We start from the raw sequence: 115343 nt of genomic DNA on the forward strand, positions 1-115343 counted from the left end.
GAGCACAGTGGCGCCGCGCGAATCCCCTGACGCCGGTGCTCTATGCCCGACGCTGCTGTTTTTACACAGCCTCGGCCGATCGCGGCCGACCGCCGCCCTGCAACACGCCACCGGCGCAGATCGACCCGCTTCGGTCAGTCGCGCAGCACATTCGCTAAAGGATCGCCGGACGCCGGTGTTGGCAGCCCCGGCTTTCTCATATTTGATGAATTGCTACGAGTTTCGCTTGGGGTTCCACGCCTTATGTACAAACTCAAGACGGTTGCCATCCAGGTCAGCAACATTGGCGGCGTAGTATCCGGGGGCGAAGTAGGTACGATCTGCTGGCTTCCCCTCATCGATGCCGCCGGCTTTAATTGCTGCTGCGTAGGCGGCGTCAACCAGTTCATTCGTGTCGCAGACGATCCCGAGGTAAAGGCCAGTCTCACCTTGCCTGCGTTGACGTAGCCAGATGCTCGATCCAACACCCTTTCCGCCACCGTAAACATCGTCGCCAATGCCGTAAAGATCCGGGATGCCATCCGGGCCCGAGGCGGAGTCGTAGTTGCCGAACACTTTCCAGCCCAGGGGCTTCAAGGCTTCCGAATAGAACGCCATCGCTTTGTCGATGTCGGTGACTGAGATATAGACGTGGTCGATCATTGGTGTCCTTCGAGATGGATGGCTGCTGTGCGTGTCCAACTATATCGAATAGCGTAGTGTTCATGTACTAGCTGGCTCGATCGAGCGTCTCTTGTCGGCCGCACGCCGACGCTCTCCGCCCACGCCCCCCTCAACACCCCTACCGCGCCCGCACCGACACAAACTTCCGCGCATTCTCGCGCTGAATCAACACGGCGATCACCCCACCTTTCGCTTCGAGCGACTGCACGTCGTCCGGCGTTTCGAGCAGCGTGTCGTTGAGTTCGAGTACGACATCTCCAGGCCGGATTCCCGCGTTCGCGGCTGGCCCGTGCACCGCATCCACCATCATCCCGACCGCGAGCCCGGTCGAACGCCGTTCGGCGTCGCTCAGCGGATGCATCGTCAGCCCGAGCCGATCGCCGCTGTCAGCCGCCCGAGGTGCCGCCATCGCCACGCCGGCGGCACCGCCCGCGCCGACCGTGCCCGCGCTGCCCGCATTGCCCCCGCTCCCCGTCACTCCCGCGCTGTCGATCGCATCGCCGGTCCCCACCCCGGTGACCGTCAGCATCATCGGCACGCGGTTGCGGATCACCCGCAGCGGCGCCTTGGCGCCTGGCGGCAATTCGGCGGCCAGGTCGTTCAGTTCGGCCGACCGGCCAATCGGCTTGCCGCCAAACTTCACGATCACGTCGCCGGGCCTCACGCCGGCCGCGGCGGCGGGCGAGCCGGGATCGACGCCGTTGACGAGCGCGCCCGCCGGACGCGGCAGGCCGAACGCCGCAGCCAGCCCGGCGCCGACGTCCTGCACGTCGACACCCAACGCGTTGCCGGACGACGCGCGCTGCGTCTGCGCACTGGCCCGCATCTGCGCCTGCACTTGCGCACGCACCTTCACGGCGAGCGCGATCGGAATCGCAAACGTCGTGCTCGCGTAGCGGTCGGCGCCCGTATAGACCTGCACCGCAATGCCGATCACGTCGCCCGCGCGGTTGAACACGGGGCCGCCCGAGTTGTCGGGATTCACCGCGATGTCGGTCTGGAAGAACGGAAACGCGCTGCCGTCGGGCAGCGCATGCGACGTCGCGCTGACGATGCCGGCCGTGACCGTGTTGCCCGAGCCGTCCGGCGCGCCCATCGTCATCACCGGTTCGCCGGCGCGCACCCGCGACGAATCGCCGATGCGCACGACCGGCAGCTTCGTCGCGTCGACGTGCAACACGGCGACGTCGCTTTGCGGATCGACGACCAGCACCGTCGCCTTCAGGTCGCGATGATCGGCGAGTCGCACCGTGACGTCGGTCGCATCGTCGACGACATGCGCGGACGTGAGAATCAGCCCGTCGGCGCTGACGATGAAACCCGAGCCGCTGCCCGACAGCGTGCGCGGCGCGGTATCGGGCGCCGGTGGAACCTGTGCGGACGTCGGCGGACCGCCGCGGCGAAAGAACGCGGCGAGCGGATCGTCGGAATCGAGAATCGCGAAGGACGGGCCACCGGCCTGCTGGTCGGGCGCGGCGGTCATGATGGTCACGACCGCCGGGCCGTATCGGTCGACGATCGTCGGGAAGTCGACCGGCATCGCGTGAGGCGATGCGGCGAGCCGGCTCTTCATGACAGGCGGTGTGGCGGGCGGTGCGACGGTTCCGGCATCGGCTGCCGACGGCGACAGCAACGAGGCGAATACGCCCCCGATCAACGCGGTGCGAAGCACGGCGCGAGCAAGCGTCTGGCGAACCACGGTGCACCTCCCCCGGCAGTCGCGGCCCCGCCCCGCGCGGGCGCCGACAAGCACCGGTACACCCCTCCATTTATAGTCCACGCAGCATGCGGAACATACGAATCGAAACCCGCATGCCGGGTCGTCGCGCGGCGTCGGAGCCGCGACAGCGTTCGTTCCGGGCAAAGTTCACGGTTCGTCAATCGGAACATTCACCCGCCATCGCGGCGATGCGCGCGGCGAAGTACGTCCCGCGCTACCAGGCCAGCAGCAGAAAGTTGCGCACCACCGCCGACGGATCGTCGCGTCGCGACGCAATCGCGAGCCGCGCGCGCAGCCCGTTGCCCGCGACCTGCCGGTACACGACGCCGGCGACCTGCACCTGGGTGATCGCCTTCGGCACGATCGACACGCCGAGCCCGGCCGCGACGAGCGTCACCGCCGACGCGATTTGCGGTGCGGGCTGCGCCATGCGCGGCTGGAAGCCGGCGGCATTGCACGCCGCGACGATGTCGTCGAACAGCGCACTGCCCGCTTCGCGCGGCACCTGCACGAACGCCTCGTCGGCCAGTTCCGCCAGATCGATCCGACGCCGCTGCGCAAGCCGATGCGCGACCGGCATCGCGACGAACATCGCCTCCTCGTCCCAATCCGCGGCCAGCAACGTATCCGCGATGCGACGCTCCGGCCGCACGATCGCGACATCGAGCCGCCCGGCCTCCAGCGCCTCGAGCAACACGCCGGAGGTCGCCTCCTGCAACGTCAGGTCCGTATCGGGAAACGCTTCGCGAAAGCGGCGAATCAGGTCGGCCACTTTCGAATTGAAGGCCGCCGTCCCGGTGAAACCGACCCGCAGTTGCCCGATTTCCCCACGCGCGGCCCGTTTTGCCGCGCGCGCGGCGCGCTCCGCATCGTCGAGCACGCGCCGTGCCTCCTCGGCGAACACCTCTCCCGCGACGGTCAGCTCGGCACCGCGTGCGGTCCGCCTGAACAGCTCCACGCCGAGTTCGTTTTCGAGCGCCTTGATCTGCTGGCTCAGCGGCGGCTGCCCCATGCCGAGCGCTTCCGCGGCCTTCGTGAAGTTCGACGTGGCCGCCACGGCCAGGAAGTATCGGAGATGACGAAGTTCCATGTGATCTCGGGTCGATGGAAATGGCGATCGAGCCATTCTTAAAAAGTATCGCTACGGTTTCTTTCATATATTGGACATATATATGATCGTGCGCAAGAATTCGGACATTCCCCAGCCCATCGGGTACATAGCATGTCGAATCCCGCGATTTCGTCCACCGCGACTCGCGCCCCGAGCGCCGTGCCGGATGCGCTGCCCGCCGGCGTGTCGCCGCGCTCGGCGGCGTACAAGCGCATTGCACTGGCGCTCTTCCTGGCCGGCTTTTCCACCTTCTCGCTGTTGTACTGCGTGCAGCCGTTGCTGCCCGCGTTCGCGCGCGAGTTCAACCTGGGCGCGGCGTCGAGCTCGCTGTCCCTGTCGCTGTCGACGGGGATGCTGGCGGTCTCCATCCTGTGTGCCGGCGCGCTGTCCGAACGCTTCGGCCGACGCGGGCTGATGTTCGCGTCGATGACGCTCGCGGCGCTGTTCAACGTGCTCTCGGCGGTCGCGCCGAACTGGAACCTGCTGCTGATCTGGCGCGCGCTCGAAGGTTTCGCGCTCGGCGGCGTCCCGGCAGTGGCGATGGCCTATCTCGCCGAGGAAATCGCCGCCGACGGGCTGGGCCTGTCGATGGGGCTCTATGTCGGCGGCACCGCGTTCGGCGGCATGATCGGGCGAATCGGGATGAGCGCGCTCGAGGAGTATTTCTCCTGGCGCACCGCGATGCTGACGATCGGCGTCGTCGACCTGGTCGCGGCGATCGCGTTCGTGATGCTGCTGCCGCAGTCGCGACGCTTCGTGAAGCGAACCGACCTGACGCTGCGTCACCACCTGCGGCTGTGGAGCGCGCAGTTGCATCACGCGCGCCTGCCGTTCGTGTTCGCGATCGGTTTCCTCGTGATGGGCGCGTTCGTGACCGTGTACAACTACGCCGGGTTCCGGCTGACGGCCGCCCCGTTCAACCTGAGCGCGACCGCATGCGGGCTGATTTTCGGCGCCTATCTGTTCGGGATGGTGTCGTCGTCGAGCGCCGGTGCACTCGCCGATCGTCTCGGGCGCGCGCCCGTCCTCGTCAGCGGCATTCTCGTGTTCGCAGCCGGCCTCGCGCTCACGTTATCGTATTCGCTCGTCGCGATCATCGTCGGGATCGTGCTGATCACGATCGGCTTCTTCGTCGCGCATGCGGTCGCGAGCGGCTGGGTCGGGCAGCTCGCGGGGCCTGCGAAGGGGCACGCCGCGTCGCTCTACCTGCTGGCCTATTACCTCGGGTCGAGCGTGCTGGGCTCGGTCGGCGGCACGTTCTGGCAGCACGGTGCGTGGGGCGCGGTCGCCGCGTATGTCGCGGTGCTGCTCGTGCTCGGCCTGGCGGCTGCACGCCGGATCATGCGCGAGGAACGCGTGCGGTAAGTTCCGATTCGCGGCGACGCGGCTGCGGTTCACTCTCCCGCGACCCGATGCGCGATCGTCGACAACGTCCGCAGCATCGGCGCGAACGCATCGGCCGACGTATTGCCGAACCCGAGCACGAGCCCGTTGGCCGCCGACGTCGCGTGGATCGAAAATCCCGACAGCGGAAACGGCCCGATCCCGTGCGCGCGCGCCGCCTCGATGATCGCGCGGTCGCGATAGCGTGCCGGCAGCCGCAGCGCCAGATGCAGCCCGCACGGCCCGCCCTCGACCTGATGCGGCACGGCGAACGCGTCGTCCAGCGCGGCGAGCAGCAAGCGCCGCCGGTCGCGATACAACCGGCGCATCCGCCCGAGATGCCGTCCGTATTCCCCCGTCTCGATGAAATCGGCGAGCGCGAGCTGCACGTGGCGCGTCCCGCCGCGCAGCATCTCCGGCAACGCCGGCCGCACCGCGGCCAGCAGCGCGTCGGGCAGCACGAGAAAGCCGATCCGCAACGCCGGAAACATGGTCTTGCTGAACGAGCCGAGATAGACGACCGGCGAATCGGCCGCGAGCCCGTGCAACGCGCCGATCGGCTCGCCCGTGTGACGAAACTCGCTGTCGTAGTCGTCCTCGATGATCCACGCGCGATGCCGGCGTGCGGCGTCGATCAGCGCGAGCCGGCGCGAGATCGACAGCACCGCGCCGGTCGGGAACTGGTTCGACGGCGTGGTGTAGACGAGCCGCGGCGGCCGCTCGCGCCAGTCCGCGTCTTCCGCGCGCAGCCCCTCCGCGTCCACCGGCATCGGTACGACGTCGAGATCGGCCGCCTGCATCGCGGTGCGCGCGCCGCGATAGCCGGGCTCCTCGACCCAGACCGTGTCGCCCGGGTTCGTCAGCAGTTGCGCGCACAACGCGATCGCCCCCTGCGCGCCCTCGGTGATCACGATCTGCTCGGGATCGCAGCGCACGCCGCGCGTCACGGCCAGATGGCGCGCGATCGACTCGCGCAGCGCGCGCTCGCCGAGCGGGTCGCCGTACGCGAGCAGGTCGCGGCCGGCGCGGCGCAACGCGCGGTCGATCGCGTGCCGCCACGCATCGACCGGAAAATGCGACAGCGCGGGCACGCCCGGCCGGAAGCCCTCCGATTCGCCCGTGCCGATCAGGCTCGGACGGATCCGGCCGAGCCGCTGCGCGACGGCCGGCGGCGCGGCCCGCCGACGCGGTGCGGCCGGCCGCGACAGGCCGACCACGCGCGTGCCACGACGATCGGATTGCAGGAAGCCTTCCGCGACGAGCTGTTCGTAGACGGCCGCGGTCGTGTTGCGCGACACGCCGAGCGTCTCGGCCAGCGCGCGCGTGCCGGGCAACCGCGTGCCGGCCGGCATCGCGCCGCCGAGAATCGCGTCGCGTAGACGACGCAGCAACTGCCGCTGCAAGGAAGGCGCGCCGGCCGTGCGCGCGAGCGGCGCGTCGAGCGGCAGCAGCGGCGCGGCGCCGGAAGGAATGGCAGTCGTCATCGGAATATCGCGGCGTGGAAGTCTCGGTGCATGGCGCCATCGTCGCGCGTCCGTGGCACCATAAATTTGCCATCATCTGGCGCTTCTCATGGTACCTCGCCGGGACTACGATCGTCTGCATGCCGGCATGTCGCCGGCCGCCAACCGAAGCGAGATCGACCTTGTCCACGCTCACCAACGACTTCCAGCAGCCCATCGGCCACCCCGTTCCCGACTGGTCCGCGCGCCCGCGCCCGGAGCGCATCGTGCTCGAGGGCCGCTACTGCCGCCTCGAACCGCTCGACGCCGACCGCCATGCCTCCGACCTGTACGCCGCGTATGCGCAGGCGCCCGATGGCGGCGACTGGACCTATCTCGCGCACGGGCCGTACACCGACGAGTCGAGCTACCGCGACTACGCGCGCGGCGCGGCGGCAAGCGCCGATCCGCTGCACTACACGGTGATCGACCGCGCGACGAACCGAGCGGTCGGCACGCTCGCGCTGATGCGCATCGACCCGGCCAACGGCGTGATCGAGGTCGGCTCCGTCACGTTCTCGCCGCTGCTCAAGCGCACGCCGATTTCGACGGAAGCGCAGTACCTGCTGATGAAATATGCGTTCGACACGCTCGGCTACCGGCGCTACGAATGGAAGTGCGACGATCTCAACGAGCCGTCGCGCAAGGCGGCCGCGCGGCTCGGCTTCCGTTACGAGGGCACGTTCCGGCAGGCGATCATCTACAGGGGCCGCAATCGCGACACGGCGTGGTTCTCGATCGTCGACGGCGAATGGCCGGACGTGCGCGCCGCGTTCGAAGCCTGGCTCGCGCCGGAGAACTTCGACGCCAACGGTACGCAGCGCGAGTCGCTCGTTGCGATCCGCCACGCGCGGGCTCGTGCGCGCGACGCAGCCGGCAGCGCGAACGACGCGACGCGCGTCACGGTCCGACCGCTCGTCGCCGCCGACGAAGCCGCATGGCGCCCGCTGTGGCAGGGTTATCAGAGTTTCTACGAGACCGCGCTGAGCGACGCCGTGTTCGCGACGACGTGGGCGCGCCTGATGGACCCCACCGAACCGATGTTCGTGCTCGGCGCCTTCGACGCGTCAGGCACGTTGGTCGGCATCGTGCACGCGATCTATCACCGCTCATGCTGGACCGAAGGGCCGTACTGTTATCTGCAGGACCTGTTCACGGCGGCCGACGCCCGCGGACAAGGCGCGGGCGGTGCGCTGATCGAAGCCGTGTACGAGCGGGCCCGCGAAGCCGGCGCAAGCCGCGTGTACTGGCTCACGCACGAAACCAATACGACGGCGCGCGCGCTGTACGACAAGCTCGCGACCAACGCGGGGTTCATTCAGTACCGGAAGGATCTCAAGTAACGCGCGGGGGCGACCGGTCGCGCTCAGCCCAGGGCGTCGACCGGATCCGTCGCCTCGCCGCAGGCTGGGGCAACGTGACACGCGGCGCCGGCCGCGGGCGGCACCGACGCGGGGTGGATCATCTCGTCGCCGTTGACGGGCACCGGCCGCCGCACCGGCCGGTACACCGGTTCGCCCGGCTCGATCGCCTGCCCCGAGATCGCGCAGCGGCCCGGCTGCAACGCGACGCGCAAGCGCCAGCGTTGCTCGCCGTAATGGCAGCGCCCGCTTTCGCTCCAGCGCACCAGCAAGCCGTCGTCGCCAGCCTCCAGAACCGATACGAACAGTTGCGGCCGCAACGGTGAAACGCCAGGCGCGACAGGCTCCGGAAACGGCGCGCGATCGGTACGCTCCGACTGCCGGGCCATCCCGACCTCTGGCGACAACGGCATCGCGTCCCGCTCGTCGGCTACCAGCATGTGGTACGACACGTACTCGCAGATCAGGCTTTCGATGAGGTTTGGCATGCTGGATGACATTCCGTGAAGATTGAAACGAGTCGCGCCGCGCACGCACGCGATCGGACATTGCCGCAGATGATACAAATTGAAGTTAACTTCAAGTAAAGAGGTGGAGCGTGCAACGATGCGTTTCGCCGATCGGCACAATGGGTTGCCCGACGGCGGTGGCAGCGTCTCGCGTTTCGTCTCAATCGGCTGAGACGAATGTCCCGGCGTCTCACGCGTTCCAGCCCGTCGCAAGCGCAGCAAGTTTCACGTGCGATTCGCTCTGCACGCCCTGATCTCGCCGCAAAACCGGATGCTGCACCGCACACCGCCCCTCCCGCTCCGTCGCCACTCGACCGCCGATTCGGGCTGGCCCCGTTCCTGCATGTCGGTCGCTCGCGCAATCGCGCGACGGACGCGCCGCCCCCCTTGCCGCGCGTCCGACGACAACCTGACGGAGACAGCAACGTGAGTACACCGGCACCGAACACCGCTCCCAGCATGAAGGCCGCCGTCTGGCACGGCCGCAACGACATCCGCGTCGAGGAGGTTCCCGTTCCGGCGCATCCGCCGGCCGGCTGGGTCCAGATCCGCGTGCACTGGTGCGGGATCTGCGGCTCCGACCTGCACGAGTACGTCGCCGGACCCGTGTTCATCCCCGTCGACGCGCCGCACCCGCTGACGGGCCTGAAGGGCCGGTGCATCCTCGGCCACGAATTCAGCGGCGAAATCGCGGCGCTCGGCGCCGGCGTGACGGGCTTCGCGGTCGGCGAACGCGTGACGGCCGACGCGTGCCAGCATTGCGGCACCTGCTGGTATTGCCGGCACGGGCTGTACAACATCTGCGAAAACCTCGCGTTCACCGGGCTGATGAACAACGGCGCGTTCGCCGAATTCGTCAACGTGCCGGCCGAACTGCTGTACAAGCTGCCCGACGACTTCCCGACCGAAGCCGGCGCGCTGATCGAGCCGCTCGCCGTCGGGCTGCATGCGGTGAAGAAGGCCGGCAACATCGTCGGCCAGACCGTCGTCGTGGTCGGCGCCGGCACGATCGGCCTCTGCACGATCATGTGTGCGAAGGCCGCGGGCGCCGGACGCGTGATCGCGCTGGAAATGTCGGCCGCGCGCAAGCAGAAGGCGCTGGAAGTCGGCGCGACGGTCGTGATCGATCCGAAGGCGTCCGACGCGATCGCGGAAGTCAAGGCGCTGACGGGCGGCTACGGTGCCGACGTGTCGTTCGAGTGCATCGGCCACACGGCCACCGCGCAGCTCGCGATCGACGTGATCCGCAAGGCCGGCAAGTCGGTGATGGTCGGCATCTTCGAGGAGCCGACGTCGTTCAACTTCTTCGACATCGTGTCGACCGAGAAGGAAGTGATCGGCTCGCTCGCGTACAACGGCGAATTCGCGGACGTGATCCGCTTCATCGCGGACGGCCGCATCGACGTGCAGCCGCTGATCACCGGACGCATCAACCTCGGCGACATCGTCACGCACGGCTTCGAGGAGCTGGTCAACCACAAGGACCGGAACGTGAAGATCATCGTCCAGCCCGCGACCGCCTGACGAACCGGGGACCGGCCAACCGGCACATGTCCCCGCCCGTTTCCGGTGCGCGCACAACGGCACGGGGCGCGGGCGCGCGGGGTCGGACTTCGATATACTCGAAGCGACATCACCGCCCCGCGCGCCGCCCGCGCGCCCGCTTCCGTGAAACCACGAGCCGGCCTGATCCTCGAACTCGTCGTCAACCTGCTGCTGCCCTGGGTCGCATACCGGGCGGCGCATCCGTATTTCGGCGAAACCGGCGCGCTGTATGCGTCGGCGATTCCGCCCATCGTCTGGTCCATCGTCGAATTCATCCGCTCCCGCCGCATCGATGCGGTGGCCGCCATCGTGCTGCTCGGCATCGCGCTGTCGATCGCCGGCATGGCGCTCGGCGGCAGTGCGCGCACGCTGCTGATGCGTGAATCGCTCGCGTCCGGCATGATCGGCGTCGTGTTCCTGCTGTCGTTGTTCCGCGATCGTCCGCTGATTTTCTATCTCGCGCGCGCGACGGTGGCCCGCGAGATGGCCGGCGGCGCCGCGCGTTTCGAGACGGTTTGGGCCGAGCAGCCGGGGCTGCGCCAGATGCTGCGGCTGATGACCTTCGTGTGGGGCGCGTGCATGACGCTCGAGATGCTGCTGCGCCTGTGGATGGTCGTCACCTGGCCCGTCGAGCGCGTGCTCGTCGTGTCGCCGATCATGGGCTACACGGTGTTCGGCACGCTGCTGCTGTGGACCTTCTGGTACCGGCGGCGAATGCGCGAGCGCAACCGCGTCGACATCCCTGGCCGCGACGGCATCACCGAAATCGCCGGCCGCTGACCGCCCGCCCGGCGGCATGTCACGGCCGCTAGGGTATGATGCGCGGCGTTTCGTCCGACCCTGCATCGCCCCATGTCTCTCTCGCTTCTCCCGTGTGCCACGATCTGGCTCGCGCTGTTCGCGGCCGCCGCATTCGCGTGGCAGCGTCCGCTGCACGGCCTGAGCATCGCCCTTGCCGCGCTCGGCTATGCCGCTGCGCTGGCGTTCGGCAAGCTGGAGCCGATCGTGCTCGCGCCGCTCGCGCTGCTCGTGGCCGCCGCCTGGGGCGTCGCGCCGGGCCGTCCGGTCGCGGTGCGGATCGGCGCGCACGTCGTGTTTGCCGCGCTCGCGATCGCGCTGAGCCTGCACCTGATCCCCGGCTTCCACAATCCGCGCGTGATCGAACCGACGCGTTTCACGCCGGATGCCGTGCCGTTCACGATGTACCTGAATTTCGACAAACCGCTCGTCGGTCTGTGGCTGTTGTGGGCGCTGCCGTGGATCGCGCCGGACGTCCCGCCGGCACGCGCGCTGCGCACCGGCGCCGTGGCGGCCGTCGCGACGGCGGCGGCCTGCCTGGCTGGCGCGCTCGCCTTCGGGATGGTCGGCTGGGCGCCGAAATGGCCGGCGTCGGGCTGGATGTGGCTCGTCAACAACGTGCTGCTCGTCACGCTCGCGGAGGAAGCGCTGTTCCGCGGTTACGTGCAGGGTGGACTCACGCGCGTGCTCGGCCGGTTCGGCTGGGGGCCATGGGCCGCGCTTACGATCGGCGCGGTGCTGTTCGGCGCCGCGCACGCGGCCGGCGGCTGGCCCTGGATCGTGCTCGGCACGGTGGCCGGCATCGGCTATGGCCTTGCCTGGCGGCGCGGCGGGCTGCTCGCGTCCGCGCTCGCGCATGCGGGGCTGAACGCGATCCACTTCGGGCTGTTCACCTACCCGATGCTCGCCGCCGCGCGCTGAACGCCGTGCGCGGCGGTGCGGCGCCGGGCACGAACGCCGCGGCATGCATCCGCCGGACGTCGCGTGGTATCCCGCGGCGCGCAAACGCGTATCGGTGCACCCGCGCGCTACCGGCCAAGGCCGGACGGACGAACGCCGCCCCCGCAGCCCGGATGCGCCGCTCGGCCCGGGTTGCGCGTCGAACGACGAACGGAGTTACTTGATCTGGTCGGCGAGCGGCTGCAGGAATTCGGAGAAGCCGGTCAGCATGATCTGCACGCCGATGCACAGCAGCAGGAACGCCGACACGCGCTTCGCGACCTTGGTGCCTTCGGTGCCGAGATAACGCGACAGCAGCGCGGCACGGCTGTAGGTCAGCCAGATCACGACCGCGACGAGCGCGGAAACCGCGATCGACACGATGCTCGACAGCATGAATTCCGACAGCTTGTGCGTGCGGTTCGCGTTCAGCGCGATCGCGGTGGCGATCGAGCCGGGGCCGACCGTCAGCGGCACGGTCAGCGGGAAGAACGCGCGGGTCATGATCGCGTTCGCATTGATCGGCTTGATCGGCGTATCGCCGCCGCCCGCCGGGCCGTCAGGCTCGTTCAGCATCTGCCAGCCCGCGACGGCGACCGCGAAGCCGCCGCCGATCCGCAGCGCTTCCATCGAAATCCCGAAGAAATGCAGCACCGGCGTGCCGGCGAAGAACGCGACCAGCAACACGATGAACGCGTTGAACGCCACCTTCTTCGCCAGCAGGTTCCGCTCGTCCTCGGTCAGCGCCTCGGTGCGTTCGAGAAACAGGAACGCGATGCCGATCGGATTGATGATGCCGATCAGGCCGGTGAAGCCGAACAGGATCTCGGAGATAAGGCGATTGACGATCATCGGAAGCGAGGAAACGGTCGGGGCTGGGCCGGCGGCGCGCCGGGGGTCACGCATTGTAGAGCAAGCGCCCGCGCCCGCGACGCAAATCGCGCCCCCGGGCCCGACGGGCCGCGCGACGCCCTTATTCGGCGACCGGCTCCCACGCCGGCGGCCGCTTCGCGAAGAACGCGGCGAAGCCCTCCTTCGCTTCCGGCGTCGCCCGCACGCGGGAGATCGTCTGTGCGGTGAACGCCGCGCGTTCGTCCGACGGCGGATACTCGCCGATCGCGTCGAAAAAGCGCTTGATTTCCATCAGCGCGTTCGGGCCATTGCGGCTCAGTTCGGCGAGCGTCTTGTCGAGCGCCGCGTCGAGTGAGTCGGGCGGCACGGCCTGGTGGATCAGCCCGATCGCGACGGCCTCGCCGGCCGCGATCTGCGTCGCGGTCAGCGCGAGCCGGCGCGCCTGGCGCTGGCCGACCGCCTCGACCAGATACGGGCCGATCACCGACGGCAGGATCCCGAAACGGGCCTCGCTGACCGAGAAGCGCGCGTGATCGCTCGCGATCACGATGTCGCAGGCCGCGCACAGGCCGACGCCGCCGCCGAACGCGTGGCCCTGCACGCGCGCGACCGTCGGCTTCGGGCACTGGCGGATCGCCCGCATCATCGCGGCGAACCGCTCGGCGTCGCGCAAATTCGCGGCCGCGTCGTTCGCGCTCGCGCGTTGCATCCACTGCAGGTCGGCGCCCGCGCAGAACGCGCGGCCGTCCGAGCGCAGCACGATCGCGCGCACGTCGTCGCGCCCGCCGAGCGTCGTGAACGCGTCGGTCAGCTCGGCGATCATCGTCTCGTCGAACGCGTTGAGCACGTCGCCGCGCTGCAGCGCGACGGTTGCGATGCCGCGCGCATCGACGGCGACGGCCAGGGTCTTCAATCCATCCATCGAACAGGTTTCCTCGGGGTAGAACAGGGAACGGCGAAACTCAGGCGGCCTGCCGGCGGTCGATCACGCGCCGGGCCTTGCCGGTCGCGCTCGCGGGAATGCCGCCCGCGCCGAGCACCGTCACGCCCGCCGACACGCCGACCATCGTCTTGATCCGGTGCTGCAGCTCGCGCGCGATCGCCGCGCGGTCGCCGTCGGTCACGCACGCGGCGGCCTCGGAGCGCAGCTCGACCGCGAGATCGAGCCGGTCCATGTGGCCGTCGCGCGAGATCGTGATCTGGAACTGGCCCGACAGCTTCGTCTGCGCGACGACGATTTCCTCGATCTGGCTCGGGAACACGTTCACGCCGCGCACGATCAGCATGTCGTCGGAGCGGCCCGTGATCTTCGCGAGCCGGCGCATCGCGCGCGCGGTCGGCGGCAGCAGCGCGGTGAGGTCGCGCGTGCGGTAGCGGATCACCGGCATCGCTTCCTTCGTCAGCGACGTGAACACGAGTTCGCCCTCGCTGCCGTCCGGCAGCACTTCGCCGGTCACGGGATCGATGATCTCCGGATAGAAATGGTCTTCCCAGATCACCGGGCCGTCCTTCGTCTCCACGCACTCACACGCGACGCCCGGGCCCATCACTTCCGACAGCCCGTAGATGTCGAGCGCGTCGATGCCCACGCGCGTCTCCACCTCCTCGCGCAGCGCCTGCGTCCACGGCTCCGCGCCAAAGATGCCGATCTTCAGCGACGACTCGGCCGGGTCCATGCCCTGCCGCACCATCTCGTCGATCAGGTTCAGCATGTACGACGGCGTGACGAGGATGATCTTCGGCTCGAAATCGCGAATCAGCTGCACCTGCTTCTCGGTCTGCCCGCCCGACATCGGCACGACCATGCAGCCGAGCCGCTCCGCGCCATAGTGAATCCCGAGGCCGCCCGTGAAGAGCCCGTAGCCGAAGGCGTTGTGCAGCGTGTCGCCCGGACGGCCGCCGGCCGCGCGGATCGAGCGCGCGGTCACGTTCGCCCAGGTATCGATGTCGCGCGCCGTGTAGCCGACCACCGTCGGCTTGCCGGTCGTGCCGCTCGACGCATGCACGCGCACGACCTGCTCGCGCGGCACCGCGAACAGCCCGAACGGATAGTTGTCGCGCAGGTCGTTCTTGGTCGAGAACGGGAATTTCGCGAGGTCGGCGAGCGTCTTCAGGTCGTCCGGATGCACGCCGGCCGCGTCGAACGTGCGGCGATAGTGCGGGACGTTGTCGTACGCGTGGCGCAGCGACCACCTGAGGCGCTCGAGCTGCAGCGCCTGCAGTTCGTCGCGGCTGGCGGTCTCGATCGGCTCGAGGGCGGCGGCGGGATGCGTCGGGTGAGTCATCGGGGTGCTCCTCCAATGGAGTGATGTCGTTATCGTGATCGGGGTGCGGCTGCCGGCGGCTAGCGGAACGTGCGGCCGGCCGCGTGCAGCGCGGCGATGCGCGGCGACACGCGATAGCGGTCCTCGCCGTAGCTCGCCGCGAGGTTCGACAGCACGCGATGCACGCGGCCGATGCCGATGGCATCGGCCCACGCGAGCGGGCCGCACGGGTAGTTCACACCCTTCTCCATCGCGAGATCGAGATCGGCGGGCGAGCACACGCCCTGGTTCACCGTGTCAGCCGCCTCGTTCGCGAGCATCGCGACGGTGCGCATCGCGACCATGCCCGGCACGTCCGCGATGCCGACGACGCGAAAGCCCGCTTGCTGGAACAGGCCGACCGCATCCGCATAGGCGTCGTCGCTGCACTGGAGCGCGCGCGTCAGCGCGACGAGCCCGGCCTGCGCGTAATCGCGCGCGAGATCGACGAGCACGAGGTCGGCCACGCCCGTTTGCGCGGCGCGCACGGTCGCGGTGCGGCCGTCGGTCAGCGCAATCGACGCGCGGCCGGCCACGGCCAGCAGTTCGTCGGCATGCGCGCCGCTCTGCCGCGAGCCCGCGATGCGTTCGGCGAAGCGTGCATGCAGCGCGGCGGCCGGGCCGTCCTGCGCGAACAGCGCGACGTCGGCCGGCGCATCGCGCTGCGCTTCGAGTTCGGGCGCGGGCGGCGTCGCGCCGTCGGCATATGAATAGAAGCCACGGCCCGACTTGCGTCCGAGGAAGCCTGCGTTCACGAGTTCCTGCTGGATCAGCGACGGCGTGTAGCGCGGGTCATTGAAGTAAGCGCGAAACACCGACTCGGTCACCGCGAAGTTCACGTCGTGGCCGATCAGGTCCATCAGCTCGAACGGCCCCATCCGGAAGCCGCCGGCTTCGCGCATCACGGCATCGATCGAGGCCGGCGTGCCGCCCTGCTCGTTCAGCACGCGCAGCGCCTCCGCGTAATACGGCCGCGCAACGCGGTTCACGATGAAGCCCGGCGTCGACTTCGCCAGCACCGGCCGCTTGCCCCACGCGACGGCCGTGTCGTACAGCGCCCGCGCGACTTCCGGCGCGGTCGCGAGCCCGCTGACCACCTCGACGAGCGCCATCAGCGGCGCCGGATTGAAGAAATGCAGGCCGGCCACGCGCTGCGGCGCGCGCAGCCCGGCCGCGATCGACGTGATCGAGATCGACGACGTGTTGGTCGCCAGCACGCAGCGATCGTCGACATGACGCTCGAGCGTCGCGAAGATCTCACGCTTCACGTCGAGCCGCTCGGCCGCCGCCTCGACGATCAGCGCCGCGCCGGCAAACTCGGCCAGCGCGCGCACCGCGCGAATCCGGTTGCCGGCCGCCTCCGCTTGCGCCGGCTCGAGACGGCCCTTCTCCGCGAGCCGCGCGAACTGCGCGCGGATGCCGGCCAGCGCCTTGTCGCACGCGGCTTCGTTCAGGTCGTACAGCAGCACCGCATGGCCGGCCGCCGCGGCAACCTGCGCGATGCCCGCGCCCATCGCGCCCGCGCCGATCACGCCGACGACCGCCGATTGCGCCAGCGCGCCCGAATTCACCGAATGTGCAGAAGAAACAGCCATCGCTTGCGATCCGTCATGAAGTGGAAGTGCGAGCGATTATAAACCGACCGGTCGGTAGATTTATGTCAGGGCGAGCCCGAATTTGTCGTGCAAGAGACCGTTACGGAAACTGTAAAACTCAAAAAATCGAACGATTGGGGCACTTTTTGTAAACCGAAAGGTCAATGAAAGCGTCCAAATATGAGATAGTGGCCCCCGAACGCCTGATAAAATTCGACAATTCGCCGGATTTCAGGGGGAAACCGCGTGTCACGCCGTTGCCGTCCATCGTCCGCGCCCTTTCGGGGTCGGTTCAGTCCCGCCGGCACGTCTGGCGTCAGGTGCAAGCGTCCCGCCTTCGGCACTCGGTCGCATCGAACCGTTTCATCCAGCGACGGGCCTCGGCCCGCCCGCGCCCCTCGTCGCCTCACGGCGGCGAACCCGAGGCAGCGCCGTTCCCTGCTGCCGTGCATCAGCTTCATCGTCCTCGTTCGGCGGATCATCCGGCCGGGCTTCGTCAACCCGTGACGGCGCGTCGCGCGCCGCCACTCGCATAGGAAACCGTCCATGCCGCTCTCGTCCAACCAGCTCCCGCGCTGGACCCTCTGGGCCCCGCTTGCCGCATGGCTGGTACTCGCGCTGTCGCGCGTCGTGCCGGCCGAAGGCCTCGTCATCGCCGTGTTCGCCGCCGCGCTCGCCGGCGCCGTGTTTGCCGCCGTCCACCATGCCGAAGTCGTCGCGCACCGCGTCGGCGAGCCGTTCGGCACGCTCGTGCTCGCGGTCGCCGTGACCGTCATCGAAGTCGCGCTGATCGTGTCGGTGATGCTCGGCGCGGGCCCCGAGAAATCGGGCCTCGCGCGCGACACCGTGTTCGCCGCCGTCATGATCATCTGCAACGGCATCGTCGGCCTCTGCCTGCTGGTCGGTGCGTGGAAGCACGGCGAACAGGATTTCCAGGGACGCGGCGCCAGCAAGGCGCTCGCGGTGCTCGCGTCGCTGTCGGTGCTGTCGCTCGTGATGCCGAACTACCTGAACGCCGCGCCGGGCCCGTTCTTTTCGAAATCGCAGCTTGCGTTCGCCGGCGTAGCGTCGCTCGTGCTGTACGGCGCATTCGTATTCGTGCAGACCGTGCGCCACCGCGACTACTTCCTCACCGAGCATGACAGCGCGAACGAATCGGTGCACGCGGCGCCGCCGAGCAGCCGTACCGCGCTGATCAGCCTCGTGCTGCTGTTCGCGAGCCTCGTCGCGGTCGTGCTGCTCGCGAAGCTGCTGTCGCCGGCCGTCGAGCATGCGGTGATGAAACTCGGCGCGCCGGAAGCGGCGGTCGGCATCGTGATCGCCGCGCTCGTGCTGCTGCCCGAAGGGCTCGCGGCCGTCACCGCCGCCCGCGCGAATCGTTTGCAGACCAGCATGAACCTCGCGCTCGGCTCGGCGCTCGCGAGCATCGGGCTCACGATTCCGACCGTCGCGGCCGTGTTCATCTGGGTCGGCCAGCCGCTCACGCTCGGCATCGGCGCGATGGAAACCGTGCTGCTGTCGCTGACGCTGCTGGTCAGCACGCTGACGCTCAGCCAGGGACGCACGACGGTGCTGCACGGTGTCGTGCATTTGTCGCTGTTCGCGGCTTACCTGTTCCTGTCGATCACGCACTGACGCAAAACGGCGCGCGGCACGGCGAAAACGATTCGCCGTGCCGCGCGCCGTGCTTCATCTTCCCCGCTTCACCCTCTTCGCCTCACGCCGCGCCTACCGGACCGGAATCACGAGATGCTGGCCAGCCAGGATCAGGTTCGGGTTCGCGAGGTTGTTGCGGCGCTGGATCTCGCGATAGCGCTGGCCGCTGCCGAGCTTGCTCGCCGCGATCATGTTCAGCGTGTCGCCCGCCTTCACCACGTACGTCTTTTCGCCCGACGCGGCCGCGGTCGTCATCGCCTGGTCGCTGACGAAGTACTTGCGCAGCAGGTCCAGATACTGCGGCGACTGCTTGAGCTTCGCGATCGCGGCGTTCAGGTAGATCAGCAGGTCCTGGTCGTCGGCACGCACGCCGATCTTGTACGCGATGTTCGAGCTGTCGAGCTTGGTCACCGCGAACTTCAGGTCGGTGCCCTTGATCGAGCTGACCGCGAACGGATAGTCGTAGATGAACGCGTCGACCGCATGGCCGTCGAGGCTCTTCGCGATGAACGCCGGGTCGGAATCGTCGATCTCGGCGAACCGGACGTTCGGATACTGGCGCGTGACGAATGCACGCACGTCCGGGTCGCCCTTCAGGATGCCGACCGTCTTGCCGGCCAGATCGTCGGCCGAGCGGATCGCGGAGCCTTGCCGCACGATCAGCGAATAGCCGAAATCGTCGACGTACGGCACCGAGTAGACTACGCCCGCCGGCGTGTTGTCCGGGAAGGTCAGCCCGTCCATCGCGACGTCGACGACATGGTTGCCCTTCGCATCGGTGTCGAGCAGTTGCTTCGGCACGCCCGGGTACGTGTCGACTTCGTGACGCGTATCGACGACGACCGGCTTGCCGCCGTGCGAGAACGACGAATCCGAGAACAGCAGCCGCGCGAATTCGACGTTGAAGCCGTGCGGCGCGCCCTTGTCCTCGCCGAAGAACGGCTCGCTCGGGTTCTGCACCGAGACTCGCACGACGCCGTTTTCGGCGATCGATTTCAGCGTGCTCGCCTGCGGCGTGAAGCCGGCCGGCAGCACGTTGCCCGACGTCGACGGCTGCGCGGGCTGGCCTGCGCCGCCCGCCTGCGCGGACGTCGCGCCGGGCGCCGCATCGTGCGCGGGAATCAGTGTCGACAGGCCGCCCTGGTGGACGATCCATACGCCGACGAGCACCACCAGAAACACGACTGCACCGAGAAGTTTTTTCATGGTTGCGTGCCTGCGGGAAGTTATTGTTGTTTCGACGGCAATGCAGCGGCCCGTGCCGCATCGGGGCCGGGCACGGGCGTGCCGTTCATCGCCGCCTGCTGTTGCGCCTGCTTGACCTCGGGATTGTCCAGCAGCGACGTCTCCATTTCGGAGAACGCCTTGTTCACCGAGCGCATCACCGAATCGACGGCCACGTCGGTCTTGATCTGCTCGAACGTATCGGCCGTCTGCCGGCCCGCGAGCTTGTTCATGTGCTGCGCCGCCTGCGACATGTCCCACATCGCCTTCGCGCGATCGATCGCGGACGCGAAATTCTTCAGTTCCGTCTGCACCTGCTTGTAGCGGCTTTCGCGAAACGCGAGCAGTTGCTTCATCGTGTCGAGCTGCGCGCGAAAGCGTGGCGCGTCGTCCGGATACTGCTTCTCGAACAGCTCGGTCTTGTTCTCGAAGTTCTTCACTTCGGTGCGGAACGCGGTGATGCTGTCCGCGAATTTCTGCGCCGCCTGGCGCTTTTCCGCGAGCTGGTTGATGAGCGTCTCGATCGGATTCGACTGCGCTTCCTCGACGATCATCTTCACCTTCTGGTTCGCGAACTTCATCGCGACGACCGGTGCGAAATAGATCGCCCCGAGGCCGATCACGGCCGCCGTGATCAGCGCGATCATCCCCTTCAGGATGAACAGCGCGGCCGGTGCCGCGATCGCGACGCCGGCGATGATGATCGCCCATTTGATCAGCTTTGCCTTGCCACTCCCCGAACTGCCGTTTGCTTCATTCGAAAGCTGCGACATGAGTTTTTCTCCTTGAACCTCGAACTGAACTGCGTGCGTAAGCTGCGTCTGCTCAATCGAAATGCTTCGGACTCCGGTGCCGCCGCGCGCGCGGGACGGTCGACGGCACGATGCGTGAACGCGTGGCGGCGGCGTCACGAGACGCCGGTGTAAGCGTCATGCGCGATACGGTATTCGGGCGCGACAGGCTGACGCGCGCCGCGGCGGCGCCGATCGGCACCGCTCATCGTCGCGGCCGGCGCGCGAACGGAAAAGTGTACCGATGCACGGTACGAAACGGGATGACGGATACGTGACGCGACGGGCGTCGGGAAAATCGTGATTCCGGCAGGCCGGTGGCTGCGGCGCCGGGATTCCGGTACGAGTGCGTGAAGGCTCATCGTTGTTCTTGTGCGCGTCGCTGATGCGGGAGCGCGCGGCCAGCGCGCCCCGCTCCAAATGCACGCACGTATCCTGCGCCGAGCGGCATGCAGCGTCAAGCGGTCGGCGCGGTGCGTTGCCCTTTCGCAATCGAAAGCGTGCGCGGCGCGTCAGCTTTCCGAACGGTAAGGATGTTGCCGACGCCGCGACGCGTCGCGCTCGGTCGAAATCGACGTCGATCGAAACGCGGCCCGCGGCCGGCCGCCGGGATGTTACGTCTCGGCGCCGATCGCGGCGTCCGCATCGAACCCGTACAGCACGGCCGGATTGTCGACGAGCATCGCGCGGCCGACCGCCTCGTCCACCGCGCAGGCGTGCAACCAGCCGAGCAGGTGCGCATCGTCGGGCACCGGCGACGCGTTCGGATGCGGCCAGTTGCTACCCCACACGCAGCGCGCCGAATGCTCGCGCGCGAGCACGGCGGCAAGGCGTGCGACGTCGTCGTAACCGGGCGCACCGGATCGCGAAGTCTCGTAAGGCGCGGACAGCTTCACCCAAACGTGGCCGCGGTCCAGCAGGCGCCGCAATGCGACGAACGCCGGCGCATCCGGCGTCACCGGCGTCAGGAACTTGCCCGTGTGATCGACGACGACATGCGCCGGCAACGACGTCAGCATCGACTCGACGTCGGGCAGCGTCCGGCCGTCGAGCTGCAGGTCGATGTGCCAGCCGAGCGGCGCGATCCGCGTGGCCATCCGCTCGAGCTCGTCCCATCGCGCGACGCCGCCCGACAGCGTCATGAACCGCACACCGCGGATGCCTCTTGCGTGCAGCCGCTCGAGTTCGGCGTCCGGCACGTCGACGGGCAACGTCGCGACGCCACGCGCCTGCGGGCCGAGCGCGGCCAGCGCATCGAGCGTGCAGCGGTTGTCGAACCCGTAACCGGTCGGCTGCACGACGACCACGCGCGCGAGGCCGAGCGCCCGCTGCACGCGGCGATACGCGTCCACCGGCGCATGCGGCGGGCGGAACGTCGCCGTCGGTGCGAGCGGATACGCATCGTCGTAAATATGAATATGGCAATCGCAGGCGGGCGACGGCCGTGCGCCGGGGCGGTCGTGCGTCATCGTGCGCCCGGCGCGGCGGATGCGTCGGCCGATCGCCAGCGTGCGAGCCGCGTCGCGTGCGCGGCGTTGACCGCGCCGTTCGGCACGCGTGCGTCGAGCAGCGCGGCGAGTTGTTCGACCGTCTCCAGTGCCTGGTGCTCGACCGCCGGCCGCGTCAGTCCGCCGATATGCGGCGTGGCGACCACGCGCGGATGCGCGGCGAGTGCGGGCGTCGGCATCTGGTCCGTCGCGCGGCCGACATCGAGCGCGCAACCGGCCAGCCGGCCGCTGTCGAGCGCGTCGGCCAGCGCCTGCTCGTCGACGAGCTCGCCGCGCGACGCATTGACGAAGCACGCGCCCGGCTTCATCGCGGCGAACGCGCCCGCATCGAACAGGTTCGCGGTGGCGGGCGTCGCCGGCGCGAGGCACACGACGTAATCCGCGTCGCGCAGCAAGGTCGCGCGGTCGACCTGTTCGATCGACGGCGTGTCGACCCGCACGTACGGATCGCACACGAGCACGCGCATCCCGAACGCCGTCGCGATCGGCGCGAGATGGCGCGCGATCTGTCCATAGCCGACCACGCCCAGCGTGCCGCCGCGCAATTCGCGGCCCATCCGCGGCAGCGGCGGCGTGCCGCGGTGGTACGCATCGGCGTACGCGCCGATACCGCGCGCGAGGTCGATCATCGCGCCGATCACCCACTCCGCGACGGCCGGCCCGAAACCGGGGCTCGCCTGCGTGACCAGCACGCCGAATTCGCTCGCCGCGTCGACGTCGACGGTACGAATGTCGACCGCGCAGCGCAGGAACGCGGCGAGCGCGGGCAGCCCCGCGAACAGCGCGCGCGGTGCCGGCGTCTGCCGGTACGCGATCATCGCGTCGCATCCCTGGGCGGCGGCGATCAGCTCGTCCGTGCCGAGCTCGCGATCGAGCGGATTGCACGTGACGTCCGCGATCGCCCGCAGCGCGCGCAGCGCCTTCGCGCCGAAGTAGTAATCGAGCATCCCGGACGGATGGGTCACGTAGACGCGCGTCATGCGGGGGCTCCGTCCGATTCGACCGTACGTGGCGGCGGCGGCGCGACCGACGCGCGCTCGACGAGCGTGACGCCCGGGAACACGCACTGCCCGGGCTCCGACGGGTCGCCGTCGTGCCGCATCACGCGCCGCACCATTTCCGCGGCCATGTCCGTGACGGGCAGCTGCACCGTGGTCAGCGCGGGCCACGAGATCGCCGACAGGAAGTGACCATCCATCCCGACGACCGATACGTCGTCCGGCACGCGCAACCCGCCGTCGCGCAGCCCGGCCATCAGGCCCAGCGCGAACAGGTCGTTGACCGCGACGATGCCGGTCGGCCGCGCCGGATCGGCCGCGAGCGCGGCGCCCAGCGCGCGTCCGACCTCGACGATCACCGCGTCGCCATATTCGTTCGCCGGACCGCCGTCGAGCACTTGCGCATCGGCGCCCGCGTCGCGCGCAGCCGCGAGAAAGCCGCGAATCTTGTCGCTGCGGCTCACGGTGACGCCGGCCACCGTCGCGAACGCGAGCCGCGTATGGCCCGCGGCGACGAGACAGGCGGTCGCGAGCCGCGCGGCCGCCTCGTTGTCGGCGGTCACGTGATCGACCTTCGATTGCTCGCCGGGCGTCGCGCGGCGGTCGTAGCTGACGACCGTCATCCCGCGTTCGGCCGCGCGTTCGAGGTGGCTTTCGTCGGCGAGCGACGAGATCACGATCACGCGCCGCACGCCGTGCGCGAACAGGTCGTCGAAGAACGACGCCTCCTTGCCCGCGTCGCGGTACGTGTTGCCGATCAGCACGCGATGGCCGTACTGCTCCTGCGCGCAAGCCTCGATCTCGCGCGCGATGTAGCCGTACATCGGATTCGCCATCGACGGCACCAGCAACCCGACGAGCGGCGTCTGCCCCGTCTTGAGCTGGCGCGCGAGCGTGCTCGGCCGGTACTGCAGCGCATCCATCGACGCCTTCACGCGTTCGAGCGTCTCCGGCTTCATCTGATCGGTGCGGCCGTTGAGCACGTTCGAAACCGTGCTGACCGAAACAGCCGCATGACGGGCCACGTCCTGAATCGTACTCATGTCGTCTTGCAATGAACGGGCTACAGGCCGAAACGGGCCGGCAGCCACAACGAAAACGCCGGTGCGAAGATCAGCGCCACGAGGGCGACCGACAGCACCAGCAGGTATTTCACCATCGGCCGCGCCACGCGCGCGACCTCGGTCCCCGTGATCGCGCAGGTCGTGAACAGCCCGAGCCCGACGGGCGGCGCGAACAAGCCGAGCCCCATCGCCACCACCACGACCGTGCCGAAATGCAGCGGGTTGATGCCGAGCTGCAGCGCGATCGGCGCGAGCAGCGGCCCGAAGATGATCAGCGCGGGCGCGCCTTCGAGCACGGCGCCGAACACGATCATCAGCAGCGCCGCCAGCAACAGGAACGCCGTCGAGCCGTACTGATGGGCAAACGCCGTCATTGTGCCCGAGACGAGCGCGGGAATCTGCTCGATCGACAGCGCGAACGACACGCTCGACGCCGCCGCGACGATGAACAGGATACCGCTCGCCATCGACGCCGCACGGACGAACACGCGGCCGACCGAGCGCCAGGTCAGCTCGCGGAACGCCGCCCAGCCGACCACCAGCGCATAGACCACCGCGAACGCCGACACTTCCGTCGACGTCGCGATGCCCGACGTCACGCCCTTGCCGATCATCGCGACCATGATCAGCGCGACGAGCGCGCCGCCGGCGAGCGGCAGCCACGCGCGGCGTTCGACGAACACCGCGTCGATGTCGATCCGGCGTCCGCAGATCACGGTCACGACCGCGAGCGACGCGGCGAGCACGGCCGCCGGCACGATCCCGGCGACGAACAGCCCCGCGATCGAGATGCTCGCGACGAAGCCCATGATGATCATGTTCACGCACGGCGGAATCGTCTCGGCCATCACCGCGCTGCACGCGAGCAGCGCCGCGGTTTCGTCGGGATCCTGCCGCGCGCGGCGCACGGCCGGCATCACGACGCCGCCTACCGCCGCGATGTCGGCCAGCTTCGAACCCGACACGCCGGAAAAGCACGCCGTCGCGAAGATCACGATCAGCCCGAGCCCGCCGCGCACGCGCCCGAAGATCCGCAGCAACAATTCGACGAGCCGCGCGGACATCCCGTTCGACTCCATCAGCAAGCCGGCCAGCACGAAGAACGGCACGGCGAGCAGCACGAAGTGATCGGCACCGGCCATCACCTGCTGCGAGTAGACGAGCAACGGCAGCGTCGGATCGGCGAGAAAGTACAGCAACGCCGAAAACGCGAGCACGAAGCCGATCGGCACGCCCAGCACGAGCCCGCCGACGAAGCCGGCGACCAGCAGCGCCCCCGGCGCGATCGCGTGTTCGGGCCGCAGCGCGTTCCAGCCGTACACGGCGCCCGCGAGCACCGCGCAGCAGGCCAGCGTGCCGAGCACGCGGCGGCGCGGCGCGTTCAGCGCGTTCGCGAGCGCGAACACGCTCATGAACAGCGCGCCGAACATCATCGGATACACGTTGATCCAGCCCGGCAGGCCGCCGGTCGTCAACTGATCGTACGAGTCGCCGAGCAACTGCCACGACGACGCCAGCAGGTTCAGCGACACCGCCGCGACGATCCAGTGCCCGATCTGCACGAGCGCGCCCTGCCAGCGTGCCGGCAGCCAGCCGCGGAACAGGTCGATGCCGACGTGCTCGCTGCGGCCGAGCACCGTCGCCGCGCCGAAGAACACCAGCACGATCATCAGCGCGCTCGCGACCTCCTCGGCCCAGTCGACCGGATCGTGCAGGAAATAACGGAAGACGACCGACACGAATACGACCAGCACGTCGACGGCCAGCACGGCGGCCGACATGTATTCGATCCAGCGCATCGCCGCATCCAGCGCGCGGGCGGCGGCGCGCACGGGACGGCCTGACGCGACGGCCGGCACGACGCTCGAAACGGAACCGGTATCCATCGATCAACCCCGCGCGGCGGCGATCGCCGGAAACAGCGGCGCGGTGGCCGGATACTGCTTCGCGAATGCCATGTAGAGGCGATCGTGCATCGCCTGCCGCAGCGCCGCGCGCTCGGCATCCGCCATCGGATGAAACGTCATCCCGTGCTGCTTCAGCGCCGCCTCCGCCTGCTCGGCCTTCTGCGCCGCGATCGCGCGCTGCTGCGCGGTCGCGTCGGCCACCGCGCGGTCGAACGCCGGGCGCAGGTTCGCCGGAATCCGCTCGAGCGCGCGCCGCCCCATCACGACGGTCATCGCCGCGAACACGTGGTGCGATTGCCAGCACGACTTGACGATCTCGTCGAAGCGGCTCGCGAGCACGGTGGCCGGATCGTGCTCGAGCCCGTCGACGACGCCCGTCTGCACAGCCATGTAGAGCTCGCCGAACGGAATCGGCGTCGGCACCGCGCCCATCACCTTGAAGGTGTCCATGAAGGCAGGCGTCGGCAGCACGCGCAGCTTCGTGCCCTTCACGCCCTGCAGCGCCGTCACCGGCTGCTTCGTGAACACGCAGCGCCCGCCGAAGTGCGAACCCCACGTCAACACGGAGCAGCCCGCGCGCTTTTGCAGCAGCGCGTTCAGGCTGGTGCCGACCTGGCCGTCGAGCACCTTCGCGACGTGCGCATAGCTGTCGAACAGGTAGCCGAGATCGAGCATGCCGAGCTCCGGCGCGACCGTGGCCCAGATCGACGAGCCCGCGATCATCATGTCGATCGCGCCGATCTTCACCTGCTGCGCGACGTCGCTCTCCTTGCCGAGCTGGCTGTTCGGAAAGTAGTCGACCCGGATCGCGTCGCCGACGCTCGCCTTCAGGTTCGCCGCGAGGCGCTCGTACCACACGTAGTGCGCGGCGTTCTGATCGGCCGGCATCGACGACGAGCAGCGCAGCGTCACGGCCTGCGCCGCGCGACCGATTTCCGGCAAGCCGCCCGCGACCGCGAACGTGGCGGCGGATGCCGTTTGCAGAAAGCGCCGCCGGGTGAAGGTAGTCATGGCCGTCTCCTTTCCAATCGCGTCTTCTGACGTGACTGTATCGATTTAGTGTATCGATACAGTAATACGACGACCGATGAGCGAGAAATGAGGGTTTTCCCGTGACGGGCAGGTGGGAATTTCGGGCCGAAGTGCCATGCGGCGTCGCCGCATTTCGGCCTTTCCGGCCCGTGGCGCACGTCAGGCGGGCCGGCGGATATCGTCAGACAACTGACTTTTTCTAAACGGCGACGCCGTCCGCATCGTCCGTCAGAAACTGCCCGACCATCGCGTTGAACACCGGCAGCGCCGGATTGTCGTTGTCCGCGCGCCACGCGAGATACAGCTCGGCCGCCACGTCGACGCCCGCGAGCGGCCGGAACACCACGCCGTCCACATGCAGCTCCCGCGCCGACGCCGGCACCAGCGCGGCACCCAGCCCGGCACGCACCAGGCCGAGGATCGTATGCGTCTGCCCGACGTAATGCAGGTAATTCGGCAAGCGCCCCGCGCTGGCGAACATCCCCGAGATCATGTCGTGGAAGTACTTGCCCTCGTTCGGCGAATACGCGATGAACGGCTGCCGGTCGAGCTCGTCCGGGCCGATCTGCTCGTACGCGGCCAGCGGCGCGCCCTGCGCGACCGCGACGAGCATCGGCTCGCGCTGCACGAGCCGGTATTCGAGCGGATGGCGCGCCGCGCGCTGGCGCACGAAGCCCGCGTCGAGCATGCGCGACGCGAGCGCGTCGATTTGCACAGTCGACACCATTTCGCGCAGCTCGACATCGACGTCCGGCAGCGCGTGCGCCGCATGCGCGAGCAGCTCCGGAATCATCCGGTATGCGCTGACGGCCGTGAAGCCGAGCGTGATGCGGCCAGCCTCGCCGTGCGCGACGCGTTGCGCGGCCTGCTCGGCCCGCGCGGAAAATTCGAGGATGTGCCGCGCATCGCGCAAGAAGCGCTCGCCGGCCGCGGTCAGTCTGACCTGCCGGCTGCTGCGTTCGAGCAGCGCGATGCCGAGCGCATGTTCGAGCAACTGGATCTGCCGGCTGAGCGGCGGCTGCGTCATGAAGAGCCGCCTGGCCGCACGGCCGAAATGCAGTTCCTCGGCCACGGCGACGAAGCAGCGAAGCTGGTTCAGTTCAATCATTCAAATCTTGAATCAATCGATCGCGTCTTGATGTTAGACCGATATCGATACGATTCCCATACTCGATTGCAGCCGATGCGCGGCCTGCGCCGCGCACGCCGACCGAGACCTCCATGACCATCGCTCGCCGGCCGCTTCGACCGCATTCGGATCACGCGGCACGCATGACGCCCGGCGGCGGCATCACGCGCGCTGGCGCGCGCCCGGCGTCGGCGCGACCGCGAGCCGGTCGAGTTCGCGCAGGTCGTTCTCCAGCGCGGGCGTGAGCGTCGTGCGCAGATGGTCGAGGAAGGTGCGGATCTTCGCGTCGAGATAGCGGCGCGTCGCATAGACGGCATACACGCTGACCGTCTGCAGCCGGTATTCGGGCAGCACGCGAATCAGCCGCCCTTCGCGGATGTCGTCGAGCACGGTGTACAGCGCGACGCACGCGATGCCGCGCCCTGCCCGCACTGCGACGCACAACGCATCCGGCACGTTGACCTGGAACGGCGCCGGCTGCAGCTCGTACACCGTTTCCTCGTCGTCGCCGCGCTCGAGCCGCCACTCGCTGGCCGGCGATGCGGGCGTATCGAGGCGCAGGCACACGTGGTTCGGCAGATCATCGGGCGTGGTCGGCGTGCCATGCCGCGCCAGGTATTCGCGCGATGCAACCAGCACGCTGCAACTCGTTCCGCAAGTCTGCGCGACGTAGCCGGAATCGGGCAGCTGCGACGCGGTCACGATCGACACGTCGTAGCCTTCCTCGACGAGATTCGGCATCCGCTGCGCGAGCGTCAGCTCGATCGACACGTCCGGGTTGTCTTCCTGATAGCGCACGATCGACGAGACGACATGACTCTGCCCGAGCCCCGTCATCGCATGGATGCGCATCTTGCCGCTCGGCCGCAGGAGCGCGTTGCGTGCCTCGGCGTTCGCGTAGTCGAATTCGGCGAGGATCGATTTCGCACGCTCGAAGTAGCGCTCGCCGCTTTCGGTGAGGCCGAGATGGCGCGTCGTGCGATGCAGCAGCCGCGTCTGTACGTGAGCTTCGAGATTCGACACCGCGCGCGACACCTGCGCGGTGGTCGCATCGATTTCTTTGGCGACCGCGGTGAAACTGCCGGCTTCGACAACGCGCACGAACAGGCGCATGTTTTCGAGCATGTCCATTGAATTGACTTGGGGAGTATCGGTGGAGGAACGTCGGCGGCGCTCGCGTCAGACGGGAATCGGGGCGGGCGCGCGAACCACACGCAAGCGATCACCATGCCGGGGAACGGGCGGGAGAGCGGGCATCGCGTGCGTGGTTGTGGCATATCGGGGGATTCGGTGGCCCGAATTGTACGCCGCCGCAGGCAAATTTGCGCGATCGCCGCGCCTCCAGGCTTTCATCGGATGAAAGGTTTTTGCAAGACGAATACGTCGCACGCCCGCAACGTATTGATGCGGCGCGACAATTTGTATCACAACGCGATATAATTTGCGCCTTCCTTGCGCTGCGTCATCCGCGTCGCCCTTTCTACCGCTTATCGTCCATGTCGTCAGGTTCCTCCCCGTCGCGCCGCACATTCCGCCAATGGCTGCACAGCTTCATTCCCCATCCGATGACGCTCGGCTGGCGCGAGCGCATGCGCTCGTGCGCGGGCGCGCTCGTCGGCATCGCGACGGTCGGCGTCACGATGCGGCTGCTGCCCGGCGTGCCGGGCCTCGTGCCGCTGCTCGTCGCGCCGATGGGGGCGTCGGCGGTGCTGCTGTTCGCGGTGCCCGCGAGTCCGCTCGCGCAGCCGTGGTCGATCATCGGCGGCAATCTGGTGGCGGCGACCGTCGGCGTCGCCTGCGCGCAGTCGATCGCCGATCCGATCACGGCCGCCGCGGTTGCGGTCGCCCTCGCGATCGGCGGCATGTTCGTACTGCGCTGCGTGCACCCGCCGTCGGGCGCGGTCGCGCTGACGGCCGTGCTCGGCGGCCCCGCGATCCGCTCGCTCGGCTTCGGCTTCGTGGTCGAGCCGATCGCGCTGCAATCGGCGATCCTGCTGTCGGCCGCGCTCGTGTACCACGCGCTGACGGGCCACCGCTATCCGCACGGCGGCGTGCGTCCCGACGCGAAGCCGCAAGGCGGCAGCGCAGCGCCGGCACGCGGCGGCTTCACGCGCGCCGATCTCGACGCCGTGCTGAAGCGCCGCGGCGAATGGCTCGACGTCGATCCGGACGACCTCGAAATGCTGCTGCGCGAAACCGAGATGCAGGCGTATGCGCGCACGTTCGGCCAGCTCACGTGCGCCGACCTGATGACGAAGAACGCGATCGAAGTCGCGCCGTCGACGTCGGTCATGGCCGCGCTGACACTGCTCGACCGCCATCGCGTAAAGGCGCTGCCCGTCGTGGACGGCGACGATCGCCTGATCGGCATCGTCACGCGCGCCGACCTCACGCGCCAGCTGCGCCGCCCGGCCCCGCTGTGGCAACGGCTGGCCGCGCGCCTGCCGCAGTCGTTCGGCGGCCGGCCGCCCAGCGTCGCCACCGTGATGACCCGCGACGTCGCGTCCGTGCCGCAGACCCTGCCGATCACGGCGCTGGTGCCGCTGTTTACGCATTCGGGCCACCACCACATCCCGGTCGTCGACGCATCGCAACGGCTCGTCGGCATCATTACGCAGACGGATCTCGTCACGGGCCTGTACCAGCAGACGCGGATGCTCGAGGCCGCGTAACGCAGACGAACAGAAAATATGCTCCATTTCGCTGAAAATCGTCCATTTATATCATGTTGTGATATATTTGGCGCTACCGAAACTGCTGCCCGACCGACCGCAATGACCGATACCCGACGCGCGCTGACCAAAGGCGATTTCCAGCAACTGTCCGAGTTCCGCTACCAGATGCGCCGCTTCGAGCGCTTCTCCGAACGCGCCGCGCAAAGCGAAGGCGTGACGCCGCTGCAATATCTGCTGCTGCTGCACATCAAGGGCTACCCGCATCGCGAATGGGCCACCATCGGCGAACTCGCCGAACGCCTGCAGGCGCAGCATCACGGCGTCGTCGCGCTGGTGACGCGCTGCGAGGCGCTCGGGCTCGTAAAGCGCAAGACGAGCGAAGCCGACCGCCGGCAAGTCGAGGTCCATCTCGAAGAAGCCGGCGAGACGCTGCTCGCCCGTCTCGCGGCCATGCACCGCACGGAACTGAAATCGCTCAAGGGCACGTTCCAGGTTCCGCAGATCGATTTCTGACCCAGGCTTTACCGACCTTCCCCTACTCCGATGAACGCACCACACAAACGCGATTTCTCGACCAACGAACGCCTGCCCAGGATCGCGTTGCTGGCTGCCGGGATCGGCGTGCTCAGCACGCTGGCGGCGTTCGTGCTGTCGAGCCTGATCCACCTGTTCACGAACCTGTTCTTCTTCCAGCAGTTCTCGTTCGCCGATCGTTCGCCCGCCCACAACACGCTCGGCGCATGGGTGATCGTCGTGCCGGTGATCGGCGGGCTGATCGTCGGATCGATGGCGCGCTTCGGTTCGGAGAAGATCCGCGGCCACGGCATTCCCGAAGCGATCGAGGCGATCCTGTTCGGCAAGAGCCGCATGTCGCCGAAGGTTGCGATCCTCAAGCCGCTGTCGTCCGGCGTCGTGATCGGCAGCGGCGGCCCGTTCGGTGCTGAAGGCCCGATCATCATGACGGGCGGCGCGCTCGGTTCGCTGATCGCGCAATGCGTGCACGTGACCGCGGCCGAGCGCAAGACGCTGCTCGTCGCGGGCGCGGCCGCCGGCATGACCGCCGTGTTCGGCACGCCGGTCGCCGCCGTGCTGCTCGCGGTCGAACTGCTGCTGTTCGAATGGCGTCCGCGCAGTTTCCTGCCGGTCGCGCTCGCGTGCGCGGTGGCCGGTTTCGCCCGCGCCGTGTTCTTCGGCGTCGACCCGCTGTTTCCGTTGGCAACCGCATCGCCGACGCCCGTCGCACTGCTGTCGTGCATCGTCGCGGGCCTGTTGTCGGGCATGCTCGCGTGCAGCCTGTCTGCCGCGCTGTACCGCGTCGAGGACACCTTCGCGAAGCTGCCGGTGCACTGGATGTGGTGGCCCGCGCTCGGTGCGATCGTGATCGGCGTCGGCGGCTGGCTCGAGCCGCGCGCGCTCGGCGTCGGCTACGACGTGATCGGCGACCTGCTGCACCAGCACATCGCGCTGAAGATCGCGCTCGCGCTGCTGATCGTGAAGGCCGTGATGTGGGTGATCGCGCTCGGCTCCGGCACGTCGGGCGGCGTGCTGGCCCCGCTGCTGATGCTCGGCGCCGGCCTCGGCACAGTGCTGTCGCCGGTGCTGCCCGGCGGCGATCCGGCACTGTGGCCGCTCGTCTGCATGGCCGCGACGCTCGGCGCCACGCTCGGCGCGCCGCTGACCGCGATCGTGTTCGCGTTCGGCCTCACGCACGACGCGAACGCGCTGCTGCCGCTGCTCGCCGCGACACTCGTCGCGCACGGCTTCGCGACCGTCGTGATGAAGCGTTCGATCATGACGGAAAAGATCGCGCGCCGCGGGTATCACATCTACCGCGAATACGGCGTCGATCCGCTCGAACGCCACGACGTGGCCGAAGTGATGACGCCAGCCGACGCGCTCGTCGCGATCGACGGCGCCACGACGCTCGATGCGGTCGAGTCGCAGTACTTCGGCGTGAAGCAGACGCACCGTGCATACCCGGTCGTGCAGAACGGGCGCCTCGTCGGCGTCGTGGATCGCGCGACGCTCGACGCGCAACGCGCGCAGGCCGGTCCCGGCGCCGTGCTCGCGAACGCGTTCGCCGGGCGCGTGCCGGCCGTCGCGCAGGCGCACGAAACGTGCCGCGTGGTCGCATCGCGGCTCGCGATGCTCGGCCTGGAGCGCCTGCCTGTCGTCGACGATCCGCAATCACTGCGCATCATCGGCATCGTGTCGCGCAGCGACTTGATCAAACCCGCGCTCCAGCACTTCGACGACGAACAGAAGCGCGAACGCTTCCGTCCCGTCCTACCCGTCAACCTGCGCGACGCAGGAATACGCAAGGCCGGCTGATACGTACCGCGCGCCGCCGCGTCCGGCGTTTAAACTTCGTTGACAATCGATCGGACGAAAGTTTGTCATCATGGTCTGCATGCGACGGGGCCATCATTCAGCCGTTCCACATCGTCATCCAATAAAGAAGCGTCGCGGCGCGACATGCAGACACATGCAGCACGCCGCGACCGTCAATCCGCCACACCTCAGGGCAGCGAGCCGACCTCACGACGCATGACGTCGCCGCCGTGTCTCCATACGGACCACGCACGACGCATGCCGCCGCGCGACAGAACGCACAGCATCCGGATTGCCGTTTGGCAAGCGCGTTAACAACTTGTTTCGGAATCGCCGGAACCGCATTTGTCCGATGCAATCTCACAAGCACGCAGTTCTGCTGCGCATCCCACTCAATCAATCACGACTCGAGGGAGATAAACGTGAACGTGAAATACTTACCGCTCATCGCATTGACCGTGGCAATTTCTGCTCACGCGGCCGATCCGGCCGCGCAGAACGTGGGACAAAGCCAGAAGGCCGCCCCGGAAGTCTCGGCGTGCATCGCCAAGACCTGGGCCGACAAGTCGCAGCAACAAGTGATCTCGCAGAACGTGCTCGCCAACGGCCTCGCGACCGATGTCTACGCACCGGGCCAGCAACCGCCGAACGGCGCGGCCGCGATGGTTCGTCCGTCGCCGAATCCGGGCGCGAAGACGTGGGTCGCCGTGCGCGGCGATGCGGCCGCCGCCGGCGACATCAATGCCTGTCTGTAAGCACCGCTGCCGGACGGCATTGCGCCGCCCGCATGCAAAAAGCCCCGCTTCGGCGGGGCTTTTTGTTTAGGCGCATGGGCCGCGCGCACGCGCCGCGACCTTGCTTGCGCGCTTACAGGTAGCTGCAGACGTAGTCGAGCGTCTCCAGCACTTCGATGTCGAAGCGGCTCTTGCCCGGGACCGAGAACGATTCGCCGGCGCCGTAGGTTTGCCACTCGCTGCTGCCGTCGAGCTTCACGCGGCACTTGCCGGCCTGCACTTCCATCAATTCGGGCGCGTCCGTGCCGAAGTTGAGCGCGCACGGCAGGATCACGCCGAGCGTCTTGCGCGTGCCGTCCGGGAAGAGCACGGTATGCGACACGCACTTGCCGTCGAAATAGACGTTCGCGCGCTTGACGACCGATACGTTGTCGAATTGGGTTGCACTGGTCATGTGATGCCTCTGATTGCTGGATGCCGGATGGCGTGTTGTCGGAAGCCGGCCGGGGCGGCAGGCCGGCCGCTATGATACCGGCTCGCGGCGGGCGGGCCGCAAGCGGGACGGACTCGAGGCGGGCGACCGATAATCAGGATCACTACCCGATGCATCGCTTGGCCCGCATCGAGCGGCTCATCTGAGCCCCTTGCGGCGCGCGGAATCGCGCAGGCAGTCGAGCAGCATTGCCGCGGCCGGCGTGAGCGGACTGTCGCGCCGCGTGACGACCTGCACGGACACGCCGGGCAGCCGCTCGCGGATCGGCAGCACCGCGAGCTGGTCGCGCGCCCACTCCCCTTGCAGCAGCTGTTCGGGCATCGACGCGATCAGGTCGCAGCTCGTCATCAGGCTGTGCGCGAGGCCGAAGCTTGGGCATTCGACGACCCGCTGCGGCACCGGCAGCCCGTATGCGATGAACGAGTTGAACAGCACCTGGGTCGAGCTTTCCGGCGACGGATTCATCAGCCAGTCGGCCTCGACGAGATCGGCGAGCGACGTGGCCGACGCGAGCGGATGCCCCTTGCGCGCGACGATCAATGATCGGCTCGCGTAGAGTTCCGCGTGATCGAACTCGGCCGCCAGCAGTTCGGGCACGACGACGGCCACCGCGAAATCGAGCGAGCCGTCGTGCAGGCGCGGCAGCGCGACGCCTGGAAACCCTTCGATCAGACTGACGCGCGCGACCGGAAAGCGCCGCCGGAACGCGCGAAACGCATCGGGCAGGATCGTCACCGCGGCGGCCGGCGTGATCGCCGCCGCGACCGAGCCCGTCATCGCGCCCTGCGCCTGCTCGATGTCGTCGCGCGCACGCTGCATCTCGGCGACGATCAGCCGCGCGCGCACCTGCAGTTGCTGGCCGAACGCCGTGAGCTGCACGCCGCGCGCGGTGCGCACGACGAGCGACACGCCGAGCGCGATCTCCAGTTCCTTGACCGCCTTCGTCAACGCCGCCGGCGATACGTTCAGGCGCCGCGCGGCCGCGCGGATGCTCCCTTCGTCCGCGACGGTGACGAACGCTTTCAGCTGATGGTATTTCATGGCGGCATGCGTGATTCGTGGAAACCCCGTGCAGCGCGGTGCATGCAGGCTCAGGGTATTCCCGAGCGGCAACCGGTGGTGTGCACCAAAGCAATTTAGCAGCTTCTGGTGCGCAAAAGAAATTTATATCCTTCCACGTCATATGCGCGTCAAACGTCCACCGGACCCACAGGAGACACCATGCTGCAAGCCGTGAACCCCGTCATCCCCGGCATCGCCGCGATCGCCCCGGACCTCATCGAAGTGCGCCGCCGCATCCATGCGCACCCGGAGCTCGCGTTCGAGGAAACGCTGACGAGCGATCTCGTCGCCGAACTGCTCACCGGGTGGGGTTACGAAGTGCATCGCGGCATCGGCAAGACGGGCGTCGTCGGCGTGCTGCGCGAAGGACAAGGCACGCGCACCGTCGGCCTGCGTGCCGACATGGACGCGCTGCCGCTCGCGGAGGCCACCGGCCTGCCCTACGCGAGCCGCCATGCGAACAAGATGCATGCGTGCGGTCACGACGGCCACACCGCGATGCTGCTGTGCGCGGCGCGTCACCTGGCCGCGACGCGCCAGTTCTCCGGCACGCTGAACCTGATCTTCCAGCCGGCCGAGGAAAACTTCGGCGGCGCGAAAGCGATGATGGACGACGGCCTGTTCGATCGCTTCCCGTGCGATGCGATCTTCGCGATCCACAACATGCCGGGCCGCGCCGCCGGCGACATGGCATTCCGCACCGGCGCCGCGATGGCGTCGGCCGACCGCGTGACGATCACGCTGCGCGGCGTCGGCGGTCACGGCGCGATGCCGCACTTCGCGCGCGATCCGATGTCGGCCGCGGGCAGCATCATGGTCGCGCTGCAGACGATCGTCGCGCGCGAGGTCGACGCGCAGCACGCGGCCGTGATCACGGTCGGCAGCGTGCAGGCCGGCGAGACCTTCAACATCATTCCCGAAACCGTCGTGATGAAGCTGTCGGTGCGCGCGCTGAACGCCGACGTGCGCGCGCTGCTCGCCCGCCGCATCGAAGCGCTGGCGAAGGGCCAGGCGGAAAGCTTCGGCGTCGCCGCGGACGTGGATTACGACTACGGCTACCCGGTGTTGGTCAACCATCCCGAACCGACCGCGTTCGCGGCCGACATCGCGCGCCAGATGCTCGGCGCCGAGCGCGTCGAGACCGAAGCCGCGCCGCTGATGGGCAGCGAGGACTTCGCGTTCATGCTCGAAGCGCGCCCCGGCTGCTATGCGTTCATCGGCAACGGGGTCGGCAGCAAGGGCGGCTGCATGGTGCACAACCCCGGCTACGACTTCAACGACGACATCCTTGCGATCGGCGCGAGCTACTGGGTCCGCGTCGCCGAAGGCTGGCTCGCGGCCTGACGGCCCTTCATCACGCAGTTTCGCGCTTCAGCAGGGGAACCCCATGGAAACGTCCGCCCTTCCGTTCGCCGGCTCGCCGGCCGATGCCCGCGCCGCCGCGAAGAAACGCCGCCTGATCGCGGCCGCCGCGGTCGGCAACGCGCTCGAGTTCTACGACTTCACGGTCTACAGTTTCTTCGCAATCCTGATCGGCAAGCTGTTCTTTCCGGTCCACTCGTCGTTCGGGCAGCTGATGCTCGCGGTCGCGAGCTTCGGCGTCGGCTTCGTCACGCGCCCGCTCGGCGGGCTCGTGATCGGCATGTACGCCGACCGCGCCGGCCGCAAGAAGGCGATGATCCTGACGCTCCTGCTGATGGCGCTCGGCACCGCGACGATCGCGGTCGCGCCCACCTTCGCGCAGGCCGGCATCGCCGCGCCGCTGCTGCTCGTGCTCGCACGCCTGCTGCAAGGGTTCGCATCGGGCGGCGAAGTCGGCGCGTCGACGACGCTGCTGCTCGAACAGGCGCCGCAGCATCGTCGCGGCTTCTACGCGTCGTTCCAGTTCTCGAGCCAGGGGCTCGCCGCGCTCGCCGGGGCGCTCACCGGCGTCGCGCTCACGTCGACGCTCAATGCCGCGCAGCTCGAAAGCTGGGGCTGGCGCGTGCCGTTCATCATCGGCACGCTGTTCGTGCCGCTCGGTTACTGGCTGCGCCGCACCGTCGAGGAGGTGCCGGCTGCCAGCCCGGCCGCCGCGCACGACGAACCGGTCGCGTCGCTGCCGCTCGCCGACGTGCTGCGTCACCACGGCAAAGCCGTGTTCGCGGGCCTCGGCGTGACGATCGGCGGCACGTCGATCCATTACATCATCGTGTTCTACATGGCGATCTACGGCGTGCAGGTGCTGCATCTGCCGACCTGGTTGTCGATGACGGCCGGCTGCGTCGCGGGCGCGATCCTGATGCTCGTGACGCCGATCGGCGGCCACCTGTCCGATGTCTACGGCCGCAACCGGATCGTCTGGTGGACACGCATCGTGCTGATGGCCGCGATCTATCCCGCGTTCATCGCGCTGAACCGATGGCCGGGCGCCGCGTCGCTGCTGTCGATCATCGCCGCGCTGTCGGTCGTGCACGCGATCAACATCGGCGCGACCGGTGCGATGCTCGGCGAGTTGTTCCCGCGCGCGGTCCGGGCGACCGGCGGTGCGCTCGTCTACAGCGTCGGCGTCGCGATCTTCGGCGGCTTCGCGCAGTTCTTCGTGACCTGGCTGATCGCGGCGACCGGCAACCCGAATGCGCCTGCGTGGTATGCGATCGGCTGTGGCGTGTTGACGCTGCTCGCCATACGTTGCATGGACGAGAAGGCCGGGAAGGCGCTCGATTGACTGACGGGCGATGCGCGGCACGTGCGCGGCCGCGACGTCATCGATCCACTGGCCTCGCCGGTTTCGGCGGGGTCTTTCCTTTTGCGTGATCGACACCGCTCACATGAACCGGCAGCGCCGGAGATACGTCCGTCGCCGTCAACGCAACAAGGCACGGGCCACCGTCACCCGTGCCTTGCGCGCGCTACGCCCCGCTCAGAACGTATGCATCATCCCCACATACGCGCCCGTCTGCGACTCGCCCGTCATCGGGCTCGTGCCCGACGTCGCGTCGCGCGGTGACGCGAGCAGCGAGAAGTTCGAGTTGCCGCCGTTGCGCACATACGCGACCGTCCCGTACAGGAACGTGCGCTTCGATAGGTTGTACGTCGTACCGAGCACGTACATGATCGCGTGCCCCGACGGATCGTGCGACGCATCGCCGCCGCCATCCCCAACCTTCACGTAGTACCCGCCGCCCGTCACGGCCCACTGCGGCGTTGCCGTGTAGGTCGCTCCGAGCCAGTAGTGATCGGCGCGATCGGCAACGCCCGCCGGGCTGTCCGGCGCCTGGTAGTGCGTATAGGCGCCCTGGATCTTGAACTTCGACACCTTCACGTTCGCGCCAACGAAATACTCGCGCGACGCGGTGAAGATGTTACTGAACTTGCCGTTGTTGTCGCGCAGCTCGTCGTAGATGCCGCGCACGTCGAGCACCGGAGAGTGATACGAGATCATGATCCCGTCCGAGCGGCCGAAGTCGTCGGCCGCGCCGTAGTTGAAGCCGCGCGACTGGTTGCCGAACGCATATTGCGCCTGCACGTCGAAGCCGCCGATCACCGGGCTGTGATATTCGATGTTGTTGCTGCTCTGCTGCCAGTTGCGGCCGCGCACGAGCGATGCGGACGAAAACGCCTGCTGCACGAACGGATCGAATTCCCACACGCCGTCGCTGTCGATGAACAGGTTGCGGCCGGCCTGCAGCTGGCCCCACGTGTCGCTCTTCAACCCGACATACGCGCGGCGCGACCACATGCGTCCGCCGCCCGTCGTGCCGTTCATCACCTGGAACGCGGTTTCCAGGTTGAAGACCGTCGACATCCCGCCGCCGAGATCCTCGACGCCCTTCAGGCCGAACATGCTGGTACCCCAGTCGCCGCCTTCCGCGCTCCAGCGCGTCGAGCTGCCGTTGGGCGTCGCGATGTGGTTCAGGTATTCGACGCCGCCGTCGATACGGCCGTACAGCGTCACGCTGGTCTGTGCGAACGCGGCCGCCGGCGTGGCGGCCACGATCAGCCATGCGAAATGTTTGAGTCGCAAAATGATGCCCCCTCGGAGTCTCGACCGTCCGGCACGCGCCCCATGCACGCGCCGGCGGTCCGTTCACCCGCGATCGATCGAAAAACGCCCGGGGCCCGCCGCGCAAAGCGCGAGCAGGCCGCCCGAGATCGCGATGTTCTTGTAGAAATGAATCATGTTGTCGATCTGCTCGCCGCCCGACATCGTCCAGTAGTGATGGCCGATGAAGCCGGTGCCGATCGTATACAGCGCAAGCAGCAGCGCGAGCGGCCGCGTCTGGAAACCGACGAGAATCGCGATGCCTGCGAACAGCTCCATCACGACGGAGATGGCTGCCGAAACGATCGGTGCGGGCGCACCCTCGCTTCCCATGAACGCGATCGTACCGGAGAAGTCGACGATCTTCTTCCAGCCGAACATCACGAACAGGATCACGAGCAGGATTCGGGACAGCAGCAGCAGCACATCGCGCTGGGACGCGAGAAACGGTTGATTCGGTGTCATGGTGTGATCAACGAAAGCGGTGCGCGAAACGCGCGCACCGGATTGCCTGTGAACCGGGACGGGCGACCGCCGGCCGCCCGCCCCGCTCTGCAACAACCGGCATCGGGGCCCGCCCGATGTGCTGTGCTCCTCCTCTCGTCAGTGTTGCCCTGCTTCGTGCCGCGTCGCGCCCGGCGTCAACGCGCCTTCGCGACGTCCTGCTCGGTCACCTTCGCGGCCGGATTGCCGAACTGGCCGGTCAGGTAGTTCGTCAGCGCAGCGATCTGCGCATCCGACAGCTCGTTGCGGAACGCGGGCATCCCGACGTCCTCGCTGCCGGCCTTGCGCTGCACGCCGTTCAGGATCACCTGCACCAGGTTTGCCGGATTCGGCGCACCGACCGTCGAGTTGTGGAACAGCGACGGGTAATAGCCATCCGGCGTGCCCTTGCCCTGCATCTGGTGGCACGTCGCGCAGTTGCCGAGATACAGCCGCGCCGGATCGATGCCCGACGCCGCGAGCGCCACGCCGCGCAGCTTCAGGCCGTCTTCCGCCGGCTTGCCCCACGACGAGCGCGACTGCTTCGCGTCGCCGCTGGCGACGGCCGGCACCGTGCGGATATACGTCGCGATCGCGCCGATGTCGGCGTCGGTCATCTTCGAGAAGCTGTGCTCGACCGCCTCGGCCATCGGACCGGCCGCCTGCGCGACACCCGGCACGCTGCCGGTGCGCAGGTACTGGACGAGCTGCTGCTGCGTCCAGCCGCCGATCCCCGCATTCGGGTCGGACGTGATGTTGTAGCCGTCCCAGCCCGCCAGCACCGAACCCGACAGGAAGCTGCCGCCCGTCTCGTCGAGCGACTTCTCCTGCATTGCGATGCCGCGCGGCGTGTGACACGTGCTGCAGTGCGCGAGGCCTTGCACCAGATACGCGCCGCGGTTCCACTCGGCGCTCTGCGCCGGCTTCGGCTGGTACGCGCCGTCCTTCAGGAACAGCCAGTTCCAGATCTTCAGCGGCCAGCGCATGCTCAGCAGCGCGGGGATCTCGTTCTTCGGCGGCGTCTGCTTGACCGGTTCGACACCGTGCATGAAGTACGTATACAGCGCCTGCACGTCGTCGTCGTTGATCTTCGCGTACGACACGTACGGCATCGCCGGATACAGGTTGCTGCCGTTCTTCGAGACGCCGTGACGCACCGCGCGTTCGAAGTCGTCGAATGTCCAGTTGCCGATGCCGGTGTCCGGGTCGGGCGTGATGTTGCTCGTGTAGATCTTGCCGAGCATCGGCACCGGCATCCCGAGGCCGCCGGCAAACGGCTTGCCGCCCTTCGCGGTGTGGCAGGCCATGCAGTCGCCCGCGACCGCCAGATATTCGCCGCGCTTGATCTGCGCGGGATCGGCCGAGTCGGCCGCGCGCACCAGGCCCGGCAGCGCGAGGCAGCCGGCGAGGAGGAAGGTGAGAGTAGATTTCCGCACGGTCAGACTTCCTTCTTCAGCGTGTCCGACATCCGCAGCGCCAGCGCCGCGATCGTCAGCGTCACGTTCACCGTACCGACGGTCGGCATCGTCGAGCTGCTCGAGATGAACAGGTTCGGATGGTCGAACGTGCGGCAGTCCTTGTCGACGACCGAGTCGCGCGCATCCGCGCCCATGATCGTCGAGCCCGTGATGTGGTTGTTCGGTGCGAACTCGTCGTTGAACACGACGTCCGTGCCGCCCAGCACCTGCGCCGCGGTCGCATAGACTTCGCGCGTGTGCACGGCGCCGCGCTTCACGTAGTCGTCGATCGCATAGGTGATTTCCGGGCGCGGAATGCCGATCGCGTCGGTGGCCGTCTTGCTCGGCACGATGCGGTTCTCGGGCTGCGGCAGGATTTCGTGGAAGCAGTCGAACTGCACGTAGCGGGCCGAACGATCGCGGATCTGCGCGTCGAGCTCGTCGGACTTCATCAGCTTGCCGGCCTTGAAGATCTTCTGCGTTTCCTGGTTGATGCGCGACATGTTCGACAGGTGGATCTTCTTCGCGGCTTCGGTCGCGCGGAACGGACCGTCGCGGAAACCGATCAGCGACGTCATTTCCTGCGGGCCGCGGCCCGGCCACAGCTTCTCGCTCGCGTAGAACGACACGCCCGTGCCCGGGTGATCCATCAAGTTGCGCCCGACCATGTCGGAACTGTTCGCGACGCCGTTCGGGAAGTCGCGGTTCGCCGACATCAGCAGGATCTTCGGCGTCTCGATGCCGTTCGCGGCGACCACGAAGTACTTGCCCTCGACGCGATGGTCGGCGCCCGTCTTGTCCTTGTAGATCGCGGCGACGATGCGCTTGTCCGGCCCCGTCTCGAGCTTGTAGACCACGGCGCTGTCGATCAGCTTCGCGCCGGCCTGCTCGGCCTTCTCGACGTGCACGATGCCGTTGTACATCGCGCCGATCGGGCAGATCGGCATGCAGTTGTTGTTTCCGCAACAGGTTGGCCGGCCGTCGTACGGACGGCTGTTGCGCGCGACCGGCTCGGTCACCACGTGGAACTTCGGGTCGTGGCCGTTGAGCGCGCTCTTGATCGTCTGCTCGTTGAACGACAACGGCAGCGGCGGCATCGGATACGGCTGCTTGCGCGGCGAGTACAGGTCTTCCTCGGGGCCGGGGCCCCACACGCCGAGCTCTTCCTCCGCGCGCTGGTAATAATGCTCGAGGTCGTCGTACTGAATCGGCCAGTCGCGGCCGACGCCGTACACGGTCTTCATCTTGAAGTCGTTCGGGATGAAGCGCCATGCCGACGCGGCCCAGTGCCACGTCGTGCCGCCCACCGCGCGGATGTACTGCGAGTTGAACTTGTGCTCGCCCTTCAGGACCAGGTAGTCGTTCGGCGGGCCGTATTCCGGATGCGGCGCCCACGGGCTCGACGGGTACGGCGCCATGAAGTCCGTCTTGTCGGGCTGGTTGCGGAAGCGTTCGACGATTTCCCAGCGCGGCATGCGCGGGCCTGCCTCGAGCAGGATCACCGACTTGCCGGCCATCGCGAGCTGATGCGCGACGATCGCGCCTGCGACACCGGATCCGACGACCACGACGTCGGCTTTTTGCGTATCGGTATCGGCCATCAGGCTTGCCTCTCGATTGGTTTTTCGGCCCAGAAGCCGGGTTTGTTGGGGCAATACGAGGGAATCACGAGCGTATCGGACACGACGCCGAACATTAACGCTTCTTCGTAAGTAATCACGACGTTGTCGACGATGCCGAGATACCACGCTTCGAGAATCGACAGCGCGGAGGCCTGCTGATCGGGATTCAATGAACCGGACGCGAGCGCGCCCGCGAGTTGCGACAGGCCGTCGGCGGTCTTGAACGAGCCCTTCTGCAAGGCCTGCAGGAAGCGGTCGCCGAGCACGCGGCTCAGCCCTTTCTTGCCTGTCAGTGCCTCGGAGAGCGTCATGAATGTATCGAGCGGCGCGGAGCCGGGATTATCGGCCAGGGCCCGCAACGCCAGCGAGCCGGTGAGGCCTGCCGCCGTCAGCGCCAGTGCGCCCTGCAGCCATTGACGCCGCGTGATGCCGGATGCGGCTGCGTCGCGATCGCGACGCGAGTGGGGGGTGTTGTCGTTGTGCATGTTTCCTTCTCTCGAACACCGGATTCGGGAAAACCACGCTTGATATTTCTCAAACTTTCGCGCGGCCCTGAAATGTACGCGCACAATTCGAATTGAACAATGCTTTTATAGTCCAATAAATGTTCCGCAATCCGAGACAATCGACATTTCGCTGCATTTTTGTGTCGTCGACGCGACAATTCTGCTTCCGGATGCCGGCGTGTCGCAAGCCGGCGACACGCCGCCTACCCCTCCCTTCATCCGCTCACATGCGCGTCGGTTAGAATCGCGTGCAATCAAACAGAAAGCTTCCCTCCGAGGGCATCGAGCGATGAAGCAGCACAACAAACACAACAACACGAATTCAACCCGTCACACCACACGGCTGCTCTGGCGCATCGGCGCGGTCACGGCGCTCGGCGCTGCCGCGGCGCTGTCGCTGCATGCGGGCGCCGCCCGCACGGTGAGCGTGTCGCCGCAAGGCACCGTCACCGAAGTCCGGCAAAGCGTCGTCAAGTTCGACGAACCGATGGTCGCGTTCGGTTCGGCGTCCGCGCCGAGTCCCGCGCGCATGACCTGCAACGACTCCACCGCCGCGCGCGGCCAGGGGCACTGGCTCGACGACAAAACCTGGGTCTACGATTTCGAGAACGACCTGCCGCCCGGCGTGCGCTGCTCCGTCGCGCTCAACGACACGCTGCGCTCGGTCGCCGGCAACGCGGTCAGCGGCCCGCGCCGCTTCACGTTTCAAACCGGCGGCCCGTTCCCGGTGACGGTGCGCCCCGGCACGCGCGAGATCGAGGAACGCCAGGTCTTCGTGCTGAAGCTGAACGGCCCGGCCGAGCCGCGCTCCGCGCTCGCGAACATCTGGTGCGAAGCGGTCGGCATCGGCAACCGCATCCCCGTCACGGCCGCCGACGACGATACCCGCAACGCACTGCTCGACCACTTCGGGCTGAAGAAGGACGCCGCGCGCGTGCTGACGCTGTCGTGCGCGCAGGCGCTGCCCGCGAGCGCGAAGATGCAGCTCGTCTACGGCAAGGGCGTCGCGAGCCCGAGCGGCATCGCGAACGACACCGAGCGCCGATTCGACTTCACCGTGCGCGCGCCGTTCGCCGCGAGCTTCTCGTGCGAGCGCGAAAACGCGAAGGCGCCCTGCACGCCGCTGCGTCCGCTGACGTTGTCGTTCAATGCGCCGATCTCGCGCAAGAACGCCGAGGCGATCAAGCTGCGCGGCCCTGACGGCTCGCTTTCGCCGACCTTCGCGGCCGACGATCACAGCGACGAAGTGACCACCGTCACGTTCAACCCGCCGCTGCCCGCGCAGGCGAACCTGACGATCGAGCTGCCGTCCAGCCTGCGCGACGTGACGGACCGCCCGCTCGCGAACGCCGACCTGTTCCCGCTCGCGACGCGCACCGCGCCGATGCCGCCGCTCGCGAAATTCTCGTCGGGCACCTTCGGGATCGTCGAGCGATTCGCCGAACCGGATACGCCCGCGCTCGTGCCGGTCACGCTGCGCAACGTCGAGGCCGACCTGCATATCGCGGGCCTCAACACGAGCGGCGCGCAATTCTCGAACCTGAAGGTCGACGACGACACCGCGATCCGTCAATGGATGCGCACCGTCGAGCGCTTCGACAATTGGTCGATGACGGCCGGCACGATCGACGAGCGCCTCCCGGGCCTGCTCCGGCGCAAGGGCCAGCACCCCGTCTACGTGCCGCTCCAGGCCGGCGAGAAGATGCCCGCGCCGCAGAACCGCCGCATCGACGTGCGCTCGCTGTCGCTGCTCGCCGGCGAACCGGGCGCGCAGGCACTGACGCTGCCGAAGGCCGATCCTAAGGCGCTGCGTCCGTTCGAGGTCGTCGGCGTGCCGATCGAAAAACCCGGCTTCTACGTGCTTGAACTCGCGTCGCCCGCGCTCGGCCGCTCGCTGCTCGCGAAGCCGTCGAGCATGTACGTGCGTACCACCGTGCTCGTCACGAACCTCGGCGTGCATCTGAAACAGGGCCGCGAGAACAACCTCGTATGGGTCACGACGCTCGACAAGGGCAAGCCCGTGCCGAACGCGCGAATCCGCGTGTCGGATTGCAACGGCGACGAAATCGCGTCCGGCAAGACCGATGCGCAAGGCCTGCTGAAGATCGACGGGGCATTCGAGCCGAAGCATGAATGCAGCCAGTCGGAACGCTTCGACGACTACTTCGTGTCGGCGCGCGTCGACGATCCCAAGACGGGCCCGGACATGGCGTTCGTCAGCTCGAACTGGAACCGCGGGATCGAATCGTGGCGCTTCAACGTGCCGACCGACACCGGCAGCGCGCCGACCGTGCGCGCGCATACGGTATTCGACCGCACGCTGCTGCGTGCCGGCGAAACCGTGTCGATGAAGCACTTCCTGCGCACCGAGACGCTGCAGAGCCTCGCGTTCCCGGCGCAATACCCGACGCGCGTGACGATCCGCCATCTCGGCTCCGACCAGACCTACAAGCTGCCGCTCACATGGTCGGCCGACCACAGCGCCGACACGCAGTTCACGCTGCCGCCCGCGGCGAAGCTCGGCGAGTACAGCGTGTCGCTCGAAGGCGGCCCGGACGATGCGCCGACCGCCAGCTATTACAGCGGCAGCTTCCGTGTCGAGGCGTTCCGCCTGCCGGTGCTCAAGGGGACGATCGGCGCGCGCGACGCGCAGAAGAGCCCGCTCGTCGCGGCCAAGGAAGCGCCGCTCGCAGTGCAGATCGACTACGTGTCGGGCGGCGGCGCATCGAACCTGCCCGTGCAGGTGTCGGCGCTGATGAAATGGGCGTCGCCGCCGTTCGCGGATCGCTTCGAGGACTTCAGCTTCACGCCGTATCGTCCCGGGCGCAGCGACGGCAACGCCGACGACGATGCGCAGGACGGCGACAGCGCATCGGCCGCGAACAACGATCCCGACTCGACCCGGCTGATCGCGGACAAGCTGCCGCTGACGCTCGACCGCAATGGCGCGGGCACCGTCACGCTCAAGGGCCTGCCCGACGTCGACGCGCCGAAGCGTATCGCGCTCGAGGCGACGTTCGCGGACCCGAACGGCGAAGTGCAGACGATCCGCGGCGACACGATCCTGTGGCCGGCCGCGGTAGTGGCCGGCATCAAGGCCGGCCGCTGGGTGTCGGTCGGTCAGCGCGTGCCTGTGCAGGCGCTCGCGGTCGACCTGCAGGGCAAGCCGCGCGCATCGGTGCCGGTCGAGATCAAGGGCGTCGCGCACATCACGACGTCGTCGCGCAAGCGGATGGTCGGCGGCTTTTACGCATACGACAACAAGAGCGACACGCGCGACCTCGGCGTGCTGTGCTCGGGCAAGACCGACGACAAGGGCCGCATGGCCTGCGACGCGACGCTCGAACAGGCCGGCAACATCCAGTTGATCGCGGTCGCGAAGGACGGCGACGGCCGCACGTCGAACGCGTCGACGTCCGTCTGGGTCACGCGCGAGGACGAACTCTGGTTCGGCGGCGACAACACCGACCGGATCGACGTGATCCCGGAGAAGACGTCCTACGAGGCGGGCGAAACCGCCCGCTTCCAGGTTCGCATGCCGTTCCGCTACGCAACCGCGCTCGTCGCGGTCGAACGCGGCGGTGTGATGGAAACGCACGTCGTCGAACTCAACGGCAAGAACCCGACCGTCGACCTGAAGGTCGGCGAGTCGTGGGGGCCGAACGTGTACGTGTCGGTGCTCGCGTTGCGCGGCCGGATTCGCGAAGTGCCGTGGTACTCGTTCTTCACCTGGGGCTGGAAGGCGCCGGTCGAATGGGCCCGCGCGTTCTGGCGCGAAGGCCGTCACTATGAAGCGCCGACCGCGTTCGTCGATCTGTCGAAGCCCGCGTTCCGCTATGGCCTCGGCGAGATCAAGGTCGGCACGGGCGTGCATCGTCTCGGCGTGTCCGTGACGACCGACGCGACGCGTTACACGGTGCGCGGCAAGGCGCAGGCGCACGTGAAGGTCACGCTGCCGAACGGCCAGCCGGCGCCGGCCGGCACGCAGATCGCGGTCGCGGCCGTCGACGAGGCGCTGCTCGAGCTGATGCCGAACGACAGCTGGGATCTGCTCGACGCGATGCTGCAGCGACGCGCGTACGGCGTCGAGACGGCCACCGCGCAGATGGAAATCGTCGGTCGCCGCCACTTCGGCCGCAAAGCCGTGCCGGCCGGCGGCGGCGGCGGCGGCGCGCCGACACGCGAGCTGTTCGACACGCTGCTGCTGTGGAATCCTCGCGTGACGCTCGACGCGAACGGCAGCGCGACCGTCGAAGTGCCGCTGAACGACGCGCTCACGCGCTTCCGGATCGTCGCGATCGCGGCGGTCGGCCCCGACCGCTTCGGCACCGGCAGCACGTCGATTCGCAGCACGCAGGATCTGCAGCTGATCTCCGGGCTGCCGCCGCTCGTGCGCGAAGGCGATGCGTTCCGCGCGCAGGTCACGCTGCGCAACACGACCGACCGCGCGATGCAGGTCGTCGTGACGCCGCGCGTGACGGGCCTCGACGTCGCGCCGCAAACCGTGTCGCTCGCGGCCAATGCGGCGACGGAGGTGGCATGGACGATCACGGTGCCCGAGCAGGCGCTCGACGCGGCCGGCGCGCTGAACTGGCGCATCGAGGCGGCCGAGCAAGGCGGCAAGCGCGCGTCCGACGCGCTGGCCGTCGCGCAGAAGGTCGTGCCCGCGCTGCCGGTGACCGTGCAGCAAGCCACGCTCACGCAGGTCGACGGCACGCTGACGGTGCCCGTATCCGCTCCGGCCGGCGCCGTCAACAACGCACAGGGCGCGCCGCGCGGCGGCATCGCCGTGTCGCTGCAGTCGAAGCTCGCCGACGGCCTGCCCGGCGTGCGGCGCTGGTTCGAGCGCTATCCGTACCGCTGCCTCGAACAGCAGACGTCGCGTGCGATCGGCCTGCACGACGCCGCGCAATGGCAGGCGCTGGTGGCGCGCATGCCCGTGTACCTCGACAGCGATGGCCTCGCGAGCTACTTCCCGCCGTCGTCCGACGATGCGCACTACGGCAGCCCGACGCTGTCGTCGTACCTGCTCGTGGTCGCCGACGAGGCCGGCCGCCTCGACCCGCGCTTCGCGCTGCCGGAAGACCTGCGCACGCAGCTCGAGGCCGGGCTCGCGCGCTTCGTCGACGGCCGCATCGAGCGCAACGCGTGGGCGCCGCGCCAGGATCGCGATCTGCGCAAGCTCGCCGCGATCGAAGCGCTGTCGCGTTACGGCGCCGCGCAGGGCCGCATGCTCGGTTCGATCGAGATCGCGCCGAACCAGTGGCCGACGTCGGCGGTGATCGACTATCACGCGATCCTCACGCGCGTGAAGGACATCCCGCAGCGTGACGAGAAACGCGCGCAGGTCGAGCAGATCCTGCGTGCGCGCCTCACGTATCAGGGCACGCAGCTCGTGTTCTCGACCGCGCGCGACGACGATCTGTGGTGGCTGATGACGAGCACCGAGACCAACGCCGCGCGTCTCGCGCTGGAATTCGCGGGTGACCCTGCGTGGAAGGACGAGATGCCGCGCATCGCGACCGGCCTGCTCGCGCTGCAACGCCAGGGCGCATGGCAGACGACGACGTCGAACGCGCTCGGCCAGCTCGCGATCGAGCGCTTCTCGCGCACCTACGAGAGCACGCCGGTGGCGGGCACGACGAAGGTCGCGCTCGGCGGCAACGAGCGCGCGATCTCGTGGTCGCAGGCGCCGGCACCCGCCGACGCCCCCGCATCGGCCACCGCCGCGACCCGCGCCGCCGCCGCGCGCAGCGTGCTGATGCCGTGGCCGCGTGCGGCGCAGGCACCGGCCACGCTGTCCGTCACCCAGGACGGCACGGGCCGCCCGTGGGCGACCGTCGAAAGCCTCGCGGCCGTGCCGCTGCGCGCGCCGTTCGCGGCCGGCTACCGGATCACGAAGACCGTCACGCCCGTGTCGCCCGCCGTCAAGGGCGTGCTGACGCGCGGCGACGTCGTGCGCGTGCATCTCGACATCGATGCGCAGAGCGACATGACGTGGGTCGTCGTCAACGATCCGATCCCGTCCGGCGCGACGATCCTCGGCTCCGGCCTCGGTCGCGACTCCGAAGCCGCGACGCAGGGCGAGAAATCGCCTGACGGCGCATGGCCGGCGTTCATCGAACGCGACTTCGACGGCTACCGCGCGTATTACGACTATCTGCCGAAGGGCAAACTCTCGGTCGAATACACGGTGCGGCTGAACAACGTCGGCACCTTCGGGCTGCCGCCGACGCGCGTCGAGGCGCTGTACGCGCCGTCCGTGTATGGCCTGTGGCCGAACCCGCCGATGACCGTGAAGCCGGCCGACGCGGGCAAGTAACGAGTACGTGATGATCGATCGTGTATCGCCGCGGCCGGTGCGTTTCGCCGGCCGCGTATTCGTCGCCGTCGCGCTGGCCGCGCCGCTGGTCGCGCACGCGCTGCCCGGCTACGACGACGTGCGCCGCAACTGGCGCAGTTCCGACTGGGTGCTGCTCGCGCGCGACGGCACGCCGCTGCAACGCACGCGCGTCGACCTCACCGAACGGCGCGGCGACTGGGTCTCGCTCGCCGACGTGTCGCCCGCGTTCCGCGAGGCGATTGTCGTGTCCGAGGACAAGCGGTTCTATGCGCACAGCGGCGTCGACTGGCGCGGGATCGCCGGCGCGGCGTGGGGCAATCTGTGGAACGAGCGCACGCGCGGCGCGTCGACCGTGACGATGCAGCTCGCCGGCTTGCTCAGCGATTCGCCGCGCCGCTCGGGCCAGCGCTCGCTGCCGCAGAAGGCCACGCAGGCGATGAACGCGCTGCTGCTCGAGCGCGGCTGGCGCAAGGACCAGATCCTCGAGGCCTACCTGAATCTCGTGCCGTTCCGCGGCGAGACGGTTGGGCTCGCCGCGCTGTCGCAGCTGCTGTTCGGCAAAGCGCCGTCCGGTCTCGACGCGCGTGAAGCCGCGATCGCGGCCGCGCTGGTGCGTGCGCCCAACGCGGCCAGCGCGAAGGTCGCCGAGCGTGCGTGCCGGATCCTGCGCGACATGCATGCGGAACAGGCGTGCGCGTCGCTCGACGGCTACGTGCAGCTCGTGATCGCCCGCCCGGCCAACGCCGTGCGCGACGACGGCGCCGCCCTCGCCCCGCACTTCGCGCGCCGCATCGCGGCCGAAGTCAGACCGGCGGCCGGCGCGCAAGTGCGCACGACGCTCGATGCGCCGCTGCAGCGCTTCGCGCGCGACACGCTGACGCGCGCGCTGACCGAGCTCAACGCGCCCGCGCACCGGCGCAACGTGCAGGACGGCGCGGTCGTCGTGATCGACAACGCGACCGGCGAGATTCGCGCGTGGGTCGGTTCGTCGGGGGCGTTGTCGGGCGCGCGCGACGTCGACGCCGTGCTCGCGCCGCGCCAGGCCGGCTCGACGCTCAAGCCGTTCCTCTATGCGCAGGCGATCGACGAGAAACGGCTGACCGCCGCGTCGCTGCTCGACGACGCACCGATCAACCTCGCGGCCGGTGGCGGACTCTACATTCCGCAGAACTACGACAAGGATTTCAAGGGCTGGGTGAGCGTGCGCAGCGCGCTCGGCGGCTCGCTGAACGTGCCGGCCGTGCGCACGCTCGTGCTCGTCACGCCGCACCGCTTCGCGCGCACGCTGACCGCGCTCGGCCTGCCGCTCGCGCAGGAAGGCGACTACTACGGCTTCAGCCTCGCGCTCGGCAGCGCGGACGTCACGCTGCTGTCGCTGACCAACGCGTATCGCGCGCTCGCGAACGGCGGCGTCGCACGCCAGATCGTCGACCTGCCCGCGCCGTCGCCCGCTTCCGGCGCATCGGCATCGGGGCGCGCGGACGACGGCACGCGCGTATTCAGCGAAGCGGCCAGCTTCGTCGTCGCCGACATCCTCTCCGACAACAACGCGCGCGTGCGCACGTTCGGCTTCGACAATCCGCTCGCGACGCGCTTCTTCTCGGCGGTGAAGACCGGCACGAGCAAGGACATGCGCGACAACTGGACGGTCGGCTTCACGTCGCGCTATACGGTCGGCGTGTGGGTCGGCAATGCGGACGGCTCGCCGATGTGGGACGTGTCGGGGGTGACGGGCGCGTCGCCGGTGTGGTCGGCCGTCGTCGGCTACCTGCACCGCGACCTGCCGAGCCGGGCGCCACGTCCGCCGGCCGGCGTCGAAACGCGCCGCATCACGTTCGAGCGCGACGTCGAGCCGTCGCGCGACGAGTGGTTCGTCGCGGGCACGGCGCTCGATACGATCCGGCTCGCGGCGCCCGTCACGCCGGGCAAGGACGGCGCGCGCGCACCACTGACGATCGGCGCGCCGACCGACGGCACGATCTTCGCGATCGATCCGGACATTCCGCCGAAGAACCAGCGGATTTGGTTCGAGCGGTCGTCCGGGCATGCCGCGCGGTTCGCGTGGCGGCTCGACGACAAGGTGATCGGGCACGCCGACCGCGTCGCGTGGATGCCGTGGCCGGGAAGGCACCGGCTGGAACTCGTCGACGCGCGCGGCAACGTGGCGGATGCGATCGGCTTCGAGGTGCGCGGCGCGTTCGCGAAGCCTGCTGGGCGCAAGCCCTGAGCGCCCGCGCCGGCCGCTTACTGGCCTGCTGCGTTCGCCTTCGGCGGCTGATTGGAGAAGTCGATGACGGGCGCGGTCGAGATCGCGGCTTCGTTCGCGACGCTGAAGTTCGGACGCGGCTGGTAGCCGAAGATCCGCGCGATCACGACGCCCGGGAACTGGCGGATCCGCACGTTGTACTGCTGCACCGTCTTGATGTAGCGACCGCGCGCGACCGCGATGCGGTTTTCGGTACCTTCGAGCTGCGTCTGCAGATCGCGAAACGCCTCGTTCGCCTTCAGTTCCGGATACCGCTCCGACACCACCATCAGCCGGCTCAGCGCGCCCGACAGTTCGCCCTGCCGCTGATCGAACGCCGCCAATGCGGCGGGATCCTTTGCCATCTCCGGCGTCATCTGCACGCTGCCCACGCGCGCGCGCGCCGACGCGACCTCGGTCAGCACGCGTTCCTCGTGCGACGCGTAGCCCTTCACCGACGCAGCAAGATTCGGCACGAGGTCCGCACGACGCTGATACTGGTTCAGCACCTCCGACCACGCCGCGTTGACGTCTTCATCCGACGACTGGATCGCGTTGTAGCCGCAACCGGCGAGCGGCGCGAGCACGCAGCACACGAGCAGGATTCGAAACCATTTCATTGTTTGTGACTTCCGGTTGAACGCTCCGGCTGGAGCGGTAAGTTGAAAAGAAACGTTCGCTCTCGCACCGCGCACGGCGGCTACCAGCGGCCCGATGCCCCGCCGCCGCCGCTCGAGCCGCCACCGCCGGTGAATGAATCGGACGAACTGGAGCTGGAGCTGGACGAATCCGAGCCGGATGATGGCCAATTGAACGACGAAGACGAGGACGTGGAGCGGGATGACGACCAATCGCTGCCCGTCAGTTTTTCGACGATCAACAGGATCCCCATCACCACGCAGAAGACCGTCAGCAGAACCTCACCGGGCGAATATCCCATCAGATGCCCGATCCAGATCAACGCCAGCAACGTCACGCCGATGATCGCCGTATTCTTCCGGACGCGTGCGGATCGAACGAGAGCGATGCCGAGGAGCCACGCACAGTAACCCATGCTCGTCGCGACGATCCCCAGCCCACCCAGCATCGCGACCAGATCGCCTTCGAAAATCGCGCCGACCGGCAACATCGCAACCGGCACGATCGTCGCGACGAGAAAGCTGGCCGGCAACATCACCTGCCAACGCAGCTTGCGCCATTCGGTGACGACACCCAGCGCGACACCGGTCAGCCCGAGCAGTAACCAGAAAAGGAAGCTCCCGACGTCGGCTGAGGGTTTCTCCCGCAAGCCGTTCGACAACCGCTTCGCATCGCCGGACGTCGCACGCTGCGCGTCCTCGTCGGGCAGTGCGCTATCCGACGCCGCCATTTCAGGCGGCGTCATCTCGCGCACCAGCGCATCGACCGCATCGCTCACGCCGGCTTCGATACGCTTCTCGCGAAACGCCGGCACGATGCGTTCACGGATGATTCGCCCCGCGACGATGTCCGGAATCGCGTCTTCCAGGCCGTACCCGACCTCGATCCGCACGGTGCGATCGTTCAGTGCGGCGACCAGCAGCAGACCGTTGTCGATCTTGCTCGCGCCGAGACGCCATTTCTCGAACACCGTCGTCGCGAACTGCTCGATGGTCGCGTGGCCGGTCGACCCGACCAGCAGGATCGCCATCTGCACGCCGAGCCGGCGCTCGAGATCGGCGAGACGGTCGGTCAGCTCGGACGCACATGCGACACTCAGTACGCCCGTCATGTCGGTCACGCGGCCTGTCAGCGGCGGCGCTGCTTCGGGGTCGTTGGCGACGGGATAGGCGGCTGCGGTAGCCACGTTCGTGCAGGTCGACGGTGCACCGGCCGCCAACGGAATCGCGCCAGCGTCAGCGGCCGGCGCGGCGAAGGCCGTGCTGCACAGAAACATCGCCCCGGCCAGCAGCGCGGCCGCCATCGCCTTGCCAGTGCAGGCCTTGCCGCGGATGCGGGCGGGCCGCGCCGCGTTGCGGGTCGTGCATGCCATCGATGCCAGATCGCCCTCGCAATCCGGGAGGCGTGACCGCCGCGTCAGTCGTTTCAGGTTCATGTCGGAAACGGCGCGCCGGTTCCGTCGGGAATGGCGCGTTCTCTCGTCGTTTTTTGATCGTCCCGCAGCATAACCAATTGCGAAGGGAATCGAAAGGTTCCGGACCCGGGCGGTTGCCGATCGCGCCGGTGCAACGTGCTGCTCGCGCGAGCAGGTTTGACAAGACTCACCTGCCGGCACGCGCTCCCCGCGCTCTGTCAAGAAAGCGAGTATGCGCCGCCGGAATCCGAGACCTAGAATATGAGCGACACCGCCTATCCGGCGTCCACCGGTTGCCACACTTGCCCATATGCCCGCGACCATGAACCTTCGCCATCCGCGCTTTCTCCGCCCCGCGCTGGGCACCGCCTGCGTCGCCGCCCTCGCGGCACTGGCCGGTTGCAACGGCGACGCCTGCTTCGGCGTCGATGTCTGCTTCAACGGCAACAACACGCAGACCGTCGCGCTGTCCGGCACGGCCGCCACGGGCTCCGCGCTTGCGAGCGCGTCGGTCACGGTCAGTTGCGCGCAAGGCTCGGCGACGACGCTGACCGACGGTGGCGGCAACTACCGCGTGACGGTGAACGCCGTGCTGCCGTGCGTGATCACCGTCGCATCGAGCGGCACGAGCCTGCATTCGCTCGCCTACGCGGGCGGCACCTTCAACACGACGCCCGAGACCGAGCTGATGCTCGTCTATCTCGCCGCGCAACTCGGTACGAACACGGCCGGGCTGATCGGCAATTTTCAGGGGAATGCGCACTTCCAGCAGGCGATGGGCAGCCCGAACACGGTGCAGGCCGCGCAATCGGCGGTCGTGACGAATCTGCAGCAGCGCTATTCGGTCACGCTGTCGACGCCGGCCTTCCTGACGACGCCGTTCGTGGTCGGTCAACCGGGCGTCGACAGCGATCTCGACGCGCTGGCCAAGGCCGGCGCGATCGATTCGAACGGAATGCCGGATCCGGCCGCGGTTTCGCTGCTGGCGCAGGCGGGCGCGGGGCACCCGCTGTGAGCGGCCGGCGTGCCGTTGCGGCACGCGCTTGCGCAGCCTCTAAGGCTTACGCGGCTTCCCCGCTCCCGCAAGCAACCCGCGCCGCCTGCTGCTGCGTGAGGTAGCGCAGCAGCTTCGTCACCATCCACACGACGATGAACGACAGCGCGACGAAGAACACCGCGAGCGGCGTCAGCACGTGAATCGACACGAAACCGGCCAGCCCCATCATCGCGGACGACACGAGCAGCAGCGCGCACCCGAGGATCGCGCTCGTCAGCCCCGCGATATGCGGAAACAGCGAATTGCCCTTCGCCATCAGCGTCGGATACATCGCGCCCGCGCAGAAACCCATCACGAGCACCGGCGTCGCGAGCGTCCACACGCGCAGGCCGACGGTCAGCGCCAGCATCAGCATCGCAACCGCCGCGCCCGCCATCACGCGTGCGCCGATGCGCAGCCGTTGCTCGGCACTCGGCAGCCCGCGCCCGTGAATCCGGTTCGACAGCCCGCCGAGGAAATACATCAGCCCGATCCCGAGCGCGAGATAGCCGAAGTAGGTCGGCGGCTTGTGCAGCGTGGTCTGCACCATGAACGGCCCGACGATGTTGAACACCAGCAGGATGCTGTAGCACAGCCCCTGCGCGAGGAAGCAGCTCTGGAACACCGGGCTCGCGAGCACCTTGCCCGCGTTCGCCATCAGCGTGCGCGGCTCGAGATGGACCGGTTTCGGCAAGGTTTCGCGATAGCGCCACAGCAGCGCCCACATCACCAGCGAGTACACCAGCAGGAACACGAGGCACGCGCGCCAGCCGAACCATTCCTGAAGGTGCGCGCCGATCACCGGCGCGATGATCGGTGCGAGCCCCCACGCGATCGACATGTACGTAAACGCGTGCATCAGCGCCTGGCCCGAGAACGAATCGGTGATGATCGCCTTCGCGAGCAGGTTCGTGGTCGCGATCCCGAAGCCCTGCAGGCAGCGCGCCAACACGAACGTCTCCAGGTTCGGCGCGCCGAGCGACAGCAGGCAGCCGATCGTATAGATGACGAGCCCGAACGCGAGCACGCGCTTGCGCCCGTAAGCATCGGCGACCGGGCCGAAGATCAGCTGGCCGAGCGCATAGGCGGCCATGTAGCCGGATACGCTCGACTGGATCGCCTGCGGCGTGGTCGCGAACGAGCGCGCCATGTCGGGCAGCGCGGGCACGTAGATGTCGATCGCGAGTTGGCCGGCGGAGGCAAACAGGCAGATCAGGAACAACAGGAAGCGCGGCGAGTTCGATTCGCGCGCGGGGGTGAGCGAGGCGTTCATGACAACCGGGAAAGATTCGGACGGCGGCGGCACGCGCCGTGCTGTTCGAACGACGAACAACGGTGCGCGGCGAAGTGCGTATTGTGCCTGTTGTTGCGGAGCGCGACGGGAATCCCATGGCGCAGACACGGTTGAATGCCGATTTCGGCGCAGTCGGCACCTGACGGACCGGCATTGCGCCGGCCGGAAATCGAGGTCTCACGCACGCTTGCGCCGCGCCAGGGTCCGGGCCATAAACGGAAGCCGCCGGCAGGTGCCGGCGGTCTTTTTATTTGCGGTGCGATACGCCGACGACGCGTCGATCAGTACTGCGCCTGATCCGTCGGATTCCTGAACAGCTGCTTCATCTCCGGCGACAGCGGATAATTGAGGCTCACGCCCTTCGGCGGAATCGGCTGCATGAACCACTGGTCGTAGAGCTTCTCGGCCGCGCCGGAGGTCTGCATCTTCGCGACCACGCCATCGACCACGTGCTTGAACGCCGGATCGTCCTTGCGCATCATGCACGCGTAGTTTTCGTGAACGAGCGGCGTGCCCGTCACCGTGTACGCACCCGGATTGCGGTCCTTCGCAATCTCGCCGTACAGCAGCGGCTCGTCCATCACGAACGCGACCGCGCGCCCCGTCGTGACGTTCATGAACGCTTCGGCGTGGTCCTTCGCGCTGATGATCGTCATGTTCATCCCCTTCTCCTCGTTCAGCTTGCGCAGCAGGCGCTCGTCCGACGTGCCGGCCGTCGTCGCGACCGTCTTGCCGGCCAGGTCCGTGAAGTCCTTCACGCCGGAATCCTTGCGCGTGCTGAAGCGGATTCCGTACAAAAAAATACTGTTCGAGAACGCGGCCTGCTTCTGCCGCTCCAGCGTGTTGGTCGTCGACCCGCACTCGAAGTCGATCGTGCCGTTCTGCAGTAGCGGAATCCGGTTCTGCGACGTGATCGGGATTTCCTTCACCGTCAGGTTCGGCGCCTTCAGCTCGGTCTTGAGCGCGTCGATGATGCGCGCCGCGATGTCGCGCGAGTAACCGATGTTCTTCTGCTGGTTGTCCGAATACGAGAACGGCACCGACGATTCGCGGATACCCAGCGACACGATGCCCGTGTCCTTGATCTTCTTCAGCGTGCCGGTGAGTGCCTGCGCGTGCGCGGTGCCCGCCAGCGCGCAGGTCAGTGCGACGGCCAGCCAACGGAAGCGGCGATCCATGCTTTTCTCCTGACGAAACGTTGATCGAATCGCGATCGTACGCCCGACAAAATTCGCACCTCATCAGGGAAAGCGTAAAGCATCCTCCGTCGATGCCACCCGCGAACAATCGTTTCCGTGGCGCGCAAAAACGCCCGCGCCGCACGTTTCGCCCGGTCGACCGCCTCCAATCTTGCACTGCGTGAACAGATCATCCGTTCCAAACGCGCGTTCATGCTGCGATACAGCAAGGCAATCGTTTGCGTGTCGTGCTTTTTTCACACAAAACATATTCAAGAAGCCGCCTCATCGGCCGTTACCCAGTGCATGGCGCGTCGCAGCAGTCTGCACGTGTCCGATAAAAAACAGGTCCGGTTTACGCCGGGCAGGCACGACCGCCAGCACGACGGTCATCTACGAGGATCGAGTTTCACCATGAGAGCCAAACGATTCGATTTCGCGCTGGCCCGCTCCGCTCATGCGCGCATGCTCGCCGGCATGCTGTCTGCCGCGGCCCTGCTTCCGATCGCCGGTTGCGGCGGTGGCGGCGACGGCAGCAATCCGTCTTCTTCCAACGCAGCGCCGGCCCCCTCGCCGGCGCCCTCCCCAACCCCGACGACCCCGCCCCCGACCAACGGCAGCAATGCATGCACGACGCAGCAGGCCGCCGTTCAGATGGCCGCCCAGACGGCCGGGCCCATCGAACCGCCGGTCGATCACCTGATCGTCCGGCTTAAGACGCCGACTGCCGCCCGCGCGATGGCGGCCCTCGACACCGGCACGCGGCTCGACGCGGTGATCCAGCGCTCGATGACGCGCTGGACAGCGCCGACGTCGAGCGGCGCCGCACGGACGTATGCCGCCGTGACGACATCGCAGGCACCGCTGAACGTGCAGGTCGAGCGAACCCTGTCGGACGGTGCGGCCGTGCTGTCCATCGGCCAGCGCATCGCATCCGACGACGCGGCGGCGCTCGCGCAGGCGTTCGCGGCCGACGGCGACGTCGACTACGCGGAACCCGATCACCCGATGCGAATCCGCGACACGCCGAGCGACCCCGCCTATGGCCAGCAGTGGTATCTGTCCGACGCCAGCGTCGGCATCAACGCGCCGCCCGCGTGGACGCGGACCAAGGGTGCGCCGACCGTCGTCACGGCCGTGCTCGACACCGGCTACCGGCCGCACCCCGACCTCGTCGGCAATCTGCTGCCCGGTTACAGCTTCATCTCGAACGCCAACACCAGCAACAACGGCCAGGCGCGCGGCACCGATGCAACCGATCCGGGCGACTGGGTCACGCAGCAGGAACTGGACGACACCAGCGGCCCGTACTATCACTGCGCGAGCGAGCCGAGCGCCAGCAGCTGGCACGGCACGCGCGTGATGGGCGTGATCGGTGCCGCCGCCAACAACGGCATCGGCGTCGCCGGCGTGTCGTGGCTCGGCCGGATCCTGCCGGTGCGCGTGCTCGGCAAGTGCGGCGGCAAGACGAGCGACATCGCGGACGCGATGCGCTGGGCAGCCGGCATTACGGTCGCCGGCGTGCCGACGAACCCGAATCCCGCGAAGATCATCAACCTGAGCCTGGGCGGCGTCGGCGCGTGCAGCGCGACGTTCCAGCAGGCGATCGACGATGTGAATGCGAAGGGTGTGACCGTCGTCGTCGCCGCCGGCAACGATGGCCTGTCGACCGCGCTCGACCAGCCGGCGAACTGCCGCGGCGTGATCACCGTCGCCGCGACCGACGCGACCGGGCGCCGCGCGTCGTTCAGCAACTTCGGCTCCGACGTCGCACTGAGCGCACCGGGCGTCAACATCCTGTCGACGGCCAATAGCGGTAAGACGACACCGGGCACGGACACATACGGCACCGCGAGCGGCACGAGCCTCGCGACACCGCAGGTGACGGGCATCGTCGGGCTGATGCTGTCGGTGAACGGCAACCTCACGCCCGCGCAGATCCAGCAGAAGTTGCAAGGCGGCGCACGTGCGGCGATGCTGCCGGCCAGCACGTCGTGCACCGCGCTGCCGGCCGGTTCCGGTATCGCGGATGCAGGCGCTGCCGTCACGGCGTCCACGCAGTAGCCGGCACGTCGCCTCGACGCAATCGCGCGCATGCCTGCCTGGCATGCGCGCGTTTTTTCGTCCGCGGAACCAGCGTCGTCGCACCGGCGTACTGCAGGAACTGCCTGAAAAAAGGGCGTAAAAAGGGTTGACGCTTCGCACGACGACCTATTACCATCGCCCCCGTCTGATTACATGGAGTGTTCTGTGAACACCGATGCGAGTTGTAGTTGGTCCTCGACCAACTTGACTGCTGCCTGAGGAAACCGCGCAGAGCCTCGTCTTCTGCCGCATCCCGGGAAGCAGGATGCGGCGCCCTTCCGGCCTGACCGGCCAGAATCCCCCGCCGATTTTTTCGATATCGCCGAACGTCCGCGCTGCGCAACCGTGCGTTGCCGCGCGCATACGTTCGCGCCGCACGCAGCGCACGCTGCGTGCGTGTTCCGTTCGCGTGCCGTCCGGCCGCGCGCCCTCACGCGTGCGCGGCTACCGATCGCCCGTGCCGCCCACCCGCAACCGACAGGAGTGCAGATGAACTCAGACGACAGTAGTCGATTACCGCTCGCCGGTGCGACGCCGCGCTTCGTCCCTCGGACCGCACTCCGCGCGCCGGCGAGCCTTCCTCCCTTCACCGATCCACAGCCGATCGCGCCCGGCGCGACGCGGCGGGAAGCGTTCGTGCGTCGATAACGTCACGGTCGCTTCCCGCCCGCCGCCGCGTGCGCAAGGAGCGATTCATGACACAACGAAACACCTCGCAAAAGAAACAGCGCGGCTTCATCAACGCCGGCCCCGGTCAGCAGAACGAACCGCGTGTCATGCGCGCCGCGCAGGAAGCGGCCCGCCCGCTCGAAGAAACCTTCAAGTCGCTGCATACCAGCATGCGCGGCCTCACCTACGGGCAGGCCGCCGACCGTCTGCAGCACAACGGCCCGAACGAAATCGCGCACGACAAGCCGCCGCACTGGACGCGTCAGTTGCTGCATGCGTTCCACAATCCGTTCGTCTACGTGCTGCTGGTGCTGGCCGCGATCAGCTTCTTCACCGACGTTTACTTCGCGGCACCCGACGATCGCGACTACGTCGGCATGACGATCCTGCTGGCGATGGTCACGATCAGCGCGTTGCTGCGCTTCGTGCAGGAATTCCGGTCGCTGCGCGCGGCCGAAAAGCTCAAGGCGATGGTCCGCACGACGGCGACCGTGCAGCGCGCGGTGACCGACACGTCCGAGCCGGCGCGCCGCGAGGTGCCGATGCGCGAAGTGGTGGTCGGCGACATCGTGCATCTGTCGGCCGGCGACATGATCCCCGCCGACGTGCGTCTGCTCGCGTCGCGCGACCTCTTCATCAGCCAGGCCGTGCTGACCGGCGAAGCGCTGCCGGTCGAGAAGTACGACACGCTCGGCGCGGTCGCCGGCAAGTCGGCCCACGCGGGCATGGCGGGCGCGCCGGGCGCGGCGAACGACGCGTCGACGTCGCTGCTCGATCTCGAGAACGTGTGCTTCATGGGCACCAACGTGGTCAGCGGCACGGCGACGGCCGTGGTCGTCGCGACCGGCGAGGACACGTATTTCGGATCGCTCGCGCGCAACGTCGTGAGCCACAAGCGCATCGAGACGAGCTTTGACCGCGGCGTCGCGAGCGTGAGCTGGCTGCTGATCAGGTTCATGTTCGTGATGGTGCCGATCGTGTTCATGATCAACGGCCTGACCAAGGGTGACTGGCTGAGCGCGCTCACGTTCGCGCTCGCGGTGGCCGTCGGCCTCACGCCCGAGATGCTGCCGATGATCGTCAGCGCGAACCTCGCGCGCGGCGCGATCGCGATGGCGCGCCGCAAGGTCGTCGTGAAGCGGCTGAATTCCGTGCAGAACTTCGGCGCGATGGACGTGCTGTGCACCGACAAGACCGGCACGCTCACGCAGGACAAGATCATCCTCGAACACCATCTCGACCTGTCCGGCCACCGGAACGAGGACATCCTGCGGCTCGGCTGGCTGAACAGCTTCCATCAGAGCGGCCAGAAGAACCTGATCGACATCGCGGTGGTCGCGCGCGCCGACGAGATCGGCGAGCGCGTGAAGCCGCAGGGTTACAGGAAGATCGACGAGCTGCCGTTCGACTTCGTGCGCCGCCGCCTGTCGGTCGTCGTCGAGGACACGCACGGCGCGCACCTGCTGATCTGCAAGGGCGCGGTGGAGGAAATGCTCGCGGTATCGACCCACGTGCAGGACGAGCATGGCGTGCGTCCGCTCGACTTCGTCGCGCGCAAGCGGCTGCTCGAACAGGCAAACGCCTACAACGAGGACGGCTTCCGCGTGCTGGTGCTCGCGACCCGCGCGATCCCGCGCGGCGACGAACGCGAACAGTACCGCACCACCGACGAGCGCGACCTCGTCGTGCGCGGCTTCCTGACCTTCCTCGATCCGCCGAAGGAATCGGCCGCACCGGCGCTCGCCGCGCTGCGCGAGAACGGCGTGTCGGTGAAGGTGCTGACGGGCGACAACCCGACCGTCACGATGAAGGTGTGCCGCCAGGTCGGCCTCGAACCAGGCAAGCCGGTGCTCGGCGCTGAAATCGAGGCGCTCGACGACGCGACGCTCGCGCAGCTCGTCGAACGCACGACGGTGTTCGCGAAGCTCACGCCGCTGCAGAAGGCGCGCATCGTGAAGGCGCTGCAGGCGAACGGCCACACGGTCGGCTTCCTCGGCGACGGCATCAACGACGCACCCGCGCTGCGCGACGCCGACGTCGGCATTTCGGTCGACAGCGGCGCCGACATCGCGAAGGAAACCGCCGACATCATCCTGCTCGAAAAGAGCCTGATGGTGCTCGAGGAAGGCGTGATCAAGGGCCGCGAGACGTTCGGCAACATCCTGAAGTACCTGAACATGACGGCCAGCTCGAACTTCGGCAACGTGTTCTCGGTGCTCGTCGCCAGCGCGTTCCTGCCGTGGGAGCCGATGCTCGCGACCCAGTTGCTCGTGCTGAACCTGATCTACGACACGTCGCAGATGCTGCTGCCGTGGGACAAGATGGATCCGGAGTTCCTGAAGAAGCCGCGCAAGTGGGAAGCCGGCAACATCGGCCGCTTCATGTTGTGGGTCGGGCCGACGTCGTCGGTGTTCGACATCACGACCTACGTGCTGATGTGGACCGTGTTCGGCGCGGGTGCGATGTATCACCTGCACGGCGGCTCGGGCGGCCAGATCGTGATGAACTCGGGCTGGTTCATCGAGAGCCTCGTGTCGCAGACGCTCGTCGTCCATCTGCTGCGCACGCAGAAGATTCCGTTCCTGCAGAGCACGGCCGCGCTGCCGGTGCTGCTGTCGACGTTCACCGCGATCGCGATCGGCTGCTGGCTGCCGTTCTCGCCGTTCGCGGATTCGCTCGGTTTCATGCACCTGCCGGGCACCTACTGGCTGTGGCTCGCCGCGACGATGGTCGGCTACATCCTGCTCGCGCAGATCGTCAAGACGATCTATGTGCGCCGCTACAAGCAGTGGTTCTGATTTCCTCCAAACGACGGCGTGCCGGCCCGCATGGGCGGCACGCCCACGACGCACTACAGGTGACGTGATGAAAAGAAGAATGCTTCCGCTCGCGGCCGCGAGCGCCCTCCTCGCGCCGCTGGATGCCTACGCGGCGCATCCGCTCGTCAGCGACGACACGGGCACGCAGGGCAATGCGAACTGGCAGTTCGAATTCAACGGCGAGGAAACCTCGAAACAGGACGAGAACGGCCGCCATCAGTTGTGGAACGCGACGCTCACGCGCGGGTTCGGCGAGCGCGTCGATCTCTACGTGAGCGCGCCTTACACGCATCTGCAAACGCGCACCGACGACAACGGCGCGGGCATCGGCGATGTCGAGATCGGCATGAAATGGCGCTTCGTCGAACGCGGGCCGCTGTCGCTCGCGCTGAAACCGAAGGTGACGATGCCGACCGGCAACGACGGTCGCGGGCTCGGCACGGGCCGTGTCGGCACCGGCGCGACGCTGCTCGCGCAAGCCGACGTCGCGCGCTTTTCGCTGCTCGCGAATGCGGGCCTCGCCTACCAGCCGAATCGCCAGGGCGATCTGCGCTCGGTCTGGGCCGTGTCGGCCGCGGCACTCTACAAGGCAACCGACAAGCTGCAGTTCGTGGCGGACATCGGCCTGTCGCGCAACACAGAAAGCACGGCCGGCGCAAATCCGGCGTTCGTGATCGCGGGTGCGATCTACTCGCCGAGGCGCTGGCTCGATCTCGACCTCGGCTACCGGCACGGGCTGAACGACCAGACCTACCGTCATTCCGTCATGGGTGGGGTAACGGCGCGGTGGTGATGCCGTGACGATGCGGCCGACGCCGCATGTCTGACCCACCGCGACGGGCCGCCTTCGGGCGGCCCGTTTTCTCATTTGCCGTCGTTCGCGCCGAACAGTTGCGCGCACACGGCGCGCCCCGCTTCGGTCAATGCGGCGCTGCCGGTGCCGTCGTCGTTCAGCGTCGTCGCGCTCAGGCCGGCGGCGTCGAGTTGCGTCAGCACGCGGCGCAGCGTGCTCATCGGCAATTGCGTGCGCTTCGCGATTTTCGGCAGCGACCACGTCCTGCCGGACGGATCGGTCGCGGCGTCGTGCAGCGTCGCGAGCGTCGCAACGAGTGCGGGATCGAGCGGGGCGTCGTCGGATTCTGAAGTCATCGGTTCGGGTTCGCGGGCCGGCGCGGGACCGGCATTCGGGAAGGATGCAATCGCGGACACTATACGCCCGGTCACGCGCCCTTGATCGCGGCGCGCATGAACGACACGAAACGCGTGGTCACGGGATCGTCGCGGCCGGACAGCCACGCCAGCCCGACGCGCCATTTCGCGTCCCTGCCGGCGAGCGGCAATACGGTCGCGTCGCGCAGCAGATACTGCGCGCGCGAAGGAATGAACGCGACGCCGACCCCGGCCGCGACCGACGTGAGCACCGATTGCACGTCCTCCGCCTGCTGCGTGACCTGCGGTACGAAGCGCCGCTCGACGCACCACCGGTCGATCTGTGCGGCGAGCCCGGGGCCGCGTGCGCGCTGCAGCGCGATGAAGCCGATCTCGTTGAGCACGTTGAGATCGGCCGGCACGCGCTTGAAGCCGAGGTGCGGCGGCACCGCGAGCGCCAGCCCCTCGTCGATCACCTTGAACGACGACAATCCGTCATCCGACGGCAAACGCAGGAACCCCGCGTCGAGCTTGCCCGCGCGGAGCCGACGAGTTTGCTCGGACGACGACAGGTCGCTCAGCGTGACCGCGATGCCCGGATTGCGGCGCCGGAATTCCGCGACGAGTTTCGGCACGAGCGTCAGCACGGACAGGCAGATGCCGAGCCGCAAATGCCCGCGTTGCCCGCTCGTCGCCTCCCGTGCACGCGCGAGAATCTCGTCGGCATCGCGCACGAGCGCCTGCGCGTCGGGCAGGAAGCGTTCACCGAACGGCGTCAGCTCCGCGCCGTGCCGCCCACGCTCGAACAGCTTGCCGCCGAGGCTCGCCTCGAGCGCGCCGATCTGCTTGCTCAGCGCCGGCTGGCTCATGTGCAGCGTGTCGGCCGCACGGCTGAAATGGCTGAGTTCGGTGACCGTCAGGAAAGTGCGCAGCAGTTTCAATTCCATTCTTCAAAGGAATCGTATCGATCGAAACATTCATTTTACTGATCGAATGGCGTGACGTTCAATACGGAAACGTCCCTTTCGGAGTTACCCACCATGCCTTTCGATCACGCGGCCGAGTGCCTGACCGACGCGTCGTCCGACACGGTCGTCGCCGGCGCAAGCGATGCCGGGCCCGACGCGCCGGCGCCCGAGCGTCGCACCGCACGCGCCGACGGCCGCAGCCGCCGCTTGCACTTCGGCGATGCGCTGGACGACGTGCCGCCACGTGCCGTCACCGGTTCGATCGCGATCAGCTTCGCGGTCGTGTCGCGGCGGAACTGGCCGCGTTGAATCGCGACGCCAGGCGCCCGCCGCCGAACGCAGGCGTTCGATCCTCCGCAAAAAAACCGCAGGAATCCGCGCGCATCACGCATCATTGCGCGCACATCCATCGTCATCGCCACGCGATCGACCTTATAATTTCCCGCACCCGCTGACCGCCCACACATTTCGCGCCGCCGCAACGCGCGAGAAAAGGAGACTTTCGCTTGACCGGCCTCATCGCGCGCCTGCCTCGCGCCCGGACCACCCTGATCATCGCCCTCTCGTTCCTGACACTCGCGTTCGCGACGAACGCGTCCGCGCAGCCGCATCGCACCGCGTCGCCGCATGCGCATGCGAAAGTCGTCAAGAAAAAGCCCGCTCCCCGCAAGCACAAGGCCGTCAAGCATCGCCGCCCGCGCGTGAAGCATCAAGCGGTCAAGCGTCACGCGGCGCCCGCACCGCAGCGGCGCGCGAAACGCACGAATGCGGTTCGCCCACGCCCCGCCGCGAAGCCGCGCCTGCTCGCAAGCTGCGGCTATAGCCCGCGCGCGGTACGCTCGCTGCACTCGCGCGCGGCCTACGTGCTCGACGTCGACTCCGGCACGCCGCTGCTGGCCCGCAACGCACGCACGGTGCGGCCGATCGCGTCGATCTCGAAGCTGATGACCGCCGTCGTCGCGCGCGACGCGGACCGTCCGCTGAACGGCGTGCTGCGCGTCACCTCGCGCGACCGCGACACGATCAAGTTCACCGGTTCGCGGCTGCCGATCGGCGCCGAACTGTCGCGCCGCCAAATGTTCCATATCGCGCTGATGTCGTCGGAAAATCGCGCGGCCGCCGCGCTGAGCCGCGACTATCCGGGCGGCCGTGCCGCGTTCGTGAAGGCGATGAACCGCGAGGCGCGCCGGCTCGGGATGCGCCATACGCATTTCCGCGAACCGACCGGCCTCTCGCCGCACAACGTGTCGACCGCCGAGGATCTCGCGCGGCTCGTCGCCGCGGCCGCGCAGGATCCGCTGATCCGCTATTTCTCGACGGACACATCGACCACCGTGCAGGCCGGCGACGGCGAGCTGCTTTACGTGAACTCCGATCCGCTCGTCCGCCACGGCCGCCTGCCGATCCGATTGCAGAAAACCGGCTTCATCAACGAATCGGGGCACGGCGTCGTCATGCGCATGCACATGAAGGGCCGCCGCGAAACGGTCGTGCTGCTCGGCGCGCCGACGCGCGCCGGCGTGTCGAGCGATGCCCTGAAGATCCATCGCTGGCTCGCCTGCTCGATCCAGTAAGCACGACGCGCGCGGCCCGCGCGCTCATCCACGAAGGAGCGATGCCATGCAGGACGAATACCGTTTCAACGCATTCGGACGCCTGCTCGCCGTCGTGCGTTCGAACGGCCGCTGGACCGTGTTCGATCTCGGCACCGACGGCAAGCGACGGCCGGCCAACCTGCAGATTCCGTCCGCGCTCGCCGCGGACGAACTCGCGCAATATCTCGGCGACCTGCTGCACGAGAATGCATCGCCGAAGTACAACGACGTCGTGCCGATTCCGTCGCCGCGCCGCGCGTAACGCGCTGCCCACTCCCACCGCACCGACACACCACGCATCTCGCACGCACGCCAAATTCGACAGCTAAACTTGCAAGTTAAACTGTCGTGTTCTATGATTCGCCGCATGACACCGCCACGCACACCCGGCGTTTCCGCCGATACCGTCGCCGCCGATCTGACCCTCGCGGTCGGCCAGTTGATCCGCCGGCTGCGTTCCGAGATCGAATCCGAAGGGCTCGGCATGTCGCAGACGAGCGCGCTCGCACGGCTCGAACGACAAGGCCCGATGACCACCGCCGATCTCGCCCGCGCCGAGGCGATGAAGCCGCAGTCGATGAAGGCGATTCTCGCGAGCCTCGAGGAAGACGGGCTCGTCGAACGCGAGCCTCATCCGACCGACGGCCGCCAGATCCTCTTCATGCTGACCGCGGCCGGCCTCGCGGCGCGTCGCAAGCGCGACACCGCGAAGCACAAGTGGCTCGGTGCCGCGATCGAGAAGCTCGCCCCCGAAGACATCCGCACGCTCGCCGCCGCGATTCCGCTGATCCGGCGCATCGGCGAGCAATGACCCGCGTGCGTGCCGCGCGGCATCCGCGCGCACGCTTTCCTTCGCCCACTTCACGGAGCATTACGCCATGAGCACGACCCGTCTCGACACGCAAACGGCACTCGTCGTCATCGACCTGCAGAAGGGCATCGTCGCGCTGCCCACCGCCCACCCGGTCGCACCGGTGATCGAGCGCACGCGCGCGCTGCTCGACGCCTTCCGTAGTCGCGGCCTGCCGGTCGTGCTCGTCAACGTCGCCGGCAGCGCGCCGGGCCGCACGCAGCAGCAGGTGCGTCTGGATGCCCTTCCCGCCGACTGGACCGATCTTCTGCCCGAACTGAACCGCCAGCCAAGCGACCATCTCGTGACGAAGAAGACCTGGGGTGCGTTTACCGGCACCGGTCTCGACGCGCACCTGAAAGCCGCCGGCGTCACGCAGATCGTGCTGGCCGGCATCGCGACGAGCATCGGCGTCGAATCGACGGCCCGCCAGGCGCACGAACTCGGCTACAACGTGACGCTCGCGGTCGACGCGATGACCGACCTCAACGCCGACGCGCATACGAACAGCGTCGAACGGCTGTTCCCGCGCCTGGGCGAGACGGGTCCGACGCAAGCAATCCTCGCGCTGCTCGACCGGCGCGGCGCGTGAGCGACAAACGCGCTCAGCCGGCGCCGGGCCATGCGGCCGGCCGGCTCGATCCGTCGATCTGGAAAGTCAGCGCCGTCGCGACGCTCGGCTCGCTGCTGTCGCAACTCGACGCGACGATCGTCAACGTATCGCTGGCGAGCCTCGCGACCGATCTGCACGCAAGCCTGTCGACGATCCAGTGGGTGACGAGCGGCTACCTGCTCGCCCTCACGCTGGTGTTGCCGCTGAACGGCTGGCTGGTCGACCGCATCGGCGCGAAGGCGCTGTACCTGTGGTGTTTCTCCGCGTTCACGTTGACGTCGGCGCTGTGCGGGCTCGCGTGGTCCGCGCCGTCGCTGATCGCGTTCCGCGTGCTGCAGGGCGTCAGCGGCGGGCTGCTCGCACCGATGGCGCAGATGATGATCGCGCGCGTGGCCGGCCAGCAGATGGCACGCGTGATCGGTTATGCGGCGGTGCCCGTGCTGATCGCGCCGATCCTCGGGCCGGTCGTCGCCGGTGCGATCCTGCAGCACGCCGCGTGGCGCTGGCTGTTTCTCGTGAATCTGCCGGTCGGTGCACTGGCGCTTGCGCTGGCCGTGCGGTTCCTGCCCGGCGACCGCGACGAAACGCAGCGGCGCGAACTCGACTGGGTCGGCCTCGCACTGCTGTCACCGGCGCTCGTGCTGTTCCTGTATGGCGCCGAGCGCATCGACGCGATGCCCGGCATCGCCGCGATCATGGGGTCGGTGCTGCTGCTCGCCGCGTTCCTGCGCGTCGAGCGGCGCAAAGGCGAGCATGCGCTGATCGATCTCGCGCTGTTTCGTTCGCGCGTATTCGGCGCGGCCGCTGCCACGCAGTTCCTGTCGAACGGCGCGATCTACGCGGGCCAAATGCTGATTCCGGTGTTCCTGATCGAAGCGTGCGGCCGCTCGCCCGGCGAGATGGGCTGGCTGCTGGCGCCGCTCGGGCTCGGCATGCTCGTCACCTATCCGTCGATGGGCGCGCTGACCAGCCGGTTCGGCGTGCGACGGCTGGCCGCCGCCGGCGCGCTGCTCGCGCTCGCCGCGACGCTGCCGTTCGTGTATCTGGCGCTGGCCGGCTACGATCCCTACGTGCTGGTGCCCGCGCTGTTTCTGCGCGGAATGGGGCAGAGCGCGATCGGCGCACCGTCGATTTCCGCCGCGTATGCGTCGGTCGAGCGGCGCAACCTGCCGATGGCGACGACGTCGCTCAATATCGTCCAGCGCCTCGGCGGCCCGACGTTCACGACGATGTGCACGCTGTTTCTCGCGTGGCGGCTGCAGGCCGAATCCGCGTCGACGGGCGGCACGCACGGGGCCGCCTACGCGTGGGCGTTCGGCATGCTTTGCACACTGCATGCGGCGAGCTTCTTGACGACGCTGCGGCTGCCGCGATGGTCGAGTGGCGCGGGCGGGCGACCGGCGGGGGCCGCGCGGGCCGGTTCGCGCTGAATGCAGACGCCGCTGCCCGTGTCGATGGTCGACCGGACCTGCGCGTTCCGCCCGACCGTGCTCGACGCATTGCGTGCCTGCGACCGCGCATGGCGCACGGTGTTCGAGAACGGCAGCATCGACGCGACGGCCGCGACCGTGCGCGCCGATCTCGCGGTGACCGTCTGGCTCGCGTCCACCGTGCCGGCCGATCTCGACATCCTGCCTGCCGACAGCGGCCTGCCCACGCTGCCGAACTTCGCGATCAACCTCCATCTGCCGCGCGGCCAGCACACGCCGGCGGGGGCCGAACTGGCCCGCCACCTGCGCAACGGCTTCGCGCGCGTACGCGCGGCCGCCTAGCCGTCCTCCCCGCTCGCCGCCATGCGACACATGCCCCGCGCGGGCACTGCATGGCACACGCGCAACGTGCTGCGCGGCATGAAAACGACGCAGTGCGACGTAACGCTGAAAATGTTCCGGAGCCCTACGTCATGCGTGCGCGACATCCGGCAGGAACCCGATGGCACAATCACGGTCCCTTACATGTGCCCTTCATCGGGCGCACGCCGCATCGCGGCGCAGATTCAACACACGAGAAGGACCCTGCCTGACCTTATGACCCTGAACGAATCCTGGTTTGCGCCGCTCGTCGGCATCCTCATCCTGGTCGCCGCCGCCGGCGCGATCACGGCCACCGCCCATTTCCTGCTGTTCCGCGTGGTCGCGCGTCTTGCGCGGCTGTCGGCCACCCGCATCGACGACGCGCTGTTCGAGTTCGGCGCATTCAAGTGGCTGAACCGCATCGTGCCGTTCGTCGTGATCAAGCTCGGCCTCGGCGCGGTGCCCGGCATCCCCGCCGTGGCCGCGCAAGCCGCCGACAAGGTGCTGTTCGCGCTGATCGTGTTCCTGGTGTCGATGACGATCAGCGCGACGCTGTCCGCGCTCGAGCACACGCATCGCACGAGCCGGCGCGACCAGCCGCGCCTGTCGCTGAAAGGCGCGATGCAGCTCGTCAAGCTCGTGATGTTCATCACGGCCGCGCTCGTCGTGATCGGCGACGCGACCGGCAAGCAGATCGGCCTGCTGCTGTCGGGCATCGGCGCGATGTCGGCGGTGCTGATGCTGATCTTCAAGGACACGCTGCTCGGCCTCGTCGCCGGTGTGCAACTGTCGTCGAACGACATGCTGCGGATCGGCGACTGGATCACGATGCCATCGGCCGGCGCGGACGGCACCGTCATCGACATCACGCTGAACACGGTCAAGGTCGCGAACTTCGATCACACGATCATCACGGTGCCGACCTGGAAGCTGATCACCGAGAGCTACCAGAACTGGCGCGGGATGACCGAGGCCGGCGGGCGCCGCATCAAGCGCGCGCTGTTCGTCGACGCGACGAGCGTGCGCTTTCTCGGCAACGACGAGATCGAACGGCTCGAACGCCTGACGCTCTTGAAGGATTACCTCGAAGACAAGGTCGACGCGATCGCGCAATGGAACGGCACGCTCGGCGCGGCCGGCGAATGCCAGGCGAACCGCCGCCAGCTGACGAATCTCGGCACGTTCCGCGCGTACGTCGCGAACTATCTGAAAGGCCATCCGCGGATCCGCCGCGACATGACGTGCATGGCGCGCCAGCTGCCGCTGACGGCCGAGGGCATTCCGCTCGAACTGTACTGCTTCACCGACACGACGACCTGGGTCGACTACGAGGCGATCCAGTCCGATCTGTTCGATCACCTGATCGCGGTGCTGCCCGAGTTCGGGCTGCGCGTGTACCAGCATCCGTCGGGCTTCGACATGCGCCGGATGGCCGGCGCGGCGCAAGCCGAACTGTCGGCGCCGCACGCGCGCTAGGGCTCGCCGCGGCGGCCTGCAACGGGTCGCCGCCGGCAACGCGGCATCGCGGCGCGCGTGGCGCCGCTCACCGCCCCGCGCACTCGGCCGCGAGCCGCCCCACCACCTTCAACGCGTCCTCGATCTGCCGCGACCACGGATAGCTGTAGTTGAGTCGGATGAAGTGCCGGTAGTCGGCGGTCGCCGAGAACATGTGGCCGGGCCCGATCGTGATCCCCTGCGCGAGCGCGCGCGCATACAGCTTCATCGCGTCGACCTGCGGCGGCAGCTCGACCCACAGCACGTACCCGCCCTGCGGCTGCGACAATCGCGTGCCTTCCGGGAAGAAGCGCCGCACCATCGCGCTCATCAGGCTCGCCTGCTGCGCATACTGCTTGCGCATCCGCCGCAGGTGGAAATCGTAGCCGTCGTGCTTCAGGTATTCGGCGATCGCGAGTTGCTCGATCGCGGGCGTCGCGAGTGTGTTCAGGAATTTCAGCTTCTCGACCTGGTCGCGGTAGCGGCCGGGCATCGCCCAGCCGATCCGGTAGCGCGGCGACAGGCTCTTGGTGAACGACGCGCAATGCAGCACGAGGCCGTCGCGGTCGTACGACTTCAGCGCGCTCGGCGTCGTGTCGCCGTAATGCAGCTCGTGATAGACGTCGCTCTCGATTGCGGGCACGTCATGCTTCGCGAGCAGCTCGACGAGCGCGCGCTTGCGCGCATCGGGCATCTGGAAGCCGAGCGGATTGTGGAAATTGGGCATCACCATGCATGCGGCGATGCGCTCGCGCGCGAGAATCCGTTCGAGCGCGTCGAGATCGATGCCGTCGCCCGGATGGGTCGCCACCTCGAGCGCGCGCATGCCCATCCGCTCGATCGCATGCAGCATCGCGTAGAACGTCGGCGACTCCACTGCGATCGTGTCGCCGGGCTTTGCAACGGCCTGCAGGCACAGGTTGATCGCCTCCGTCGCGCCGATCGTCACCACGATCTCGCCCGGCTCGACCGGGATCCCGCGCTCCGCGTAGCGCCGCGCGATCTGGCGGATGAGCTCCTGGTTGCCGGGCGGCAGGTCGTCGATCACGCCCCAGCGCGTGCGGCGCCGGCCGATCGCCTGTGCGTAGCGCGCGAGACGCTGCACCGGGAACTGCGACGCATCGGGATACGGCGAACCGAGCGGCACCGCGTCGTCGCGCGCGATCGAGCGCAGCGTCGACAGCACGAGCCGACTCACGTCCACCGCCGACGGTTCGGCGGTCGGCGCCGACACGTGCAGCTCGGCCTGTGCCGGCGCCGTGGCCCGCGCCCGCACGAAGTAGCCCGACTGCGGCCGGCTCTCGATCAGCCCACGGCTCTCGAGCACGAGATACGCACGCAGCACGGTCGTGACGCTGAGCTGCTGCTGCCGGCTCGCCTGGCGCACCGACGGAATCCGCTCGCCGGGCCGGTACACGCCGCGCTCGATCTGCGCCTGCAGATCGTCGGCCAGTTGTTCGTAACGCTTCACGCGCCTCCCTTTCAACAACCCTTCAACAACACAGTTGCGGTTGCCACCACCTGACTGGCCGGAACTGTACTCTTTTTTGAAGATGAAAGGTGTACACACAGCGGCCGCCGCACCGCGCGTACTCTCCGTGCATCGACCCCGACACACGCATCATGAAAAAGAAATCCGCCGCCGCGCGCATCGAACCTTACACCCACCCGGCCGCCGGCTGGGGCGCGCTGAAAGCCGTCACGATCAACCTGATCAAGGAAAAGGTCAGCGGCGGCAACTACCGCACGCTGCTGCGCCAGAACCAGCCGGACGGCTTCGACTGCCCGGGCTGCGCGTGGCCCGACCGCCAGCATGCGTCGACGTTCGAATTCTGCGAGAACGGCGTGAAAGCCGTGGCCGCCGAGGCGACGAGCAAGCGCGTGACGCCCGAATTCTTCGCCGCGCACACCGTCGCCGAGCTGCTCGAGCAGACGGATTTCGAACTCGAACAGCACGGCCGCCTGACCGACCCGATGGTGTACGACGCGCGGACCGACCGCTACGTGCCGATCGCGTGGGACGACGCGTTCGAGCTGATCGCACGCCACCTGCGCGCGCTGCCGGACCCGAACCAGGCGGCGTTCTACACGTCCGGCCGCGCGAGCAACGAGGCGGCGTTCCTGTATCAGCTGCTGGTGCGGCGCTACGGCACGAACAATTTCCCCGACTGCTCGAACATGTGCCACGAGGCGACGAGCCGCGGGCTGCCGGCGTCGGTCGGCGTCGGCAAGGGCACCGTCACGCTCGACGATTTCGAGCACGCGGACATGCTGCTGATCTTCGGCCAGAATCCGGCGACCAACCATCCGCGGATGATGGGCGAGCTGCGCGAATGCGCGAAGCGCGGCGCGACGATCGTGTCGATCAACCCGCTGAAGGAACGCGGGCTCGAGCGCTTCGCCGATCCGCAAAGCCCGCTCGAGATGCTGACGATGTCGGGCACCAACATCGCGTCGACCTTCATCCAGCCGACGATCGGCGGCGATTTCGCGCTGATCAAGGGAATGGCGAAGCGCGTGCTCGAACTCGACGATGCCGCGCGCGCCACCGGTGCGCCGCGCGTGCTCGACACGGCGTTCATCGGCGAGCACACGGCCGGCTTCGATGCGTTCGCCGACGATCTGCGCCACGAAAGCTGGTCCGCGCTGACGGCCGAAAGCGGCGTGTCGTACGAGCAGATCGACGGCCTCGCGCAACGCTATGCACACAGCGAGCGCGTGATCGCGACCTGGGGGATGGGCATCACGCAGCACAAGCATTCGGTCGCGACCGTGCAGATGCTGACGAACCTGATGCTGATGCGCGGCAACATCGGCCGCCCCGGTGCGGGCCTGTGCCCGGTGCGCGGCCACTCGAACGTGCAGGGCAACCGCACGGTCGGTATCGAGGAAAAACCGTCGCAGGCGTTCCTCGACCGGCTCGGCCGCGTGTTCGGCTTCGAGCCGCCGCGCGAGCACGGCTACGACGTCGTCGAAACCATCGAAGGCATGCTCGAAGGCCACGTGAAAGTGCTGATCGGTCTCGGCGGCAACTTCGCGATGGCGACGCCCGACACGCCGCGCACGTGGGAAGGCATGCGCCGCTGCGATCTCTCCGTGCACATCACGACGAAGCTGAACCGCAGCCACCTGATCCACGGCCGCGATGCGCTGATCCTGCCGACGCTCGGCCGCACCGAGATCGACCTGCAGGACAACGTCGCGCAGGGCGTGACGGTCGAGGATTCGATGAGCATGGTCCACGTGTCGTACGGGATGAACAAGCCGGCGTCGCCGAACCTGATGTCGGAGCCCGCGATCGTCGCGCACATCGGCCATGCGCTGTTCGGCAGCGGCGAGATCGACTGGCTCGCGTACAAGAACGACTACGCGAAGATCCGCGACGCGATCGAGGCAACCGTCGACGGCTTCTACGACTACAACACGCGCATCGCGCGGCCGGGCGGCTTCCACCTGCGCGTCGCGTCGCGCGACCGCGAATGGCTGACGCCGACGGGCAAGGCGAACTTCATCGCGCACGCGCTGCCGACCGACACGCCGATCCAGCGCGCCCGCGCGCTGCACGGCGAGCGCCTGATGACGCTGATGACGACGCGTTCGCACGACCAGTACAACACGACCGTCTACGGGCTCGACGACCGCTATCGCGGCGTGTTCGGCCAGCGCCGCGTGGTCTTCGTCAACCGCGACGACCTCGCGATGCTCGGCCTGAAGGCGGGCGAATGGGTTGACATGGAAACCGTGTGGCACGACGGCATCGAGCGGCGCGCGGACGGTTTCCTGCTCGTCGAATACGACATCCCGCGCGGCTGCATCGGCGCGTACTACCCGGAAACGAACCCGCTGGTGCCGCTCGACAGCGTCGGCGACGTGTGCAACACGCCGACGTCGAAGTCGGTGCCCGTGCTGCTGCATCGCGCGGCCGTGCCGGCGTCGGCCGCTGCCTGACGGAGGCGGCTATGATCGTTCGGCCGCGCGAGCACTGGCTGCGGATGCTCGACGCGCGCCTCGACGATCTCGTGTCGATGGCGAGCGGCGGCGTGCGCATCGCATCGACGCCGTAATAAAGACTTGCAATCGATACAGCCGGAAACGTCAACAGCCGGGGCCCGCTCAGCGTTTTTTCGACAAGCGCGCACGTTTCGTGACGCGCAACGACAGGAGAAAACGTCATGCGAGCCCTTACCCGCCATCTCGCGATCGCCGCCACCCTGATGTCGGTACTGACCGGCACCGCGTTCGCCGAAACGCCGTGGCAGCAAGCGCATCCGCGCCGCGAAGAGGTCAACCAGCGTCTCGCCAACCAGAATCGCCGGATCCATCACGAAGTGAAGGAAGGCGAGATGTCGCACGCCCAGGCCGCGCGCCTGCACCGCGACGACCGCAAGAGCCGCCAGGAAGAGCGGGACATGGCCGCGCAGGATCACGGCCACATAACGCAGAGCGAAAAGCACGTGCTGAACCAGCAGGAAAACGCGGTCAGCCACAAGATCGGCCAGTAACGCCGGCAAGCGTCGATTCGCCATCGCTTGAAACGCCCGCTGCCGCCGTGCGACAGCGGGCGCTTGTTGTTGTATCGAATCGTTTCAGCAGGCCGTTCGCGTCAAATGCCGCGGGTATACTCCGACGTCAGCCGCCACCCGCATCGACCGTCAAGAACGGCACGATTCCGGCGGTTTCGTCGCGAAGCTCCGCGTTTCGCGTACCCCGCGCCCCAGCCTCGACACGAGACACACGACGATCCCGATCATGAAACGATTCCTGCTGCTCCTTCCCGCCGCCCTGCTCGCCGCCTGCGGCTCGGCGCCCTCGTCCGATTCGGCCGCGTCCGGCCCGGCGCCGATGATCTACGTGTCGTCCGCGCGCCCGGCCCACGCGATCGCCAACTGCCTCGACAGCCGCCTGTCCGGCACCGAGCAGTCGCAGCACAACGGCGTGACCGACATCACCGTCGGGTCGCGCTCGTACTTCGTCACGCTCACGCCGTCGGGTAACGGGTCGGTCGTCAAGGTCGTGCGCGGCTCGGGCAGCGAGCCGGCCGAGGAAGCGATGCGCTTCGCGATCGCGCGCTGCGTGATCTGACCGCCGCCGGGGCCGGGCACCCCGCCCGGCCCGCAAGCCGCACCATCCGGGCGCCGTCGTGCGCGCCCGTCGAATTTTTTCATCCGGGCCGCCGTCGATGAGAGAATCGCACCACGATTCCCTTTCCACGGAGCCCGCATGAAGCACCTGCTGTCCCGGCTGTTCGTCAGCGCCGCGCTCGTCGCGCTTGTTCCGGCGCTGCCGGCGCAGGCCGCGACGCCGCCCGGCATCTTCGTCGTCGCCACCCAGCTCGGCGAATTCACGACTCTCGACCCGAGCGAAATCTACGAGCTCGTGCCGTCCGAGTACGTCGCGAACACCTACGAACGGCTCGTGCGGGTCGACCTAAAGGACCCGACGCGCTTCGACGGGCAGATCGCGCAATCCTGGTCGGTCGGCGCCGACGGCGTCACCTACACGTTCAAGCTGCGCCCCGGCCTCACGTTCCACTCCGGCAACCCGGTCACCGCCGACGACGTCGCGTGGTCGCTGCAGCGCACCATCCTGCTCGACAAGGGCCCGGCCGGCGTGCTCGCCGATCTCGGCCTCACGAAGGCGAACGTGATGCAGAAGGTGCGCGCGGTCGACCCGCAGACCTTCGTGCTCGAAACCGACCACAAGTACGCGCCGAGCTTCGTGCTCAACGTGCTGAGCGCGTGTCCGGCGTCGGTGCTCGACAAGAAACTGCTGATGTCGCATCAGCAGGGCAGCGATTTCGGCAGCGCCTGGCTGAAGACCAACGACGCGGGCTCGGGCCCGTACCAGCTCGTCAAGTGGACGCCGAACGAAAGCATCGTGCTGCAGCGTTTCGACAAGTACCGCGCGCCGTACCCGATGAAGCGCGTCGTGCTGCGCCACGTGCCCGAGGCCTCCGCGCAGCGGTTGCTGCTGGAAAACGGCGACGTCGACGCCGCGCGCAACCTGAGCCCCGACAGCCTCGCCTCGCTGACCAAGGCCGGCAAGATCAAGGTCGCGTCGTGGCCGGTGTCCGCGCTGCTGTACCTGAGCCTGAATACGAAGAACCCGAATCTCGCGAAGCCCGACGTGCAACAGGCGATGAAGTGGCTGGTCGACTACGACGGCATCCAGCGCAACATCGTCAGCACGACGTACAAAGTGCACGAGACCTTCCTGCCCGAAGGCTTCCTCGGCACGCTGAATTCGAATCCGTACAAGCTCAACGTCGCGAAGGCGAAGGCGCTGCTCGCGAAGGCCGGCTTGCCGAACGGCTTCGACGTGACGATGGACATGCCGAACGATTATCCGTACCTCGAGATCGCACAGGCACTGCAGGCGAACTTCGCGCAGGGCGGCATCCGCGTGAAGCTGATCCCGGGCGATGCGAAGCAGGCGATCGGCAAGTACCGCGCGCGCCAGCACGACATCTTCATCGGCGAATGGTCGCCCGACTACATGGACCCGAACAGCAACGCGCGCGGCTTCGCCTGGAATCCCGACAATTCCGACCAGTCGAAGACGAAGATGCTCGCATGGCGCAACAGCTGGGACATCCCGCAACTGACGAAGGACACCGAGGCCGCGCTCGTCGAGCCGTCGCCCGCGAAGCGCGCACAGCGTTACGAGGCGCTGCAGAAGGCCGTGCTCGCGAACTCGCCGTTCATCATCATGTTCGAGAAGGTCGTGCAGGTCGCGACGCGCCCCGGCACGACCGGGCCGGAGATCGGACCGATCAACGATCTGGTGTCGTACCGTACGCTGAAAAAGTAAGTTCGCGACGCTGCCCGCGCGGCCGCTCCGGCTTGCCGCGGGCGGTGTCGTCCCACCTGCGCCACACCCGCTGTTCAATTGAACGCGGCCCATACGAGATACGCGTTCAGCCCGACGATCACGACGGTGGCCGTGCCGGCGACGATACGCAGCGGCATCCGCATCGCGTAGCGCCCCATCACGTCCGTCCGCGCCGACAGAACGAGCAGCGCGATCATCGGCATCGGCAGGACGAAGCTCAGCACCACCTGGCTGGCGACCATCGCGCGCGTGACGTCACACCCGCACGCGACCACCACGAACGCGGGCGCGATCGTCACCACTCGCCGTACCCAGACCGACAGACGGCGTCGGATGAATCCTTGCATCACGACCTGGCCCGCCATCGTGCCGACGACCGAGCTGGACACGCCCGACGTGAGCAACGCGACGAGAAACAGCACGCCGGCCGCTGGTCCGAGCACGGGGATCAGCGTGTGATAGGCAGCGCCGATGTCGGCCGTTCCCGGCGCGCTCGCATGGAATGCCGACGACGCCATCATCACCATCGCAATGTTCACGAACCCGGCGAGGCCCAGCGCAACGACGACCTCGCGGTTCGAGAATCCCATGAGCCGGCGCCGCTCGCTTTCATCGCGCGTTGCGTTGCGATCCTGCGTGAGGCCCGAATGCAGATACAGCGTGTGCGGCATGATCGTCGCGCCGATGATCCCGACCGCGATCGTCAGCGCCGCATGATCGGGAATCTGCGGGACAACCAGATGGAATGCAGCCGCGTGCCAGTCCTGCGGCGCAATCAGAAGTTCACCGAGATAGCATGCGCCGATCACGCCGACCAATGCTGCGATCGCGGCTTCCAACGGCCGGAAGCCGCGCTTCTCGAGCGCGAGGATCGCGAAGGTCGCGAGCGCCGTCGCGGTCATCCCCGCGAACAGCGACAGGTGACACAGCAGTCCGAACGCGAGCGCACCGCCGAGAAACTCGGCAAGATCGGTCGCCATCGCGGCGATCTCGGACGCAATCCACATGCCCCACACCAGCGGCACGAGGAAATGGTCGCGGCACAGCTGCGCCAGGTTTCGGCCGGTCACGATGCCGAGCTTCGCCGACATCGCCTGGAACAGCATCGCAATCGCATTCGCGGCAAGGACTACCCACAGAAGCCGGTAGCCGTACGCGGCGCCGGCCTGGATGTTGGTCGCAAAGTTGCCGGGATCCATGTAGCCGATCGACGCGATCACGGCTGGGCCGACGAACGGCAGCAGCGCGGCGATGCCGGTGCGGCGCCCTTCCAGCGCGGCGCGCGCCGCGCCGTCGCTACGCTCGGTGGACAGGCCGGACAGCGCGAGACCGCCGGGGGATTTGCTCGGGACGGGAATCATGGTCGGGTTCCGTTCTCAAGGTGAAGGATTCCTTAATATCTGCCGCCGCGACCGGCCGTGGCCGCGGCGGCGGCGTTACAGCGGCACGACGTCGGGACGGTTGCGCGGAAAACGCGCGAGCACGTCGGGCGCGATGTTCAGGTGCGCCTCGACGAGCTTCGGCGGCGTATGCGCGAGCCAGTCGGACAGCGACACCTCCGCGTAGCGGTCCGTCTTGAAGATCTCGAGAAACACGAGATCGGTGTTGCCGGTGTTCTGCACGTAGTGCCCGAGACTCTTCTTCACGTAACCGACGTCGCCCGGGCGAAAATCCGCCGTCTGCGCCTTCGGCCCCGTGTCGAACACGGTCATCCGCGCCTCGCCCTGCAGGTAGTACTGCCATTCGTCCGCATTCGGATGCCAGTGCAGTTCGCGCATGCCGCCCGGATGCACGGTGACGAGCGCCGCCGCGACCGTCTTCGACACGTCGAAATTCGTGCTGTCGGCAATCCGCACTTCGCCGCCGCGCGTCTTCTTGAACGGCTTCATGTCGCCGAGCGAGAAGATGAACGGATGCGGCGGCGTGCCGGCCGACGAAGCGGATGCCCGCTGCGCGTCCGCGAGCGGCCCGGGCTCGTCCCCCTGGAAGATCCACAGGTTGTCGAGCGGAATGTTCCTGAATGCGTCGGCCGCCACGCCGAAGTTGAGCGCGAGCACGTCGGGCGGCGTATGCGCGACCCAGTCGGTCAGCAGCAGTGTGTTGAATTCCGATGCGCGACCGTTGTCGAATGCGAGCAGAAATTCGGCGCCATCGGTGCCGATGCCCTGCAGCGAATGCGGGAGGCCGGGCGGGAAATACCAGAGATCGCCCGTTTTCACGTCCTGCACCGACGGCCGCCCCTGCTCGTCGAGCACGGTGATGCGGCAACGGCCGTCGAGCATGATCGCCCACTCGGCCTGCTGGTGCCAGTGCATCTCGCGAATGCCACCGCGCGTGAGCCGCATGTTCACGCCGGAAATGGTTTCGGAAATCGCGAAATCGTCCTGCGTGACTTCTCGCGCCCATCCGCCGTTTTGAATGCGTTTATGTGCGTTATTGAACGACGCCCAGAATAACGGCATGCCGTTTATATCGGTGGCCGGCGGATTCTGAAAAGACGGGAACTGATTCGACAATGCGGGGTTTTGCGGCCCCGGGTCGGTCAATCCCTGCTTGTTGCGCGCGTTTATCGCGCCTTCCGGCGGGCTGTCCGGATTACCGAACGAAGCGGCCTTCGCCGTTACTGCGATGCCTGCGGCGGCGATCGCGCCGGCCGTACTCGTCAACATCCTGCGTCGAGAAAGATTCGTCATGTTTCCCTCTTCACCATTTCGGAAAATCGAATATTCACTCCGGACATTCACCACTTTCTTGTTTATCGAAAAGCGGCGCGCCGTGACGCAAGTTAAATACAAGTCGACTTAAAAATTAAATGAATTATTAACCTGAATTAATGATTTCTTCTGATTCGGTCGGCATTCTGTAATTATTGCGGCGCCGCGGCAGTGGGCGCTTCGATAGCGGTCAATGCACAGCATATGAGTGTGGCGGTTCGGTATGTGGGCCGAATCCGCCCTCAGGCGCCCCTCCATGGAACTATCATCATGCGCAACACGATAGTTTTTATCCGCTGGCGCGAATGATTTTGGCTTTGTTAGATGGATGACATCGAATCATCCAATGACAAATATCTAACAGCCCGATGACCTGCGCGTTCGCCCATACCGTCGAATCCCGCTTTGCCGACCTGACGCCGACCGCGAAGCGCATCGCGAGCTACATGCTCGCGAACCTCGACCGTCTCGGGCTCGAAACGGCCGACCAGATCGCGCAGCAGACCGGCACCAGCGGCATCTCCGTCGGTCGCTTCCTGCGCAGCATCGGCTACCGCAACCTCGACGATCTGAAACGCGAACTGCGCGGCGGCAGCGACCGCCCGTGGATGATCACCGACCGCCTCGACGAATACCGCCGCACCGCCGGCGCGCACGCGAACGCCGGCGACAGTGACCATGGCGACGGCACGCTTGCATCGTCGCTCGATCGCGAGCTCGATGCGATCCGCCACGTCTACCGGCTCGCGGAAGAACCCGTGTTCGCGCAGGTCGCGGACCGGATCGCGCATGCCGACGCCGTATTCATCCTCGGCATCCAGTCGACCCGCGGCATCAGCAACGCGTTCAGCAGTTATCTGGAATACCTGCGCCCGCGCGTGTTCTATTCCGACGGCCAGTCGGGCTCGTACGTCGATTCGCTGAATTCCGAGTTCGAGCGGCCGTACTGCGTCGTCACCGATACGCGCGCCTATTCGCGCAGCGCGCGCCGCTATTGCCAGGCGGCCGCCGAACGCGGCCAGCCGTTCGCGCTGGTCACCGATCTCTATTGCCCGTGGGCGCGCGAATGGCCGGCCGACCTGCTGCAGGTGAAGACCGACGTCGGCCAGTTCTGGGATTCGCTCGCGCCGCTCACGTGTCTGTTCAACCTGCTGATCACCGCCGTGGTCGACCGCCTCGGTCCCGCGATCGACCGGCGCGTCGCGCGCAACCGCGAACTGCAGCGCACCTTCGACCAATTCGAATCCTGAGCGCCCCGAATGCCGATGCCGTCTCCCCGCCTCGTCGAAATCACGCCCGCCACGCATCGCGTCGAGATCGATCTCGTCTACGCGACCGAGCGCAACCTGACCGGCAAGCCGATCTACCGTCGCGCGCACTGCCTGCTGCTCGAGCCGGCCGAGGCCGCGCTGCGTCGCGCGGTCGACGTCGCGGCACAAGCCGGCTTCACGCTGCGCATCTACGACGCATACCGGCCGCCGCAGGCGCAACAGGTGCTGTGGGATTTCCTGCCCGATCCGAACTTCGTCGCCGATCTCGGCCGCGGCTCGAACCACAGCCGCGGCACCGCGCTCGACCTGACGCTCGTCGGCGCGAACGGCGAGCCGCTCGACATGGGCACCGGCTTCGACGAGATGGTGGCCGCGTCGGGCCACTTCCACCCGGGGCTGCCCGAAGCCGTGCAACGCAACCGGCTGCTGCTGCTCGGCGTGATGCAGGCGGCCGGCTTCGCGCATATCGACAGCGAATGGTGGCACTACGAACTGCCCGGTTCGCATGCGTTGCCGCAGATCGACAACGCGGCGAGCGGCCCGTGGTGCCTGATGTAACAACGATGCACGTTTCTTTCACCATTCCCGTTCAACGACCTCAACGACACATGGAGAAGCGCACATGCAACCCCTGACCTCCCGGCTCGTCGCGGCACTCGCCGCCGCATCCGTGCTCGCCGCCGTTCCGCTTTCCGCCGCACGCGCGGAAACGCCGAAGGACATGTTCGTGATGGCCACGCTGCTCGACGAATTCACGACGCTCGATCCCGGCGAGATCTACGAACTGGTGCCGGAGGAATACGTCGCGAACACGTACGACCGGCTCGTGCGCGTCGACCCGCGCGATCCATCGAAATTCAACGGCGACGTCGCGCAGTCGTGGACGGTGAGCGCCGACGGGCTGACCTATACGTTCAAGCTGCGCGCGGGCCTCAAGTTCCACTCGGGCAACCCGCTGACGGCCGACGACGTCGCATGGTCGATCCAGCGCGCGGTGCTGCTCGACAAGGGTCCGGCCGCCGTGCTGACCGGCATCGGCCTCACGAAGGCGAACGTCGCCGCGAACGTGAAGAAGCTCGACGATCAGACGGTGTCGATCACGACCGACCACAAATACGCGCCGACGTTCGTGCTGAACGTGCTCGGCTCGTGGCCCGCGTCGGTGCTCGACCGGAAGCTGCTGCTGTCGCACCAGCAAGGCAACGACTTCGGCAATGCGTGGCTGAAGACCAACGAGGCCGGCTCCGGCGCGTACAAGCTGGTCAAGTGGTCGGCCGGCGACAGCATCGTGCTGCAACGCTTCGACGGCTACCGCCTGCCGCTCGCGATGAAGCGCATCGTGCTGCGCCACGTGCCCGAAGCGGCGAGCCAGCGCCTGCTGCTGGAAAACGGCGACGTCGACGCGGCGCGCGACCTGAGCCCGGACGATCTCGCGTCGGTCGTGAAATCCAGCAAGGCGAAGGTCGCGGCATCGCCGCAGGCGACGCTGCTGTATCTCGGCCTGAACACGAAGAACCCGACGCTCGCGAAGCCCGACGTGCAGGAAGCGCTGAAGTGGCTGGTCGACTATTCCGGAATCCAGACCAACGTCGTGAAGACGACCTACAAGGTGCACCAGACTTTCCTGCCCGAAGGCTTCCTCGGCACGCTGAATGCGAATCCGTACAAGCTCGACGTCGCGAAGGCGAAGGCGCTGCTCGCGAAGGCCGGCGTGCCGAGCGGCTTCGCGGTGACCATGGACGTGCGCAACGACTATCCATACACGGAGATCGCGCAGGCCGTGCAGGCGAACTTCGCGCAGGCGGGCGTCAAGGTGCAGCTGATCCCGGGCGACAACAAGCAGACGCTCGCGAAATACCGCGCGCGCCAGCACGACATCTACATCGGCGAATGGTCGGCCGACTACATCGACCCGCACAGCAACGCGCAGGGTTTTGCATGGAACCCCGACAACTCCGACAAGTCGAGCTATAAAATGCTGGCCTGGCGCAACAGCTGGGACATTCCGCAACTGACGAAGGAGACCGACACCGCGCTCGCCGAGCCGACCGCCGCGCAACGCGCGCAACGGTATCAGGCGATGCAGAAGGACATGCTCGCGCATTCGCCGTTCGTGATCATGTTCCAGAAGGTCGCGCAGGTCGCGACGCGGCCCGGCGTGAGCGGACTCGAAGTCGGACCGATCAACGATCTCGTGTCGTACCGTAACCTGAAGAAGCAATAAGATTCACCGCATGTCGACTCCCGCCTCCTCCCTCGAAGCGCTGCGCACGCTGCCCGCGCGGCGCCCGGCCGTACGCTGGGCGCTGCGCGTGCTGCGCTGGGCGCTCACGCTCGCCGTCACGTTCGCGGGGCTGCTCGCGCTGACGTTCGTGATCGGCCGCAAGGTGCCGATCGATCCCGTGCTCGCGATCCTCGGCGATCGCGCGTCGGCCGAGGCGTACGCGGCCGAGCGCATCGCGCTCGGCCTCGACAAGCCGCTCGTCACGCAATTCCTGATCTACGCGCGCGACGTGCTGCACGGCAATCTCGGGATGTCGCTGCTGACGTCGAACCCGGTGCTCGACGACATCCGACGCGTGTTCCCCGCCACGCTCGAACTCGCGACGATCGCGACGTTGATCGGCATCGCGATCGGCGTGCCGCTCGGCGTCGCGGCCGCGGTGAAGCACAACCGGCCGATCGACCACATCGCGCGCTTCGTCGGCCTGATCGGCAATTCGGTGCCGGTGTTCTGGCTCGGGCTGATGGGGCTGCTGCTGTTCTATGCGCGGCTGCACTGGGTCGGCGGCCCCGGCCGGCTCGATCCCGTGTACGACGGCATGGTCGACCCGCGCACGGGCAGCCTGCTGATCGACTCGGCACTCGCGGGCGAGTGGGACGTGTTCCGCAACGCGGTGTCGCACATCGCGCTGCCGGCCGCGATCCTCGGCTACTACTCGGTCGCGTACCTGAGCCGGATGACGCGCTCCTTCATGCTCGACCAGCTGAGCCAGGAATACATCGTCACCGCGCGCGCGAAGGGCCTGTCCGAGCGCCGCGTGATCTGGCGGCATGCGTTCGGCAACATCGCGGTGCCGCTCCTGACCGTGATCGCGCTCACGTACAGCAACCTGCTCGAGGGCTCGGTGCTGACCGAGATCGTGTTCGCGTGGCCGGGGCTCGGCTCGTACCTGACGGGTGCGCTGCTGAACGCCGACATGAACGCGGTGCTCGGCGCGACGCTCGTGATCGGCGCGATGTTCATCACCGTCAACCTGCTGACCGACGCGCTGTACCGCGTGTTCGATCCGCGTGCGCGCTGAGGGCCGCCGCGACATGACCGCTTCCACCCTGCTTCTTTCACCGTCCATGCCGAAGGTCGTCCGATCATGAATGCCGAGCGTCTCACGCTGCGCGCGTGGCTGCTTTCCGATGCGCCCGCGTCGCGCTCGCAGGCCGCGTTCGGCCTCGCATATCGCCGCTGGCGCCGCTTCGCCGCCAATCCGCTCAACCTGTTCGGGCTCGCGATCCTGGTCGCGCTGATCGTCGTCGCCCTCGTCGGCCCGCTGATCATGCCGCACGATCCGCTGCGCCAGGTGCTGTCCGACCGCCTGCTGCCGCCCGGCTCGCCGTCGCACTGGCTCGGCACCGACCAGCTCGGCCGCGACATCCTCTCGCGGCTGATCGAAGGCTCGCGCCTCACGCTCGGCATCGCGATGCTCGTGGTCGTGATCGTCGTGCCGATCGGACTCCTGATCGGCACGACGGCCGGCTATTGCGGCGGTTTCGTCGACAGCGTGCTGATGCGCATCACCGATATCGCGCTCGCGTTCCCGAAGATCGTGCTCGCGCTCGCATTCGCGGCCGCGCTCGGGCCCGGCGTGATCAACGCGGTCGTCGCGATCTCGATCACCGCGTGGCCCGCGTACGCGCGGCTCGCGCGCGCGGAGACGATCCGCATCGCGCAGGCCGATTACATCCACGCGGCGCGCCTGCAAGGCGCATCGGGCCCGCGGATTTTGCTGCGCTACATCGTGCCGCTGTGCATGTCGTCGGTGATCGTGCGCGCGACGCTCGACATGGCCGGCATCATCCTGACCGTCGCGGGCCTCGGCTTCCTCGGCCTCGGCGCGCAGCCGCCGAGCCCCGAATGGGGCTTCATGGTCGCGTCGGGCCGCAACGTGCTGCTCGACGCGTGGTGGGTCGCGACGCTGCCCGGCGCGGCGATCCTGCTCGTCAGTCTCGCGTTCAACCTGCTCGGCGACGGGCTGCGCGACGTCTTCGATCCGCGTCATGGAGCGTGACATGCCACCGAATTCCGTCAACGCGCCCGCGCCGCTCTGCGAGATCGACGGCCTGAAGATCGGGTTTCGCGGGCACGACGGCGTCGTGTCCGACGCGGTGCGCGACCTGTCGCTGACGCTCGCGCCCGGCGAACGGCTCGGCATCGTCGGCGAATCGGGCTCCGGCAAATCGCTGACGGGCCGCGCGCTGCTCGGCCTGCTGCCCGAAGCCGCGCGCTGGTCGGCCCGCACGATGCGCTTCGCCGGCCGCGACCTGCTCGCGATGTCGGCGAGCGAACGCCGGCGCCTGTGCGGCAGCCAGATGGGAATGATCCTGCAGGATCCGAAATATTCGCTGAACCCGGTGATGACCGTCGCGAAGCAGATGGGCGAAGCATTCCGTCTGCACGAGCCGGGGTTGCGCGGCCGCGCGCTGCGCGAGCGGATCGTCGAGGCGCTCGCCGCTGTGCAGATTCGCGACCCGGCGCGCGTCGCCGATGCGTATCCGCACGAGCTGTCGGGCGGCATGGGCCAGCGCGTGATGATCGCGATGATGGTCTCGACCGGCCCGCGCCTGCTGATCGCCGACGAGCCGACGTCCGCGCTCGACGTCGCGGTGTCGATGCAGGTGCTCGCGGTGCTCGACGCGATGATCGCGCGGCACGGCACGGGCCTGATGTTCATCAGCCACGACCTGCCGCTCGTGATGTCGTTCTGCGATCGCGTCGCGGTGATGTATGCGGGTCGCGTCGTCGAAACCTGCGCCGCGCGCGACCTGCGCGACGCGACGCATCCATACACCCGCGGGCTGCTCGCGGCGAATCCGCCGCTCGCGAACCCGCCCGACGAATTGCCGGTGCTGCGGCGCGACCCGGCGTGGCTCGACGCCGCTTCGCCCGCATCGTCGTCGGCCGAATCCAGGGAGGCCGCACGATGATCGACGTCGATCACGCCTCGATCCGTTTTCCGACCCGCACCGGCCATGTCGACGCCGTGCGCGATGCCAGTTTCGCGGTACGCGACGGCGAAGTCTTCGGGCTCGTCGGCGAATCGGGCTCCGGCAAGTCGACGCTGCTGCGCGCGCTGACCGGCCTCGTGCCGCTCGCGGGCGGCAGCCTGTCGATCGACGGCCGGCCCGTCGGCGGCACGCCCGACCGCGCATTCCGCCGCCACGTGCAGATGGTGTTCCAGGATCCGTACGCGTCGCTGCATCCGCGCTTCACGGTCGACCAGACGCTGCGCGAGCCGCTGTCGATCCACCGGATCGACGACGCCGACGCGCGCATCGCCCGCGCGCTGTCCGAAGTCGGGCTCGGCCCGGCGTTCCGCTTCCGCTATCCGCACCAGCTGTCGGGCGGCCAGCGCCAGCGTGTCGCGATCGCGCGCGCGCTGATCGTCGAGCCGCGCGTGCTGCTGCTCGACGAGCCGACCTCCGCGCTCGACGTATCGGTGCAGGCCGAGATCCTGAACCTGCTGCGCCGCCTGCATCGCGAACGCAACCTGACGATGATCCTCGTGAGCCACAACCTCGCGGTGATCGGCTTCCTGTGCCAGCGCGTCGCGGTGATGCAGCATGGCGAGATCGTCGAACAGCTGCGGATCGAGGACGTTCGCGCCGGACAGGTCGCACGCGACTACACGCGCACGCTGCTGCGCGCGACCGAAGGCTATCGACGCCTCGAACCGGTTGCCTGACATGTGCGCGACGCGCGGGCATGCGATACTCGGCACCCCGTGCGTCGGCGCACCAGTGCACCGGCGCGCCGACGGATGGAACCCTCGTGCGCCGCGCGGGTCCATTTCCTTTCGTCAACAGCTCAACAGCAATAGGGAGGCGTTCATGCTGCAATTCATCGAAACCCTGGTGGTCGGGCTCATCGTCGGCCTCCTCGCCCGTGCGCTCAAGCCAGGCGACGACAAGATGGGTATCCTGATGACCGTCGTGCTCGGCGTCGTCGGCTCGCTCGTTGCGGGTTACGTCGGCCGCGCCGCCGGCTGGTATGCGCCGGGCCAGGGCGCCGGCTGGATCGCGTCGATCATCGGCGCGATCGTGCTGCTCGTGATCGTCGGCGCGGTGCGCAAGCGCGCAGGCTGACCGCCGCATCGCCCGCGTCGATACGCAACGGCCGCTCGTTACACGAGCGGCCGTTTTCTTTATACACGCCGCAATTCGCACCTTCGTCGAATCGTTGAGTCCTCAACGATTCACTCGCAAAACCCCGGTTCACTGGCCGGATTGCCGCGCCCTTACGCCATCGGCAATACCCTGACTTGCGGCCGCACAAATTTGGGATAAATTGATTGGAGGAATACGGCGTCATTTGATCGTTGCTGTTATTTCCCGTTTTTCATTCAAGAGGTCCAATGGAATTGCCGTTTACGCATACAGCACCGCAGCGTTGACGGACTGCCATTCGAGCGGCCCCGCTGCGACGCGCTTCCTCTCTGGAGCCTGTCATGAAGCATCGCCTGTTTGCCGCCTCGTTTGCCCTGGCTGCCTCGCTTCTGGCGTCGTCCTCATCTTTTGCCGCCGGCGCGTCCGGCGTTATCCACTTCACCGGCATGATCGTCGAGCCGCCGTGCTCGTTCGCGCTCGACACGGCCGACGCCGCGCACGCGCACGCGCACGTGCGCCCCGACTGCCCGCGCCCGGCGAGCGGGCAAGTCGCGTTCGTCGACGCGGCCAGCCTGCGCACGATCAAGACCACGACCTTTACGCAGGCCTCGCGCGCAATCGTTTTACCTGGCCGTGCGGGCGACACGCATGCGCCGATGATCGCCATCGTGACGTACCAGTAACGCCCGCTGCCGGAGGCGTCGCGCGTCAGTCGCGATGGCAGGCGATCCAGTCGCTGAACGCGCGGATCTTCTGCTGGCTACCGATGCTCTCCGGGTAGACGAAGAAATAACGGGCGCCGGTCTCGAGCACGATGTCGAACGGCCGTTCGAGCCGGCGCGCGCTGACGTCGTCGTCGACGAGCGTCACGTCGCCGATCGCGACGCCGAAACCCTGCATCGCCGCGTTCGTCGCGAGATCGAGCGTGTCGAAGGTCGGCCCGCGCTCCGCGTCGACGGCGCGCTCGCCCGCGTGATCGAGCCACGCGCGCCAGTCGCGGTGGTCGCGCGTCGGATGCAGCAGCGTATGGTGCACGAGATCGCCGACCGCATCGAGCGGCGCGGCCTGCCGCAGCTCGGGCGCGCACACCGGCGTCAAGCGTTCGTCGAACAGCGGCAGCGCGAAGACACCGGGGCCCGGCGACGTACCGTAGACGACCGCCGCATCGAACGGCTCGGTCGAGAAATCGACGACGTGCTGCCACGCGGTCGTGATCTGCACGTGGAGTTCGGGATGCTCGCCCTGGAAGCGCATGATGCGCGGCAGCATCCAGCGCATCACGCAGGTCGGCACCTTCAGCGCGAGATCGGTGCGCTGCCGCGTGAGCTTCATCGAGATGTCCTCGATCCGCGCGAAGCTCTCGTTGACTACCGGCAGCAATTGCTCGCCCTCCGCCGTCAGCGTGAGGCCCTTCGCGTGCCGTTTGAACAGCGGAAAGCCGTAGTGCGCCTCGAGTGTCTGGATCTGCCGGCTCACCGCGCCCTGCGTGAGGCACAGCTGCTCGGCCGCGCGCGTGAAGCTGCGGTGGCGGGCCACCGTCGAGAAGATCTGCAGCGCGTGCAGGGGCGGAAGTCGGCGCATGACGAAGGGGGTAGACGGATCGACCGCACCGAACGACGGCGCGGCAAGGCCGCGCGCCGACACCGGCGCGCGCTGATCGACACGATAAGCCAAACGCCGGCTTTACGCGAGGTGCGTCGCGCGCTCAGGCCGTGGCGGCGAACGCGCCCGTCGCGATGCGCGCCGCCGACGCGACGACGTCCGCGCGTGCGGCCGCGTCGGCACGCGGCTGCGTGAACGACACGGCCAGCACGATCGGCGCGCGCGACGGCGGCCACAGCACCGCGACGTCGGTCGTCGTGCCGTAGCCGCCGGTGCCGGTTTTGTCCGCGATGCGCCAGCCGGGCGGCACGCCGGCCGCGATCCCGGTCGCGCCGCGCGCGCCGCCGGTCATCCATTCCGTGAGCTGCGCACGCTGCGGTTCGCGCAGCGTATCGCCGAGCAGCAACCGCTGCAGCGTGTCGACCATCGCGACCGGTGTCGACGTATCGCGCTCGTCGCGAGGCGCCGCCTGGTTCAGTTCGGGTTCCCAGCGATCGAGCCGGAACACGGTGTCGCCGCTTTCGTGCGCGAACGACGTGACCGCCTGCGGGCCGCCGAGCACGCCCATCAGCAGGTTCCCGGCGCCCTTGTCGCCCGACTGCAGCATCGCCGTGCAGAGCTGCGCGATCGTCATCCCCGTGTCGACGTGGCTTTCCGTCACCGGCGAGCCGGCCACGACTTCATAGCGGCGATACAGGATGCGGCGCGGCAACAGCGACGCGTCGAGCGAGCCGCGCGCGAGTATCGCGGCGGCGGCGACGACCGCATAGGTGCCGCACAGTGGAAAGCGCTCGCGCGCGTGATGTGCGATGCGCGTGCCGCTCGACGTATCGAGCGCGGCGACGCCGAGCCGGCCGTTCGACGCTTTTTCGAGCGCGGCGAGTTCGGCCTGGGCGGCATGTGCGCGCCCCTGCTCGGCGACGGGCGCCGACGAGCACGCGGCGACGAACGGCGCGGCGACGGCGGCGAGCAACAGCGAGCGGCGTGTCGGAGAATGTTCCATGGATGAAGGGCGTTCTGTCGGAAACGGTGGCATGGAGCAACGCACGTGCGCGTCGACGACGCACACGCATTCGCGCCGACGGCCGGCTCGCGACGGCATACGCCGCGCATCCCCGAAGACGTCCGTCGGCCCCGCATGCGGCGGGACGCACGTGAACAGACCCTAGCGTAGCAGCGAGCGCGGCCCGCGTCAGCCTTGCGACGAAGGCAGGTACGGCATCGGATTGACGGGCTTGCCGTCGCGTCGCACTTCGAACAGCAGCGCGACACGCGAGTTGTCGAGGTCGCCCATCTCGGCGATCTCGTCGCCCCGGTGCACGATGTCGCCGGTCTTCACGAGCACTTTGCGGTTGTGCGCATAGGCGGTGAGGAAATCCGCGTTGTGCTGGACGATGATCAGGGTGCCGTAATCGTTCAGGCCGCTACCCGCGTACATCACGCGGCCGTCGGCCGCCGCGCGAACCGGGTCGCCCGGCCGGCCGGCGATCTGGATGCCGCGGTTCTGCCCCGGCCGGAACGCGTCGACGATCTTGCCGCGCGCGGGCCACGTAAGCGCCACACCGCCCGCATGCCGCCTGGTTTCCTTCACGACCTGCCGGTCGCTCGCCGTCGACGCGCTCGCCTGCGCGGCGGCCGGCGCATTGCTCGCGTCGGCTGGCGCGGCGGCCTGTGCACCGCCATTCCCGCCCGATGCCTGCAACGGCTGCTGGCGGACGATGCGCAGCACCTGCCCCATGCGCAGCCTGCCGCGCCCATCGAGCTTGTTCCAGGTGCGCAGGTCGGCGACGCTGCAGTCGTTCGCGGACGCGATGCCCGACAGCGTGTCGCCACGTTTCACCACGTACTTCTGCGCGACGAGAATGGGTGCGGGCGGCGGCGGCGCGGGCGTGGCGGCGGGCTGGCCCGACGGCGAGCCCGCCAGCGTGTCGCTCGGCGGGACGGGCGGCGTACTGGCACAACCGGCCATGACGAGCACCGCGGCCAGGCCGGACAGCCACGCCGACTTGCGGCAAATCTCGCGCTGATTCATGGACGATCGACTCCGGTTTGACAATCTTTCAAGCATCTCAAAAACGGAACGGCCGACGTGTAACCGGATGCAAACAATGATGACAAACGATCACGAACCGGGCGTCGGCGGACACTCGTTACCGGTAATACGGTCGATTTCGGAAAAACTTGACGGTTTTGGACGCGAGATGCGGAAGAAATTTCAGGATCTGCCGATATTTCGAATGGCTTTCAATCTCCCATGGCCGCATCGGACAGCCGATGCGGCCTGCGACGGCCGCCCGCTCAGCGCAGCCAGTCGACCAGCTCCGCGCAGGCCCACGCGACGCCGACGCACAGGAACAGCAGGTGCAACGCGATCTTGAACGACACGCCCCACGATGAATCGACCCGCATGACAATCTCCCCCGGTTGATATGCGGCCATGATCCGGCATCGATCCCGCCCCGAAAATGCGGAACCGGCGAACGGGGTCTCAGGCGCAGCCTGAGACCGGCGCGGCGGTTCCTGCTAACTTATCGGCCATATCCATTCTTACGCGCCCTCACCCCGCCATGCGCTTCGACCTGACCGACCTGCGGCTCTTCCTGAACATCTGCGAGGCCGGCACGATCACGGGCGGCGCCGAGCGCACCCACATCACGCTGCAGGCAGCAAGCGAGCGCATTCGCGGGATGGAAGACGAACTGGGCGTGCCGCTGCTGCACCGGACCAAGTCAGGCGCGCAGGCGACCGACGCCGGCCGCGCGCTCGAGCACCACGCGCGCACGGTGCTGCAGCAGATCGACCACATGCGCGGCGAACTGCAGCAATACGGCCAGGGGCTGCGCGGGCATATCCGGCTGCTCTGCAACACGGCGTCGCTGAGCGAATACCTGCCCGACGCGCTCGCCGCATATCTGCCGCATCATCCGAAACTGTCGATCAGCGTCGAGGAGCGCTCGAGCCAGGAAATCGTGCACGCGATCCGCAACAAGACGGCCGAGGTCGGCATCGTCGCCGATTCGGTCGGGCTCGGCGGACTCGAGCAGAAGCCGTTCCGCGAGGATTGGCTGATCGCGGTCGTGCCGGCCGGGCATCCGCTCGCCGCGCGCGACGAGGTCGCGTTCGACGAGATCGCCGACGCGGATTTCATCGGGCTGACCGACGGCAGCGCGCTGCAGGTCCATCTCGGCGACCAGGCGCGTGCGCTCGGCAAGCGGATCCGCTACCGCGTGCAGCTGAAGAGTTTCGATGCGATCTGCCGCGTGATCGAAAGCGGCGTGGGGATCGGCATCGTATCGCGCCACGCGGCCGAGCGCGCGATGCAGACGATGGACGTGCGGCTCGTCGAGCTGTCCGACGCGTGGAGCCACCGCAAGCTGACGCTCTGCGCGCGATCGTTCGATGCGCTGCCCAAATATACGCAGGCGTTCGTGTCGTATCTGTCGGGCGAAACGCCATCGCGCTGAACGCCGCGCGCCGTCCGCAACGGCCGGGCGATACACGAGGAGGCACCGCCGCCATGACGACACCCGATCTCGCCACGCACTACCGCGCCTACATCGACTGCCTGAACCGCCAGGACTGGCCGGCGCTCGGCCGGTACGTCGCCGACAACGTGATCCACAACGACCGGCCGCTCGGCCTGGCCGGCTACCGCGCGATGCTGGAGCAGGATTTCCGCGACATTCCGGATCTCCATTTCGAGATCCGGCTGCTGGTGTGCGAACCGCCGCGCATCGCATGCCGGCTGCGCTTCGCGTGTGCGCCGAGCGGGACGTTCATGGGGCTCGCCGTCGACGGCACGCGCGTCACGTTCGCCGAGAACGTGTTCTACGAATTTCACGACGGCAAGATCCGGCAGGTGTGGTCGGTGATCGACAAGGCCGCGATCGAAGCGCAGCTTTAGCATCGCCGCGGGACGGCCACCGGACGCGATTGACGAGTCGATATCCGGGTTGATTCGATTTTCCAGGGTAACGTTTTCTCTCATATCGCGCCGGAAGGCGCGCCGCACGAACGCCTTTCCGACGCATGCCGTCACTGCCGATATGCCACGCTGCGCCGCAGCGAAAATAATCATAAATCGCGGAAATTCCCGCACGCATAGCCAATCTCCATCGCACCTCCTGCTTTGACCATACGGGTTTTCACCGTCGCATCCGGCGTGAAAGCGCATTGACATCGAAGCAATCGATGCCTAAATTTGGAAAACGTTTTCCAGCACTGTCGGCGCGACGCGACCATGGCCCGCGCAGGGAGAACGCTTGCCTGCTCGAGTTGCGATTCAAGACTTCATCACTATTCGAACCTGGAGACACGATGCATACGCGCAGCAGATTCGCGCTCGGCGCGGCGTTCAGCGCCCTTTCCGTCCTGTTCGTCAGCGCATGCGGCGGCAACGACGTGACCGCCCCGCCGTCGACACCGGCGCTCGCGCCGAACTCGTTGCAGGCGCTCGTCTACGGCGCACCCGACACCAGCGTGCCGGCCGGCACGCGCATTCCGGTCACGATGATGGGCCAGATGCGCGCGCTGTTCGACCTGATCCGGAAATCGCCCGACTTCACGCAGGTCGTCATGGATCTCGGCGACGGTTCGCCGGTGCACGTGCTCGACACGAACACCGGCGACAAATTCCTGCCCGGCAAGCTCGCGCTCGGCCTGTCGTACATCCTGATCGACATGAAGTCGAAGGGCGACCCGCAATACGCGAGCTATCTCGCGACGTACCAGACGATCACGACCGCGATGATGGCGCAGTCGGGCAGCGACTACACGTATGCAAATACGTCGTGGGGCGAGTACTACTACCTCGTCGCGCTGAACAACCTGAAGGCGCACGGCATGCTCAACGAGGTCTTCAGCGACGCGATGCTCGCGACGCTGCAGCAACGGCTCACCTTCTGCGACATGTTCGGCCCCGATGCAAGCGGCAAGACCAGCACCTGCCCGGCCGCCGGCACGCCGATCGACATTGCGTCGCTCAACACCGCGCAGAATTATTATGCGGTGTCCTACGGAATCGCCGGACTGCGGCAGAAGCTCGGCTGGAGCAATCCGTCGTTCTCGTCGGCGACCGATCCGGCCGTCGCGACGATGGGCGCGCGCGATGCGCTGCTCTATACGGTGACGAACCACATCCGCAACGATTCGTCGGGCGGGTTCTCCGACGAAGCGTCGAACACGCACACGACCTATTACGACCGGGCGCGCTACGACCGCTACAGCACGCTGCTGATCGGCGAAGTGACCGAGCGCACGTTCGAGATGGGCAACGAGGCGAACCTCACGCCGGAACTGAAGGGCTATCTGCGCAAGTCGGTCGACCTGATCCTGCCGCAGCTGAACGCCGACGGCCAGGGCTTCAACTACGGCCGCTCGATCGGCCCGTACGGCGATTCCGCGTTCATGGAGGTGCTGACGGCGGCCGCCAACGCGGGCGTGCTGACCGACCAGGAAAAGCAGGTTGCGTACGCGTTCATCTACCGGGCCGCGCGGCGCTTCGACACGTACTGGTACGACCCGTCGCTGCCGACGCCGTCGGTGAACATGTGGGTCAAGGGTCGCGGCACGGACGCCTATCGCGGCAAGCCGCGCGTGATGGGCGAGAATTTCAGCCTGCTGCATCAGTACCTGTACGTGAACGCGTGGTGGAACAAGCTCGGCTTCGGCGGCAAGGCGCCGATGGACGATGCGGCCTACGATGCGTGGCTCGACGCGCTGCCGCGCTACACGCTCACCTGGTACAACCAGCCCGGCGATACCGCGCATCCGTACAACGCGGCGCTGCTCACCGTGCGCGACGGCCGCCGCGCGATCAACCTGAATCTCAGCCAGGCGCCCGACTACAACTCGTTCACGCCGTACTACCCGGTGCCGTTCTCCGACAAGCTGATCTACGGGACGACCGACCTGGGCTACGCACTGCTGGTGCCGCAGGTGTCGTACAACGGGAAGACCTACGTTCCCGTCACGTACTACAAGAACCTCGACGTGCAGCAGGCCAACGGACAGGTGGTCGTGTCGTTCGACACGGCGAAGTTCCGTCTCGCGTCGAAGAACGCGGCGTACACGACGGATCTCGACCTGCAGGTGCATACCGTGCTCACGTTCGCGCACGGCACGATCTCGCGCAGCGACACGCTCGCCTCGGGCACGCTCGCCGGCAACCTGTCGGTCGAGACGGACTTCGCGTCGTTCGCGGACTTCGCGTCCACGCAAGCGAACGGCGACGGCACGTCGGTGACGTACGCGAACAGCACCGCGACCGGCTATGCGGCGTCCGGGTTCGACACCTGCGCGCTATCCGCCTTCGACACGGTCAACGGCGCGACGAACCCGCTGTCGACGACGCCGATCGGCCAGCTGCATTCGAACTTCGCGTGCAAGACCACTCCGTTCGCGCTCGGCGCGGGCGTCACCCGCACGTTCGGGTGGACGCTGAAGTACGCCGACCCCGCCTGAGCGGCATGGCCGCCGCTCAGTGAGCGTCCTCGAAGCCGGCTCTCGAAACCGGCTTCGGGGCATTCGCGCCGGGCGCGCGGTGCGCGTGGCGGCGATGCCCGTTCACAGCCACGCCGAAGCGGCCATGTAGGCGCCGAGCGCGATCATCCCGACGAAGAAGCAGCGCTTGAACGCCTTCTCGCTCATCACGCGCCGCGCATATTGCCCGCCGATCATCCCCGCGAGTGCCGGCACGAGCGCCAGCGCCGATACGCCGAGATCGATCGTCTGCAGCGCGCCCGTCACGCGCAACTGCAGCCCGAGCGCGATCGTCGACGCGGTAAACGACAGCCCGAGCGCCTGGATCAGGTCGTCCTTCGACAGCCGCAGCGCCTGCAGGTACGGCACCGCCGGCACGACGAACACGCCGGTCGCGGCCGTCACGACGCCCGTCAGATAGCCGACCGCGGCCGACAGCCATTTCTCGTATCGGCCCGGCGCGGGCAAGCGCGCGGCGGCGAGCCCCCAGCAGCCGTATGCGGCCAGCACGACGCCGAGTGCCGATTGGGTCCACGCGCTGCCGGCGGCAAGCGCGGGCAGCCCGCCCGTCAGCGTGCCGATCGTCAGCCCGGCGAGCAGCGGCCACAGACGCCGCAGCAACGGCCCGAACGAAGGGCCGAGCCACAGCTGCCAAACATTGGTGATGAACGACGGCACGAGCAGCAGGCTCGCGGCGGCCGACGGCGGCATCGCGAGCGTCAAGAGCCCCATCGCGATCGTCGGCAGCCCGAGGCCGATCATGCCCTTGACCGCGCCGGCCAGCAGAAAGACCAGCACGATGATCGTCAGCATCTGGGTTTGCATGGAGGGCGTTCCGTCCGGTTGAAGACGGCGCGATGATGAACCACCGTCACGCCGCCGGCCATCTGGCTTTGCCTGAGGCTGGCTCGGGCCCGCGCGGCGGGCCTCGTTGCCTCGTCATCCCGCCATGCCCGCCGTTCAGGCTCCGTGCGCCGGCCCCCGGCCCTGCTCGCTGTCGAGGTGCGCCATCTGAGGGGCCGGATAACGCTCGCCGGCAGCCGCCCCGGCGGGAACCGCCGTTTCGATGCGCGCCAGATCATCGACCGTTAGTTGCAACTTAGACGCCTGCAATGCGTCCTGGAGTTGCGTGCGCTTGCGCGCGCCGATCAGCGGCACGATGTCGTCGCCGCGCGACAGCGCCCATGCGATCGCGATCTGCGCCGGATTGCTGCCCTTCTCGTCGGCGATCGCGCGCAGCGCGTCGACCAGCGCGAGATTGTGCGCGAGGTTCTCGCCCTGAAAGCGCGGGCTGGCCGCGCGGAAGTCGCGCTCGCCCTGCCGCGCCGCGCTCCAGCCGCCGCCGAGCAACCCGCGCGACAGCACGCCGTAGGCGGTCACGCCGATCCCGAGTTCGCGGCACACGGGCAGGATGTCCGCCTCGATCCCGCGCGACAGCAGCGAGTATTCGATCTGCAGGTCGGCGATCGGCGCGACGGCCGCCGCGCGGCGAATCGTGTCGGCACCCACCTCCGACAGGCCGATATGGCGCACATGACCGGCCTTCACGAGATCGGCGATCGCGCCGACCGTCTCCTCGATCGGCACCGTCGGATCGACGCGCGCCGGCCGGTAGATGTCGATGTGGTCGGTGCCGAGCCGCTTCAGCGAATACGCGACGAAATTGCGGATCGCCTGCGGCCGCGCGTCGTAGCCGACGAACGCGCCGGCCGGGTCGCGCAGCGCGCCGAATTTCACGCTGATCAGCACCTGGTCGCGCGTGCGGCCGCGCAGCGCGTCGCGGATCAGCATCTCGTTGTCGCCCATCCCGTAGAAGTCGCCCGTGTCCAGCAGCGTGATCCCGCTGTCGAGCGCCGCGTGCAGCGTCGCGATGCTTTCGTCGCGATCCGCCGGCCCGTACAGATCCGACATCCCCATGCAGCCGAGCCCGATCGCCGACACCTGCGGGCCCGTGCGGCCCAGTTGACGCTTGTCCATGTCCGTTTCCTTGCGGTGGTGAGTGAATGAACCGGATTCTGGACGCATCGCGGCGCGCGATAAACGCGAAACGCCCAACCAATTCATTCGACGCTGATTAACAATGGAGCCTGTCCCAATTCGCCCACGCTCCCGCCCCGCATGGACCATCTGCATGCAATGCGCATCTTTGCGCGCGTCGCCCACCTCGGCAGCTTCACGAAAGCGGCCGAGCAGCTGCAATTGCCGCGCCCGACGGTCAGCAATGCCGTCCAGTATCTGGAAAAACACCTGAGGGTGCGCCTGCTGCAGCGAACCACCCGGCGCGTCGCGCTCACCGCCGAGGGCGCCACCTACTACGAGCGGTGCACGCGGCTGCTGGCCGATCTGGACGATGCCGAGACGCTGTTCGACGACGCCGGCGCCGCGCCGCGCGGCGCGATCCGCGTCGACCTGCCCGAACGCTTCGCGCTGAACAAGGTGATTCCGGCGCTGCCGGATTTCCACGCGCGCTATCCCGACCTGCGCGTCGTGCTGAGCACGACCGACCGCTTCGTCGATCTCGTCGCCGACGGCATCGACTGCGCGGTGCGGGTCGGCGTGCTGTCCGACACGTCGCTGGTCGCGCGCCGCGTCGGCGAGATGGCGCAGATCAACTGCGCGTCGCCCGCGTATCTCGCGCGATACGGCACGCCGCGCTCGCCGGACGATCTGCCCGACCACGTCGCGGTCGGCTATTTCTCGAGCCGCACGGGCCGCGAGCTGGACTGGGAATATGCGGACATGGATTCGGGCGCGCTGCAGACGGTGAAGATGCGCAGCGTGGTCGCGGTGAACAGCTCGCAGGCGTATCTCGCGTGCTGCATCGCGGGCCTCGGACTGATCCAGGCGCCGCGCGACGGGCTCGCGCCGCTGCTCGAGGACGGCTCGCTGGTCGAGGTGCTGCCGGAGTGGCATGCCGCGCCGCTGCCGGTGTCGGTCGTGTTTCCGAACGGCCGGCATCTGGCGCCGCGCGTGCGGATCTTCGTCGACTGGCTCGCGCACACGCTCGACGAAGCGCGGCGGCCCGCGTGACGAAAGCCGGCGCCGGGGCAATTCGCCCCGGGCGCCGGCAGGTCGACATCAGAACTTGTGGCGAATCGCGGCGCGCACCGCGAACTGGTTGGCCGACGACGACGGGCCGTCCGTCCCGACCACGTAGCCGCCGTCGGCCGCGGTGCCGGTCTTGTCGCCGGCGACCTTCTGCCATGCGCCCTGCAGGTAGACGTCGGTGCGCTTGGACAGGCTGTAATCGGCCATCAGCCCGACGGTGTGGTACTTCGGCTTGAACGAACCGGCCGCGGCGTCGAACTTGCCGTCCGTGTACACGTACTGCGCGCCGAGATAGAAATCGGACGTGAGCTGGTACTTGCCGTTGATCTCGAAGTTCTGGAACTTGGTCGCGCTCAGCCCGAGGCCCGAGAACGTCGACGCCGGCAGGTAGACGGTCGACACCGGGTTCTTCACGTCGGTCTTCGTATAGACGAAGCCGACCGTCGCCGGGCCGAACGTGTAGTTGACGCCGCCGCCGAAGATGCGCAGGCGGTCGGCGACGAAGTTCGCATCGTCGGCCGCGATCGCGCCCGCGTTGCCGACGCCCGGGTTGTTCGCCTGCAGGTATGCAGCCGCGACCTGCAGGCCGGCCAGCGAATACTGCGCGCCGATGCTGTACTGGCGGTTGGTCGAGAAGCCCGTGCTGTTGCTGAAGCTGTAGGTGCCGCCGAACGACAGCCCGTTCCAGTCGGGGCTCGCGTACTTGACCGTGTTGTTGACGCGGAACGAGTTGTCCGTGTTGTCGTTGTCGAACGGATGCGAGAACAGCGTGCCGCCCCAGTTGCCGTTCGCGGTCAGCGGCGCGAGATAGTCGACGACGGAATCGTACTGGCGGCCGAAGGTCAACGTGCCGAAACGCGACGCGCTCAGCCCGACGAACGCCTGACGGCCGAACATCCGGCCGCCCTGGTTGAGCCGGCCGTTGTTCACGTCGAAGCCGTTTTCCAGCGTGAAGATCGCCTTCAGGCCGCCGCCCAGATCCTCGCTGCCCTTCAGGCCCCAGCGGCTGCCCTGCGCGTAGCCGCTCGCGAGCTGGTAATTCGTTTTTCCGACCCCGTTTACGTTCACGTTGTTCGTGTAGTTGAAGCCCTCGTCGATCAGGCCGTACAGCGTCACGCTGTCCTGCGCGAAGGCCGGCGCGGCGAAAGCGGCCAGCGCGGCGGCAAAAATGACGTGCTTCTTCATGACGGATCTCCGGAGCCGGGGCCGGGCAGGCCATGTGCCCGGCGATTTGTTTGATCTGTTTTATCGAGGTGGCCCGCAGGGCGGACGACGCGGTGTGCGGCCGCGCGGACAAAATGGTGTCACGTCGCAAATCGCCCGTCCATCGGGGCGTGGGACCGGCACGCAAAGCGTTGCGCTCGTCCAACTGCCCTGTTCTCATCATGGCTCGATCAGGCTTGCCGGCAACGGCTGGCCGGCCTGCCATCCGCGTAAACCCGGACGGCGTCACATCGGTGGCACAATGCGCATCCGTTCTTCATTTCTTCACGAAGTCATGCTTCACCCCGATTCATGCGCGGCAGGTGCCGGCCGCGCACGCGGCGCGCGCCCGGAGGCGGCCCGATGACCGCCGCCGCCCGGGCCGGCCGCTATGCCGAGCTCGATTTCTTCCGCGGCCTCGTGCTGCTGGTGATCGTCGTCGACCACATCGGCGGCAGCATCCTGTCGCGCGTGACGCTGCATGCGTACGCGCTGTGCGACGCGGCCGAGGTGTTCGTGTTCCTCGGCGGTTTCGCGACCGCCATCGCGTACAACTCGCTCGCCGAACGCCACGACGAGGCGGCCGCGCGCCAGCGGTTCATCCGCCGTGCCTTCGAGATCTACCGTGCTTTCCTCGTGACGGCCGGCCTGATGCTGCTCATCACCGCCGTGCTGAACGCATTCTCGATCGACGGCCCGAACATGCCGACCAACGATCTCGACGGCCTGCTCCACAAGCCGCTCGCCGCGCTGCGCGACATCCTGCTGTTCCGGCGCCAGCCGTATCTCGCGTCGGTGCTGCCGATGTATGCGTTCTTCGCGCTGCTGGTGCCGCTCGCGCTGCCGCTCGCGCGCACGCAGCCGTGGCTGATGCTCGCGTTCAGCGGCTCGCTCTGGTACGCGGCGCCGCACATCGCGCGCTTCTTGCCGACCGTCGAAGGCGCGCCGTGGGACTTCAATCCGTTCGCGTGGCAGTTCCTGTTCGTGCTCGGCGTGATCGCGCGCTGCCAGCCCGTCTACCAGACGCTCGCGCCGAAACCGCAGGGCTGGCTGCTGACGGCCGTGTCGCTCGCGATCGTCGCGGCCGGCGCGTATTACCGGCTGCGCATCGAGCCGTTCCCGACCGATCCGTCGATCAAGCAGAATCTCGGCGCGCTGCGGCTCGCGAACTTCCTCGCGATCGCGTGGCTCGCGGCCAAGCTCGTGCACCTCGGGTGGATGAAGAAGGTCGCGCACGCGATGCCGTGGATCGGCACGATCGGCCGCCAGGGGCTGCTGTGCTTCGTCGCCGGCACCGGCATCTCGCTCGCGGTCGATTCGCTGCTTTACCAGGCGACCGAAGGCTATCTGAACGTGCCGCTCGGCCTGACCGCCGACGCCGTCGCAATGGGCTTGCTGTACCTCGTCGCGAAACTCTATGCGCCGCTCGTGTCGCGGCTGCCGTTCCCGTTCCGTTCGCGGTGATGATGCGCCGCGCCGTCATGCGTCGCTGCTACGATAGCGGGCGCCTCTCCTGAAACGATTCACCATGCGCCGACTCGCCCTTCCGTTCGCCGCCGCCCTGATCGCCGGCGCCATCGCCACCGCCCACGCCACGACGGGCGGGCCCGCGGTTTCAACGGCGTCGTCCGCGACCGCGACCGTCCCGCCCGCAACGATCGCGCCGGCCGCCCAGGAACCGCCGGTCAATCCGGGCAGCAGCGTCGTGCTGCGCGCGTTCCGGTCGGCGTCGCTGAAGCGCGACTGGTCTTACACGGTCTACCTGCCGCCCGGCTACAACCCGGAAGGTGCGCGCTATCCGGTGCTGTACCTGCTGCACGGCAACGCCGGCAATGCAAACGACTGGATCACGCAGGGCCGGCTGCAGGCCACCGCCGACACGCTGATCGAGCGCCGCGAGATCCCACCCGTCGTGATCGTGATGCCGCAAGGCGGCACCGACTGGTACGTCGACCGCAAGGAGAAGATGCAGAGCGCGTTCCTCAACGACCTGCTGCCCGAAGTCGAGGCGCACTTCGCGGTGTCGAACCAGCGCGCGGGCCGCGCGATCGGGGGCGTGTCGATGGGCGGCTTCGGCGCACTGCGTTTCTCGCTGCTCGAGCCGGGCCTGTTCTGCGGCGCGATGCTGCTCAGCCCCGCGATCTACGCGAACGAGCCGCCGCTCAATTCCGCCGCGCGTTATGTCGGCGTGTTCGGCGACCGGCAGTTCGACCCGCGCGTGTGGCACGAGCTGAACTACCCGGCGCTGCTGCGCGGCTATTTCGCGCGCAACTGGCGCGTGCCGATGTTCATCGCGGTGGGCGACGACGACCTGACGATCCAGGCCGAATCGAGCCTGCTGTACACGCAACTGCGCCGCGCGCAGAACCCGGCGGAACTGCGCGTCGTCGACGGCGGGCACACGTGGGAAGTGTGGCGCGGGCTGCTCGGACAGGGGTTGAAGTACGCACTGGAATGCGTGAAATGATGCGGGCCTGAGCGCGGCCCCACCATGGCGGGCGGTATGCGCGCGCCGCCGGCCGCCTTGCTCGCGTCAGACTTCCGCGGCGATCGTCCTTGCCATCCGCAGCGCCAGCGCATATCCGGTCAGCGTCGGATTGACCACCGACGAACTCGGATGCACGGCCGTGCTCGCGATGAACAGGTTCGGGTGATCGTGCGTACGGCAATCGCGGTCGACGACGGAATCGGCCGGATCGCTGCCCATGATCGTCGTGCCCATGATGTGCGAACTCGGCACCCACGCATGGATGTCGTTGACGACCTCGGTCGCACCGAACACCCGCTGGAAATCGCGATAGTCGTCGAGCACTTGCGATGCCGCGCGCAACGCGTAGTCGTAGACGTCGTAATCGGTGCGCGGCGTCGGCAGCCCGAGCGCATCCTTGCGATCGCTGAGCGTCACGCGGTTGCGCGGGTCGGGCAGGATCTCGACGTAGCTGGCGATCTTCAGATAGCGCGCCGCGTCGTGGCAGATCCGCGCATCGAGCGCGTCGCCGACGACACCTTGCGCGATCAGCCGCCGCGTGACGACCTCGTTGGGCACCGTGTTGTCGAGGAAATGCCGGATCGCGCCGTGTTCGCGACGAAACGCGCCGTCGCGACGCGTGTTGATGCTGCCCTGCTGCGTCGGACCGCGCCCCGCCCACACCGGCTCGCGCGCGAGCATCGCGATCGCGCGGCCGGTGTGTCCCATCATGTTGCGGCCGACCTGATCCGACGAATTCGCGACACCCGACATCAGCAGCAGCTTCGGAATCTCCACGCCATGCGCCGCGAGCACGAAGGTCCGCGCGGTCAGGCGCGTGCTTTTGCCGTCCGGCGTCATGTAATGGATCGCGGCGATCTTGCGATTCTCGCCGCGCTCGATCTTGTAGACGACCGCGTTCGTCAGCAGCCGCGCGCCCTGCGCGACGGCGCGCAACACCGGGCGGTCGCCTGAAAATTGCGCACCGATCGGGCAGATCGGCGCGCAGTTGTTGTTGCCGGCGCAGGTCGGTCGGCCCTCGTAGGGCCGCGTCGCGCGCGCGTTGGGCTCGTCGACGAAACGATGACCGATCGTCGCGACCTTGTCCGCGACTTGCTGCGTCAGGTACGACCACGGCTGCTGCCGCATCGGATACGGCTTCGAGCGCGGCGGGAACGGCGCGCCGCCCTGGCCGCTCTGGTCGTCGGTATCCGAGCCCGATACGCCGATCTGCTCTTCGGCGAGCTGGTACCACGGCTCGAGCTCGTCGTAACCGATCGGCCAGTCGCGCCCCTGGCCGTACAGGCTGCGCAGCCGGAAATCGTTCGGCAGCATGCGCCACGTCGCCCCTCCCCAGTGCCACGTCGTGCCGCCGACGAGCCGCAGGAACGACGGCTTCTGCAGCACCGGGCCGACGCTGTCGATGTAGCGGTCGGAATAGCGTCCGGTGGACGATTTCGGCGCCCACGGCAAATCCGGATACGGGCCGTTGTAGTCCGACTTGTTGCCGTAGTCGCGGAACGCGCGCACCAGCGCTGCCCGCTTCACCTCCGGCCCCGCCTCGAGCACGATGACGGACTTGCGTTGCTGCGTCAGCGACTGCGCGACGGCGCCGCCCAGGATGCCGGCGCCGATGACGATGACATCCGCGTCATAGGTACTGCTCATGATTTCGATCCTCGTTCGAAAGGCCGGTTAGCCGGCGTCGGCGGTCGGGCGCGCGGTCCAGTATTCGGGGCGCGCGCGGATGTAGGTCGGAATGACCGTGACGTCGGCGGTCGGCTCGAACATCAGCGCGGTTTCGTAGCCGACCATGCGCGCCTGCCCGCCATGGCCGATGCTGCCCGTGTAGAAGGCCTCGATGATGGCCAGCGCGGCGATGCGCAGTTCGGGGGCCGCGACGCCGAGCGTGCGTATGAAAGCGTCGAGCGGCTGCGTGCCCATGTCGATCGCGACGGCGAGCGCGCGCAGTCGCGCCGGAAATTCGCTGTCCTGAGCGACGAGACCGTCGTAGACGGATTGCACATAGCGTGACGGAAGCGTCGAGCGGCGCGTCAGATAGGCCGCCACACCGGCAAAATCCCGCAGCGGCACGCCCTCCGGCGCAGCCACCGCACGTGCGATCAGCACGCCGGCAGGCAGTGCGGCGGCGAGTGCCGCGCCGGCCGACAGCTTCACGAAGCGGCGACGCTGCGCGTCCGGGTCGTCGGTCACGTCGAATTCGTTCATCGCATGCATCTCCTGTCAGTGAGCGGGGGCGGTGCGGATCTTCGCGACATCCGCCGCGCTCACGCGAGTCCGGCCATTGCCGAACCGGTCGCTCAGGTAGTTCACCAGGGTCACCACTTCGTCATCCTTGAGTTCGGTCTGGAACGCCGGCATGAAATAGTGCGTGGCGCCGTTGTTCACGCTCGCGCCGTGCATGACCACCTGCAGCAGGTTCGACGCGGTGGCGGTGCCGACCGCGCTGTTGGCGAACAGCGACGGGAAGAATCCGTCCGCGGTGCCGGCGCCCGTCATCCCGTGACAGCTCGCGCAATGATCGAGGTAGAGCGACGCGCCGACCGGCGCCGAGCCTCCCGTCGCGGTTGCGGCCGCGGCGCGTACCGCGACGTAGTCGTCGGTCTTGCGCCCCTGCGCGGAACGCGGTGCGGTGTCGGCGCCCTTCGCCGCCGGCACGGTCGCTAGATATGCGGCGATTGCGTTCAGATCGTGGTCGCTCATGCGGCTGAAGCTGTGTTCGACCGCTTCCGCCATCGGGCCGGCCGCCTGCGCCCTGCCCGGCACGTTGCCGGTGCGCAGGTACTGGACGATCTGCGCGGTCGTCCACGTGCCGATGCCCGCGTCGCGGTCGCGCGTGATGTTGAACGCCTGCCAGCCCGCGAGCGGCGCGCCGGCGAGATAGCCGACGCCGGTTTCGTCGTAGGCCAGCTCCTGCATCCCGATGCCGCGCGGCGTATGACAGGTGCCGCAGTGCGCGGCGCCCTGCACCAGGTAGGCGCCGCGATTCCACTCGGCGTCCCGCCCGGGCTTCGGCACATACGCGCCTTCGCGCAGATACAGCGCATTCCAGATCTTCAGCGGCCAGCGCAGGGTCAGCGGCCACGGGAAATCCGGCCGGCGATTCGGCTGGTGCACCGGTGCGACGCCGTGCATGAAATACGCGTACAGGTTCGCGATGTCGTCGTCGCTGAACTTCGTGTACGACGGATACGGCATCGCCGGATACAGGTTGCCGCCGTCGCGCCGAATCCCCTTGCGCAGCACGTTCGCGAAATCCTGCGCCGAGTAGTTGCCGATCCCGGTTTGCTTGTCCGGCGTGATGTTGGTCGAGTAGATGTCGCCCATCGGCAACGGCATCGCGAGGCCGCCCGCGAACGGCTGCCCGCCCGGCGCCGTATGGCAAGCGACGCAGTCCGCCGCGACGGCCAGCGCCTTGCCTGCGGCGACACGATCCGCGGCCTGCACGGCCGCCGATGCGGGGTCCGTCGCGATGAGGAAGAGCGCGACAAGCGCGGAAAGGCCGGGTATGCGCATGGAAATCGTCCGTGAGGAATCCGGTGAACAAGGCGGTTTCGGAAAGCCTCGCGATGCGGCCCTCTATCTTCCGGAGGAATCGCTCGCATGGCGTGGCCGCACTATATCATCTTCTGTATCGATACACTAAATCGATACAGAATCACCATTCGGATAATAATCGGCGGATGCTGGATCAGTGTCGCCGGATGTCGGAGGACGGTCGAAACGCCGCGTGGGCGCGGCGGCAACTTGCGCGTCATGTCGCCAACGTGCGCGCGCAAGCCGTGGCCGCGGGAACAGGTGGCCGACCACGCGTGACGGCAACGCGGCCGGACCGCATTGCCGACGGACGACCGCGTCACCGCCGCACCGGTCGCCCGGCGCGCTGCCGCCGCTTGCGCCGCGCCTGTCAGGTCAAAGCCACGTCCCGCCCTGCCGCTCGTTCGGCTCGTCGGCGAGGGCGTCGAAATCGTGGATCCAGTCCAGGTGATGCAGCACGCTGTCGCGCTCGCCGAGCCGCGCATTGCGCGCCTGCGCGGCCGGCCCGTCGGGCAGATGCAGCACGTCGGCGGCGGAAATCGATGCGTACTGCACCTTGCGCGTGCGGCCGCGCCGCAGCCGCTCGTAAGCCGCCTGCGCCTCGCGCCAGTTGCCGGGCCCCGCCTTCGCCAATTGCGCGGCCAGCACCATCGCGTCCTCGATCGACTGATTCGCGCCCTGCCCGTGATGCGGCACCAGCGCATGCGCGGCGTCGCCGATCAGCGTCACGCGCCCGCGGCTCCAGCAGCCGAGCGGCGGCCGGTGGAACAGCCCCCAGCGCTGGCTGATCGGCACCGCGGTGATCATCTGCACCACCGCCGGATGCCAGTCCCCGAACAGTCGCAGTTGCTCGCCCTCCTCCGCCGGCATGACCCAGTCGCGCGACGGCCACGGCGACGGATGACGCTCGACCAGCAGGAAGTTCTGGTCGCCGTTGTCACCGATCGGGTAGTGCAGTAGGTGACCGTGCGGCCCGACCCAGAACTGAATGGTTTCGGGATCGGGCAGCAGGTCCATCCGCTCGGCCGGCACCACGCCGCGAAAGCCCGAGCAACCCGAATACAGCACGTCGTCGTAGCCGAGCATCCAGCGCCGCGTGATCGAACGCGCGCCGTCCGCGCCGATGGCGAGATCGGCGTCGACACGTTCGCCGTTGGCGAAGGTCAGCGTGACGTGGTCCGGATGCTGCGCGAGATCGACGAGCCGATGGCCGAGGTGAATCTGCTCGATCCCGACCGCCTTCGACAGGATCGCCTGCAGGTCTGCGCGGTGCACGCCCCAGTACGAGCCGCCGAATTGCCGGCGATAGTCGGGCTCGCCGCGATGATGGCCGATCACTGCACCGCTGCGTCCGTCGCGATAGACGAGGCCCGGGATCTCCGCGCACACCGCGTCGAAAGCCGGGCGCAATCCCATCCGTTCGTAGAAACGCGTCGCGTTGGCTGACAGCGCGACGGCCGCTCCCACCTCGCGCAACACATCGGTCTGCTCGTATAGCTGCGCGTCGATGCCCTGTTCGCGCAATGCAAGCGCCAGCGTCAGGCCACCGATTCCGGCGCCGACGATCGCGATCCTCAGTTTCGTCTGCATGATGAACGTGTCTCCGATATTCAAGTCATGAGGGGGCGAAGCCCCGGCATGCGTGACCTGCCCGGCGCGCCTGTCGAATGCCGGCGCCGTATCGGTATTTTCAGCAGCGCCTCGTCATCCCACAATAAAATGCAGGGAATCTGCTTCATCACTGAACGGAATGACCGGAGGCCACGCCGAACCATGGAACTGAGCGAGATCGACCTCAATCTGTTACTGCTGTTTCAGCGGCTGATGCAGGAGCGGCGTGTGTCGAGCGTCGCCGAGCAGATGAACATGAGCCAGCCGGGCGTCAGCAACGCGCTCGCGAAGCTGCGCCGCCGGCTCGGCGATCCGCTGTTCGTGCGCGGCCCGGGCGGCGTGGTCCCGACACCGTTCGCGCTGCGCCTGGCCGAACCGGTCGCGCACGCGCTGTCGACGCTGCATGCCGCGCTCAACCCCGAGACCGGCTTCGATCCGCTCCGCGCGTCGCGCACGATGACGATCGGGATGACCGATATCGGCGAAGTCGTGTTCCTGCCCGCGCTGCTCGAACACCTGTCGCGCGCGGCGCCGGGCATCGCGCTCAATACGGTGCGCAACACGAGTGTCAACCTCAGCGACGAGATGGCCGACGGCCGCGTCGATCTCGCGATCGGGCTGTTGCCGCAACTTCAGGGCGGGTTCTATCAGCGCCGGCTGTTCGATCAGCGCTACGTGTGCCTGTTCCGGCGCGGACATCCGCTCGAAGACGCGCCGCTGACGGTCGACGCGTGGCGCGACGCCGAGCATCTGGTCGTGGTGTCGGCCGGCACCGGTCACGGGCAGGTGGACGAATGGCTGAAGCGGCGCCGCGTGAAACGCCGTGTGCGGCTGACGGTGCCGCATTTCATGAGCGTCGGCTACATCCTGCAGCGCACCGACCTGATCGCGACCGTGCCGGAACATCTTGCGCTGCAACTCGCGGCGCCGTTTTCGCTGGGCTGGCGCGCGTTGCCGGTCACGCTGCCGGGCGCGCCGATTCATATGCTGTGGCATGCGCGCGTGAATCAGGACGAAGGCAACCGCTGGCTGCGGGAAGTCGTGGTCAGCCTGTTCGCGGAAGCCGGAACGCGCGGACGGAAGGCCGCGCCTGCGCGCAGGAAATAGTCGCGCGCGTCGCGAAATCCGGCGTGCGCGGTAGCATGTCGCTTCGACCGGCGCATGGCGAGCGCATCGCGCGCCCGCCGCCGCTTTCCTCACCCAATCCGCAGGGAATCAAGCCATGTCTGTCTCGAAGAAGATCGCCGCCGTCACGGGCGCCGGATCCGGCATCGGTCGCGCCGCGGCAATCGCACTCGCGAACGCCGGATATACCGTCGCACTGATCGGACGCAAGGAAGCGTCGCTGCGTGAGACGAAAGAAGCGATCGTCGCCGCCCACGGCGACGCGCATGTTTTTCCAGCCGACGTCACCGACGAAGCATCGGTCGAACACGCGTTCGCGCAAATCGCGCAGCAGTTCGGGCGGCTGGACGTCCTCTTCAACAATGCCGGCCGCAATGCACCGGCCGTCCCGCTCGACGAATACGATTTCGGCGTATGGAACGACGTCGTCGCGACGAATCTGACGGGCGTCTTTCTGTGCGCGCGGGCCGCGTGGCGCGTGATGAAGGCGCAAACGCCGCAGGGTGGCCGGATCATCAACAACGGCTCGATCTCCGCCTATACGCCGCGCCCGAACACGATCGCGTACACGGCCACCAAGCATGCGGTGGCCGGCATCACCAAGTCGCTCGCGCTCGACGGCCGTGCGTACAACATCGCGTGCGGTCAGATCGACATCGGCAACGCGGCGACGTCGCTGACGGATCGCATGACGGAAGGCGTGCCGCAGGCCGATGGACGCATGGCGCCCGAGGCGCGGATGGACGTCGCGCATGTCGCGAATGCGGTCGTGCAGATGGCGAACCTTCCACTGGATACGAACATCCTGAACATGACGATCATGGCGACCACGATGCCGTTCGTGGGGCGCGGGTAACGCCGGGCGCCGCGCGTTTCAACGGTCGTGATAGATCGCGAGCCAGACGCTCGGCTCGTCGGGATGCGTCCACGCGACGCGATGCCGGCAATGCGGTTCGATCAGCACGTAGTCGCCGGGGCGCATGTCGTGCAGCGTCGCGTCCGCTTCGAACTCGAGCACCGCGGCGCCCGACAACAGCACCACCCATTCGGCGCGCGAATCGTCATACCAGAACCCGTCGGGGCTCGTATGCCCCATCGACACGATCCGCTCGACGTTCAGGCGCGCGCCGGCGACGAGCACGTCGACCCGCTCGTCGTCGCCGCGCGTTCCTTCGACACTGAACAGATTGCCGGTTTGAAGTTGCATGGTTCGACCTCGAGTCGGCCTTCGGCGGAAGGCGAATGACGCCCACTGTAGCGCGAAGGCCGGCATCGCGGCGAACTTGTTTGACGGGCGCCGGCAACGCCTGGTGTACGTCACGAAGCCTTGCGGCCGCATGTCGTGACGCGTGTCATGCCGGCGGATGAAAGGCGACGACCTTGTTCCGGCCGGTCGCTTTCGCGTAATACAACGCCTCGTCGGCAGCCTTGATCACGGCGTCGGCCTCGGCATCGTGCTCGGGCGTCCAGCTCGCCAGGCCGATACTGGCCGTGACGTGCCCGTGTTCGCTGCCGGCGTGTTCGAGCGGCAGCCCGTCGATCGCCGCGCGAATCCGCTCGGCAATCTGGGCGGCCCCCGGCTCGGACGTATCGGGGAGCAGCACGACGAATTCCTCTCCGCCGTAGCGGGCCGCGGTATCGGCCGGCCGTCGGATGTTGTCGCCGATGCAGCGTGCGACCGCGGCCAGCGCGTCGTCGCCCGCCTGATGGCCGTAGGTATCGTTATAGGCCTTGAAGCGATCGACATCGACGAACAGCAACGAGAAAACCGATCGTGCCCGCCGCGCGCGACGCCATTCGCGATCCAGCACTTCCGCGAAGCTGCGGCGATTGTTCAGGCCGGTGAGACCGTCGGTGCGGGCCAGCAGCACGAGTTCCGACTCGGCGCGCATCCGGTGCCGCAGTTGCGTGCCGAGCATGAAGGACACCGTGATGAACGCGGCGCCGAAGGTCGCCACCAGCGCGCCGATCGTCACGGCCCGGTGCCGCCATGCCGCATAGATATCCTGCTCCGCTTCCGCGACCATGATGATCAGCGGCAGCTTCGGCAAGTGCCTGAAGTAGTAGAGACGACGCACGCCGTCGAGCACCGAGGTTTCGGAGAACACGCCCTCGCGCGCGGCCTGGAACCGCTTGAACGTCGCGGCCTGGCTGATGTTGCGACCGATGGTGCGGACGTCGTACGGCTGACGCATCACCATCACGCCGTCGTTGCCGATCAACGAGATCGATCCATGTTGTCCGAGCGACAGGCCGGCAAACAGGTGATGGAAATACTCGAGGTTGACCGCGATGAGCACGATGCCGGCAAACGAGCCGTCGGGGTTCGAGATCCGCCGCGTGAGCCCGATGCTGGGCGAACCACCCCGCAGGCGGGAGATGAACGGGTCGCTGACATAGAGCCCGACATCCGGATTGTCGCGGTGGACGGTGAAGTACTTGCGATCGGCGAAATTGCCGTGGCGCGGAACGTCGTTGGCCGAATCGAGGACGATGTTGCCGCCGGCGTCGAGCACCAGCATCGAGCCGAGAAACTGTGCCGTCATCGCGTTATCGAACAGCACCGCGCGCCGCAGGCTCGCAGGCGCCGTCATCACGTCGTGACGTTGAAGCCGGGCGATGACCGCCTGCAGCGACAGGTCGTAGAGTTCGAAATTGCGTTCGATGTCGCGCTCGGCGATCAGTCCCAGATTGCGGGAAGTTTCGCTCGCCCGCTCGAGCGCGTCGTTGCGGCTCTGGAACAATTGCAGCACGCACAGACCCATGAGCGCGCAGGCGATCACGATACCGATCACGACGATCGTCTGGGGAGCCGCCGACCTGAAATGCATGTGTCTCCTCGATGATCACGCTCGTGCGCGGCGCACGACGCGATTACTTCATACTAAATAACGCGCGATGGCATATCAAGCGGGGGATCCACCGGTCACGGCGCGCCAAAGGCATGCGATGGCGGGTGTTGCCCAACCGGCCCTCACACGTCCGGGTCCGGAATCCTCGCCGACTGGATCACGACCAGCGTATCGCCCGCCTCGATCCGGCACGGCGGATCCTCGTAGAACGAATGGATCTTCCCGCAGCGATCGAGCCCGACGACGATCGCGCCCGGCACGACGTTCGTCATGCAGCCGATCTCGTGCGGCAATGCCTCGCGCTCCAGCAGCGTCGCCCGCCCGCGCGTTGACAGCATGTCGTTCACGAACGGCACGATGTAGCGGCTATGCACCGCGTCCGCGAGCAGCAGCGCGCCGATCTTCGTCGACGACACGATGACGTCCGCGCCCGCCTGGCGCAGTTGCCGCTGATACAGGTTCTCCTGGATCCGCACGACGATCTTCGTCTCCGGCGCGATGCTGCGCACCGACAGCGTCAGCAGGATCGCGGTCGGGTCGTCGGTCACCGAGATGATCACGGCCTTCGCCGCGCGCACCTGCGCCTGCTGCAGCAGATCCTCGTGCGCGGGATCGCCGAGCAGCCCGGTCACGCCGAGCGACGTCGCGGCCTCGAGCGCCTGTTGCTGCGCATCGATCACGATGATCGTCGACGGATCGACGCCGCTTTCGAGCAGCTCGCGCACGGCGATCGACCCCGACAGGCCGTAGCCACATACGACGATGTGATCGGACAGTTGCTTCTGCAGGCGTTTCATGCGGAATTCCTCGATGACGCGCTGGATCACGAACTGATAGGCCGTGCCCAGAAAGATGAACCAGATGCCGATGCGGATCGGCACGATGAAGAACGCGTCGATCAGACGCGCGCGCGCGGTGACCGGCACGATGTCGCCGTAGCCGACCGTCGCGACCGTGACCATCGTGAAGTAGACGAGGTCCGCGACGTTCATCGGCGTGCTCTTGGTCGAATCGCGCAGGCCGTCGCGATCGAGATACAGCACGAGAAACGCGAGCATGCACAGCACCACGACCGCGCCGAGACGAAACAGCAGCGTACGCCGCGGCGACGTCGCCGGACGCGTGAACAGCGTGCGCGCACGCGGCGCCCGCCATGGGTCGCGCGCGCGACGCAGGCGTGAGCGCAGCGAGCGGCGCTTGTCGGTGGGCGTTGCCAACGGGAAATCTCCTGAAGATTGCGGGCTCGATTCTACGACGGGAACACGCGGGCGCGTCCGCTACAGCATGCTGCGCGGTCGGACCATCGTCCCGTCGGCAAAACGCCGTGCACGGAACGCCGACAGGTCGAGCGACGGCTCGCCCGCATCGACCCATTCGGCCAGCAGCCGCCCGACGATCGGCCCCATCGCGAAGCCGTGCCCGCAGAAGCCGGTCGCGATCGCGAGCCCGGACGGCGTGCCGGGCGCGTCGATCACCGGAATCCCGTCGGGCAGCACGTCGATCAGGCCGGCCCAGGCCTCGACGATCTGCGCGTCCTTCAGCGCGGGAAAGATCGTCTTCAACTTCGCGAGCGCGCGCGGCGCATGCGCGCGATTCGGCTGCGGCTGCGGATCGCGCGGCTCGATCGGGCCGGCGCCGCCGCCGATGCGCGCGCAGGCATCGCGCCACGCCGCCGCATTCAGATGCAGCCGGAACTTCTCGCGCTGCGACCAGAACTCCGGCCAGAACAGGCTCAAGCCGCGCAGATGGCCGAGCGTCAGGTCGACGTCGACCTGCATGTCGTCGGCAAGGTTGATCGTGCCGTTCCTGCGTTGCCGAATGCCGAGGCCGTGGCCCCAGATCGTCGATGCGGACACGTCGGGCAGCACGTTGGTGCGCATGCAGGTGCCGCGCACGGCCTGTTGCGGCAGCCGGATACCGACACCGTCGAGCAGCCGGAAGCTGGTCGCGCCGGCCGCGCAGATCACGCGCCGGGTGCGAATCGTGCCGCGCTCGGTCACGACGCCGACGACCGCGCCGCCGGCCGTCTCGATCGCCGTCACGCCGCAGCCTTCGAAGAAACGCGCGCCGGCTTCGGTCGCGCGCGCCGCGAATGCGGCGGCCACGCGGCGCGGCTCGGCCTGCCCGTCGGTCGCCGTATACAGCCCGCCGAGCGTGCGCGCTTGCGTCGCCAGGCCGGTCACGCGCGCGTCGATTTCCGCGCGTGTCAGCGTGCGCGTGTCGAGCCCGTATTCGCGTGCGACGGCGAGCCATGCCTGGAACGATGCCCAGTCGTCTTCGTTGTCCGCCATATAGAGGCAACCGCCCTGGCGCCATTCGAGATCGAAGCCGAGCGCCTGCTCGAGCCCTTCCCAGATCCGCATGCCGGCCATCATCAGCGGCACTTCGGCGGACTCGCGGCCTTGCTGCCGCACGAAGCCCCAGGCACGCGTCGATTGCTGGCCGGCGATGCGCGACTTGTCGAGCACGACGGCCTTCAGGCCGCGCAGGCCGAGGTAATAGGCGGCCGCGCAGCCCATGATGCCGGCGCCGGCGATCACGATGTCGGCTTCGGCCGGAAACGCCGTGTCGGCGTGCGTCAATGCGTCATGCAGCGGATAGGTTGTCGTCATTGTTCTCTGTTGGCGTCGATACGTCGGGCGCGGCCATCCACGTTCGCGATAGCGTGCACCGGATCAGGCGGTCGGGTTCCGGACAAGGCCGGCGAATGTTCGGGACGCTCGATGAACGGTCCGGCATCGGCCCTGCCGCCGGTCGTTTTTGCTCATCGGCCGTCCCCATTTTTTCGCCTTGACGGCGCTATGTTACCGCGCGATAAACTGTACATCCATACAGTGTCGCTGCAGTAAAAATGATCCTCCCTCCATTCGATCCCCCGAAGCTGAACGACCTCACCGAATGGTGGACGAAGTGCACCTACGCCGACGTACAGCGCCTGATACTCGAAGTGCAGCACCTTCGCCTGACGCTGTGGGAACTGAAAGCGCACGTCGCGGATGCGTCGCGCCGGATCCGCGTGCTCGATCCGGCCATGCTCGC

Annotated in this window: 96 protein-coding genes and 1 pseudogene (1 of these 97 running past the window's edge); 49 read left to right on the plus strand and 48 right to left on the minus strand. The window is 67.7% G+C overall.

Features of this window, described 5'->3' with window-relative positions:
• Positions 1-213 precede the first annotated feature (213 nt).
• From WS49_RS23585 to WS49_RS23595, 3 genes are all read right to left on the minus strand, one after another.
• Positions 214-642 (minus strand): VOC family protein, encoded by a 429-nt coding sequence (locus WS49_RS23585; RefSeq protein WP_059533813.1) that lies wholly within the window; start codon positions 640-642, stop codon positions 214-216.
• A 139-nt stretch (positions 643-781) separates the two neighbouring features.
• Entirely contained in the window at positions 782-2362 is a 1581-nt protein-coding gene (locus WS49_RS23590) for a trypsin-like peptidase domain-containing protein (RefSeq protein ID WP_059533815.1), read from the minus strand.
• 235 nt (positions 2363-2597) lie between these two features.
• A complete protein-coding gene (locus WS49_RS23595; protein WP_059533818.1) occupies positions 2598-3473 on the minus strand; it encodes a LysR family transcriptional regulator in 876 nt (291 codons plus the stop codon).
• A gap of 132 nt (positions 3474-3605) precedes the next feature.
• Here WS49_RS23595 and WS49_RS23600 point away from each other — a divergent pair, with 132 nt between their 5' ends.
• On the plus strand, positions 3606-4859 hold the full coding sequence (locus WS49_RS23600; protein ID WP_059533820.1) for an MFS transporter: 1254 nt from the start codon (positions 3606-3608) through the stop codon (positions 4857-4859).
• A 29-nt stretch (positions 4860-4888) separates the two neighbouring features.
• Here WS49_RS23600 and pdxR read toward each other — a convergent pair whose 3' ends face one another.
• The gene (pdxR, locus tag WS49_RS23605) at positions 4889-6361 is read right to left on the minus strand and encodes a MocR-like pyridoxine biosynthesis transcription factor PdxR (protein ID WP_059533822.1); all 1473 of its coding nucleotides are present in this window, start codon (positions 6359-6361) and stop codon (positions 4889-4891) included.
• A 161-nt stretch (positions 6362-6522) separates the two neighbouring features.
• Here pdxR and WS49_RS23610 point away from each other — a divergent pair, with 161 nt between their 5' ends.
• Positions 6523-7722 carry a GNAT family N-acetyltransferase gene (locus WS49_RS23610; RefSeq protein WP_059533824.1) on the plus strand — a complete coding sequence of 400 codons (1200 nt, stop codon included), beginning with the start codon at positions 6523-6525 and terminating at the stop codon, positions 7720-7722.
• A gap of 23 nt (positions 7723-7745) precedes the next feature.
• Here the strand turns inward: WS49_RS23610 and WS49_RS23615 are convergent, their stop codons facing one another.
• The gene (locus WS49_RS23615) at positions 7746-8228 is read right to left on the minus strand and encodes a DUF3331 domain-containing protein (protein ID WP_059533826.1); all 483 of its coding nucleotides are present in this window, start codon (positions 8226-8228) and stop codon (positions 7746-7748) included.
• 480 nt (positions 8229-8708) lie between these two features.
• Between WS49_RS23615 and WS49_RS23620 the strand changes: the two genes are divergently transcribed.
• The 3 genes from WS49_RS23620 (at position 8709) to WS49_RS23630 (ending at position 11513) form a co-directional block, all read left to right on the plus strand.
• Positions 8709-9773 (plus strand): 2,3-butanediol dehydrogenase, encoded by a 1065-nt coding sequence (locus tag WS49_RS23620; protein WP_059533828.1) that lies wholly within the window; start codon positions 8709-8711, stop codon positions 9771-9773.
• A 144-nt stretch (positions 9774-9917) separates the two neighbouring features.
• Entirely contained in the window at positions 9918-10574 is a 657-nt protein-coding gene (locus WS49_RS23625) for a VC0807 family protein (RefSeq protein ID WP_059533830.1), read from the plus strand.
• A 72-nt stretch (positions 10575-10646) separates the two neighbouring features.
• Complete coding sequence (locus tag WS49_RS23630; protein WP_059533832.1) at positions 10647-11513, plus strand: CPBP family intramembrane glutamic endopeptidase; 867 nt, start codon at positions 10647-10649, stop codon at positions 11511-11513.
• A 195-nt stretch (positions 11514-11708) separates the two neighbouring features.
• Here WS49_RS23630 and WS49_RS23635 read toward each other — a convergent pair whose 3' ends face one another.
• From WS49_RS23635 to WS49_RS23650, 4 genes are all read right to left on the minus strand, one after another.
• Positions 11709-12383, minus strand: coding sequence for a MarC family protein (locus tag WS49_RS23635; RefSeq protein ID WP_059533833.1), 675 nt, complete (start codon positions 12381-12383; stop codon positions 11709-11711).
• Between the two features lie 121 nt (positions 12384-12504).
• Entirely contained in the window at positions 12505-13305 is an 801-nt protein-coding gene (locus WS49_RS23640; RefSeq protein WP_059533835.1) for an enoyl-CoA hydratase-related protein, read from the minus strand.
• 40 nt (positions 13306-13345) lie between these two features.
• Positions 13346-14668, minus strand: a complete 1323-nt coding sequence (gene paaK / locus WS49_RS23645; RefSeq protein ID WP_059533837.1) for a phenylacetate--CoA ligase PaaK — start codon at positions 14666-14668, stop codon at positions 13346-13348.
• A gap of 59 nt (positions 14669-14727) precedes the next feature.
• Positions 14728-16281: a 3-hydroxyacyl-CoA dehydrogenase gene (locus tag WS49_RS23650; RefSeq protein WP_059533839.1), complete on the minus strand. Its 1554-nt coding sequence runs from the start codon at positions 16279-16281 to the stop codon at positions 14728-14730.
• 546 nt (positions 16282-16827) lie between these two features.
• Here WS49_RS23650 and WS49_RS23655 point away from each other — a divergent pair.
• A complete protein-coding gene (locus tag WS49_RS23655) occupies positions 16828-17916 on the plus strand; it encodes a calcium:proton antiporter (RefSeq protein ID WP_059533841.1) in 1089 nt (362 codons plus the stop codon).
• A 93-nt stretch (positions 17917-18009) separates the two neighbouring features.
• Here the strand turns inward: WS49_RS23655 and WS49_RS23660 are convergent, their stop codons facing one another.
• The 9 genes from WS49_RS23660 to WS49_RS23700 all read right to left on the minus strand — a co-directional run bounded on the left by WS49_RS23660 (position 18010) and on the right by WS49_RS23700 (position 28721).
• The gene (locus WS49_RS23660; protein WP_059533843.1) at positions 18010-19143 is read right to left on the minus strand and encodes a transporter substrate-binding and LysM peptidoglycan-binding domain-containing protein; all 1134 of its coding nucleotides are present in this window, start codon (positions 19141-19143) and stop codon (positions 18010-18012) included.
• A gap of 20 nt (positions 19144-19163) precedes the next feature.
• Positions 19164-19934 (minus strand): hypothetical protein, encoded by a 771-nt coding sequence (locus WS49_RS23665; protein WP_059533845.1) that lies wholly within the window; start codon positions 19932-19934, stop codon positions 19164-19166.
• Positions 19935-20566: 632 nt separating this feature from the next.
• Positions 20567-21421 carry an amidohydrolase family protein gene (locus tag WS49_RS23670; RefSeq protein ID WP_059533847.1) on the minus strand — a complete coding sequence of 285 codons (855 nt, stop codon included), beginning with the start codon at positions 21419-21421 and terminating at the stop codon, positions 20567-20569.
• Positions 21418-22440 carry an NAD(P)-dependent oxidoreductase gene (locus tag WS49_RS23675; RefSeq protein WP_059533848.1) on the minus strand — a complete coding sequence of 341 codons (1023 nt, stop codon included), beginning with the start codon at positions 22438-22440 and terminating at the stop codon, positions 21418-21420. The genes WS49_RS23670 and WS49_RS23675 overlap by 4 nt, the downstream gene beginning before the upstream one ends.
• The gene (locus WS49_RS23680) at positions 22437-23513 is read right to left on the minus strand and encodes a LacI family DNA-binding transcriptional regulator (protein ID WP_059533850.1); all 1077 of its coding nucleotides are present in this window, start codon (positions 23511-23513) and stop codon (positions 22437-22439) included. Before WS49_RS23680 ends, WS49_RS23675 begins: the two co-directional genes overlap by 4 nt.
• A gap of 8 nt (positions 23514-23521) precedes the next feature.
• Complete coding sequence (locus tag WS49_RS23685; RefSeq protein ID WP_059533852.1) at positions 23522-25408, minus strand: TRAP transporter large permease; 1887 nt, start codon at positions 25406-25408, stop codon at positions 23522-23524.
• 3 nt (positions 25409-25411) lie between these two features.
• The gene (locus WS49_RS23690; protein WP_059533854.1) at positions 25412-26440 is read right to left on the minus strand and encodes a TRAP transporter substrate-binding protein; all 1029 of its coding nucleotides are present in this window, start codon (positions 26438-26440) and stop codon (positions 25412-25414) included.
• A gap of 220 nt (positions 26441-26660) precedes the next feature.
• A complete protein-coding gene (locus tag WS49_RS23695; protein ID WP_059533856.1) occupies positions 26661-27569 on the minus strand; it encodes a LysR substrate-binding domain-containing protein in 909 nt (302 codons plus the stop codon).
• Positions 27570-27752: 183 nt separating this feature from the next.
• Positions 27753-28721 carry a LysR family transcriptional regulator gene (locus tag WS49_RS23700; RefSeq protein ID WP_059533858.1) on the minus strand — a complete coding sequence of 323 codons (969 nt, stop codon included), beginning with the start codon at positions 28719-28721 and terminating at the stop codon, positions 27753-27755.
• A gap of 365 nt (positions 28722-29086) precedes the next feature.
• On the opposite strand from WS49_RS23700, the gene WS49_RS23705 reads away from it, so the two are divergent.
• From WS49_RS23705 to WS49_RS23720, 4 genes are all read left to right on the plus strand, one after another.
• Complete coding sequence (locus tag WS49_RS23705) at positions 29087-30262, plus strand: HPP family protein (RefSeq protein ID WP_059533860.1); 1176 nt, start codon at positions 29087-29089, stop codon at positions 30260-30262.
• A 102-nt stretch (positions 30263-30364) separates the two neighbouring features.
• A complete protein-coding gene (locus WS49_RS23710; protein ID WP_059533862.1) occupies positions 30365-30778 on the plus strand; it encodes a MarR family winged helix-turn-helix transcriptional regulator in 414 nt (137 codons plus the stop codon).
• 30 nt (positions 30779-30808) lie between these two features.
• Positions 30809-32596 (plus strand): chloride channel protein, encoded by a 1788-nt coding sequence (locus WS49_RS23715; protein ID WP_059533864.1) that lies wholly within the window; start codon positions 30809-30811, stop codon positions 32594-32596.
• 422 nt (positions 32597-33018) lie between these two features.
• The gene (locus WS49_RS23720; protein WP_175909541.1) at positions 33019-33351 is read left to right on the plus strand and encodes a hypothetical protein; all 333 of its coding nucleotides are present in this window, start codon (positions 33019-33021) and stop codon (positions 33349-33351) included.
• 112 nt (positions 33352-33463) lie between these two features.
• Here the strand turns inward: WS49_RS23720 and ppnP are convergent, their stop codons facing one another.
• Entirely contained in the window at positions 33464-33784 is a 321-nt protein-coding gene (ppnP, locus tag WS49_RS23725) for a pyrimidine/purine nucleoside phosphorylase (protein ID WP_006478890.1), read from the minus strand.
• A gap of 177 nt (positions 33785-33961) precedes the next feature.
• Positions 33962-34864 carry a LysR substrate-binding domain-containing protein gene (locus WS49_RS23730; protein WP_059533866.1) on the minus strand — a complete coding sequence of 301 codons (903 nt, stop codon included), beginning with the start codon at positions 34862-34864 and terminating at the stop codon, positions 33962-33964.
• Between the two features lie 180 nt (positions 34865-35044).
• Here WS49_RS23730 and WS49_RS23735 point away from each other — a divergent pair, with 180 nt between their 5' ends.
• Together WS49_RS23735 and WS49_RS23740 are read left to right on the plus strand one after the other, a co-directional pair.
• Complete coding sequence (locus WS49_RS23735; protein ID WP_059533868.1) at positions 35045-36229, plus strand: M20 aminoacylase family protein; 1185 nt, start codon at positions 35045-35047, stop codon at positions 36227-36229.
• A 43-nt stretch (positions 36230-36272) separates the two neighbouring features.
• Complete coding sequence (locus WS49_RS23740; protein WP_059533870.1) at positions 36273-37592, plus strand: MFS transporter; 1320 nt, start codon at positions 36273-36275, stop codon at positions 37590-37592.
• A 195-nt stretch (positions 37593-37787) separates the two neighbouring features.
• On the opposite strand, the gene WS49_RS23745 is transcribed toward WS49_RS23740, so the two are convergent.
• The 5 genes from WS49_RS23745 to WS49_RS23765 form a co-directional block, all read right to left on the minus strand.
• The gene (locus WS49_RS23745; RefSeq protein WP_059533872.1) at positions 37788-38891 is read right to left on the minus strand and encodes a porin; all 1104 of its coding nucleotides are present in this window, start codon (positions 38889-38891) and stop codon (positions 37788-37790) included.
• Positions 38892-38954: 63 nt separating this feature from the next.
• A complete protein-coding gene (locus WS49_RS23750) occupies positions 38955-39374 on the minus strand; it encodes a DoxX family protein (RefSeq protein ID WP_059533874.1) in 420 nt (139 codons plus the stop codon).
• 176 nt (positions 39375-39550) lie between these two features.
• Positions 39551-40828, minus strand: coding sequence for a c-type cytochrome (locus tag WS49_RS23755; RefSeq protein WP_059533875.1), 1278 nt, complete (start codon positions 40826-40828; stop codon positions 39551-39553).
• A 2-nt stretch (positions 40829-40830) separates the two neighbouring features.
• The gene (locus WS49_RS23760) at positions 40831-42450 is read right to left on the minus strand and encodes a GMC family oxidoreductase (RefSeq protein WP_059533877.1); all 1620 of its coding nucleotides are present in this window, start codon (positions 42448-42450) and stop codon (positions 40831-40833) included.
• Positions 42450-42956, minus strand: a complete 507-nt coding sequence (locus tag WS49_RS23765; protein WP_059533879.1) for a sugar dehydrogenase complex small subunit — start codon at positions 42954-42956, stop codon at positions 42450-42452. The genes WS49_RS23760 and WS49_RS23765 overlap by 1 nt, the downstream gene beginning before the upstream one ends.
• Positions 42957-43266: 310 nt before the next feature.
• Between WS49_RS23765 and WS49_RS23770 the strand changes: the two genes are divergently transcribed.
• Both WS49_RS23770 and pbpC read left to right on the plus strand, forming a co-directional pair.
• Positions 43267-49299: an alpha-2-macroglobulin family protein gene (locus tag WS49_RS23770; RefSeq protein ID WP_059533881.1), complete on the plus strand. Its 6033-nt coding sequence runs from the start codon at positions 43267-43269 to the stop codon at positions 49297-49299.
• A 10-nt stretch (positions 49300-49309) separates the two neighbouring features.
• On the plus strand, positions 49310-51547 hold the full coding sequence (gene pbpC, locus WS49_RS23775; protein ID WP_059533883.1) for a penicillin-binding protein 1C: 2238 nt from the start codon (positions 49310-49312) through the stop codon (positions 51545-51547).
• A gap of 17 nt (positions 51548-51564) precedes the next feature.
• Here the strand turns inward: pbpC and WS49_RS23780 are convergent, their stop codons facing one another.
• Both WS49_RS23780 and WS49_RS23785 read right to left on the minus strand, forming a co-directional pair.
• Complete coding sequence (locus WS49_RS23780) at positions 51565-52185, minus strand: LemA family protein (RefSeq protein ID WP_059533885.1); 621 nt, start codon at positions 52183-52185, stop codon at positions 51565-51567.
• Between the two features lie 80 nt (positions 52186-52265).
• The gene (locus WS49_RS23785) at positions 52266-53819 is read right to left on the minus strand and encodes a TPM domain-containing protein (protein ID WP_179949266.1); all 1554 of its coding nucleotides are present in this window, start codon (positions 53817-53819) and stop codon (positions 52266-52268) included.
• A 121-nt stretch (positions 53820-53940) separates the two neighbouring features.
• Between WS49_RS23785 and WS49_RS23790 the strand changes: the two genes are divergently transcribed.
• The gene (locus WS49_RS23790; RefSeq protein WP_059534011.1) at positions 53941-54633 is read left to right on the plus strand and encodes a hypothetical protein; all 693 of its coding nucleotides are present in this window, start codon (positions 53941-53943) and stop codon (positions 54631-54633) included.
• Between the two features lie 46 nt (positions 54634-54679).
• Here the strand turns inward: WS49_RS23790 and WS49_RS23795 are convergent, their stop codons facing one another.
• A complete protein-coding gene (locus tag WS49_RS23795; RefSeq protein WP_059533893.1) occupies positions 54680-55927 on the minus strand; it encodes a multidrug effflux MFS transporter in 1248 nt (415 codons plus the stop codon).
• 38 nt (positions 55928-55965) lie between these two features.
• On the opposite strand from WS49_RS23795, the gene WS49_RS36175 reads away from it, so the two are divergent.
• Positions 55966-56091 carry a hypothetical protein gene (locus WS49_RS36175; protein WP_257127687.1) on the plus strand — a complete coding sequence of 42 codons (126 nt, stop codon included), beginning with the start codon at positions 55966-55968 and terminating at the stop codon, positions 56089-56091.
• Positions 56092-56229: 138 nt separating this feature from the next.
• Here the strand turns inward: WS49_RS36175 and WS49_RS23800 are convergent, their stop codons facing one another.
• A complete protein-coding gene (locus WS49_RS23800) occupies positions 56230-57126 on the minus strand; it encodes a glutamate/aspartate ABC transporter substrate-binding protein (RefSeq protein ID WP_059533895.1) in 897 nt (298 codons plus the stop codon).
• A gap of 414 nt (positions 57127-57540) precedes the next feature.
• Here WS49_RS23800 and WS49_RS23805 point away from each other — a divergent pair, with 414 nt between their 5' ends.
• From WS49_RS23805 to WS49_RS23815, 3 genes are all read left to right on the plus strand, one after another.
• On the plus strand, positions 57541-59190 hold the full coding sequence (locus WS49_RS23805; RefSeq protein WP_059533897.1) for a S8 family peptidase: 1650 nt from the start codon (positions 57541-57543) through the stop codon (positions 59188-59190).
• Positions 59191-59906: 716 nt separating this feature from the next.
• Positions 59907-62678, plus strand: a complete 2772-nt coding sequence (gene mgtA, locus WS49_RS23810; protein ID WP_082725563.1) for a magnesium-translocating P-type ATPase — start codon at positions 59907-59909, stop codon at positions 62676-62678.
• Positions 62679-62745: 67 nt separating this feature from the next.
• On the plus strand, positions 62746-63492 hold the full coding sequence (locus tag WS49_RS23815) for a transporter (protein WP_082725564.1): 747 nt from the start codon (positions 62746-62748) through the stop codon (positions 63490-63492).
• 71 nt (positions 63493-63563) lie between these two features.
• Here the strand turns inward: WS49_RS23815 and WS49_RS23820 are convergent, their stop codons facing one another.
• Together WS49_RS23820 and WS49_RS23825 are read right to left on the minus strand one after the other, a co-directional pair.
• Positions 63564-63848: a hypothetical protein gene (locus WS49_RS23820; protein WP_059534015.1), complete on the minus strand. Its 285-nt coding sequence runs from the start codon at positions 63846-63848 to the stop codon at positions 63564-63566.
• A gap of 71 nt (positions 63849-63919) precedes the next feature.
• Positions 63920-64795 carry a LysR family transcriptional regulator gene (locus WS49_RS23825; RefSeq protein ID WP_059533901.1) on the minus strand — a complete coding sequence of 292 codons (876 nt, stop codon included), beginning with the start codon at positions 64793-64795 and terminating at the stop codon, positions 63920-63922.
• A 93-nt stretch (positions 64796-64888) separates the two neighbouring features.
• Between WS49_RS23825 and WS49_RS23830 the strand changes: the two genes are divergently transcribed.
• The 8 genes and pseudogenes from WS49_RS23830 (at position 64889) to WS49_RS23865 (ending at position 71143) form a co-directional block, all read left to right on the plus strand.
• Positions 64889-65125: a hypothetical protein gene (locus WS49_RS23830; protein ID WP_059533903.1), complete on the plus strand. Its 237-nt coding sequence runs from the start codon at positions 64889-64891 to the stop codon at positions 65123-65125.
• Positions 65126-65322: 197 nt separating this feature from the next.
• The gene (locus tag WS49_RS23835; RefSeq protein WP_059533905.1) at positions 65323-66390 is read left to right on the plus strand and encodes a serine hydrolase; all 1068 of its coding nucleotides are present in this window, start codon (positions 65323-65325) and stop codon (positions 66388-66390) included.
• A gap of 46 nt (positions 66391-66436) precedes the next feature.
• The gene (locus WS49_RS23840; protein ID WP_059533907.1) at positions 66437-66673 is read left to right on the plus strand and encodes a DUF7661 family protein; all 237 of its coding nucleotides are present in this window, start codon (positions 66437-66439) and stop codon (positions 66671-66673) included.
• A 93-nt stretch (positions 66674-66766) separates the two neighbouring features.
• Positions 66767-67222, plus strand: a complete 456-nt coding sequence (locus tag WS49_RS23845; RefSeq protein ID WP_059533911.1) for a MarR family winged helix-turn-helix transcriptional regulator — start codon at positions 66767-66769, stop codon at positions 67220-67222.
• A gap of 67 nt (positions 67223-67289) precedes the next feature.
• A complete protein-coding gene (locus WS49_RS23850; protein WP_059533912.1) occupies positions 67290-67853 on the plus strand; it encodes an isochorismatase family protein in 564 nt (187 codons plus the stop codon).
• Complete coding sequence (locus WS49_RS23855) at positions 67850-69304, plus strand: DHA2 family efflux MFS transporter permease subunit (RefSeq protein WP_059533914.1); 1455 nt, start codon at positions 67850-67852, stop codon at positions 69302-69304. The genes WS49_RS23850 and WS49_RS23855 overlap by 4 nt, the downstream gene beginning before the upstream one ends.
• A 6-nt stretch (positions 69305-69310) precedes the next feature.
• Positions 69311-69646: pseudogene (locus tag WS49_RS23860) on the plus strand (LysR family transcriptional regulator); the annotation flags it as partial.
• Between the two features lie 255 nt (positions 69647-69901).
• Positions 69902-71143 (plus strand): mechanosensitive ion channel family protein, encoded by a 1242-nt coding sequence (locus WS49_RS23865; protein WP_059533918.1) that lies wholly within the window; start codon positions 69902-69904, stop codon positions 71141-71143.
• Positions 71144-71210: 67 nt separating this feature from the next.
• On the opposite strand, the gene WS49_RS23870 is transcribed toward WS49_RS23865, so the two are convergent.
• Positions 71211-72632 (minus strand): aminotransferase-like domain-containing protein, encoded by a 1422-nt coding sequence (locus WS49_RS23870; protein WP_059533920.1) that lies wholly within the window; start codon positions 72630-72632, stop codon positions 71211-71213.
• Positions 72633-72784: 152 nt separating this feature from the next.
• Here WS49_RS23870 and WS49_RS23875 point away from each other — a divergent pair, with 152 nt between their 5' ends.
• The 4 genes from WS49_RS23875 (at position 72785) to WS49_RS23890 (ending at position 77971) form a co-directional block, all read left to right on the plus strand.
• Positions 72785-75109 carry an FdhF/YdeP family oxidoreductase gene (locus tag WS49_RS23875; protein WP_059533922.1) on the plus strand — a complete coding sequence of 775 codons (2325 nt, stop codon included), beginning with the start codon at positions 72785-72787 and terminating at the stop codon, positions 75107-75109.
• Positions 75110-75333: 224 nt separating this feature from the next.
• Positions 75334-75663: a hypothetical protein gene (locus tag WS49_RS23880; RefSeq protein WP_059533924.1), complete on the plus strand. Its 330-nt coding sequence runs from the start codon at positions 75334-75336 to the stop codon at positions 75661-75663.
• Between the two features lie 247 nt (positions 75664-75910).
• Positions 75911-76243, plus strand: a complete 333-nt coding sequence (locus WS49_RS23885) for a hypothetical protein (protein ID WP_059533926.1) — start codon at positions 75911-75913, stop codon at positions 76241-76243.
• A gap of 138 nt (positions 76244-76381) precedes the next feature.
• Positions 76382-77971, plus strand: a complete 1590-nt coding sequence (locus WS49_RS23890) for an ABC transporter substrate-binding protein (RefSeq protein ID WP_059533928.1) — start codon at positions 76382-76384, stop codon at positions 77969-77971.
• A 74-nt stretch (positions 77972-78045) separates the two neighbouring features.
• Here WS49_RS23890 and WS49_RS23895 read toward each other — a convergent pair whose 3' ends face one another.
• Positions 78046-79353: an Nramp family divalent metal transporter gene (locus WS49_RS23895; protein WP_059533930.1), complete on the minus strand. Its 1308-nt coding sequence runs from the start codon at positions 79351-79353 to the stop codon at positions 78046-78048.
• Positions 79354-79428: 75 nt separating this feature from the next.
• Positions 79429-80685, minus strand: coding sequence for an oxalate decarboxylase family bicupin (locus tag WS49_RS23900; protein WP_059533932.1), 1257 nt, complete (start codon positions 80683-80685; stop codon positions 79429-79431).
• A gap of 389 nt (positions 80686-81074) precedes the next feature.
• Between WS49_RS23900 and sapR the strand changes: the two genes are divergently transcribed.
• The 9 genes from sapR (at position 81075) to WS49_RS23945 (ending at position 89041) form a co-directional block, all read left to right on the plus strand.
• Positions 81075-81956 carry a sap1 transcriptional regulator SapR gene (sapR, locus tag WS49_RS23905; RefSeq protein ID WP_059533934.1) on the plus strand — a complete coding sequence of 294 codons (882 nt, stop codon included), beginning with the start codon at positions 81075-81077 and terminating at the stop codon, positions 81954-81956.
• 15 nt (positions 81957-81971) lie between these two features.
• Positions 81972-82535 carry a D-alanyl-D-alanine dipeptidase gene (gene ddpX / locus WS49_RS23910; protein ID WP_082725565.1) on the plus strand — a complete coding sequence of 188 codons (564 nt, stop codon included), beginning with the start codon at positions 81972-81974 and terminating at the stop codon, positions 82533-82535.
• Between the two features lie 64 nt (positions 82536-82599).
• On the plus strand, positions 82600-84201 hold the full coding sequence (locus WS49_RS23915; RefSeq protein ID WP_059533938.1) for an ABC transporter substrate-binding protein: 1602 nt from the start codon (positions 82600-82602) through the stop codon (positions 84199-84201).
• Positions 84202-84211: 10 nt separating this feature from the next.
• The gene (locus tag WS49_RS23920; protein WP_059533939.1) at positions 84212-85282 is read left to right on the plus strand and encodes an ABC transporter permease; all 1071 of its coding nucleotides are present in this window, start codon (positions 84212-84214) and stop codon (positions 85280-85282) included.
• Positions 85283-85348: 66 nt separating this feature from the next.
• Complete coding sequence (nikC, locus tag WS49_RS23925) at positions 85349-86263, plus strand: nickel transporter permease (protein ID WP_059451140.1); 915 nt, start codon at positions 85349-85351, stop codon at positions 86261-86263.
• A gap of 1 nt (position 86264) precedes the next feature.
• The gene (locus WS49_RS23930; protein WP_059533941.1) at positions 86265-87179 is read left to right on the plus strand and encodes an ABC transporter ATP-binding protein; all 915 of its coding nucleotides are present in this window, start codon (positions 86265-86267) and stop codon (positions 87177-87179) included.
• Positions 87176-87937 (plus strand): ABC transporter ATP-binding protein, encoded by a 762-nt coding sequence (locus WS49_RS23935; RefSeq protein WP_059533943.1) that lies wholly within the window; start codon positions 87176-87178, stop codon positions 87935-87937. Before WS49_RS23930 ends, WS49_RS23935 begins: the two co-directional genes overlap by 4 nt.
• Before the next feature lie 145 nt (positions 87938-88082).
• Positions 88083-88337, plus strand: a complete 255-nt coding sequence (locus WS49_RS23940; RefSeq protein WP_057924918.1) for a GlsB/YeaQ/YmgE family stress response membrane protein — start codon at positions 88083-88085, stop codon at positions 88335-88337.
• 362 nt (positions 88338-88699) lie between these two features.
• Complete coding sequence (locus tag WS49_RS23945; RefSeq protein ID WP_059533945.1) at positions 88700-89041, plus strand: hypothetical protein; 342 nt, start codon at positions 88700-88702, stop codon at positions 89039-89041.
• Positions 89042-89066: 25 nt separating this feature from the next.
• Here the strand turns inward: WS49_RS23945 and WS49_RS23950 are convergent, their stop codons facing one another.
• From WS49_RS23950 to WS49_RS23960, 3 genes are all read right to left on the minus strand, one after another.
• The gene (locus WS49_RS23950; protein ID WP_059534017.1) at positions 89067-89939 is read right to left on the minus strand and encodes a LysR substrate-binding domain-containing protein; all 873 of its coding nucleotides are present in this window, start codon (positions 89937-89939) and stop codon (positions 89067-89069) included.
• 124 nt (positions 89940-90063) lie between these two features.
• Positions 90064-90963 carry a class A beta-lactamase gene (gene bla / locus WS49_RS23955; protein ID WP_059533947.1) on the minus strand — a complete coding sequence of 300 codons (900 nt, stop codon included), beginning with the start codon at positions 90961-90963 and terminating at the stop codon, positions 90064-90066.
• A 189-nt stretch (positions 90964-91152) separates the two neighbouring features.
• Entirely contained in the window at positions 91153-91992 is an 840-nt protein-coding gene (locus WS49_RS23960) for a peptidoglycan DD-metalloendopeptidase family protein (protein ID WP_059533949.1), read from the minus strand.
• A gap of 535 nt (positions 91993-92527) precedes the next feature.
• Here WS49_RS23960 and WS49_RS23965 point away from each other — a divergent pair.
• From WS49_RS23965 to WS49_RS23975, 3 genes are all read left to right on the plus strand, one after another.
• The gene (locus WS49_RS23965) at positions 92528-93424 is read left to right on the plus strand and encodes a LysR substrate-binding domain-containing protein (protein ID WP_059533951.1); all 897 of its coding nucleotides are present in this window, start codon (positions 92528-92530) and stop codon (positions 93422-93424) included.
• A 53-nt stretch (positions 93425-93477) separates the two neighbouring features.
• Positions 93478-93864: an ester cyclase gene (locus WS49_RS23970; protein ID WP_059533953.1), complete on the plus strand. Its 387-nt coding sequence runs from the start codon at positions 93478-93480 to the stop codon at positions 93862-93864.
• A gap of 413 nt (positions 93865-94277) precedes the next feature.
• Positions 94278-96422 (plus strand): hypothetical protein, encoded by a 2145-nt coding sequence (locus WS49_RS23975; protein WP_059533955.1) that lies wholly within the window; start codon positions 94278-94280, stop codon positions 96420-96422.
• Positions 96423-96524: 102 nt separating this feature from the next.
• On the opposite strand, the gene WS49_RS23980 is transcribed toward WS49_RS23975, so the two are convergent.
• Both WS49_RS23980 and WS49_RS23985 read right to left on the minus strand, forming a co-directional pair.
• Positions 96525-97265: a sulfite exporter TauE/SafE family protein gene (locus WS49_RS23980; protein ID WP_059533957.1), complete on the minus strand. Its 741-nt coding sequence runs from the start codon at positions 97263-97265 to the stop codon at positions 96525-96527.
• Between the two features lie 135 nt (positions 97266-97400).
• Positions 97401-98417: an aldo/keto reductase gene (locus tag WS49_RS23985; protein WP_059533959.1), complete on the minus strand. Its 1017-nt coding sequence runs from the start codon at positions 98415-98417 to the stop codon at positions 97401-97403.
• 141 nt (positions 98418-98558) lie between these two features.
• Here WS49_RS23985 and WS49_RS23990 point away from each other — a divergent pair, with 141 nt between their 5' ends.
• Entirely contained in the window at positions 98559-99470 is a 912-nt protein-coding gene (locus tag WS49_RS23990; RefSeq protein WP_059533961.1) for a LysR family transcriptional regulator, read from the plus strand.
• Positions 99471-99518: 48 nt separating this feature from the next.
• Here the strand turns inward: WS49_RS23990 and WS49_RS23995 are convergent, their stop codons facing one another.
• Positions 99519-100673, minus strand: coding sequence for a porin (locus WS49_RS23995; RefSeq protein WP_059533963.1), 1155 nt, complete (start codon positions 100671-100673; stop codon positions 99519-99521).
• A gap of 381 nt (positions 100674-101054) precedes the next feature.
• Between WS49_RS23995 and WS49_RS24000 the strand changes: the two genes are divergently transcribed.
• On the plus strand, positions 101055-102155 hold the full coding sequence (locus WS49_RS24000) for an OpgC domain-containing protein (protein WP_059534019.1): 1101 nt from the start codon (positions 101055-101057) through the stop codon (positions 102153-102155).
• A gap of 64 nt (positions 102156-102219) precedes the next feature.
• A complete protein-coding gene (locus WS49_RS24005; RefSeq protein ID WP_059533965.1) occupies positions 102220-103158 on the plus strand; it encodes an alpha/beta hydrolase in 939 nt (312 codons plus the stop codon).
• Between the two features lie 66 nt (positions 103159-103224).
• On the opposite strand, the gene WS49_RS24010 is transcribed toward WS49_RS24005, so the two are convergent.
• From WS49_RS24010 to WS49_RS24025, 4 genes are all read right to left on the minus strand, one after another.
• Positions 103225-104826: a GMC family oxidoreductase gene (locus WS49_RS24010; protein ID WP_059533967.1), complete on the minus strand. Its 1602-nt coding sequence runs from the start codon at positions 104824-104826 to the stop codon at positions 103225-103227.
• A 27-nt stretch (positions 104827-104853) separates the two neighbouring features.
• A complete protein-coding gene (locus tag WS49_RS24015) occupies positions 104854-105387 on the minus strand; it encodes a sugar dehydrogenase complex small subunit (RefSeq protein WP_059534021.1) in 534 nt (177 codons plus the stop codon).
• Between the two features lie 15 nt (positions 105388-105402).
• Positions 105403-106695, minus strand: coding sequence for a c-type cytochrome (locus WS49_RS24020; RefSeq protein WP_059533969.1), 1293 nt, complete (start codon positions 106693-106695; stop codon positions 105403-105405).
• A gap of 396 nt (positions 106696-107091) precedes the next feature.
• Positions 107092-108306 (minus strand): FAD-dependent monooxygenase, encoded by a 1215-nt coding sequence (locus WS49_RS24025; RefSeq protein WP_059534023.1) that lies wholly within the window; start codon positions 108304-108306, stop codon positions 107092-107094.
• A 183-nt stretch (positions 108307-108489) separates the two neighbouring features.
• On the opposite strand from WS49_RS24025, the gene WS49_RS24030 reads away from it, so the two are divergent.
• Positions 108490-109434, plus strand: a complete 945-nt coding sequence (locus WS49_RS24030) for a LysR family transcriptional regulator (RefSeq protein WP_059533971.1) — start codon at positions 108490-108492, stop codon at positions 109432-109434.
• Between the two features lie 115 nt (positions 109435-109549).
• Complete coding sequence (locus WS49_RS24035) at positions 109550-110308, plus strand: SDR family oxidoreductase (RefSeq protein WP_059533973.1); 759 nt, start codon at positions 109550-109552, stop codon at positions 110306-110308.
• Between the two features lie 18 nt (positions 110309-110326).
• Here WS49_RS24035 and WS49_RS24040 read toward each other — a convergent pair whose 3' ends face one another.
• The 4 genes from WS49_RS24040 to WS49_RS24055 all read right to left on the minus strand — a co-directional run bounded on the left by WS49_RS24040 (position 110327) and on the right by WS49_RS24055 (position 114916).
• Positions 110327-110659 carry a cupin domain-containing protein gene (locus tag WS49_RS24040; RefSeq protein WP_059533975.1) on the minus strand — a complete coding sequence of 111 codons (333 nt, stop codon included), beginning with the start codon at positions 110657-110659 and terminating at the stop codon, positions 110327-110329.
• A gap of 145 nt (positions 110660-110804) precedes the next feature.
• The gene (locus WS49_RS24045) at positions 110805-112283 is read right to left on the minus strand and encodes a sensor domain-containing diguanylate cyclase (RefSeq protein ID WP_059533976.1); all 1479 of its coding nucleotides are present in this window, start codon (positions 112281-112283) and stop codon (positions 110805-110807) included.
• 143 nt (positions 112284-112426) lie between these two features.
• On the minus strand, positions 112427-113521 hold the full coding sequence (locus WS49_RS24050; RefSeq protein ID WP_059533978.1) for a potassium channel family protein: 1095 nt from the start codon (positions 113519-113521) through the stop codon (positions 112427-112429).
• A 60-nt stretch (positions 113522-113581) separates the two neighbouring features.
• Positions 113582-114916 carry an NAD(P)/FAD-dependent oxidoreductase gene (locus WS49_RS24055; RefSeq protein WP_059533980.1) on the minus strand — a complete coding sequence of 445 codons (1335 nt, stop codon included), beginning with the start codon at positions 114914-114916 and terminating at the stop codon, positions 113582-113584.
• Positions 114917-115155: 239 nt separating this feature from the next.
• Here WS49_RS24055 and WS49_RS24060 point away from each other — a divergent pair, with 239 nt between their 5' ends.
• On the plus strand, positions 115156-115343 hold the 5' portion of the coding sequence (locus WS49_RS24060; RefSeq protein ID WP_059533981.1) for a hypothetical protein. 460 nt of this gene lie beyond the right edge of the window; only the first 188 of its 648 coding nucleotides appear in the window; the start codon lies at positions 115156-115158; its stop codon lies beyond the right edge, outside the window.

Source organism: Burkholderia sp. RF7-non_BP4 (assembly GCF_001521935.1).
Taxonomy (GTDB): Bacteria; Pseudomonadota; Gammaproteobacteria; order Burkholderiales; family Burkholderiaceae; genus Burkholderia; species Burkholderia diffusa.

Coding starts and splice junctions, on each gene's coding strand:
- WS49_RS23795 (WP_059533893.1), bottom strand. CDS start 55,927: ATGAACGCCTCGCTCACCCCCGCGCGCGAATCGAACTCGCCGCGCTTC.
- WS49_RS23685 (WP_059533852.1), bottom strand. CDS start 25,408: ATGGATACCGGTTCCGTTTCGAGCGTCGTGCCGGCCGTCGCGTCAGGC.
- WS49_RS23960 (WP_059533949.1), bottom strand. CDS start 91,992: ATGAATCAGCGCGAGATTTGCCGCAAGTCGGCGTGGCTGTCCGGCCTG.
- WS49_RS23985 (WP_059533959.1), bottom strand. CDS start 98,417: ATGGACAAGCGTCAACTGGGCCGCACGGGCCCGCAGGTGTCGGCGATC.
- WS49_RS23790 (WP_059534011.1), top strand. CDS start 53,941: ATGAACCTTCGCCATCCGCGCTTTCTCCGCCCCGCGCTGGGCACCGCC.
- WS49_RS23730 (WP_059533866.1), bottom strand. CDS start 34,864: ATGAAATACCATCAGCTGAAAGCGTTCGTCACCGTCGCGGACGAAGGG.
- WS49_RS23670 (WP_059533847.1), bottom strand. CDS start 21,421: ATGACGCACGACCGCCCCGGCGCACGGCCGTCGCCCGCCTGCGATTGC.
- WS49_RS24015 (WP_059534021.1), bottom strand. CDS start 105,387: ATGAACGAATTCGACGTGACCGACGACCCGGACGCGCAGCGTCGCCGC.
- WS49_RS23650 (WP_059533839.1), bottom strand. CDS start 16,281: ATGGCTGTTTCTTCTGCACATTCGGTGAATTCGGGCGCGCTGGCGCAA.
- WS49_RS24035 (WP_059533973.1), top strand. CDS start 109,550: ATGTCTGTCTCGAAGAAGATCGCCGCCGTCACGGGCGCCGGATCCGGC.
- WS49_RS23930 (WP_059533941.1), top strand. CDS start 86,265: ATGCCACCGAATTCCGTCAACGCGCCCGCGCCGCTCTGCGAGATCGAC.
- WS49_RS23990 (WP_059533961.1), top strand. CDS start 98,559: ATGGACCATCTGCATGCAATGCGCATCTTTGCGCGCGTCGCCCACCTC.
- WS49_RS23920 (WP_059533939.1), top strand. CDS start 84,212: ATGTCGACTCCCGCCTCCTCCCTCGAAGCGCTGCGCACGCTGCCCGCG.
- WS49_RS23780 (WP_059533885.1), bottom strand. CDS start 52,185: ATGAAATGGTTTCGAATCCTGCTCGTGTGCTGCGTGCTCGCGCCGCTC.
- WS49_RS23970 (WP_059533953.1), top strand. CDS start 93,478: ATGACGACACCCGATCTCGCCACGCACTACCGCGCCTACATCGACTGC.
- WS49_RS23995 (WP_059533963.1), bottom strand. CDS start 100,673: ATGAAGAAGCACGTCATTTTTGCCGCCGCGCTGGCCGCTTTCGCCGCG.
- WS49_RS23660 (WP_059533843.1), bottom strand. CDS start 19,143: ATGAAAAAACTTCTCGGTGCAGTCGTGTTTCTGGTGGTGCTCGTCGGC.
- WS49_RS23845 (WP_059533911.1), top strand. CDS start 66,767: ATGATTCGCCGCATGACACCGCCACGCACACCCGGCGTTTCCGCCGAT.
- WS49_RS23885 (WP_059533926.1), top strand. CDS start 75,911: ATGAAACGATTCCTGCTGCTCCTTCCCGCCGCCCTGCTCGCCGCCTGC.
- WS49_RS23765 (WP_059533879.1), bottom strand. CDS start 42,956: ATGCACAACGACAACACCCCCCACTCGCGTCGCGATCGCGACGCAGCC.
- WS49_RS23825 (WP_059533901.1), bottom strand. CDS start 64,795: ATGGAATTGAAACTGCTGCGCACTTTCCTGACGGTCACCGAACTCAGC.
- WS49_RS23875 (WP_059533922.1), top strand. CDS start 72,785: ATGAAAAAGAAATCCGCCGCCGCGCGCATCGAACCTTACACCCACCCG.
- WS49_RS23585 (WP_059533813.1), bottom strand. CDS start 642: ATGATCGACCACGTCTATATCTCAGTCACCGACATCGACAAAGCGATG.
- WS49_RS23640 (WP_059533835.1), bottom strand. CDS start 13,305: ATGGATGGATTGAAGACCCTGGCCGTCGCCGTCGATGCGCGCGGCATC.
- WS49_RS23800 (WP_059533895.1), bottom strand. CDS start 57,126: ATGGATCGCCGCTTCCGTTGGCTGGCCGTCGCACTGACCTGCGCGCTG.
- mgtA (WP_082725563.1), top strand. CDS start 59,907: ATGACACAACGAAACACCTCGCAAAAGAAACAGCGCGGCTTCATCAAC.
- WS49_RS23865 (WP_059533918.1), top strand. CDS start 69,902: ATGACCCTGAACGAATCCTGGTTTGCGCCGCTCGTCGGCATCCTCATC.
- WS49_RS23850 (WP_059533912.1), top strand. CDS start 67,290: ATGAGCACGACCCGTCTCGACACGCAAACGGCACTCGTCGTCATCGAC.
- WS49_RS24020 (WP_059533969.1), bottom strand. CDS start 106,695: ATGCGCATACCCGGCCTTTCCGCGCTTGTCGCGCTCTTCCTCATCGCG.
- WS49_RS23595 (WP_059533818.1), bottom strand. CDS start 3,473: ATGGAACTTCGTCATCTCCGATACTTCCTGGCCGTGGCGGCCACGTCG.
- WS49_RS23890 (WP_059533928.1), top strand. CDS start 76,382: ATGAAGCACCTGCTGTCCCGGCTGTTCGTCAGCGCCGCGCTCGTCGCG.
- WS49_RS23655 (WP_059533841.1), top strand. CDS start 16,828: ATGCCGCTCTCGTCCAACCAGCTCCCGCGCTGGACCCTCTGGGCCCCG.
- WS49_RS23750 (WP_059533874.1), bottom strand. CDS start 39,374: ATGACACCGAATCAACCGTTTCTCGCGTCCCAGCGCGATGTGCTGCTG.
- WS49_RS23900 (WP_059533932.1), bottom strand. CDS start 80,685: ATGACGAATCTTTCTCGACGCAGGATGTTGACGAGTACGGCCGGCGCG.
- WS49_RS23805 (WP_059533897.1), top strand. CDS start 57,541: ATGAGAGCCAAACGATTCGATTTCGCGCTGGCCCGCTCCGCTCATGCG.
- WS49_RS23950 (WP_059534017.1), bottom strand. CDS start 89,939: ATGCGCCGACTTCCGCCCCTGCACGCGCTGCAGATCTTCTCGACGGTG.
- WS49_RS23620 (WP_059533828.1), top strand. CDS start 8,709: ATGAAGGCCGCCGTCTGGCACGGCCGCAACGACATCCGCGTCGAGGAG.
- WS49_RS23690 (WP_059533854.1), bottom strand. CDS start 26,440: ATGACTACCTTCACCCGGCGGCGCTTTCTGCAAACGGCATCCGCCGCC.
- WS49_RS24025 (WP_059534023.1), bottom strand. CDS start 108,306: ATGCAGACGAAACTGAGGATCGCGATCGTCGGCGCCGGAATCGGTGGC.
- WS49_RS23935 (WP_059533943.1), top strand. CDS start 87,176: ATGATCGACGTCGATCACGCCTCGATCCGTTTTCCGACCCGCACCGGC.
- WS49_RS23735 (WP_059533868.1), top strand. CDS start 35,045: ATGCTGCAAGCCGTGAACCCCGTCATCCCCGGCATCGCCGCGATCGCC.
- pdxR (WP_059533822.1), bottom strand. CDS start 6,361: ATGACGACTGCCATTCCTTCCGGCGCCGCGCCGCTGCTGCCGCTCGAC.
- WS49_RS23700 (WP_059533858.1), bottom strand. CDS start 28,721: ATGGACATGCTCGAAAACATGCGCCTGTTCGTGCGCGTTGTCGAAGCC.
- paaK (WP_059533837.1), bottom strand. CDS start 14,668: ATGACTCACCCGACGCATCCCGCCGCCGCCCTCGAGCCGATCGAGACC.
- WS49_RS24010 (WP_059533967.1), bottom strand. CDS start 104,826: ATGAGCAGTACCTATGACGCGGATGTCATCGTCATCGGCGCCGGCATC.
- bla (WP_059533947.1), bottom strand. CDS start 90,963: ATGGAACATTCTCCGACACGCCGCTCGCTGTTGCTCGCCGCCGTCGCC.
- WS49_RS23665 (WP_059533845.1), bottom strand. CDS start 19,934: ATGTCGCAGCTTTCGAATGAAGCAAACGGCAGTTCGGGGAGTGGCAAG.
- WS49_RS23840 (WP_059533907.1), top strand. CDS start 66,437: ATGCAGGACGAATACCGTTTCAACGCATTCGGACGCCTGCTCGCCGTC.
- WS49_RS23880 (WP_059533924.1), top strand. CDS start 75,334: ATGCGAGCCCTTACCCGCCATCTCGCGATCGCCGCCACCCTGATGTCG.
- WS49_RS23705 (WP_059533860.1), top strand. CDS start 29,087: ATGTCGTCAGGTTCCTCCCCGTCGCGCCGCACATTCCGCCAATGGCTG.
- WS49_RS23895 (WP_059533930.1), bottom strand. CDS start 79,353: ATGATTCCCGTCCCGAGCAAATCCCCCGGCGGTCTCGCGCTGTCCGGC.
- WS49_RS23740 (WP_059533870.1), top strand. CDS start 36,273: ATGGAAACGTCCGCCCTTCCGTTCGCCGGCTCGCCGGCCGATGCCCGC.
- pbpC (WP_059533883.1), top strand. CDS start 49,310: ATGATCGATCGTGTATCGCCGCGGCCGGTGCGTTTCGCCGGCCGCGTA.
- WS49_RS23915 (WP_059533938.1), top strand. CDS start 82,600: ATGCAACCCCTGACCTCCCGGCTCGTCGCGGCACTCGCCGCCGCATCC.
- WS49_RS23635 (WP_059533833.1), bottom strand. CDS start 12,383: ATGATCGTCAATCGCCTTATCTCCGAGATCCTGTTCGGCTTCACCGGC.
- WS49_RS24055 (WP_059533980.1), bottom strand. CDS start 114,916: ATGACGACAACCTATCCGCTGCATGACGCATTGACGCACGCCGACACG.
- WS49_RS23630 (WP_059533832.1), top strand. CDS start 10,647: ATGTCTCTCTCGCTTCTCCCGTGTGCCACGATCTGGCTCGCGCTGTTC.
- ppnP (WP_006478890.1), bottom strand. CDS start 33,784: ATGACCAGTGCAACCCAATTCGACAACGTATCGGTCGTCAAGCGCGCG.
- WS49_RS23715 (WP_059533864.1), top strand. CDS start 30,809: ATGAACGCACCACACAAACGCGATTTCTCGACCAACGAACGCCTGCCC.
- ddpX (WP_082725565.1), top strand. CDS start 81,972: ATGCCGTCTCCCCGCCTCGTCGAAATCACGCCCGCCACGCATCGCGTC.
- WS49_RS23760 (WP_059533877.1), bottom strand. CDS start 42,450: ATGGCCGATACCGATACGCAAAAAGCCGACGTCGTGGTCGTCGGATCC.
- WS49_RS23940 (WP_057924918.1), top strand. CDS start 88,083: ATGCTGCAATTCATCGAAACCCTGGTGGTCGGGCTCATCGTCGGCCTC.
- WS49_RS24005 (WP_059533965.1), top strand. CDS start 102,220: ATGCGCCGACTCGCCCTTCCGTTCGCCGCCGCCCTGATCGCCGGCGCC.
- WS49_RS23975 (WP_059533955.1), top strand. CDS start 94,278: ATGCATACGCGCAGCAGATTCGCGCTCGGCGCGGCGTTCAGCGCCCTT.
- WS49_RS23615 (WP_059533826.1), bottom strand. CDS start 8,228: ATGCCAAACCTCATCGAAAGCCTGATCTGCGAGTACGTGTCGTACCAC.
- WS49_RS23815 (WP_082725564.1), top strand. CDS start 62,746: ATGAAAAGAAGAATGCTTCCGCTCGCGGCCGCGAGCGCCCTCCTCGCG.
- WS49_RS23600 (WP_059533820.1), top strand. CDS start 3,606: ATGTCGAATCCCGCGATTTCGTCCACCGCGACTCGCGCCCCGAGCGCC.
- sapR (WP_059533934.1), top strand. CDS start 81,075: ATGACCTGCGCGTTCGCCCATACCGTCGAATCCCGCTTTGCCGACCTG.
- WS49_RS23945 (WP_059533945.1), top strand. CDS start 88,700: ATGAAGCATCGCCTGTTTGCCGCCTCGTTTGCCCTGGCTGCCTCGCTT.
- WS49_RS23965 (WP_059533951.1), top strand. CDS start 92,528: ATGCGCTTCGACCTGACCGACCTGCGGCTCTTCCTGAACATCTGCGAG.
- WS49_RS24000 (WP_059534019.1), top strand. CDS start 101,055: ATGACCGCCGCCGCCCGGGCCGGCCGCTATGCCGAGCTCGATTTCTTC.
- WS49_RS23830 (WP_059533903.1), top strand. CDS start 64,889: ATGCCTTTCGATCACGCGGCCGAGTGCCTGACCGACGCGTCGTCCGAC.
- WS49_RS23695 (WP_059533856.1), bottom strand. CDS start 27,569: ATGATTGAACTGAACCAGCTTCGCTGCTTCGTCGCCGTGGCCGAGGAA.
- WS49_RS24040 (WP_059533975.1), bottom strand. CDS start 110,659: ATGCAACTTCAAACCGGCAATCTGTTCAGTGTCGAAGGAACGCGCGGC.
- WS49_RS23675 (WP_059533848.1), bottom strand. CDS start 22,440: ATGACGCGCGTCTACGTGACCCATCCGTCCGGGATGCTCGATTACTAC.
- WS49_RS23980 (WP_059533957.1), bottom strand. CDS start 97,265: ATGCAAACCCAGATGCTGACGATCATCGTGCTGGTCTTTCTGCTGGCC.
- WS49_RS23820 (WP_059534015.1), bottom strand. CDS start 63,848: ATGACTTCAGAATCCGACGACGCCCCGCTCGATCCCGCACTCGTTGCG.
- WS49_RS24045 (WP_059533976.1), bottom strand. CDS start 112,283: ATGCATTTCAGGTCGGCGGCTCCCCAGACGATCGTCGTGATCGGTATC.
- nikC (WP_059451140.1), top strand. CDS start 85,349: ATGAATGCCGAGCGTCTCACGCTGCGCGCGTGGCTGCTTTCCGATGCG.
- WS49_RS23770 (WP_059533881.1), top strand. CDS start 43,267: ATGAAGCAGCACAACAAACACAACAACACGAATTCAACCCGTCACACC.
- WS49_RS24030 (WP_059533971.1), top strand. CDS start 108,490: ATGGAACTGAGCGAGATCGACCTCAATCTGTTACTGCTGTTTCAGCGG.
- WS49_RS23710 (WP_059533862.1), top strand. CDS start 30,365: ATGACCGATACCCGACGCGCGCTGACCAAAGGCGATTTCCAGCAACTG.